This is a genomic window from Pseudomonas sp. App30 (assembly GCF_047947025.1).
Lineage (GTDB): Bacteria > Pseudomonadota > Gammaproteobacteria > Pseudomonadales > Pseudomonadaceae > Aquipseudomonas.
Genome location: NZ_CP133165.1, coordinates 855,622 through 969,237, shown reverse-complemented (window position 1 = coordinate 969,237; position 113,616 = coordinate 855,622). Strand labels below are relative to the sequence as shown.

The following is a 113,616-nucleotide window of genomic DNA, read 5'->3' as shown; positions in this document are numbered from 1 at the left end:
GTCTGATCATTGGCGTGGGTTAATTGATCAAGGAGCACTATCGGGGCGGATGACTTGAATCAGCGGCCTGGACTCAGGCCTGCGGAAAACTCGCCAGCTGCGTCTCGGTTACCCGCTTGATCGCCTGGGGCGACTGCCCGAACGCGCGCAGAAAGGCCCGGCGCATGCGTTCGCGGTCACCAAAGCCGCATTCCCGGGCGATGACGTCGAGGGAATGGCGGCCCGCTTCCATCATGATGCGCGCGGCTTCCACGCGCAGGTGCTCGATGGCCTTGGCCGGCGACTGGCCGGTTTCCTCGCGGAACAGCCGGCTGAACTGCCGGGGGCTCAGGTGCGCGACGTCGGCCAGGGTGTCGACCGACAGGTCGGTGGCCAGGTGTTCGCGGGCATACAGCAGCGCGCCCTGGATACGGTCGGTCTTGGGGTCCATGTCCAGCAGCGCGGAAAACTGCGACTGGCCCCCCGAGCGCCGGTGGTGTACCACCAGTTTTTTCGCCACCTGCCTGGCCACCGCGGTGCCCAGGTCCTGCTCGACAATGGCCAGGGCCAGGTCGAGGCCGGCGGTCATGCCGGCCGAGGTCCAGACGTTGCCGTCGATGACAAAAATCCGGTCTTCGTCCATCTGCACGCCGGGGTAGGCGCTGCGGAACGCCCGGGCGTGAGCCCAATGAGTGGTGGCCCGGCGGCCCTGCAGCAGGCCGGCGGCAGCCACCACGAAGGCGCCGGTGCACACGGCGGTGATGCGCCGGGACTGGTGCGCGGCGCTGCGCAGGTAGTCCAGCAGGGCGGGTGGGGCGTCGTCGATGTGGTTGTTGCCGATGACGATGAGGGTGTCGTGGTGGGTGTCCTTGAAGGTATCGGTCTGGATGCCGAAGCCCAGGGAGGAGGGCACGATGCCGCCGTGTTCGGAGAGCAGGGTGAGGTGGTAGTGCGGGCCGTGGAGGTCGTTGGCGGTTTCGAAGACGGTGGAGACGGCGAGGCCGAGGATTTGGAAACCGGGGTAGATGAGGAGGGCGATGGTGGTCATGGTGAGCGGTGTCCCAAATAAGTGTGCCAACGCACACGTCTGCTTTTGACTTTGATTCCGTGAGGCCTTTGATCTGCTTTTGACCTGGCTTTTGACGTGGCTTTTGATCTGGCTTTTGATCTTGATTGTATGCCCCGTAAAGCGCCCGGGCCGACTGGAGGCGTCGATCAACGGGCTGCCCGAAGGGCCGAGGCCGCAGGCCGAAGAGACGGTAACCCGCAGGCTTCTATAGCGGGTGCCGTCTGATCTGGTCAACCAATCCCGGACATTTGTTTAGGAGCTACGCCGCCAGCCTTTCATGCTCCACCGGCGTGCGGTACTCGTTATGGCTGTGAAGCCGGACCTGGTTGTAATGATGGATCACGTATCGAAGCACATCCGGCCTGGCCTTCGCCTCGTCCTGGTAGCCTTTCTTGGGTATCCATTCTGACTTCAGGCTGCTGAAAAAACGCTCCATCGGTGCATTATCCCAGCAGTTTCCACGCCGGCTCATGCTTTGCCTCATCCCGAATCCTTCAAGCTTGTCGCGAAACAGCTCACTGCTGTACTGACAGCCTTGATCCGAATGAAACATGACCTTGTCGGGCATTCCGCGGGCCTGATAAGCCAGCTCCAATGCCTTGCACGCCAATGCCGAATCGGGGCTTTTGGAGATGGCCCAACCCACGATCCGCCGGGCATACAGATCGAGGACAGCCGCCAGATAGAGCCAATGCGTCCCCGCCCAGATATAGGTGATATCACCACACCAAACCCGATTGGGCGCCGACACTTCGAACTGGCGCTCCAATAGATTGGGTGCAAATTTTGCCTCCACCGTGGCCAGGCGATAAGGGTTTGGCCGACGTTGAATGCTCCGCAAATCAGCCTCGGCCATTAACCGCCCGGCCAAAAAACGCCCCACCTGTTCGCCCTGGGCCTTGAGCGCCGCAGACAATACTCGTGCGCCCATGGAGCCTCGACTTTCGGCGTGCAGCCCTGTGGCCAACGTTTTCAGCCGTTCCCGGTCTGGATCGGGGCAATTGCGGCGCTTGAGATGCTCGTAATAACCGCTGCGGCTTATCCCAAAAACACGACACAAATCAGTCACCGAGAAACGCTCACTTAACGCATCGATCAAAGCCTTCGATCGAGGGAATCGTTCATCAAGAGAGCGGTAGCCTTTTTTAAGATTTCCTTCTCCAGCTCGAGCTTGCGGATTTTTACCTGCAGCGCCTGGATTTGCTGTTGTTCAGGCGTCATGGCAGAGGCCGTTTCAGGGGTGATGCCAAAACGCTCTTGGCGGAGTTGTTCCACCCACCGACGCAGTGCGGTCGGGCCCACGCCCATGGCTTTGCAGGCTTCTGGAGTGGTGTAGCCACTATCAAGAACAAGGGCTGCTGCCTCTTGCCTGAACTCTGTCGAAAAATTACGTCGGGACATCGAACACCTCTTGGTTGAGCGGTAGATTACCGCTCCTTTGGGCGTGTCCGGGATAATTAGGCCACATCAGTCTGCCCGTTGAGCGGCGCCGGAAGGAGGGGACCCGTAGCGCAGCGTAGGGCCCAAGCAGGGGCAAGCGTTTTTTGGTTACTTTTTTTGGCGTTCCCCCCGTGTCAGCCTACCTGTCACCTTTGTTGATTGACTCAATCATCCAAGGGGGCGAAGGTGCAAGGCAATGACGAAGCGTTATGACAATGACTTCAGAGACTGGGCGGTTCAGCAAATGATGCCGCCCCTGAACCGCTCCGTGGCAGAGCTCGCCGTCGCAATCGGCGTCACTCCACAGTCGCTTAGGAACTGGAGACAAATGGCTAGAGATAAAGGGTTGATCGTTCCTGGAAACAACAAGACCAGCGATCAATGGTCCAGCGCTGACAAGTTCAACGCTGTCATGGAGACCGCGCCGCTGAGCGAGGTCGAGCTTTCCCAGTACTGCCGGATCAAGGGTATTTTTCCCGAGCAGATCCAGCAATGGCGCCTGGCCTGTCAGAACGCCAACGCGGCGCTCGATGTTCAACCCAGCAAAAAGCAGACTGCCGATTCACGGCGAATCAAGGAGTTGGAGCGACAATTATCGCGCTCTGATGCCGGTCGCAAGGAGGCGGAGGCTTTGCTGGAACTCAGAAAAAAAGCCAATGCGATCTGGGGCAAGGACAAGGAAGGCTGATCAGCGCCCCCGATCGCATGCAGGCTCTGGTATTGATCGCTGCTGCCGTCGACGCCGGCGCACGCCGGTTTCGTGCTTGCAACGAGCTGGGATTGTGCCTTCGGACCGTGCAGCGTTGGCGTCACAGCGACGCCGACAAGCGTCAGACAGTCCCGCGCAAACCGCCGCCGAACAAGCTCAGCGAAGCCGAGCGCCAGGCTGTGATGGACGCGGCCAACCAGCCGGGTTATTCGAGCCTGACGCCGCATCAGATTGTGCCAAAGCTGGCGGACGAAGGGATTTACCTGGCCTCGGAGTCGACGTTTTACCGAGTATTGAAAGCGCACAACCAGCTCACGCGACGCGGCCGTGCAAAGGCCCCCAAGCGTCGCATCTTGACCACGCATCGGGCGGATGGCCCCAACCAGGTCTGGTGCTGGGATATCACCTGGTTGCCGAGCACGGTGAAGGGTCGTTTTTTCTACTGGTACATGGTCAAGGACATCTACAGCCGCAAGCTGGTGGCCAATGAAGTGCACGAATCCGAATGTGCGGAACATGCCTGTGTCTTGCTGGAAAAGGGCTGTTTACGCGAGCGTACGGCCGGTCGAGCGCTGGTGCTGCACTCGGACAACGGCCATGTGATGAAGGGCTCGTTGCTGCGCGAGAGCATGATTTCACTAGGTGTCGAGCCTTCGTTCAGCCGTCCGCGGGTGAGCAATGACAATGCCTATGCGGAGACGCTTTTCCGCACGGCCAAATACTGCCCGCAATGGCCTGAACGTCCCTTTGACAGCTTGCTTGAAGCGAGGCTGTGGGTGCAGAAATTTGTTGAATGGTACAACGAGGAACACCGCCATAGCGGCCTGAAGTACGTAACACCGAACGAGCGTCACGAAGGCTTGGCCCCCAAATTACTGGAGGCCCGAGATAGGTTGTATGCAGCTGCCCGGGAAAGGAACCCGGTTCGGTGGAGCCGGAACACGCGTAATTGGCAGCTTGCCGAGGCGGTGTATTTGAACCCGGAGCGGCCTGATGCCGGGGTTGCTATCGTGAGTTGAGGCAGGAATTAGGCGACAGGTACATTGACACGTACCGCGTTTGAAAAAAAGTGACCCGCCGTAAGGGCGGAAAGGTGATTTTGCATCACCCTCGGTAATGGATATGGTCACGGATTCGGCATCGCGCTTCGGCGATTTCGAGCATATCCATTTTCGCGGGGATGCCACCGACCGTTTCGCCCTTACGGCGAGTAACTTTTTGGCAGTCGCCCCAAAAAGTCACCAAAAAGGGCTTGCCCCTGCTTGGGCCCTTCGCTGCGCTACGGGTCCCCTCCCTCCGGCGTCGCTCAAGCGGACGACGGCCCGGAATAGAAGCGCCTCCGGTTCCGTCTTCCCCGGCTACGCCGAGGACCGCTTGATCGACGCCTCCAGTCGGCCCGGGCGCTTAACGGGGCCAAGATCAAAAGCCAGATCAAGATCAAGATCAAAAGCCAAAGCCAAAGCCAAAGCCAAAGCCAAAGCCAAAGCCAGATCAAGATCACAAACAGTTAGCGCCGATTGAATGCCTTGTCCTAAAAAGGTGGATATACGACATTCGCGCCATTGCCACCCATCGTACTCTCCCCCCACACCCACCCACAATCCCGGAGAGCCACCATGACCACCCCAACCCCCAAAGGCACCGCCCTGATCACCGGCGCATCCACCGGCATCGGCGCCGTGTACGCCGACCGCCTGGCCAGGCGCGGTTACGACCTGATCCTGGTCGCCCGCAACCAACAACGCCTGGCCGCCCTGGCGGAAAAACTGCAGGCCGAGACCGGCCGCACCGTCACTCCGCTGGCGGCCGACCTCAATGACCTGGCCGACCTGGCCAAGGTCGAAGCCGTGCTGCGCGACGACGCCAACATCACCCTGCTGGTGAACAACGCCGGCGTCGGCTCGGTGGCGTCGATCCTCAAGGGTGATGCAGACGCCATGCAGGCCATGATCGGCCTCAACATCACCGCGCTCACGCGCCTGACCTACGCGGTGGCACCGGCCTTTGTCGCTCGCGGCGCAGGCACGATCGTCAATATCTCCTCGGTGGTCGGCATTGCCGTGGAGATGCTCAACGGCGTCTACAGCGCCTCCAAGTCCTACGTGCTCAGTTTCGGCCACGCGCTGCAACGGGACCTGGGCGACAAGGGCGTGCGCATCCAGACCGTGCTGCCCGGCGCTACGGCCACCGAGTTCTGGGACGTGGCCGGCTACGCGGCGCAGAAGGCCGGGGCCAACACCATGACGGCTGCGCACCTGGTGGATGCCGCGCTGGTGGGCCTGGACCAGGGCGAGCCGGTGACCATCCCAGGCCTGCATGAGGAGCACGAGTGGCAGGCGTGGGAGCAGGGCCGCCGCGCGCTGTCGAGCAAGTTCAGCCATGCCTTGCCGGCGGCGCGCTACGGTGTGTGAGCGATAACCAGGCTGCCCCTACAGCGCGTGGTCCACCACCACCTGCAATGACTGCCGCGAACAACGCTCCACCCGCGCCTGCACGTTGTACACGTCGTGGAACAGCGTGGGGTTGAGCACCTGGTGCGGGGTGCCGCAGCCGTAGAGCCGGCCCTGGTCGAGCACGGCCAGCTGGTCGGCGAAGCGCGCCGCCAGGTTGATGTCGTGCAGCACCACCACGCCGATCAACTGGTGCGTCACCACCTGCGCGCGCACGCACTCCATCACCTTGAGCTGGTAATTGAGGTCGAGGGCGCTGGTGGGTTCGTCCAGCAGCATCACCTGGGGCGTGCGCGCCACCACCTGGGCCAGGCTCACCAGCTGCCGCTGGCCACCGGACAAACTGTCCAGGGCCACGTCGCCCAGGTGGGCGATGCCCAGTTGCTGCAGGGCGGCCAGGGCCTGTTGCAGGGCGGGGTCGCCGCGCAGGCTGGGGTCCTTGGCGCGCACCGCGGCCAGCACGCATTCCAGCACGCTCAAGGCCAGGTTCGGCGGCAGCGTCTGCGGCATGTAGGTCACCCGCTGGCCGCGCTCGGACGGCGCCAGGCGGGCCAGGTCGTGGCCGTCCAGCAGCAGCGCGCCGCTGCACGGTTCAAGGCCGGCCATGGCCCGCAGCAGGGTCGACTTGCCGGCGCCGTTGGGGCCGATCAGCGCCGTCAGGGTGCCGCGCCGCAGCAGCGGCAGGCTCAGTTCATGCACCACCTGCCGGCGCCCGTAGCGCACTGACAGTTGGTTGACCGCAAGGCCGGGCAGGCGATTCATGAGCGCGCTCCACGTTTGAACACCAACAACACGAACACCGGCACGCCCACCAGGGCAGTGACGATGCCCACCGGCACCACCACCCCCGGCAGAATCAGCTTGCTGGCGATGGACGACAGCGACAGCAGCAGGCCGCCCACCAGCACGCTGGCCGGCAGCAGGAAGCGCTGGTCTTCACCCACCAGCAGGCGGGCGATGTGCGGGCCCACCAGGCCGATGAAACCGATGGTACCGACGAAGGCCACGGCCACGGCGCTGAGCAGGCTGATGCGCAGCAGCGCCAGGAAGCGCAGGCGCCTGACGTTGACGCCGAAGCTCATGGCGCGGTCCTGGCCCATGCGCAGCAGGGTCAGGCGCGGCGCCGCGGCGAAGCTGAACGGCATCACCACGGCCAGCACCGCCGCCAGGATCGACAGCTTGTTCCAGTTGGCCCGGGTGACGCTGCCCAGGGTCCAGAACAGCAGCTGCTGCAGCACGTCCTCGGTGGCCAGCAGTTGCAGCAGCGACACCAGCGCGTTGCAGCTGAACACCAGGGCAATGCCGAACAGCACCAGGCTCTGCACCCCGGCGCCACGTAGCCGCGACATGAACTGCAGCAGGAACACCGAGGCGCAGGCGAACACGAACGCGGCCAGGGAAATGGCGCTGTCGTTGCTTAGCCACGCCGTGGCCAGCGGGAACACGATCACCAGCGAGGCGCCCAGCGCCGCCGCCGAGGACACCCCCAGGGTGAAGGGGCTGGCCAGCGGGTTGTCGAGGATGGCCTGCATCTCGGCGCCGGCCAGCGACAGCGCGGCGCCCACCAGCACCGCCATCAGGGCGTAGGGCAGGCGCACGTTCCACAGGATCACCTGCTGCATGGCGTCCAGGCTCTGCGGCTGGACGATGCCGCGCAGCAGGGTCGCCAGGCCCATGCCCGACGGGCCGCTGGCCAGGTCGATCAGCAGCGCCATCAGCAACAGCAGGGCCAGGCCGCCGATCAATTGGCAGCGCCGTGCCAGGCACCGCCGGTAGGCCAGGCTGACGCTGGCCAGGTCAGGCAGTGGCACGGCCATCAGCGGGCGTCCACCCAGTACTGCCCTTGCATCGGAATGCTGAGGAATTGCTGGTTGATCTGCGCCTGGGTCGCGGCCGGGTCGAGGTCCTTGAAGGCCTGGGGGTTGACCCACTTGGCCAGGGCTTCGATGGCCAGCAGGTTGTACGGCGAGTTGTAGAAGTCATGCCACAGGCCGTGGGCGTTGCCGGCCTGGATGGCGCGCAGGGGCTTGAACTCGGGGCGCTCGAGCACCTTGTGCAGCGACGCCTCGGCCTGCTGCGGGGTAACGCCGGCACCCAGGATCAGCCCCGGCTGGTGGTTGCCGCTGGCCACGTACACGTCCGGGTCGGCCTGCAGGGCGTATTCCACGCTGACGTCGCCCAGGGCGCCGGGCACCACGTCGGCGGCGATGTTGCGCCCGCCGACCAGCTGGATGATCTCACCCAGGCCGCTCTTGCCGGTGGTGTGGCCAGGGGCCTGCCAGACGCCGGCCAGCAGCTCCAGGAACACTTTCGGGCGCTGGGCCAGGGCCGGGTCGCCGACCACGTCGGTGATGTGCTTGATGTGTTGCTGGTAGAAGTCCAGGTAGGCCTGGGCTTGCGGCTCGCGGCCCAGGGCCTGGCCCAGGGCGGTCAGGCTGGTCTCGGTGCCTTGTACCGGGTTGATGCGGAAGTCGACGAACAGCACCGCGACGCCGGCCTTGGCCAGCACGTCGGCCACCGGGCTGTGCTCGGTGGGGCCGTGGCCGGAAATGCTGAAGATGGCCAGGTCGGGTTTCAGCGCCAGGATCTGCTCGGCGCTGACGCTTTGTTCGGAGGCCTGGCCGATCAGGGGGATGTCCTTGATCTGCGGGAATTTCGCCGCATAGACGTCATAGGTGTGGGCGTCCAGCAGGCGCATGTCGTTCTGCCAGCCGACCACGCGGGCGAACGGCGCGTCCTTGTCCAGCAGGGCCAGGGCGCCAATCAGGCGGCCTTCGCCCAGCACCACGCGGTTGACGTGGTCGGGCACCTGCACGTGGCGGCCGAGCACGTCGGTGACCTCATGGGCCTGGGCAGCCTGGCCGGCCAGGGCCAGCAGCAGGGGGAGGGCGCAGCGCAACAGCGCTTTGGGGGTGAACATGGGCAATAAGCTCCTTTGAAGGGGGGGGCGTGGGAGCTGGCTTGCCAGCGAGCTTTTCGGGGGCACAACAGCTCGCTGGCAAGCCAGCTCCCACAGGTGGTTAAACGTCGCTCCAGCGGCGCAGCAGGTTGTGGTACACACCGGTCAGTTGCAGCAGCGATTCGGCGTCGGCCTGCTGCTGGTCGAGGCGCTGGATGGCCACGTCCATGTCCAGCAGCAGGCTGCGCTGGCTGTCCTCGCGCACCAGGCTTTCCACCCAGAAGAACGCCGCCAGGCGCTCGCCACGGGTGACCGGTTCGATGCGGTGCACGCTGGTGCCGGGGTACAGCACCAGGCTACCGGCGGCCAGCTTCACCCGGCGTTCGCCGAAGGTGTCGCGGATCACCAGCTCGCCGCCGTCGTAGCTGTCAGGGTCGCTGAGGAACAGCGTCGCCGAGAGGTCGGTGCGCACCCGTTCGCGCACGCCCTTGAGGCCACGAATGGCATTGTCGATATGGAAGCCGAACGATTCCCCCTCGCCGTAGCGGTTGAACAACGGCGGGTAGATCTTCTTCGGCAGGGCGGCCGACATGAACAGCGCGTTGTCGCCCAGCCGCGCCAAAATCTGCCCCCCCAGATGGATGGCCTGGGGGTTGTCCTCGGCCAGCTGGCGGTTGTGCTTGGCCCGCGCCGAACCCACGCCGGCGGTGGCCTTGCCGTCGCCCCAGGGCTGGGCCAGCAGGTGCTGGCGCAGTTGCTGCAGTTCATCGGCGCTAAACAGCGAAGGGATCTCGATCAGCATGGCCAGGCCTCAGAAGCTGTAGTCGACACTGGCGGTGAGGGTGCGCCCGGCACCCGGCACGCCATACAGCTGGAAACCGTCCAGCGAGGCACCGATCTGGCTGTAGTAGAAGGTGTTGAAGATGTTGTTGAGGTTGACGTGCACGGTGGTCTGGGCGTTGACCTTGTACTGCGCGGCCAGGTTCTGCAGCCAGTAGCCGGGGGCCTTTTCGTTGTCCTTCACGTACACCGCGTACACGCCCGAGGCGCCGCTGGCGTAGCTGCTGTTGTTGCTCTGGCCACCCACGTACTTGTTGTCGGTGTAGCGGCGGCGGCCCACGTAGTTGGCGCCGTAGCTCAGGCTCAGGTCATCGGTGACGTCGTAGGTGGTCCACAGGTTGAAGGTCAGGTCGGGGACGTTCTTGGCCTCGCTGCCCTTGTTGGCGCCCTTGGTCTGCACGCTCTTCATGGCCGAGAAGCCGGTGAAGGCGGTCCAGCGGTCGGTGATGTTGCCCGACAGCCCCAGCTCCACGCCGTCTACGCGCTTGGCGGGCAGGGCACGCACGGGCGAGGTCTCGCCCTCGGCGTATTCCCAGGAGTTGTCCAGCTCGGTGCGGAACAGCGCGGCGGTGAGGTTCAGGCGGTCGTGGGCCAGGTCCCACTTGGTGCCCACCTCGTAGGTCTTGGCGCGGGCCGGGGTGTAGTTGCTGGTGGTGGCGGCCCCGTAGATCTGGTTATTGGTGGACGCGCCCACCGCCGAGGGTTGCGCCGCCGAGCTGTAGGAGGCGTAGATGCTGCCGTTGGGCAGCGGTTTGTAGACGATGCCGGCGCGGCCGCTGAGGGCGCCGTCGCTGCTGCTGATGGTGGCCACGTCGCGCTGGGTGGTTTGCGCTTTCCAGTAGTCATAGCGCAGCGAACCCAGCACTTGCCACTGCTCGTTGAGGTTGATGGTGTCGCCCACATACACCGCCGAGTCGTCCACCACCGAGCGCGGGTCGCCGGAGCCTTCCACGGTCCAGGTGCTGGGGAAGTCGTGGGACGGGTCGGCCATGTCGAAGACCATGTTGCCGGTCGGCACTTCGGCGTCGCGGGCCAGGCCGCCGTAGGTCTCGTGGTAGAACTCCAGGCCGCTGACAATCGAGTGCTGCAGCGCGCCGGTGTTGAAGCTGAAGCTGTAGTCGGTCTGGTTGTCGAGGATGGTGTAGCGCTTGGACTGCCCGTAGTTGTTGCCGCGCAGGATGCCGTAGGCGGTGTTGCTGTTGTTGACGTAGTCGGTGTAGGCGTTGACGGTGCTGTTGGGCACCTGGCTCACGGCGCCCACGCCGGTGTAGCCCAGGTTGGCGCAGCGGGTGCCGCTGCAGGTCTTGTTGCCGCTGGCGTCGCTGGCGAAGAAGCGCGCCGGCGACAGCACCGAGAAGCTGTCGGTGCGTTCCCAGCGCAGCTGGTTGCGCAGGTGCGAGTCGTTGTCGAAGTCGTGCTCCACGCGGGCGGTCAGCGACATGGTCTTGGTCTGCTGGGTGTACAGGTCGGAGCCGTACCAGTTGCTGCGCTTGACGCCCGGCATGGTGTCGCCGTTGGTGCCGCGCTGGATCGGCAGGCCGGTGTCGGGGGTGTTGTCGTCCTTCTGGTAGAACAGGTCGAGGAAGTAGCGGGTGTCGGTGCCAAGGCCGGTGGCGAACGAGGTGGCCAGGCCGTAGCGGTCGTAGTCGACGTTGTCGCGCTCGCTGACCTGGTTGTAGTGGCGCATCAGGTTGACGCGCACCGCGCTGGTGTCGTTGAGCTGGTAGTTGAAGTCGCCGGTGACGCGCTTGTAGGCGTCGGTGCCGATGCCGGCCGAGACCTTGTTGGCGTTGCCCAGGTGGGCTTCCTTGCTCAGCAGGTTGACGCTGCCGCCCACCGCCGACACGCCCGATTCCACCGAGCCGGTGCCTTTGTAGACCTCGGCCTGGGCCAGGTTGAAGGTGTCGGTGCGGGTGGACATGCCGGCGTCGCGCACGCCGTCCACGGTCAGGCTCTGCTCCGAGCTGAAGCCGCGGATGGAGAACAGGTCGCCCCAGCCCAGGTTGCCCTCGCCGGACATGAAGGTGATGCCCGGCACGTTGCGCAGCACTTCCTGCAGGCTCTGGGCGTTCTGCTCGGTGATCACCTGCTGCGGCACCACGGTGACGCTCTGCGGGGCGTCCAGCAGCGGCGCGCCGATCTTGGCCGACGACGCGCGGTCGGTCTTGTAGAGGCTGGGGCGGTCGCTGTCGACGTTGATGTCGGGCAGGCTGATGGCGCCGCTGGCCTGGGCCGTGTCGGCCCAGCCAGGGGCGGGCACCACGCCCAGGGTGGCGATGCCCAGCAGCGGTGCCAGGGTGCGTTGCAGGGTGAGGCCTGTGGCCGGTGAAGGGGACGACTTCATTTGTACTACCTTGTGTTAAATTGGAATCGATCTTATTTAGATTGGTAGTCTAATGAGCGCTCCCGGCCTGCAAGGCGGGGCTTTGTATCGAAAACGCAGCGTTATTGCGTTCCAACACATTCCATTACATTTGCGCCCGCCAGGGCGGCGAATTTTGACTATTGGTAGCCGCCTGTCCCCGGCCTGCACGGGGCGGGCTTTCATACGCCGAGATAAAAAGCACCTTTGATGAGCAAGCAAGACCACCTGCTGGTCGTCGACGACGACCCCGAAATCCGCCAGTTGCTGGGCGATTACCTGCGCGACGCCGGCTACCAGGTCACCACCGCCGCCGACGGCCGCGAGATGCGCCGGCGCCTGGAGCTGAACGTCATCGACCTGATCGTGCTGGACGTGATGCTGCCCGGCGAGGACGGCCTGAGCCTGTGCCGCGAGCTGCGCGTGACGTCCAACACCCCGGTGATCATGCTCACCGCCCGCGGCACCCTGGTCGACCGCATCGTCGGCCTGGAAATAGGCGCCGACGACTACCTGCCCAAGCCCTTCGACCCGCGCGAGCTGCTGGTGCGCATCAAGGTGGTGCTGCGCCGGGTGCAGAGCTTCCCTGACCGGGCGCGGGTGGACGACGTGGCGCTGATCCGCTTCGGCGCCTGGCAGCTGGACACCCGCGCGCGCCACGTGCTGTCGCCGGCGGGGGTGGTGATCAACCTGGGCAACTCCGATTTCCGCGTGCTGCGCCTGCTGCTGCAGCACCCCAACCGGCCGCTGAGCCGCGAGTTCCTGCTTAACCATGTGTTCGACAAGGCCAGCACGCCGTTCGACCGCGCCATTGACGTGTGTGTCAGCCGCCTGCGCCAGCAGCTGGACCCCGGCCTGATCAAGACGGTGCGCAACGAGGGCTATATGCTCACCGTCGACGTCGACGCACAGCCGTCATGAGGCTGTGGCCACGCACGCTGTTCGGGCGGCTGGTGATCATCCTGGTGGCCGGCATGCTGGCGGCGCAGCTGCTCACCAGCAGCATCTGGTTCGACGTGCGCCACAGCCAGGTGCTGGAGATTCCCACGCGGCTGATCGCCGCGCGGGTCGCCGACATCGTCCGCCAGGCCCACCGCGACCCGGCGCAGGTGGAGGCGCTGGTGGCCATGCTCGACTCGCCGCGCTTCCACCTCAGCCTCAGCGACAGCGCCAGCACCCGGCAGGAGCGCCTGGCCGAGAGCGACGAGCCCACCCAACGCCTGCTGGAGAAGGTGGTGTCGCAGCGCACCGGCTACGTGGAAACCCTGCACCTGCTGCGCCTGGACATGGTCGATGGCGAGAACAAACGCGTGGGCTGGACCCAGCTGATGGCCGGGCACCCGGCGGCGGGGCGCTACCTGATTGACGTGCGCCTGCCCGACAACCGCTGGCTGCAGGTGCAGGCCCTGGAAGACCAGGGCTGGAGCAGCCGCACGCCCCAGGACATCGTGCTGGACTACATCCTGCGCATTTACCTGCTGCGCATCGTGGTGCTGGTGTTGATCGCCATGGTGGCGGTGCGCCTGGCCATCCGCCCCCTGACCCAGCTCACCGAAGCGGCCCAGCGCCTGGGCCGCGACATTCATCGGGCGCCGCTGCTGTTGACCGGCCCGGTGGAGGTGCGCCGCGCGGCCGAGGCGTTCAACGCCATGCAGCAGCGGCTGATCGCCAACCTGGCTGAGCGCACGCGCTTCTTGGCGGCCATTTCCCACGACCTGCGCTCGCCCATCACGCGCCTGCGCCTGCGCGCCGAGAAGGTCGCCGAGCCCGAGCTGCAGGCGCAGTTGCGCCGTGACCTCGATGACATGGAACAGATGGTGGCCAGCACCCTGGAGTTCGTCGCCGGCGGCCAGGTCAGCGAGGAGCGGCAGCCGCTGGACATCAACTCGCTGCTGCTGAGCCTGCAGGCCGATTTCGACGACCTGGGCGAACACATCGAGGTGCAGGGCCGCGCCCAGCAGCCGATCCCGGCGTTCGCCCGCAGCCTCAAGCGCTGCGTGCACAACCTGCTGGAGAACGCCGTGCGCTATGGCGGCCAGGTGCAGGTGCTGGTGGAAGACAGCGACCAACAGCTGAGCATCACCATCCGCGACCATGGGCCGGGCATTCCCGAGCATTTGTTGCAGCAGGTGCTGGAACCCTTCTACCGCGTGGAAGGCTCGCGCAACGCCAGCTCCGGCGGCTACGGCCTGGGCCTGAGCATCGCCAACACCGTGGCCGGCGCCCACGGCGGCAGCCTGGTGCTGGCCAACGCCGCCGGCGGTGGGTTGCGGGCGGTGCTGCGGCTGCCCCGATGACGCGGCCTGCGGCCGCTGCTACGGGGCGGTGTCTGGGCGGTGGCGCGGTGGGATCGTTGTCGTACAACCAAATGAGCTATGATGCGCGTTCATTCGCCTACCGGGATGTTTGCCGCCGATGGATTATCAAGATGCCCCCACCAGTGTTCGCGCCCGGCACCGCAGCCTGGCCGAGGACCTGGTCGCCGAGCTGTCGCGGCGCATCCATAGCGGCGAGATAAAGCCGGCGGCCAAGCTGCCGACCGAATCCCAGGTGATGGCCGAGCACGGGGTCAGCCGCACGGTGGTGCGCGAGGCCATCTCGCGGCTGCAGGCCGCAGGCCTGGTGGAAACCCGCCATGGCATCGGCACCTTCGTCCTCGACCTGCCCAGTCCCACCGGCTTTATCATCGACCCGGCGAGCGTGGTCACCCTGCAGGACGTGCTGGCGGTGCTGGAACTGCGCATCAGCCTGGAAGTGGAGGCCGCCGGCCTGGCCTGCGCGCGGCGCACCGAGGCACAGCTGCAACTGATGCGCGAATCCCTCGACGCCCTCAACTCGCGGGTCATCAGTGTCGAGTACGCGGTGGCGGCAGACTTCCAGTTCCACCAGCAGATCGCCCTGGCCACCGGCAACGCCTACTTCACCGACATCATGCTGCACCTGGGTGTGAGCATCCTGCCGCGGGCGCGCCGGCACTCCACGCGGGTGGTCAACGACAAGACCGAGCCCTACCTGGAGCGCCTGAGCCGCGAGCACGAAGACATCTACCAGGCCATCGCCCGTCGTGACGGCGACGCCGCCCGGGCGGCGATGCGCCTGCACCTGTCCAACAGCCGCGAGCGCATGCGCCGCGCCTACGAGGCCGCCGACGCCGAGGCGTCGAACGCCTGAACCTCAGCGCCCGGCGCCGTCCTCGAAGGGCCCGGCGGCCGTGAACGGCCCGCCCTGGAACTGGCTGCCGGCCTCGGCCACGGCGGGCAGCGGCTGGCTCTCGATTTTCCCGCGGAACTTCTCCGAACTGTCCTGCGGCGCATAGCCCAGGTGGGCCGCATGGCGGTTGCTCCACCACAGGTCGCGGTTGGCGGAAACGCCGTACACCACGGTATGGCCCACGTCCCTGGTCAGCAGCGCACGCGCCACCAACTGCTCAAGGTCCGGGTAGCTCAGCCAGGTGGACAACATGCGCCGGTTGCGCGGTTCGGGGAAGGATGAGCCGATGCGCAGGCTCACGGTCTGGATGCCGTAGCGGTGGAAGTAGAAGGTGGCCAAGTCTTCGCCATAGGCCTTGGACAGGCCGTAGTAACCGTCTGGGCGCCGCGGCGAATGGGCATCCAGCGCCTCGCCCTGGGGGTAGAACCCGGTGACGTGGTTGGAGCTGGCGAACACGATGCGCTTGATGCCGTGCTGCCGCGCCGCCTCGTACACATGGAAGGTGCCGCGGATGTTGGCCTCCAGGATCTCCTCGAACGGCCGCTCCACCGACACCCCGCCCAGGTGCACGATGGCGTCCACCCCCTGGCACAGAGCGGCGACCCCGGCCTTGTCGGCCAGGTTGCCCGGCAGTACTTCATCGTGGGCGCCCCGGCTGGGCGCCATGGGGCTGATGTCGGTGGCGCGCACGACGTCGGCGTGGGCCTGCAGGGCCTCGCGCAGTATCTGCCCCAGGCCGCCGGCGGCGCCGGTCAGCAGGATGCGCTGGAAAGGTTTGGGTGTGGCGGCTTGCGTGGTCATGGTCAGTTCGTCCATTGAGCTGCGGGAGGGAAGGGGGTTTACATGAAGTTGTAAACGACCCCCAGGCGCCAGCGCACCTGGCGATCGTCGGAGGTGGTATCGACCTTGATGTCGCCGATCTCCATGAACGGCACCCACTGCCTGGTCAGTGCGTACTTGATGATCAGGTTCTGTTCGTAGTCGTCTTTCTTGTTGGCGTAGCGGATGTAGTCGGTCTTGAAGTAGATGAACTGGTACTCGTAGGCCCACTTGCTGGCCGGCGTGTAGCCCAGCCAGCCCTCGAAGCGGTTGACGTGCTGGTCGTTCTTGGCGTTGTCGGCCATGTCCTCGTCAATCGCGTCGCGGTTGAGCTTCTTGGTGTCCAGGCGGTAGCGGGTGGCCACGTAGTAGCGGTCGTTGATCCGGTACTTGTACTTGAGGCCGAACTTGTAGGTGGTGGCGTCGCTGGAGCTGTCCATCTGGAAGGCCGGGGTCAGGGTGGCCTGGGGGTTGAGCGTGTAGTTGTAGCTCACGGTGAACTCTTCGCCGTTGTTGACCATGTTGTCGTAGGCCACGTCCCGGCGGTCACCCGCGGTGCGGTACTTCATCTCCGCTTCGAAACCCAGCCCGCTGGCAAGCCGGTAGTTGAGCTTGATGCGGTCGGCATGGGCGCGGTCGCTGTCGGTGTACTGGTGGCGGTAGTCGATGCTGGCGGTATCGGCGCTGGCGGCGAAGGGCAAGCCCAGGGCCGCAAGCGTGGCAAGCGTGCGTAGGGTGGTGTTCATACGGTCTTCTTTTTTGTTTTTGTTGGGGGCGTTGACTAGCACTACTCACAGCAAGGTGTTGCGTTTGGATCTCATTTGTGGCTTAGAAATACGTTATCGTACGACAAGATGACTCGTCTACGAATAAACCACGATTTTTCACTATTTTTTTTCTGATACACATCTGCAATGGGGCTTACAGGCGAACCTTCCAGCGGCTAAGTTATTGCGAATGCTGGACTAAATCGGCAAATTCGCAGGTTTTTGCCGAGGTGGCTGGGTTTTTTCAGGGGCTTTTCAAGTGTTGTACGATGACATATGCTCGCCGCCAACAGACGCAAGCTTTCCCACAAATCCAATAAAAAAAGGCTGAAGACGCCCATGAGAATCACAGCAGTCAACGTCCAGGTTTTTGCCTACCCCACCCGCCGCGCCGTCGACAGCGCCGGCCACGCCTACCCCGGTGACGTCACGCAGGCGCAGATGGCCCTGCTGCGCATCCGCACCGAAGGCGGCGACGAGGGCTATGCCTTCGGCGCCCCGGAACTGATCCGCCCCTACGTGCTGGATGGTTTCGTGCGCAAGGTGCTGATCGGCCAGAACGCCTTCGACCGCGAGAAGATCTGGCACGACCTGGCGCACTGGCAGCGGGGCAGCGCCAGCCAGCTCACCGACCGCGCCCTGGCCCTGGTGGAGCAGGCGCTGTGGGACTGGGCAGGGCGCAAGCTGGGGGTGCCGGTGCACAAGCTGATCGGCGGTTTCCGCGACAAGGTGCCGGCCTACGGTTCGACCATGTGCGGCGACGAACTGCCCGGCGGCCTGGCCACCCCGGAAGACTATGGGCGCTTCGCCGAGACCCTGGTGCAGCGCGGCTACAAGGCCATCAAGCTGCACACCTGGATGCCGCCGGTGTCCTTCGCCCCCAGCCCGCGCATCGACGTCAAGGCCTGCGCGGCCGTGCGCGAAGCGGTGGGCCCGGACATCGCGCTGATGCTCGACGGCTACCACTGGTACAACCGCACCGATGCCCTGTACATCGGCCGTGAACTGCAGAGGCTCGATTTCGCCTGGTTCGAGGAGCCGATGATGGAAGAGTCGGCCGAGTCCTACGCCTGGCTGGCGGGGCAGCTGGACATTCCGGTGCTGGGCCCCGAGACCCTGGCCGGCAAGCACCTGAGCCGCGCCAGCTGGGTCAAGCACGGCGTGTGCGACATCCTGCGCGCCGGGGTGGCCGGGGTAGGGGGCATTGCGCCGTGCCTGAAGGTGGCGCACCTGGCGGAGTCGTTCGGCATGGACTGCGAGATCCACGGCAACGGCGCGGCGAACCTGGCGGTGGTCGGCGCCATCAAGAACTGCACCTGGTACGAGCGCGGCCTGCTGCACCCGTACCTGGACTACGACGAGGTGCCGGCCTACCTCAAGCGCCTGGTCGACCCCATGGACAGCGACGGCTTCGTGCACCTGTCGGCCCTGCCGGGGCTGGGCGAGGACATCGACTTCGACTTCATCGAGACGCACACGCTCAACCACTATTGAGTTGCACGCGGGCGCCCGGCGCAAGCCGGTTGCCCCAGGGCCCTATAACTATAAAAAAGGCACTCTCGTCATGACTATTCTTGCTTCGCTGTGGCCACGGCTGCTGGCGGCCGCACTGGCGCTTACCACGCTGCCGGCAGCCTACGCCGCAACGCCCGCCGACCAGTTGATCGTCGGCATGAGCATGGCCAACCTGCTGTCCCTGGACCCGGCCGGGGCCACGGGCCTGGACGTGGCCGAGGTCAACGCCAACCTCTACGACATGCTGCTGGTGCAGGACGCCGCCCAGCCCGATCGGCTGCTGCCCGCCCTGGCGCAGCAATGGCAGGTCAGCGCCGACCGCACCACCCTGACCTTTACCCTGCGCCCGGGCGTGCGCTTCCAGTCCGGCAACCCGCTCACGGCGCAGGACGTGGCCTGGTCGCTGCAACGGGTGCTCACGCTCAACCTGGCGCTGGCGTCCACCTGGAAGGCCTACGGCTTCACCGCCGACAACGCCGGGCGCTACCTGCGCGCACCCGATGCCAGCACTTTCGTGCTGGAGTTGCCGCGGCCCAGCGACCCGCTGCTGGTGCTCAACACCCTGGCCACCTCGCCCAGCGCGTTTATCCTGGACCGCCAGCAGGTGCTGCAACACCAGCAGGGCAACGACCTGGGCGCCGCCTGGCTGAAAACCCACGCAGCCGGCAGCGGCGCCTTCGTGCTCAATGACTGGCGCGCCAACGACGTGATCCTGATGAGCCGCTTCGACGGCTACTGGGGTGGCCCCGCCAGGCTCAAGCGCGTGGTGATGCGCAACATGAGCGAGTCCCAGACCCTGCGCCTGATGATCGAGCGCGGCGACCTGGACATTGCCAAGGGCATGTCCGCGCCCGACATCGCCGCCCAGCGGGGCAACCCCCAGGTGCGCACCGACAGCGTGCCGCGCGCCACCCTGTATTACGTGGCCCTGAGCCTGAAGCAACCGATGTTCGCCGACGTGCGCGTGCGCCAGGCGGTGCGCCTGCTGATCGATTACCAGGGCATCGACCGCACGGTCATGCCGTACTACGGCGTGCTCAACCAGCGGCCGTTGCCCCTGGGCATGCCAGCGCGCCTACCCGACCCCGGCTACCGCCTGGACGTGGCGCAGGCCAAGGCGTTGCTGGCCCAGGCCGGCTACCCCCATGGCTTCAAGACCACCGTGCGGGTGCTGGCCGAGCCGCCCTTCATCAACATCGCCTCCAGCCTGCAGGCCACCCTGGCCCTGGCCGGCATCCAGGCCAGCATCCTCACGGGCACCGGCAACCAGGTCTACGGCGCCATGCGCGAGCGCACCTTCGACATCATCGTCGGCCGTGGCGGTGGCGGCGCCGAGCGGCACCCGCACTCCAGCCTGCGCACCCTGGTGTACAACCCGGACAACCGTGACCAGGCACGGCTGAGCAACTTCCAGGGCTGGCGCACCAGCTTCTACAGCGCCGCGCTGAACCAGCAGATCGAGCGCGCCGAGGTCGAGCCCGACCCCGCGCGACAGACCGCCGACTACCAGCGCATCCAGGCGCAACTCGATGAGCAGGTGGGCGCCATCCTGCCGGTGTCGCAGATGACCGACACCGTGCTGGTGCACGCCGACGTCGCCGGCTACCAGGGCCACACGGCCGCCACCACCCGCTACAAGGATGTCTACAAGCTGCGCTGAGCGGCACGGATGGAACTGGCGCGCCGGCTGCCCCGGTGCGGATTATCAGGAGCTCACAATGTTTGTCATGACTGCCTCTGCCCTGGGCGCTCGCGCGTCCTCCACCGCCCGGCGCGCCAGCACCGTGCTGGTGACCCTGCTGGGCCTTTTGCTGCTGACCTTCTTCATTGGCCGGGTGATGCCGCTGGACCCGGTGCTGGCGGTGGTCGGGCCTGACGCCGACCGCTCCACCTACGCCCAGGTGTACCAGGCCATGGGCCTGGACAAGCCGCTGTGGATGCAGTTCGGCCTGTACCTCAACGACCTGCTGCACGGCAATTTCGGCAACGCCCTGCTCACCGGCCACCCGGTGCTGGACGACATCCGCCGGGTGTTTCCGGCCACCCTGGAACTGGCCACCCTGGCCATCCTGTTCGGCGTGGTGATCGGCCTGCCGCTGGGCGTGTGCGCCGCCAGCAACCAGGGCCGCGCGGGCGACCACCTGGCCCGGGTCATCGGCCTGTTCGGCCACTCCACGCCGATTTTCTGGCTGGGCATGATGGGCCTGCTGGTGTTCTACGCCTGGCTGGGTTGGGCCGGCGGCGCCGGGCGCATCGGCCTGGCCTACGACGGCCTGGTGCCCGAGGTCACCGGCCTGCTGTTGATCGACACCAGCCTGGCCGGGGACTGGGAGGCGTTCGCCAGCGCCCTCAGCCACATCGTGCTGCCGGCGCTGATCCTGGGCCTCAACTCGGTGGCCTATATCAGCCGCATGACCCGCAGCTTCATGCTCGAACAGCTGTCCCAGGAATACATCGTCACTGCCCGGGTCAAGGGTTTGTCGCGCCGCCAGGTGGTGTGGGGCCATGCCTTTCGCAACATCCTCGTGCAGCTGCTGACGGTGGTGGCCCTGGCCTACGGCGCGCTGCTGGAAGGCGCGGTGCTGATCGAGACGGTGTTCGCCTGGCCTGGCTTCGGCCAGTACCTCACCAGCAGCCTGATGCTGGGCGACATGAACGCGGTGATGGGCTGCGTGCTGGTGATCGGCCTGATTTTCGTGGTGCTGAACCTGATCAGCGACGCGCTGTACAAGGTGTTCGACCCACGCACCCGCTGAGCCGGGCTGTCCCTTATAAAAACAAGGATGCTTGATATGAAGACTGCCTGTATGAACCGCTGCCTGCTGGCGACCGTGCTGGCCCTGGCGCCCGTGGCCGCGGCTACCGCCAAGACGCCGGTGGACCAGTTGATCGTAGGCATGAGCCTGGTCAGCCTGTTTTCCCTGGACCCCGCCAACGCCCCCGGCCTGGACGCCTCGGGCATCAACGCCAACCTCTACGACACGCTGATCAAGCGCGACCGCGGCAACCCGGAGCAGCACCTGCCGCAATTGGCCGAGCGCTGGGAGGTCAGCGAGGACGGCAAGCAGGTGACCTTCCACCTGCGCCCGGGGGTGAAGTTCCACTCGGGCAACCCGCTCACCGCGCACGATGTGGCCTGGTCGCTGTACCGGGTGATGAAACTCAACTACGGCCTGGCCACCACCTGGAAAGCCTACGGCTACAGCGTCGACAACATCCAGGCGCTGATTCGCGCCAGCGATGACCTGACCCTGGTGGTGGAGCTGCCGCGGGCCATGGACCCGCTGCTGGTGATCGACTCCCTGGCCACCTCGCCCAGCGCCGTGGTGGTGGACCGCCAGGCGGCCCTGGCCCATGAGAAGAACGGCGACCTGGGCGCCAGCTGGCTGGTGACCAACGAGGCGGGCAGCGGGCCGTTCGTGCTGGGCAAATGGAACGCCAACGACGTGCTGCTGATGACCCGCTTCGATGGCTACTGGAGCGGCGCGCCGCGGCTCAAGCGCGTGGTGGTGCGCAACATGACCGAGTCGCAGTCCCTGCGGCTGATGCTGGAACGCGGTGACCTGGACCTGGCCTTCGGCATGGCCGCGCCGGATATCCGCGCCCTTGACGCCGAGCACCGCCTGCAGGTGCAGTCGCTGGCGCGCGGCACGATGTATTACGTGGCCATGAGCATGAAGCAGCCCGAGTTCGCCAAGCCCCAGGTGCGCGAGGCGGTGCGCGACCTGATCGACTACCAGGGCCTGGACCAGCGCGTGATGCCGTACTACGGCACCCTCAACCAGCAGCCCATGCAACTGGGCCTGGCCGCACGCCTGCCGGACCCGGGCTACCACCTGGACGTGGCCAAGGCAAAAAAACTGCTGGCTGAGGCCGGCTACCCCAACGGCTTCAGTACCACCATCCGCACCTTGTCCGAGCCGCCCTACATCGACATCGCCGCACGCCTGCAGGCCACCCTGGCCGAAGGCGGGATCAAGGCCAGCATCGTCACTGGCACCGGCAACCAGGTGTACGGCGCCATGCGCGCACGCACCTTCGACATCATTGTCGCCCGTGGTGCCGAGCGTTACCCGCACCCGTATTTCAGCCTGCGCACCTTCGCCTACAACCCCGACAACAGCGACGACGCCGGGCTGGCGAATTTCCAGGGTTGGCGTGCCTCGTTCTACAGCCCGGCGCTCAACCAGCTGATCGACCAGGCCGGCCGCGAGCGCGACAGCACCAGGCGCCTGGGCCTGTACCACCAGGCGCAGGCGCTGTACGACCAGCAGGTGGGGCCGATCCTGATGATCTCGCAGATGACCGACACCGTGGTCAGCGCCGCCGACGTCAAGGGCTTCGCCGGCGACGACGCCGAGGCCACGCGCTACCTGGGCGTGTACAAGCAACGCTGACGGCTGCCCGGTGCGCCGGGCGATCCTCATTCCCTGAACGAGAACCTGTTCATGAGCAATCTGTCCTCGACCGATGTCCCCGCCGCCCCGCGGCTGGGCACCCCAGGCTCCAGCTTCGACGCGGCCTGCAAGCGCGGCGTGAAACTGCTGCGCCAACTGCTGCGCGACCCCATGACCCTGGCCGGCCTGCTGGTGGCGCTGGTGCTGGTGCTGGTGGCCGCCTTCGCGCCCTGGCTGGCCAGCCACGATCCCGCCGCCCAGGACCTGGCCGCCGCCCTACAGGCGCCAGGCGCCGGGCACTGGCTGGGCACCGACGAATACGGCCGCGATGTCTTCAGCCGGCTGGTCTACGGCGCACGCATCACCCTGTACATCATCACCCTGGTGACGGTGGTGGTCGGCCCTATCGGCCTGCTGGTCGGCACGGTGTCCGGCTATTTCGGCGGTGCAGTGGACACGGTGTTCATGCGCCTGACCGACATCTTCATCTCGTTCCCCAGCCTGGTGCTGGCCCTGGCCTTCATCGCGGCCCTGGGCCCCGGGCTGGAGCACGCGGTGGTGGCCATCGCGCTGACGTCGTGGCCGCCCATCGCGCGCCTGGCGCGGGCGGAGACCCTGGCGCTGCGCCAGGCCGATTTCGTCGTGGCGGTGCAGCTGCAGGGCGCCTCGGCGGCGCGCATCATCGTCCGTCATATCGTGCCGATGTGCCTGTCGTCGGTGATCATCCGCCTGACCATGAACATGGCCAGCATCATCCTGACCGCCGCCGCCCTGGGCTTCCTCGGCCTGGGGGCCCAGGCACCGTCGCCGGAGTGGGGCGCGATGATCTCCACGGGCCGGCGCTACATGCTCGAGTGCTGGTGGCTGGTGGCCGTGCCGGGGGCCGCGATCATGCTCGTGAGCCTGGCGTTCAACCTGCTGGGCGACGGCCTGCGGGACATTCTTGACCCGCGCAGCGAGTAACGGAGGCGGTATGTCTGACATCAAGTTGAAGGTCGAAGGGCTGGACGTGCGCTTCGTCAACGGCCAGCGGCACACCCACGCGGTGCGCGACGTGTCGTTTACCCTGGGGCGCGAGAAACTGGCCATTGTCGGCGAGTCCGGCTCGGGCAAGTCCACCGTGGGCCGCAGCCTGCTCAAGCTGCACCCGGCCAGCGCGCACATCAGCGCCAGGGCCTTGCAATTCGGCGAGGTGGACCTGCTGGCCGCCAGCGAAAAGACCATGCAGGGCATTCGTGGCCGGCGCATGTCCATGGTCATGCAAGACCCCAAGTACTCCCTGAACCCGGTGGTGAAGGTGGGCGAGCAGATTGCCGAGGCCTACCTGGCCCACCACAAGGCCAGCCGCCAGGAAGCCCGCGAGCGGGTGCTGGAGATGCTGGCCAAGGTGCACATTCGCGACCCCCAGCGGGTCTATCACCTGTACCCCCACGAGGTGTCAGGCGGCATGGGCCAGCGCATCATGATCGCGATGATGGTCATCACCCGCCCCGAGGTGATCATCGCCGACGAGCCGACCTCGGCCCTGGACGTGTCGGTGCGCCAGCAGGTGCTCAGCGTGCTGCAGGAGCTGGTGGAGCAGCAGGAGATGGGCCTGATCTTCGTCAGCCACGACCTGCACCTGGTGCGCAACTACTGCGACCGCGTGCTGGTGATGTACGCCGGGCGCGTGGTGGAGTCGCTGGCCGCCAGCGACCTGCACAATGCCCAACACCCCTATACCCGTGGCCTGCTGGCCGCCTTGCCGAGCCTGGACAACCGCCGCGAGCGGCTGCCGGTGCTGCAACGCGACCCGCTGTGGCTGACCAACTGAGGAGCCGTCCATGTCCATGATCCACGCACACGCCCTGAACCTGAGCTTCGGCACCGGCGCCGGCGCCAACCAGGTGCTGCACGACGTCAACCTCAGCGTCGCCGATGGCGAGGCCTTCGGCCTGGTGGGGGAGAGCGGCTCGGGCAAGACCACCGTGTTGCGCTGCCTGGCCGGGCAGTACCGGCACTGGAGCGGGGCGCTGAGCATCGCCGGCGTGCCGTTGCAGCACACGCTGCCCAAGGCACACTTTCGCCACGTGCAGATGGTCTTCCAGGACCCTTATGGTTCCCTGCATCCGCGGCACACGGTGGACACTGCGCTGCGCGAGCCGCTGGTGATCCACAAGGTGGCCGACAAGGACGATCGCATCCACGAACTGCTGCTCAAGGTCGGCCTCAACGAGAGTTTCCGCTACCGCTACCCCCACCAGCTGTCCGGCGGCCAGCGCCAGCGCGTGGCCATCGCCCGCGCGTTGATCCTCGAACCACGGGTGCTGCTGCTCGACGAGCCGACCTCGGCGCTGGACGTGTCGGTGCAGGCGGAGATCCTCAACCTGTTGGCGGATTTGCGCCGGCGCGAGAAACTCACTTACCTGATGGTCACCCACGACCTGGGCGTGGTGACCCACCTGTGCGACCGCGTGGCGGTGATGCAGCAGGGCCGCATCGTCGAGCAGTTGGACTGCCAGGCGCTGGGCCAGGACCTGGCCAGCCATGCCTACACCCGCCTGCTGGTGCAGGCCAGCCGTGACTTCAGCCAGCTCGCCGGTTGATCGAACTAATCACTACCGTGCCCAAGGAACCTCACATGCCCTGCAACCCGATACCCCGCTGCCTGCTGGCGACCCTGGCGCTGGTGTGCAGCCTGCCGGCGTGGGCGCTGGACGCCCCGGCCGACCTGCAAGTGCCGACCCTGGCCTACGACGACCACAGCGTCATCCTGGTGTGGCACAAGCCCGCCGGCCACGCCGCCATCCGCGACTACCGGGTGTATGCCAATGGCACGCTGCTGGGCAGCGTCAACGCCAACCATGACCAGGTGTCGCCGGCCAAGCCGCTCATGGACCGCTTCTACGCCCAGGACAGCGGCCAGTTCCACACCCGCATCGGCCTGCACAGCTACACCGCCCAGGGCCTGAAACCCGACACCGCCTACCGCTTCACGGTGCGCGCGGTGGACGCCGGCGGCCACGAGTCGGCGGACAGCCCGGTGCTGGAACAGCGCACCACCGCGGTGGCGCCGGTGTTCGACGTCAAGCGCTACGGCGCCACGGGCGACGGCACCCACCTGGACACCCAGGCCATCCAGCGCGCCATCGACGCCTGCACCCCCGGCTGCAAGGTGCTGCTGCCCCGGGGCACCTACAAGAGCGGCGCGCTCTACCTGAAAAGCAACATGACCCTGGAGATCGCCCAGGGCGCTACCCTGCTGGGCTCCGAGCGGGCCGAGGACTACCCGCTGGCCGGTTACCGCCAGTACCCGTACTCGACCACGCTGCGCCCGGCCTCGCTGCTCAACGCCTTGCCCCGCGACCCCGGCCAGCACCAGGACTTCGAGAACATCCGCATCGTCGGCCTGGGTACTGTCGACGGTAACGGCTGGAAGCAGCACCCCGAGGGCGTCTATGTGGCCAGCAACAACAGCCGCTATGCCCAGGACGGCATCCTCGCCAAGGCCCAGGTGGAGCAGGCGGTGGCGCGCGGCATGAACGTCAAGGACGCCTATGGGCAGATGCGCTCGTCGCTGATCACCCTGCGCAACGTCAGGAACGTCTTCTATGGCGGCTTCACCGCGGTGAACCCGGCGTACCACGGCATCATGAACCTGGAGACGGAAAACGTGGTGCTGGCCAACACCACCCAGCGCACCTACGACGCCAACAACGGCGACGGCATCGAGTTCGCCAACAGCCGCGGCGCCATGGTCTTCAACAACGTCTTCGACACCGGCGACGACTGCGTCAACTTCGCCGCCGGCACAGGCGCCGACGCGGTGCACCAGCCGCCGCAGCAGGGCGCCTGGATCTTCAACAACTACTTCCGCCATGGCCATGGCATGGTGGTGGTCGGCAGCCATACCGGCGCCTGGATCGAGGGCATCGTCGCCGAAGACAACATCGGCGACGGCACTGACGCCGGGCTGCGGATGAAGAGCACCACCTTCATGGGCGGCGGCGGGCGCGACGTGATTTTCCGTGACTCGGCCCTGCGCGACATGGCCAGGCAGGCGTTCATCATTACCCTGGACTACAACGACCCGAACGCCATCCTCGACTACCGGCGCTCGGCGGTGGCGGCGCAGTTTCGCGACGTGCGGGTGAGTGACGTCAGCGTCGAGGGCAACCATGGCGTTGGCATCGAGATCAAGGGCGACAGTGCTCATGGAATTTATCACCGGGACTTGAGCTTTGAGCGGGTGCGTTTCAGCGGGCCGGCGGCGGTGCAGGTCGACGGTGCGCAGGGCGTGCGCTTCGATCAGGTGAGCTTTGGGGCCCCTGCACACCAGTGACGCGGCCTGCGGCCGCTGCTACGGGGGGCACCCAGTGGTTATGGTGTGGCCAGGCGTTTTTGCAAGGCTTGCGGCGGCTGGCCGAAGGCGCGCAGGAAGGCCTGGCGCAGCCGTTCGCGGTCGCCGAAGCCGGTTTCCCGGGCAATGACCTCCACCGGGTGGCGGCTGGTTTCCATCAGCGCCCGCGCCGCTTCCACGCGCAACGCCTCGATGGCCTTGGCCGGCGTGCGCCCGGTCTCTTCGCGAAACACCCGGCTGAACTGCCGCGGGCTGAGCCGCGCCACGGCCGCCAGGGCTTCCACCGACAGGTCGTCGCGCAGGTTCTCCCGCGCGTAGGCCAGGGCCAGCTGGATGCGGTCGGAGCGCGGGTCCAGCTCCAGCAGCGCCGACAGCTGCGACTGCTCGCTGCCGCGGCGCTGGACAATCACCAGCTTGCGCGCCACCTGGCGGGCCAGGTCGTGGCCCAGATCGCTTTCCACCAGGGCCAGCGCCACGTCGAGGCTGGCGCTCATGCCGGCGCAGGTCCACAGGTTGCCATCCACCACGTACAGGCGGTCTTCTTCCAGTTGCAGGTGGGGGTAGCGCTTGCGCAGGGTAGGGGCGTGCAGCCAGTGGGTGGTGATGCGCTTGTCGTCCAGCAGCCCGGCCTCGGCCAGCACGAAGACGCCCATGCACAGCGATACCACGCGCCGCGAATGCACCGACGCAGCCTTGACCAGCGCCGGCAGGCTGGCCTCGGGCAGGCGGAAGTCCAGATAGCCGCTGACGATCAGCGTGTCGTAGCCCTCGGCGCGCATGGGCGTAGTGTTCACCGAGAATCCCTGGGAGCTCATCACCGCGCCGCCGTGCTCCGACACCAGGTGAAAGGCGTAGGCCGGCTCGCCGCGCAGCAGGTTGGCGCACTCGAACACCGAGCCGATGGACAGGCTCAGCGGCTGGAAATTGGGGTAAACCACAAGGGCGACGCTGTGCATGGGCCGGCTTCCGGGAGGGCGGGGCAAAGGCCTGATTGTCGGCCGCAGGGCACGGACTGGCAACGGCTTTGTCAGATGTCCGGAATCCTTGCGGATACGACATTGTGAGTGTCATCCGCCCGCCCTACCATTCACTTCAACAGCTCCCCACCTTGCGAGGCTACGGCAATGAACGTACTGATGGTATTGACCTCCCATGACCAGCTCGGCAACACCGGGCGCAAGACCGGCTTCTGGCTGGAAGAATTCGCCGCTCCCTATTACGCCTTCAAGGACGCCGGCGCCCACGTGGTGCTGGCCTCGCCGGCTGGCGGCCAGCCGCCGCTGGACCCGAAAAGCGACGAGCCGGACTTCCAGACCGCGCTCACCCAGCGCTTCAAGGCCGACCCCGCCGCCCAGCAGGCGCTGGCTAGCACCGTGAAGCTGGACAGCGTCAAGGCCGGCGACTTCGACGCGGTGTTCTACCCCGGCGGCCACGGCCCGCTGTGGGACCTGGCGGAGTCGCCGGTGTCCATTGCCCTGATCGAAGCCTTCGAGCGCGCCGGCAAGCCGATTTCCTTCGTCTGCCATGCGCCGGGCGTGCTGCGCCACGTCAAGGCCGCCGATGGCCAGCCGCTGGTCAAGGGCCGTCGCGTCAGCGGTTTCACCAACTCGGAAGAAGAGGGCGTGGGCCTGACCGACGTGGTGCCGTTCCTGGTCGAAGACGAGTTCAAGGCCCTGGGCGCCCTGTATGAGAAAGGCCCGGACTGGCAGCCCTTCGTCATCGAGGACGGCCTGCTGATCACCGGCCAGAACCCGGCCAGCTCCGAAGCCGTGGCCCACGCGCTGCTCAAGCGTTTGGCCTGACAGGACGCGGCCTGCGGCCGCTGCTACACCTGTAGCAGCGGCCGCAAGGCCGCGTCACGGCCCACCCCGATCCATCAGGTATACTCCTTGCGCCTTCCCCCTGGCCCCGTAGCAGCTGCCGCCAGGCGGCGTCCGCCTTTCAAGGAGATCCCATGCCCACCCCGTTTGAACTGGCCAGCGACGAGGCCTTCTGGGCCGACATCGCCCGCCGTTACCCCCGCGACCCGCAGGTGATCAACCTCGACAATGGCTACTTCGGCCGCATGAGCCAGGGTGTCGTCGAGGCCTACAAGCAGGCCATCGACCAGGTCAACTGCAGCAACGCGGTGCACGTGCGCGAGCTGTTCGACACCCGTGAAAGCCTGGCCATCCGCCAGCAGCTGGCCGAGCTGATGGGCCTGCCTGCCGACGAGCTGGCGTTCGCCCGCAGCGCCTCCGAAGCGCTGTTCTCGCTGATTCGCAACTACAACCGCCTGCAACCGGGCGACCAGGTGCTGATCAGCGACCTGGACTACCACGCGGTGCAGGATGCCTTCCGCTGGCTGGCCAAGGCGCGTGGCGTGGAGGTGATCGAGATCCGCCACGCGCACCCCGCCAGCCACGACGCCCTGGTAAGTGCCTACACCGACGCCTTCGTCGCCCACCCGCGCCTGAGACTGATGGCGCTGACCCACGTTACCCACCGCACCGGGCTGATCATGCCGGTCAAGGCCATCGCCCAAGCGGCCAGGGCGCAGGGTATCGACGTGGTGTTCGATGGCGCGCACTCCCTCGGCCAGCTGGAGGTCGACCTGGCCGACATTGGCATCGACTTCGCCGGCTTCAACCTGCAGAAATGGATCGGCGCGCCCCTGAGCCTTGGCGTGATCCACGTGCGCCGCGAACGCCTGCAGGCCTTCGACCCGGACATGGGCAGCCAAAGCTACCCGGCCGACGACATCCGCTGCCTGTCGCCCTACGGCACCCCCAACGTGCCGGCGCTGATGGCCCTGCCCGAGGTGTTCGCCGAGCATGCCGCCATCGGCGGCTGGGCGGTGAAGGGCGCACGCCTGCGCTACCTGCGCGACCTGTGGGTGGGCGAGGCGCGGCAACTGCCGAACCTCGAGGTGCTGACCCCGGATGACCCGCGGCTGTACTGCGGCATCACATCATTGCGCTTCACCCAGGCGGCCGATCAAGGGGCCATGGCCGCGCGGCTGCTGAACGAATTCGGTATCTTTACCGTGGCTCGCAGCGGCTCGGCGTGCGGGCCGTGCATTCGCGTCACGCCGGGGCTCAATACCAGCGTGGCGGATATCCAGGCGTTGGTAGCGGCGCTGAAGCAGTTGGCTGGCTGATCACCCCCCCCATGGAAAGGACCACCATGCGCATTATCCGCTTTGAAACCTTAATGGCGTTGCCACTGTTGTTGATGATGCTGTGCTGCCAGGCGGCGCCCTTGGCCACCAGCGACCAGGCCCAGGCACTGTTTGCAGCAGAGCACTATCAGGCAGCGATCGAGGAGGCCGACCGCGTGTTGGCGATAGACCCGGCCGACAGCGAGGCGCTGAATATCAAGGCCCGCGCGGTGTCCGTGCTGGGCGATGACCGCAGCGCCATACGCCTCGTCACCCAGGCACTTGAGGCGGCCGGCAAAACCGGCCGGGCATCCGTCGTCCAACAGGCAACCTACTGGAACAACCTCGGTTATTTCAATGAGCGTCAGCGCAACTTCGACTACGCGCTGGACTGCTATCAGAAGTCCTTGAAGATGCGCTTGGCCGCCCTGGGGGCCAACGATCTGCAGACCGCCGACAGCTACAACAACCTGGGTACCACCCTGAGCAAGCTGGGGCGCAATGCCGAGGCGTTCGCGAACCTGCGCAAAAGCCTGGCCTTGCGCCAACGCTTGCTGGGTGAGCACGACGCTACCGTCGCCGTCGCCCTGAACAACCTGGGCAACGCCTATGCCCAGCAGGGCGATTACCGCTCGGCCCTGCCATTGTTCCAGCAGGCGCTGGATATCGACATGGCCTTGCACGGCCCCTCGCACCCCACGGTTGCGATTCGCTGGAACAACATGGGTGACGCCTACCGTGGGCTCGGCCAGTATGACCAGGCGGAAGTGTTCCTGAGCAAGGCGCTGGCCAGCGACCTGGCGACCTTCGGGGAAAACCACCCCAAGGTAATATTGCGCTACAGCAACCTGGCACGGGTCTACGAGGCGCAAGGCGACCGGTCCAAAGCCAGCGCGGCCTACACCAAGGCCCTACAGATCGTGCGGCAGGTCGACCCCGACGATGCGGGGCAGATCCATTACCTGCAGGGCCGGCTGCAGGCCCTGCAACACAGCCCCAACCCGGTGTAGCAGCGGCGGGTTCAGAACATGGTGTTGTCGTTCGCCGCATGTTCCGGCACGGCCTGGATCACGTCCCAATGCTCGACGATCTGGCCATCCTTCACGCGGAAGATGTTGACGATGGCCCGCCCGCGGTCATCCGGCCCGCTTTGCGAGTGGTTGTGCAGCCACACAAGGTCGCCGTCCACCGCGCTGCGCAGGATGCGCGAGCTGGCGTGGGGGTACTGCTTGAAGTAACCGGTGAAATAGTTCACGAAGGGCGCCTTGCCGTCCGGCACCTGCGGGTTGTGTTGCTTGTATTGCGGGGCAACCACCGCCGACGCCTCGGCCACCTGGTGCTGGTTGAAGAAGCGGTTGTAGAAGTCCACCACCAGCGCGCGGTTCTGCTCGGCGCTGTTCTGGGGTGCGGCATAGGCGGCGGGCGCTGCCAAGGCGGTGAGCGATAGGGCAAGATAGAGCGTTGCGAAGCGGGGTCGGGTCATGGCGGCAGGTTTCCAATTGGTCGTGAGTATTCATTGAAGCAGGAGCAAGGCGTGATGACGTGCCCGTTTGAGATTACAAGCGTGCGCAGCGCGGACATTCCCGCCGCGCTGGACTTCGTGCTGGCGGCGCGCGAGCAGATGTTCCCCAAGCTGCGCGACAGCGCCATGCCCGACGACCTGGCGGCGTTCGAGGCGGTCTATGTCAACGGGGCAGGGCGGTTCCTGCTGGCCCGTGACCAGGGGCGTATCGTCGGCGTCATCGGCTACCTGCCGTACGACCGCCGTTTCCCCACGCTGGATTACCCGGGACAGCAGGTGGTGGAGGTGGTACGCCTGTTCGTGCTGCCGCCGTACCGCCGGGTCGGCCTGGCCAGGGCCTTGTACGCCGAGCTGCAGCAGGCCGCCCGGCAAGCTGGCGTGCAGGTGATGTACCTGCACACCCATCCCTTCCTCGCCGGGGCGGTAGACTTCTGGCAGCGCCAGGGGTTCGAGCTGGTGAGCGTGGACCCGGATCCGGTGTGGCAAACCACTCACATGCACCTGCCCCTGTAGCAGCGGCGGGGCGGCCATCCGCCGCCAGGCCGCGTCCAGGCTCACCGCAGTATGTCGGGAAAAGCGCGGCGCCGGTGACGCGGCCTGCGGCCGCTGCTACAGAAACCGCGTCGTGTGCATCGTGATCGGCGGGGTGCGCGGGGCCCCGTAGCAGCTGCCGCAGGCGGCGTCAGAGGCCCGACACGGTGTGCCTGCGATTCTGCGGCGCCTATGACGCGGCCTGGTGGCCGCTGCTACGGGGGCGGGTACAATGGCGGTTTATTCAAGGGACTGTTGCCATGATCACCTGCCACGTCAAATACGTCATCGACCCGTACCAGCTTGCCGCGTTCGAGCGCTACTCGCGCCAATGGATCGGCCTGGTCATTCGCCTGGGCGGCCAGCACCACGGTTATTTCCTGCCGGCCGAAGGCGCGAACAACATCGCCTATTGCCTGTTCAGCTTCCCCAGCCTTGCCGATTACGAGCGCTACCGCCAGGCGGCGGCCGAGGACGCGGAGTGCGTGCGGCTGGTGGAAGAGGCGACCGAGCTCAAGTTTATCCTGAGCTATGAGCGCAGCTTCTTGCGGCCGGTGCTTGAGTGACGCAGTGCGCGCCTGCGACGCCTGGACAATAAATCGGACCACTGGGACAAGACCGTACCCAGCAGCAGGTAGACACTGAGGTGCTCGCGGCGCAACCCCGCGCCGACCTCAGGAGATACCACCATGTTCAGCCATTGGCCAGACCTGCTCGGCACGATCAAAAAATCCTTTGGTGCCCTGTCGCAATCCAACCCCAAGATGGTCAAGGCCTACATGGCCCTTGGCGACGCCGCGGCGGAAAACAACGTGCTGGACGCCAAGACCCGCGAGCTGATTGCCCTGGCGGTGGCCATCACCACGCGCTGCGACGGTTGTATCGGCAGCCACTCGGCAGCCGCCATTGCCGCCGGGGCTACCCGCGAAGAGGTTGCCGCGGCCCTGGCCACGGCGATTTCCCTGAATGCCGGCGCTGCGTATATCTATTCGCTGCACGCGCTGGAGGCGTATGACGCGCTGAAGCAATGACGGCGCTCAATACTCCCTGAACGCCGCCGTGGCGAAGTCCAGGAAGCTGCGCAGCTTGGGCGTCAGCTGCCGGTCCGGGGCGTACAGCAGGTGCATTGGCGAGGCGGGGGCCTGGTATTGCGGCAGCAGCGCCAACAGGGTGCCGTCGCGCAGGGCGTCGCGTACCAGCTCCTGGGGTTGCAGCACCACGCCCAGGCCGGCGATGGCGGCGGCCAGCAGCGGGTCGCCCTGATTGATGGTCAATCTGCTTGTAATCGGCACATCGATCAGGCCTTCCGGGCCTTCGAAACTCCAGTGCGAGCGGCCATCGGCGAAGGCGAAGCCCAGGCATTCGTGCTGTTGCAGGTCCCAGGGGCTGGTCAGCGCCGGGCGCCGCCCCAGGTACGAGGGGGCGGCGCACAGCACCAGCCGGTAGGGCGCCAGGGGGATGGCCTTGAGGCCGCTGTCGGGCAGCTCGCCGATGCGGAACACGGCGTCGTAGCCGCCGTCCACCAGGTCGACCATGTCGTTGTCCAGGGCCAGGTCCACGGCCACCTGCGGGTAGCGCACCATGTATTCGAGCAGGCGCGGCGACAGGCTGCGCATGCCGAAGGTCACCGGCGCGTTGATGCGCAGGCGCCCGCTGGGCACGCCACGGGTCACCGCCGCCAGGTTTTCCGCGGCCTCCATGTCGGCCAGGATCAGCTTGGCCCGCTGGTAGAAGGCCCGGCCGAAATCGGTGACGCTCTGCCGCCGGGTGGTGCGGCTGAGCAGCGACACCCCCAGGTGTTCTTCCAGCAGTTTCACCTGTTTGCCCACCAGCTGCGGCGACAGCTTGAGCTCGTCCGCTGCGGCGCTGAAGGAGCCCAGTTCCACGGCCTTGACGAAGGTGGCCATTTGGGTCAAGCGGTCCATTCCAAACCTTTTGTTTCTAGTGTCGGCCTATCCTAGGCCTTTATCCCACTGCCACCAACCACTAGATTGGCGGCCATGTCACCCATCATCTGGAGTTAAGCCCATGGCACGCATTGTCAGGATTCATCAATACGGCGACGCCAGCGTCCTCGCCCTGGAAGCACTGGACGTCCCGGCGCCGGCGGCGGACGAGGTGCAGATCAACGTCAAGGCCATCGGCCTGAACCGCGCGGAAGTGATGTTCCGCAACCACGCTTATTTACAGGAAGCCGAGTTTCCCTCGCGCCTGGGCTACGAGGCGGCCGGCATTGTTGCCGCGGTGGGCAGCGCCGTAACCGACGTGGCCGTGGGCGACGCGGTCAGCCTGATTCCGCCGCTGGACATCGCCCGCTGGGGCACCTACGGCGAGGTGGCCAACGTGCCGGCGTACCTGGTGGTGAAGCACCCGGCCACCCTCAGTTTCGAGCAGGCGGCCGCTTCGTGGATGCAGTACGTCACCGCCTGGGGCGCGCTGATCGAGCAGGCAAACCTGCAGCGCGGCGACACCGTGCTGGTGACCGCCGCCTCCAGCAGCGTCGGCCTGGCCGCCCTGCAAATCGCGCGCAGGGTCGGCGCCACGGCGGTGGCCATCACCCGCACCCGCGCCAAGGCCCAGGCGCTGCTGGACGCCGGCGCGGCCCAGGTGATTGTCAGCGATGAAGAAGACATCGTCACGCGGGTCATGGCCCTGACCGGCGGCGAGGGCGCCCGTGTGGTGTTCGACCCCATCGGCGGCCCCGGTTTCGAGGCGCTGACCCAGAGCATGGCCCGCGGCGGCATCCTCCTCGAATACGGTGCCCTGAGCCCCGAGCCGACGCCGTTCCCGCTGTTCACCGTGCTGGGCAAGAGCCTGACGCTCAAGGGTTACCTGTACGCGGAAATTGTCAGCGACCCGGCGGCGCTGGCCCGCGCCAAGGCCTTTATCCTCGCCGGGCTGGCATCGGGTGAGCTGGCGCCGATCATCGCCAAGACCTTCACCCTGGACGAGATCCAGCAGGCGCACCGTTACCTGGAAGCCAACCAGCAGGTGGGCAAGGTGGTCGTCAGCGTTTAAACCCTACAGCTGCTGGCCGGCATCCAGCCGGGCCAGCAGCGTCTGCCCGCGGTCCCACAGCGCCAGCTGTTTCTCCTCGGTCATCCGCGCCAGGTTCTTGTAGACCATGGCCATGCGTGGGTTGTGGCCCAGGCGGTCGCGGTGGCGGATCACGAAATGCCAGTACAGCGCGTTGAACGGGCAGGCGTCCTCGGTGGTGCTCTCGCTGACCTTGTACGCGCAGTCGCCGCAGTAGTTGGACATGCGCTTGATGTACTGGCCGCTGGCGCAGTAGGGCTTGGAGCCCAGGTAGCCGCCGTCGGCGTGCATCACCATGCCCAGGGTGTTGGGCAGTTCCACCCACTCGAACGCGTCCATGTAGATGGCCAGGTACCACTCGCAGATCTCGCTGGGGGTGATGCCCGCCAGCAGGGCGAAGTTGCCGGTGACCATCAGCCGCTGGATATGGTGGGCGTAGGCGTGGGTGAGGCTCTGGCCGATGGCCTGGCGCATGCAGTGCATGCGGGTGTCGGCGGTCCAGTAGAACTCCGGCAGCGAGCGGCTGTTGCCGAACAGGTTGCCCTGGGCGTACTCGGGCATCTGCAGCCAGTACACGCCGCGCACGTATTCGCGCCAGCCGATCAACTGGCGAATGAAACCCTCGGCGGCGTTCAGCGGCACGCTGCCGGCCCAGTAGGCGGCTTCGACGTCGCTGCACAGCTGGCGCAGGTCGAGCAGGCCGATGTTCAGCGCCGCGCTGATGCGCGCGTGGAACAGGTACGGCTCATTGCTGGCCATGGCGTCCTGATAGTCGCCGAACGCGGCCAGGCCAAAGTCGAGGAAGTGCGCCCAGAGCGCCTGCGCCTCGGCGTGGGTCACCGGGTAGTCGAAGCTGGCCAGGCTGCCGTAATGGCTGGCGAAGCGCCGCGCCACCAGGGCGATGACCTCGTCGGTGATGGCGTCGCGGGGCACGTGCAGCGGGTAGGGCGCCACCACCTTTTTCGGCAGCGGCTTGCGGTTGTCCTCGTCGAAATTCCACGCGCCGCCCACCGGGCTGCCGTCGCCGTTGAGCAGCAGCCGGCTCTTGCGGCGCATCTCGCGGTAGAAGAACTCCATGCGCAGCTGCTGCTTGCCCTTGGCCCAGCGGCGGAACTCGTCGCGGCTGCACAGGAAGCGGCTGTCGCTGTGCCACTGAATGGGCAGGCCACAGTCACGCATCGACTGTTCCAGGCGCCAGTCGCCGCATTCGGTGACGTGCACCTCGGCGGCCTGGGTCAGCGCCTGCCAGCGCAGCAGTTCGCCGGGTATCGAGCCGCTGTTGTCGGGGTCTTCCAGGTGCACGTACTGCACCGTGAAACCGCGCTGGCGCAAGGCGTCGGCGAAGTGGCGCATGGCGCTGAACACCAGGGCGATTTTCTGCGGGTGGTGGGGGACGTGGGTGGCTTCCTCCATGACTTCCACCAGCAGGATGCAGTCGTGCCGGGGGTCGATGCCCTGCAGCGAGGGCAGGTCGAAGGACAGCTGGTCGCCCATTACCAGGCAGAGGCGGCGGGTGGTCATGGTGGTGGTCGCTGGTTGAAAGCCTATACCAATATAGATTTTTGTATAGGTTGTGTATAGCTATTGCTGTGCTTTACCCGATGCTCCGTGGGGCAGGACGCAGCCTGTGGGAGCTGGCTTGCCAGCGAGCTGTTGGGGCCATAAAAGCTCGCTGGCAAGCCAGCTCCCACAAGGTGGGTATCACGGGCTGGCGAAGTAGGTTGCGGCCATGCGCAGGAACGGCCCCACCGCCGGGTTGGCGTTGTCGCGGCGCACCACCATGTACACCTCGGCGTGGGGCTGGGTGCCTTGCAGCGGCCGGAACTGCAGGTGCCCCAGGTACAGCTCGCGCGCCGCCGCCGGCACGATGGCCAGGCCCAGGCCGGCTTTCACCAGGCCCAGGATCGAGTGGGTCTGGCCCAGGAAGTAGCGATAGTCGGGGCACACCCCGGCCAGGCTGAACAGCCCGGCGATGCGGTCGTAGAAATAGCCGCCTTCGTCCTGGGAATACATCACGAACGGATGGCGGTCGAGGTCGGCGAGGGCGATCTCGGCCTGGGCCGCCAACGGGTGGCGCTCGGGCAGCGCCACCAGCAGCGGTTCCTGGCTGATCAGCTGGTAGTCGATACCGGGGCGGGCGGCGGCGCGGCGCACGAAACCGATGTCAATCATGCCGGCTTCCAGCGCCTCCATCTGCGCGCCGGAGACCATCTCGCGCAGGTCCACGCCAACGTTGGGCAGCACCTGGGTGGCGTGCTCCAGCAACTGCGGGATCAGCCGGTAGCCGCTCACCGCGGTGAAGCCCAGCAGCAGCTGGCCCAGCTCGCCGTGCTCCAGGCGCCGGGCGCTGTCGGCGGCCTGCTCGGTGTAGGCCAGCACATGGCGGGCGTCGCGCAGGAAGTGCTGGCCGGCGGTGGTCAGCTTGACCTGGCGGTTGCCACGGTCGAACAACGTCACCCCCAGCGAGCGCTCCAGCAGCTGGATCTGCCGGCTCAGCGGCGGCTGGGTCATGAACAGGCGCTGGGCGGCGCGGCCGAAGTGCAGCTCCTCGGCCACCATGACAAAACAACGCAGTTGGTGCAGTTCCACGATTCAATTCTTGTATGGGTCGATTCAGTCTCTATGTTAGACGCGCATCGATGAATTTCCTACCCTGAAGCCACCCCGTTCCTACCGCTCTATTCCAACAATAAAGCTTCCCACCGAGGAGGCCGGAGAGACCCATGAACGTCAAGACCGCTTCGTTGGCAACCCCCATTGCCGAGGCCAGGGTGGGCCGCCGCCGCTTCGTCATCCTCTCGCTGATTTTCATCGTCACCGTGCTCAACTACGCCGACCGCGCCACCATGTCCATCGCCGGCACCGGCGTGGTCAAGGACCTGGGCCTGGACCCGGTGATGCTGGGCATGATCTTCTCAGCGTTCGCCTGGGCCTACGCCCTGGGGCAGATTCCCGGCGGCTGGCTGCTGGACAAGTTCGGCGCGCGCCGGGTGTACGGCTGCAGCCTGTTGCTGTGGTCGCTGTTCACCATGATGCAGGGCACCGTGGGGTGGTTCGGCGTGGTCGGTTCCAGCGCCGCCATCACCCTGTTCGGCATGCGTTTCATGCTGGGCCTGGTGGAGTCACCGGCGTTCCCGGCCAACAACCGCATCGTTTCCTGCTGGTTCCCCACCAGTGAGCGGGGCACCGCCTCGGCGCTGTTCAACTCGGCGCAGTACATGGCCGTGGTGGTGTTCGCGCCGCTGATGGCCTGGCTGACCCACGCCCTGGGCTGGGAACACGTGTTCCTGTGGATGGGCGCGCTGGGCCTGGTGGCCACGGTGTGCTGGTTCCTGCTGTACCGCGAGCCCCACAGCGACCCGCACCTGAGCCGCGCCGAGCTGGACTACATGCGCGAAGGCGGCGCGCTGGTGGACCTGGAAGCCACGCGCAAGGCCAGCAAGCCGAAATTCACCTTCGCCGAAGTGGCGCAGCTGTTCACCAACCGCGCCCTGTGGGCCATCTACCTGGGCCAGTACTGCATCACCGCGCTGACGTATTTCTTCATCACCTGGTTCCCCATCTACCTGATCAAGGGCCGCGGCCTGACCATCATGGAAGCCGGCTGGGTGGCGGCATTGCCGGCCATCTGCGGCTTCTCCGGCGGCGTGCTGGGCGGGGTGGTGTCGGACTACCTGATTCGCCGTGGCATGCACCCTTCCACCGCGCGCAAGACGCCGTTCGTGATCGGCATGACCCTGGCCGCCAGCCTGGTGTCGGCCAACTTCGTCGACGCCAACTGGCTGGTGATCGCGCTGATGGCCCTGGCTTTCTTCGGCAAGGGCCTGGCGGCGGTGGGCTGGGCGGTGCTGTCGGACACCGCGCCCAAGGGCATGGTCGGCCTGAGCGGCGGGGTGTTCAACGGTATCGGCAACATCGCCGGCATCGTCACCCCGGTGGTGATCGGCTTCGTGGTGGCGTCCACCGGCTCGTTCGACAAGGCCCTGTGGTTCGTGGCGGCCCACGGCGTGCTGGGTATCTTCGCCTACGTGGTGCTGGCCGGGCGCTTTGAGCGGGTGGAGATCCGCCCGCCGCAGGCGTGACGAAAAAGCGATGAAGCGGGGCGGGGGACGGGGATTGGCCAAGACTTTTGCCGTGGAACACCGGATAATGCGGGCCATATTGTATCGCTCGTAATTATGGTAATTCCGCATGGAAATCAAGGTCAACTTTCTCGACAACCTCCGTCTCGAAGCCAAGTTCGATGACTTCACGGTGGTGGCCGACCAACCCATCCGCTACAAGGGCGACGGCTCGGCCCCCGGCCCGTTCGACTACTTCCTGGCGTCGTCGGCGTTGTGCGCGGCCTATTTCGTGAAGTTGTACTGCGAAACCCGCAACATCCCCACCGACAACATTCGCCTGTCGCAGAACAACATTGTCGACCCGGAAAACCGCTACAACCAGATCTTCAAGATCCAGGTCGAGCTGCCCGCCGACATCTCCGCCAAGGACCGCCAGGGCATCCTGCGTTCCATCGACCGCTGCACGGTGAAGAAGGTGGTGCAGACCGGCCCCGAGTTCATCATCGAGGAAGTCGAGAACCTCGACGCCGACGCCCAGGCCCTGCTGATGCTGGACGCCTCGGCGCAGACCAGCACCTACATCGCCGGCAAGGACCTGCCGCTGGAGCAGACCATCGCCAACATGTCCGGCATCCTCGCCGGCCTGGGCATGAAGATCGAAATCGCCTCGTGGCGCAACATCGTGCCCAACGTCTGGTCGCTGCACATCCGCGACGCGCAGTCGCCACTGTGCTTCACCAACGGCAAGGGCTCCACCAAGGAAAGCGCGCTGGCCTCGGCCCTGGGCGAGTTCATCGAGCGCCTGAACTGCAACTTCTTCTACAACGACCAGTTCTGGGGCCAGGACATCGCCAACGCGCCGTTCGTGCATTACCCCAACGAGCGCTGGTTCCAGCCCGGCCGCAAGGACGCGCTGCCCAAGGAAATCCTCGACGAGCACTGCCTGGCCATCTACAACGCCGACGGTGAGCTGCGCGGCTCGCACCTGTACGACACCAACTCGGGCAACATCGAGCGCGGCATCTGCTCGCTGCCGTACGTGCGCCAGTCGGACGGCGAGACGGTGTACTTCCCGTCCAACCTGATCGAGAACCTGTTCCTGAGCAACGGCATGAGCGCCGGCAACACCCTGGCCGAAGCCCAGGTGCAGTGCCTGTCGGAGATCTTCGAGCGCGCGGTGAAACGCGAGATCCTCGAAGGCGAGCTGGCGCTGCCGGACGTGCCCCAGGAGGTGCTGGCCAAGTACCCGGGCATCGTCGCCGGCATCGAGGGCCTCGAGGCCCAGGGCTTCCCGGTGCTGGTCAAGGACGCGTCCCTGGGCGGTGAATTCCCGGTGATGTGCGTGACCCTGATGAACCCGCGCACCGGCGGCGTCTTCGCCTCCTTCGGCGCCCACCCAAGCCTGGAAGTGGCGGTGGAGCGCAGCCTCACCGAACTGCTGCAAGGCCGCAGCTTCGAAGGCCTGAACGACCTGCCGCAGCCGACCTTCGAAAGCCACGCGGTGATGGAGCCGAACAACTTCGTCGAGCATTTCATCGATTCGAGCGGCGTGGTGTCGTGGCGCTTCTTCAGCGCCAAGTCCGACTTCGAATTCGTCGAGTGGGACTTCTCCGGCCAGGGCGAAAACTCCAACGAGGAAGAGGCCGCCACCCTGTTCGGCATCCTCGAAGGCCTGGGCAAGGAAGTGTACATGGCCGTCTACGACGACCTCGGCGCCACCGCCTGCCGCATCCTGGTGCCCGGTTATTCCGAGATCTACCCGGTGGAAGACCTGATCTGGGACAACACCAACAAGGCGCTGTTCTTCCGCGAAGACATCCTCAACCTGCACCAGCAGGATGACGACGGCCTGCGCGACCTGGTGGGGCTGCTGGAAGAAAGCGAGCTGGATGACTACACCGACATCAAGACCCTGATCGGCATCGAATTCGATGAAAACACCGCCTGGGGCCAGCTGACCATCCTGGAACTGAAGCTGCTGATCCACCTGGCGCTGAAGAACTTCGAAGAAGCCAAGGAACTGGTGGAAACCTTCCTGCAGTTCAACGACAACACCGTCGAGCGCGGGCTGTTCTACCAGGCCGTGAACGTGGTGCTGGAAGTGGAGATGGACAGCGACCTGGCGCTGGAAGACTACGAAGTGAACTTCCGTCGCATGTTCGGCAACGAGCGCATGGACGCGGTCATCGGCACGGTCAACGGCAGCGTGCGCTTCCATGGCCTGGCCCCCACCAACATGCAGCTCGAAGGCCTGGACCGTCACCTGCGCCTGGTGGAAAGCTACAAGAAACTGCACGCGGCGCGCGCCAAAGCCGCCGGCATTCTGTAAAGACAAGGAAATACCGTGAAGCAACGCATCGTCGAAGAAATCGCCCAGCACCGTCGTGATGGCGAAAAAGTGGTAGAGCTGCACCTGTGGTCCAAGGCCGCCGCCGACGCGGTCACCAAGGCCAAGGAATACGTGGACGGCGAGTTCATGGGCATCCCCGTGCAGCTGCCCCAGGATGGCGTGAACATCCCGGGCATGGACTTCATCGTCATCGTCGAGGGGTGATGCGGCCCGTAGCAGCTGCCGCAGGCTGCGTCGCTGGCAACGCCGCCCCATCAGGCCATGGCACGGTGCAACAGATGCAGCAGCACCTGTCTTGAAATGGCGTCGTCTGCATCGCGACTAAAGTCGGCTCCTACCGCGTTCGTGGTAGGAGCCGGCCTTGGCCGCGATGCAGGCAACGCGATCCAAGCGGTACACGCATTCGCGTAGCAGCTGCCGCAGGCTGCGTCGCGCCGCGGGCGGCGCTCGATCTCGAGCGCGCCGCCTAACCCAAGACAAGCACCTGCAAACCACCCCGCAACCCGCGTAGCCGCTGCCGCCAGGCTGCGCTGGCCTCGGCGTGCGCTGAAGATTTCCCGTGTACGCAAGGCCCGACGCAGCCTGCGGCAGCTGCTACGTCCATACCGCGTTACCGAGCGCTGCGTTCGTGCTCGGCCAAGCCATTGATCAGCGCATCTGCAAGACCTTTCGCCGTTTCAATCTGATGCAACGCCGACCACACGAGCCCTCGTTGTGGCAAGTCGCTGTCGGTGAGTTCGTAAGCGGCTTCGTGCGCGGATTTGAGCAACTGGGAGATTTGCACCAAGGTGTCTTCCAGCGAGATGCCAGCGCGTACAAGGTAGAAGGGTTGGTCCTGGGCGTCGCACGCGCCGAAAGGGGTAGCGGTGGTGGTGGGCAAGCGGCTGGGGATTTCGAAATTCATGTCATTTCCTATTCCATCATGGATAAACCCCTCGCTACCAAACGAAAGGAGGTGGCAATACGCAGGTTGGTAGACCGGGGAAATGATCCGGCGCACGCGAACGTGCCCTACGCATGCCACCATAACGGGGCGCTGCGTAATTTCCTTCGGGCTACCACACCCGGCTGCTGAGGATTCAACAACCGGCGCAGATTAGTACCGCTGCCCGGGGCCCACAACCTTACCCGAGCAAATCAGAATCGTCCTACGCTTGGTCCTACAGACGTATGTCAAAACAATACGGTTCCGGGCAGCAACGGTGGCAACGTCGATCCAGCGGGCTCAGCTTGGGACGGTGCAAAAATGTAGCACCGGCCATCAGGCCGGGTCGCGCCGCGCGGGCGGCGCTCGATCGCCAGCGCGCCGCCTAACCCAAGACAAGCACCTGCAAGCCACCCCACAACCCGCGTAGCCGCTGCCGCCAGGCTGCGCTGGCCCTGGCGTGCGCTGGAGATTTCCCGTGTACACAAGGCCCAGCGCGGCCTGGCGGCAGCGGCTACGCGGATTGTTGTGGATCTGATAGGCATGTCGGATGATCGCGTGATGGCTCTGGGGGGCATGCCTTGAGGCTTCTGGCGCGCTTGAGATCGAGCGCCGCCCGCGCGGCGCTTCGGGGGTAGAACCCCCTCCCACGTTTGTTGCACCGTGCCATGGCCTGACAGATAGGCGTTGCCAGCCTTGTTTGATTGCCTGATGGGTTTGTGTTGCAAGCCTGGGGTGTACGCCAAGGGAACGGGTTAAAAATAAAAATTCCGTCCTTGATTAAACAGAATTTATATTCCATAACTAGCTCATCCCAAAAACAACAACAGGCACCCCTCACATGCGCGAACTCGGCATCGGTCTCATTGGCACAGGCTTCATGGGGCGTGCCCACGCCCTGGCGTTTCGCAATGTCAGCGCAGCGTTCGAGCTGCCCGTTTCCCTGCGCCTGGCCGCGCTGGCCGACGCCGACCCGCAGCGGGCCAGCCAGTGCGCGCAGGCCTGGGGCTTTGCCACGGCGCACAGCGATTGGCAAAAACTCATCGATGACCCGGCGGTGAACGTCGTCGCCATCACCACCCCCAATCATCTGCATTTCCCCATGGCCATGGCCGCGCTGGCGGCGGGCAAGGCGGTGTATTGCGAGAAACCGCTGGCGGTCAGCCTGGAGCAGGCCGAGCAGATGCACCAGGCCGCCAAGGCTGCCGGGGTGGTGACGCGGGTGGGCTACAACTACCAGCACAACCCCATGATCGAATGGGCGCGGCAGATGGTGCGCGACGGCGAGCTGGGGCAGATCATCAGCTTCGACGGCGAGTTCTGCGAAGACTTCATGGCCGACGGCCAAGCCCCCTGGTCGTGGCGCTGTGAAGCGCAGCACGCCGGCGGCGCCCTGGCCGACCTGGGCAGCCACCTGCTGGCCATGGCCCGCTACCTGCTCGGTGACGTGCAGGCAGTGTGCGCCGACAGCCAGACCGTGCACCGCCAGCGCCCGGTGCAGGCCGGCAGCGCTGAACTCAAGCCCATCGTCGTCGATGACCATACCCAGGCCTTGTTGCGCTTCGCCAACGGCGCGCGCGGCACGGTCAGCAGTAGCTGGCTCAAGCACGGCTACAAGAACCACCTCAGTTTCGAAATCAGCGGCACCCTGGGCACCCTGAAGTTCGACCAGGAACGCCTGAATGAACTGCAACTGTGCCGCGCCGGCCAGGCCGGTTTCCAGCGGCTGCTGGCAGGCCCGGCGCTGCCAGGCTACGCAGCGTTCAGCCCGGCGCCGGGCCATCAGTTGGGTTACAACGAACTCAAGACCCTCGAAGTGCACGCGCTGATCATGGCGCTGGCCGGGGAAGGGCAGGTGGGCACCGACTTCGCCGAGGCGCTGGCGGTGGAGCGCCTGGCCGCCGCCATTCGCGTGGCGGCCCGTGAACAGCGCTGGGTGCAGGTGCAGTCGGTGTAGCGCCAGGCGTTATTGCTGGCTGCCGAACATTCCGGTCCAGTAGATACCCGCGTCGCTCTTAGGGTCGGTGGCGTAGGCGGCGCCCAGGTCACGGAACTGCGGGTTCATCAGGTTGGCGCAGTGGCCCGGGCTGGCCAGCCAGCCGGCCACCACCTTGCGCACGCTGTCCTGGCCGGCGGCGATGTTCTCGCCCAGCGCCTGGGCGCTGTAGCCGGCCAGCTCGGCGCGGTCGCCGGGGGTGTGGCCGTCGCGGTCCAGGTGGTCGAAGTAGTTGCGGTTGGCCATGTCCTGGGCGTGCGCCTGGGCCGCGCCGGCCAGGGTGGCGTTCCAGGCCAGGGGCGGCGCCGGGTTGAACGCCTGGGCGCCGCAGGTATGGGCCTGGGCACGGGCGCTGTTGATCTGCGCCAGCAGCTTCTGGCCCTCGGCGGGCGAGTCGCCCAGGCCGCCGGCCAGCAACGGCCGCGCCACCACGATGCGCCAGTCGCGACCCTCGTGGCTCACGCCAATATCGATGAACTGCGGGTCGAGCACCACCTTGCAGAAGCTTTCCTGCACCGCCGCCATGGCCGCTGGCGCGTCGCGCGGGCCCGACAGGCTGATGGCCTGCACGCTGACCATGGGGTAGCCGGCGCGGGCCATGGCGTCGCGCAGGTCGCCGCCGCCGCTGGCAGGCAGTACCAGCCGTGGGTCCTGGTTCAGGGGCGGCAGCTCATGGGACGCCTGGCCGTCGCAACGTTGCACCTGGCCACGAAACTGGTTGATCGAGTCCATGAGCAGCGACTCGTCACTGGCAGCGGCGTGGGCAGCCAGCGTCAGGCCCAGGGACAGGGTGGCCAGGCGCAGGGCAGGTGACAAAGCGGGCATGGTGTTCTCCATGGTCAAGCAGCAATAGACGATTCTAGCGTAACCGCAAGTCGAGACTGAGTGGTCGTTTACCGCACATTTTTAAACAAAGAATGAAGAATGGAATTGGAATTTCATTCCACTTTGGCGCATGTTCAGTGTCCAGAACAATAAGGAGCGCCCTGATGAAAGTCGCCATCGATTCCTACTGCTATCACCGTTTCTTCGGCGAAGTCTATCCAGACCTCGAAACCGACCCCGGGGTTCGCATGAACCTCGCAGATTTCATCCAGCGTGCGCAAAACCACGAGGTACAAGGGGTTTCCATCGAGTCGTTCATGCTGACCGACGCCTCGCCCCGGGCGCTGGCCAGCCTGGGGCAACAGCTTCGGCACGCGGGGCAGGAGCTGGTCTGGGCCTGGGGCCACCCCCATGGGCTGGGCTCGGGCAGTCGCCCTGAAGCACTGGCTGACCTCAAGGCCCACGTCGATATCGCCCGCACCCTGGGCGCACGCGTCATGCGCATCTGCGCCGGCGGGCGGCGCACCCGGCCCGCTTCGTGGGCCGAGCACAAGGCCGGCTTGATCCCGCTGCTCGAAGCCGCCGCCGATTACGCCGGGGCGCGGGGCGTGACCCTGGCCATGGAGAACCACGTCGACCTGCACGCGCCGGAAATCCTGGAACTGCTGGCCGCGGTAGCCAACCCGGCCCTGGGCGTGTGCCTGGACACCGCCAACAACCTGCGCCTGTTTGATGACCCGCAGCGGGTGATCGAGCAACTGGCGCCCCACGCCAAGGCCACCCACCTCAAGGATATCTGCGCCTGGCGTGGTAGCCCGCGGGAGTTCGGTTTCTGGCCCAGCGTGCCGTTGGGGCAGGGGCTGATCGACATCCCACGGACCCTGGCGGTGCTGCGCGACCACGGCTTCGACGGCCTGCTGGCGCTGGAGCTGGATTTCCTCCACCCCGACCATGGCCCGGAGGAAGCGGCCATCACCCGCAGCCTGGCCTACCTGCGCGAGGCGCTGGCCGGGCTGTAGGCGCGGTGACCGATGAAACCAACTCAGCAGTGCATAAAGGGAGTTTCATTAACGCAATCGTGTCAGGTGTGTATGCTTTGCGACACAATTGTCTGGATCGTGCCCACCTGTATGACCTTGCCTGCCCCAACCCCTGTACACCCGCCCTTTCACTGCGTGGGGTGTGGCGCCTGCTGCAAGGGCCGCTTCATCCCCCTGACCCTGGACGAGGCCCGCCACTGGCTGCGCCGCGGCCATGACGTGGCGGTGCTGCTGGAAGCGTTCGAGCAGGGCACCTGGCCGCAGTCGGCCGAGGCCTACGCCTACAACGTGCGCCGCGCCACGCCGGTCGAATGTGGCGGCCAGACCCTGCAGGTGACGGCCATTTTCGCCGGCCAGGCCATCCCGCGCTGCCCCAACCTGCGCGAGGACGACCTGTGCGGCATCTACGCCGAACGCCCGCAGGTGTGCCGCATCTACCCCATGGAGATCAACCCGTTCATTGAGCTGCGCACCGGCGACAAGGACTGCCCGCCACCGGCCTGGGCACCGGAAGGCCTGCTGGCCACTGACGGCGACGCCGAGCTGAACCGCGCCATCGAGCATTCGCGCCAGGCCGACCGCGCCGACGCGGCGCGCAAGGTCGCCGCCTGTGTGGCGCTGGGCCTGACCACGGCGGCCTGGAAGGGCAATGGCCTGGCCATTTATTTCCCCGCCCGCGAGGCGTTGCAGCGTGCCCTTGATGCGCTGGATACCCCGGCCACGGTACCCGCGACGGGTAGCTGGCAGGTGCGTGCGCAGGCGCCCCAGTTGCGCACACGGTTGGCTGGCATGGGTGTCGCCCTGGATGACCGCGAAACGGTCGACTACCTGTTCCACCCGGTGTGAGAGCGCGGCTCTATCGCCCCCCAAGACCCAGGCTATTAGCCCTAACGCCCACACCCGTCTAGGCTGTCTCTACCGCCGTCGCCCGTCGACCGGCCGGAACCTGATAGGGAGATAATAATGAGCCAGGTGGCCCCGCCAACCCGTTGATCGTCAGCGCTTTTCCCATTCACCTGGCCAGCACCTCATGTCATTGATTTACATCGACAATAAGGTAAAGCAATCATGGCAAACGAATCGAAATGCCCGTTCAACCACGCCGCCGGCGGCGGCACCACCAACCGTGACTGGTGGCCCAACCAACTGAACCTGAAAATCCTCCACCAGCACACCGTCAAGTCCGACCCCATGGGCGATGGCTTCGACTACGCCAAGGAGTTCAAGAGCCTGGACTTCGCCGCGGTGAAGCAGGACCTGCTGGCGGTGATGACCAACTCCCAAGAGTGGTGGCCGGCCGACTTCGGCCACTACGGCCCGCTGTTCATCCGCATGGCCTGGCACAGCGCCGGCACCTACCGCACCGGTGACGGCCGCGGCGGCGCGGGGGCCGGGCAGCAACGCTTCGCACCGCTCAACAGCTGGCCCGACAACGTCAGCCTGGACAAGGCGCGCCGGCTGATCTGGCCGGTGAAACAGAAGTACGGGCGCAAGATCTCCTGGGCCGACCTGATCGTGCTCACCGGCAACGTCGCCCTCGAATCCATGGGCTTCAAGACCTTCGGCTTCTCCGGCGGCCGCGCCGACGTGTGGGAACCGGACGAGGACGTGTACTGGGGCAACGAGAAAACCTGGCTGGGCGGCGACGTGCGCTACGGCAACGAACAGCAGAAAGCCCAGCCGCCCGGCGACGGCACCCTGGTGGCCGAGCCCGACCTGCACGGCAGCGAAAGCAGCCGCACCGACGGTGGCCGCCACCTGGAAAACCCCCTGGCCGCGGTGCAGATGGGCCTGATCTACGTCAACCCCGAAGGCCCGGACGGGCAGCCTGACCCGGTCAAGTCAGGCATCGATATCCGCGAGACCTTCGGCCGCATGGCCATGAACGACGAGGAAACCGTGGCGCTGATCGCCGGTGGCCACGCCTTCGGCAAGACCCACGGCGCCGGCCCCGCCGACAACGTCGGGCCCGAGCCCGAAGCTGCCGGCCTGGAAGAGCAGGGCCTGGGCTGGCGCAACAGTTTCCGCAGCGGCAAGGGCGGCGACACTATTACCAGCGGCCTGGAAGTGACCTGGACCTCCACCCCCACCAAGTGGAGCAACGAATACCTGGAAAACCTCTTCGGCTTCGAGTGGGAGCTGACCAAGAGCCCGGCCGGCGCCCACCAGTGGACGCCGAAAAACGGCGCTGGCGCCGGCAAGATCCCCGACGCCCACGACCCCAGCAAACGCCGCGCGCCGACCATGCTGACCTCGGACCTGGCGCTGCGCTTCGACCCTGTCTACGAACCCATCGCCCGCCGTTTCCTGGCCAACCCCGACCAGCTCAGCGACGCCTTCGCCCGTGCCTGGTTCAAGCTCACCCACCGCGACATGGGCCCGCTGGCCCGCTACCTGGGCCCGGAAACGCCCAGCGAAGAGTTGCTGTGGCAAGACCCGCTGCCAGCTGTTAACCACGCGCTGGTCGACGACAACGACGTGGCCGCACTGAAAGCCAAGGTGCTGGCCTCGGGCCTGAGCGTTGCACAGCTGGTGTCCACCGCCTGGGCGGCGGCGTCCACCTTCCGCGGTTCGGACAAACGCGGCGGCGCCAACGGCGGCCGCCTGCGCCTGGCGCCGCAAAAGGACTGGGAAGCCAACCAGCCGCAGCAGCTGGCCAAGGTGCTGGGCACCCTGGAAGGTATCCAGCGTGACTTCAACAGCGCGGCGGCGGGGGGCAAGCAGGTATCCCTGGCCGACCTGATCGTGCTGGCCGGCAACGCCGGTGTCGAGCAGGCGGCGAAAAACGCCGGCCACAGCGTCACCGTGCCGTTCCGGCCGGGCCGCGTGGACGCGTCCCAGGCGCAGACCGACGTCGAATCGTTCGGCTTCCTGGAGCCCATCGCCGATGGCTTCCGCAACTACCTCAAGGGCAAATACCGGGTATCGGCCGAGCACCTGCTGGTGGACAAGGCGCAACTGCTGACCCTCACCGGCCCCGAACTGACCGTGCTGCTGGGCGGCCTGCGGGTGCTGGGCGCCAACGTCGGCGAGAGCAAGCACGGGGTCTTCACCCAGCGGCCGGGGACGTTGACCAACGACTTCTTCGTCAACCTGCTGGACATGGGCGTGGAGTGGCGGCCGCTGTCGGCCGACAACGACACCTTCGAGGCCCGCGACCGCAAGACCGGCGCGGTGAAATGGACCGGCACCCGGGTCGACCTGGTGTTCGGCTCCCACGCGCAGCTGCGCGCCTACGCGGAAGTCTACGGCAGCGCGGATGCGCAGCAGCAGTTCGTCGGCGACTTCGTGGCGGCCTGGGACAAGGTCATGAACCTCGACCGTTTCGACTGACGGTGCAGCGCTGCGACGGCTCCCATGGAGCCGTCGCAGCGCAGTTCATGGGCGGTTGATAACGCCCAGCAGTTTCCCCGAGACGGTCTCGTAATCGTCGTTGAAATGATGGTTGCCGGCGAACGCCATCACATTGCCGACGATACTGGTGTCGGTGCAGCCGCTCTTGCGGCTTTCGTCCGTGCCGTACAGGCAGGTGACCTTGTCGGCGGGCAGTTTGGCTATTTCAGGGCCGGTGGCATATCGGCCGACGTCCTTGCCCATGATGCCTTCTATGTGAATTTCAAAGTTGGTCTGGCGCGCCAGCGACAGCAGGATAATGTTGCCCACGGCCTCCTGGTCGGCAACCGGCAGGCGGTTATACAGGGCCGGCATCACATCGGCGCCAAACGAATAACCAATCAGCACGAAACGCTTGATGCCCCAGGCCTGGCGATAATGCTGCATGATTTCCGCCAGGTCCGTGGCCGCCAGTTCGGCGGGCTTGGTGTCCCAGAAGTACTCCAGGCTGTCGACGCCCACCACCGAGATGCCGCTATCGCCAAACTTCTCCGAGACGTATTTGTCCAGCCCGCGCCAACCCCCATCCCCCGAGTAGAAGATGGCCAAGGTGCCGCTTGGCGTGTGTGCCGGCAGCTCGATCAGCGGGAAGCGCTTGAAGTCCTTGCCCTGCACCACGCCCAGCAGCTTGCGCAGGGTGTCGAGGGTGGCCGCCGAGGCGGTGGTGCCATCGACGTCGAGGGCAATGGTGGTCACGCCTTCCTGTTGGGCGGGCGCCTGCCAGGCTTGCGCCAGCGCCCCCAGCTCGTTGATGCCGATGACCACCTTGAGATCGGCCGCGAACGGCTGCAGCTGCTTGGCAAATTCGGCGCTGGAGGCCTGGCCGCCAGCCGTGGGCAAGTGCAGCTCGACGATGTTGGCGGTGGCATCGAAGCTCAGCTTTCTCAATGCCTTTGCGTCAAGTTCCAGGCCTGTGGGCGTGGCGATGACGATCGTCTTCGACGCACCTTTTGCCGCAAAGCGGGTGAGCGTAGCGGCGTTCCCCAGCTCCTGTTGGGTGACGACCGGCAACAGCTGCGGGCGCAGCGCCCTGCGTGCCTTGCGTTCCGCCACGCAGTGGGTGTGGATCATGGGTGTTGCGACCAGCGTGACGATAAAGAGGGTGAGGCTGATCATCGCTCGGTATTTGTTCTTGCGCGACGACAGTATTCCAATGCTCATGGTACGAAGTGCTCGGGGTAATGCTGTTTGCTGGAATTATTATCAGGTAGGCATATGGGTTATGGGGCAGGCGTGATCACCCTCGACGCGGTTGGTTCGAGGGCGGCAAAGATGGCACAGGTAATGGCCAAAAGCCATTAGCTTGCTTGGTATTCCCTGACTCGTCTTGTCACCGCAGCTACGCTTCCTTTTCCCTTCCCAGGCGCCGCGATCAACGCGTTGCGCGCGCCTCTGTAGCAGCCGCCGCAGGCGGCGTCCGGGCCCTACGCGGTGTGCCAGGTGACGCGGCCTGCGGCCGCTGCTACGCAACCGCCGCGCTCAGCGGGTTGCGCACGAGGTGACGACAGGCCGGCGGTATTGGTCCTGATACGCACCCACCACCCCCCGCGCACCACGCGGCCTCGCCGCGTAACCCATCTACGTCAATGTAACAATCAAGAAATACTACCAATTGCGTTTGCGATTGTTATTGAGAGTTATTACCATCAACGCGCCGCACCATGCCGCACCTCGTTTCACAGCGCCTCACCAGGCGCGGGTAACCGCCCCCGACGCTTCGCCCAATCGTCTCGCTCACGCCTGCAAAAGCCTGGCCGGCAGACGTTTGCCCAGAAAAAGTGGCGGGGGCCACTGGCGAAGCGGGGCAGGGCGGGTACCTGAGGGCTGCATGACGCGGCATCACAAAGGCTGCGCCCGGGGCGCAGGAAAAAGACATCTGTCGAACAGATCATGCAAAGGAAGTGGTATGAACGGAAGTAAACGTAGCGGTGCCCTGCGACGCACCCATGGGTTGGTACTGGTTGGCCTGCTGGCGCCATTCCCGCTCAGTGCCCTGGCCGAGACCGTTGCCCAGCCCCAGGCCCAGGCCAGCGCGCCGCTGGAGCTGGACACCCTGACCATCGAGGGCAACAAGCTCTACGACATGCCACCGTCCGAACAGACCGGCGGCTACACCGTGCAGGGCGCCACCGTGGGCACCAAGACCCCGGCACCGCTCAAGGACATTCCGCAATCCATTTCCACCTACACCAGCGAGTACATCAAGGACCGCAAGTTCGTCCACCTCGATGACCTGGCCAAGTACACCGCCGGCCTGCGCGTGCTGACCAACGACAGCGGTCGCTCGTCCATCTACTCGCGCGGCTACGAGTACGACGAATACCAGATCGACGGCCTGCCGGCGCCCATGACCAGCATCTTCGGCACCGTGCCGTCGCTGGTCGCCTACGACCGCGTGGAAGTGATGCGCGGCCCGGCCGGCCTGTTCAGCAGCACCAGCGAGCTGGGCGGCATCGTCAACATGGTGCGCAAGCGCCCCACCGCCGACTTCCAGGGCAGCGTCGAGGCCAGCTACGGCACCTTCGACACCAACCACGAGCAGGTCGACGTCTCTGGCCCACTGGATTCCGAAGGTCGCGTGCGGGGCCGCTTCATCGCCTCGCGTGACGCCAGCAACGGCATGGTCGACTACAACGCCAGCGACAGCGAAACCTACTACGGCGCCCTCGACATCGACCTCGACGACGCCACCCAGCTGTCGTTCGGCCTGAACCACGAAGTGAAGAACATCACGCCCAACAACGGCTACCCGACCGACACCAAGGGCAACCTGCTGGACTTCAGCCGCTCCAAGTTCCTGGGCGCCGACTGGAACTACTTCGACGGCAAGACCACCGACTTCACCGCCGAGCTGACCCACCACTTCGACAACGGCGGCAACGGCCGCGTTGCCCTGCGCACCTCGGACCGCGACGCCGACTACCTGTACGCCTTCACCCGCAGTGGCGTGTCCAGCACCGGCACCGCCACCGAAGGCTACACCGGCCGCGAGTTCACCGAGAACACCGTGTCCATGGACGCCAGCTACAGCCAGCCGTTCGAGGCCATGGGCAACGTCAGCGAGTTCGTGGTGGGCACCGACTACAAGAACTACCACAACTACTACAAGAACGCCGCCGGCACCCTGGGCACCATTAACGTCAACAGCTACGACCCGACGTCGTTCGCCAAGCCGACCGATATCTACGCCAGCAGCACCGCCACCAAGGTCGGCACCCAGTCCGAAGAGTATGGCCTGTACTCCAAGCTGACCTTCCGCCCCATCGCCGACCTGGCGCTGATCGGCGGTGCGCGCCTGAGCTACTACAAGGGCAGTGGCTACACCACCACCCTCAAGACCGGCGCGCAGACCGACTACGACCAGACCATCAGCGCCCACGTCACCCCGTACGGCGGCGCGGTGTACGACCTGGACGCCAACAACTCGCTGTATTTCAGCTACTCCCAGGTGTACAAGCCGCAGACCGAGACCAACCAGGCCGGCAACGTGCTCAAGCCGCGCACCGGCGAGCAGTATGAAGCCGGTATCAAGGGCAGCTACTTCGGCGGCGACCTGAACACCCGCGTCTCGGTGTTCCAGCTGACCGACAAGAACCGTGCGACCACCCCCGAGGATGATCCGACCGCGACCTATGACGTAGCGTCCGGCAAGACCCGCATCCGCGGCGCCGAGTTCGAAGTCAGCGGCAAGCTGCTGCCCAACTGGGACGTGCTGGCCGGCTACACCTACATGGACACCCAGGTGCTCAGCGGCGACGCGGTCAGCACCTTCCAGACCATGCCCAAGCACTCCGCCTCGCTGTGGAACAAGTACACCGTCGCCAGCGGCCCACTGGAAGGCCTGGCCATCGGCAGCGGCGTGACCGCCATGAGCGACTTCTACATGACCACCAGCACCTACACCGTGGCCGCGCCTGGCTACGCCACCGTGGATGCCAAGTTGTCCTACCCGATCACCAAGAAACTCACCGCGACCCTGGACGGTACCAACCTGCTGAACCGCGACTACTACTCGCGCGTCGGCTCGGCGGCCACCTTCAACTTCCTCGGCCAGTCCCGCGCCTTCAGCGTCGGCGCCCGGTACGAGTTCTAAGAGGTCCCCATGGACAAGCTCCTGGCACGCAAGGACCTGGGCAGCGAGTCGTGGTGGCAGGCGCTGGCCGAGCAGGGTACCCCCCTGGTCGGCCCGGCGCAGGCCGGGGAGCACGCCGTGACCTTCGTCTGGCGTGACCCCCGCGGCACGGCCGCGACGTCGGCTACCCGACGCGTCTGGATCAACATCACCGGTCTCACCGACCACCACCGCCAATGCGCGCCGCAAAGCCTGGCGCGCATCGACGGCACCGACATCTGGCTGTGGCAGACGCGCATCGACGCGAACTGGCGCGGCAGCTACAGCTTCATGCCCTGCGACGACGACCGCGATTTCGATGCCATCGACGCCCACGGCAACCCCGATTTGAACGCGCTGCGCCCCTGGTGGCGGGCCATGTTCCCGCGCGCGCAGCACGATCCCCTGAACCCCATGCGGCCCTGGACCGGCGGCCGCGGCCTGGGCGTGTCCGGCCTGCACATGCCGCAGGCGCCCGCGCACCCGGCCTGGCTGGCGGTGGACGCCGGCCAGGCGCCGGCCGCCAGCCTCCAGCAATACCACTGGCACAGCCCGCGCCTGGGCAACAGCCGCCGGGTGTGGCTGCTGAGCACCGGCCGCGACCAGGACCCCAGCCGGCCCCTGGCCGTGCTGCTGGACGGCGCCTTCTGGACCGCCAGCCTGCCCCTGGCCGAGCCGCTGCAGGCGCTGACCGCCAACGGCACGTTGCCGGGTGCGGTGTACCTGTTCGTCGACAGCATCGACACCGCCCACCGCAGCGCCGAACTGGCCTGCAACCCGGCCTTCTGGGAAGCCCTGCAGGAAGAATTGCTGCCGCAGGTGATGAACTGGCAGGCCCACTCGCCGAACCCCGCCACCACCGTGGTCGCCGGGCAGAGCTTCGGCGGCCTGGCGGCGCTGTACGCCGGCCTGCAGTGGCCCCGGCGCTTTGGCTGCGTGCTGGCCCAGTCCGGCTCGTTCTGGTGGCCCCGCGATGACCTTTCGCGGCAGTTGCCCCAGCGCGTCGACGCCGGGCTTGGCCACGGCCAGCCACTGAAACTGTTTATCGAAGCCGGGCTGCGCGAACCGGTGATCCACCGCGCCAACCAACGCATGGTGCAAGCGCTGCGCGATGCAGGCCTTGCCCCGCAGTATCGCGTGGTCAACGGCGGCCACGATGCCCTGTGCTGGCGCCAGGGCCTGCTCGATGGCCTGGTGGCACTGTGGGCCGACTTTTGCGCGGCGGGTTGAACCGCCGCGACCCTCTCACGACAAGGAACATTCCGTGGAGCAACTCAACCCTTTCGACGACCCGCAACAGGGCTGTCACGTGCTGATCAACGACCAGGGCCAGCACAGCCTGTGGCCGGACTTCTGCGCCGTGCCACCGGGCTGGACCATCGTCCACGGCCCCGCCAGCCGCGAAGCCTGCGGGCAGTGGCTGGAACTGCACTGGCGCGACCTGCGTCCCGCTTCCCTGCGCCGCGCCCTGGGCGCCAACGCTTCCTGAACCGGAGTCACGGATGAACCTGTCAAACCCCGCACCTGTGACCCCCCTGGTCGCTACCCGCCACGAAATGCCCCTGGTGGCTGCCCAGCCGGGCATCTGGATGGCCGACCAACTGTCGCCGCACCACAACGCCTACGCCGTGGCCCACTACGTGGAACTGGCCGGCGCGCTGGACAGCGACCTGCTGCTGCAAGCCATCGAGGCGGGCCTGGCCGAGGTCGATACCCTGCACCTGCACGTCGCCGAGCGCGACGGCCAGCCGCTGCAATGGTTCGACTTCAGCCGCGCCCCGGCACGCCCCACCTGCGCCGACCTGCGCGGCGCGGCCGACCCGGCGGCCGCCGCACTGGCGTGGATGCGCCAGGACCTGCAGGGCGACCTGCGCGTGGCCAGCAGTGGGCTTGAGTGCGTGAACCGGCTGATGCAGGTAGGCGAGGGCCGCTGGTTCTGGTACCAGCGCTATCATCACCTGGCCGTGGACGGCTACAGCTTCGCCGCCATTACCCGGCGCATCGCCGAACACTACAACGCCCTGCGCCGTGGCGAGGCCGCCGGCCCCACGCCGTTCACCCCGTTCAGCCAGGTGGTGGCCGAGTACCAGGCCTACCGCCAGGGCGCGACGTGCGAGCGCGACGCGCAGTTCTGGCGGGAGAAAGGCCGGCAGCTGCCGCCGCCGGCCACCTTGTCGAGCCAGCCGCTGGGCGGCCAGAGCGCCAGCAGCCGCGTGCTGCGCCACACCCTGAGCTTTGACACCCAGGCCTTCGACCGCCTGATGGCCGACCAGCCGGCCGCCATCAGCCGCGCCGACATGGCCCTGGCCCTGGTCAACCTGTGGCTGTCGCGCCTCAGCGGCCAGGACGCCTTCACCGCCGGTTTCATCTTCATGCGCCGCATGGGCTCGGCCGCCGCCAGCGCCAGTGGCGCGGTGATCAACGTACTGCCCATGCAGGTCAGGGTCGAGCCCCAGGCCACCCTGGCGGAGCTGGCGCAGAGCATCGCCGCCGAGCTCAAGCGCCTGCGCAAGCACCAGCGCTACGACGCCGAACAGATCCAGCGCGACCTGGGCCGCATCGGCGACGCCGAGCCGCTGTACGGCGTGGTGCAGAACCTCAAGCTGTTCGACTTTGCCCTGGACCTGGACGGCATCGCCGGCGTCACCCACACCCTGGCCTCGGGCCCGGTGCGCGACCTGGAGGTGGCGCTGTTCCTCACCCCGCGCGGCGAGCTGTCGCTGGAGCTGCTGGCCAACGCCGAGCGCTACGACGACGCCACCCTGGCCCGCCACCTGCGCCGCCTGAGCCTGTTGATGACGCAGTTCGGCACCAACCCGCAGCTGCGCTGCGAAGCCGCCAACCTGCTGGACATCCAGGACCTGGCGCTGCTGGCCCGCGCCAACGCCACCGAGCAGCCGCTGACCGACGACACCCTGGTCAGCCTGATGGCCGCCCAGGCGCTGCTGACGCCCGACGCGCCGGCGCTGTCGGACGCCCGCTACCAATTCGATTACCAGCAGGTGCGCGAACAGGTGCAGGCCCTGGCCCAACGGCTGGTGACCCAGGGCGTGGAGCCTGGCGATATCGTCGCCGTGGCCTTGCCGCGCTCGGTGTTCCTGTCCCTGGCGTTGATGGCCATCCTGGAGGTGGGCGCCGCCTACCTGCCGCTGGACACCGGCTACCCCGACGACCGCCTGCAGCTGATGCTGGAGGACGCCGCGCCGCGCCTGATCATCACCGACACCGCCCAGGCCGCGCGCTTCGCCGGCGTGGCCAGCTGCCCGGCGCTGCTGCTGGAAGCGCCGCTGCAGCTGGACCCGCACGGCCCGCTGCAGTTCGCCCAGCCGACGCCCGAGCACGCCGCCTACATCATCTACACCTCCGGCTCCACCGGCCGGCCCAAGGGCGTGATCGTCGGCCACCAGGCCATCGTCAACCGCCTGCTGTGGATGCAGCACCAGTACCCCCTGGGCAGCACCGACGTGGTGCTGCAGAAGACCCCGTGCAGCTTTGACGTGTCGGTGTGGGAGTTCTTCTGGCCGCTGATCACCGGCGCGCGCCTGCACATGGCGCCGCCCGAGGCGCACCGTGACCCGGAAGCGCTGCAGCGGCTGTTCAGCGAGCAGGGCGTGACCACCACGCACTTCGTGCCCTCGATGCTCGCGGCGTTCGTCAGTGCCTTGAACGACGACGCCGCCATCGCCCATTGCCGCAGCCTGCGCCAGGTGTTCTGCAGCGGCGAGGCGCTACCGACCGATCTGTCGCAATTGTGGCAGCGCCGCACTGGCGTGCCGCTGCACAACCTCTACGGCCCCACCGAAGCGGCCGTCGACGTCAGCTGGTACCCGGCCCACGGTGACACCCTGGCCGGCGTGCAGGGCGCCAGCGTGCCCATCGGTTTCCCGGTGTGGAACACCGGCCTGCGCATCCTCGACCGGCGCCTGCGCATGGTGCCGCCTGGCGTTGCCGGCGACCTGTACCTGACCGGCGTGCAACTGGCCCACGCCTACCTGGGCCGCGCCGACCTGACGGCCAGCCGCTTCGTCGCCGACCCCTACGGCAACGGCGGGCGCATGTACCGCACCGGCGACGTGGCGCGCTGGCTGGACAACGGCGCGGTGGAATACCTGGGCCGCAGCGACGACCAATTGAAGATTCGCGGCCAGCGCATCGAGCTGAGCGAAATCGACCACGCGCTGCTGGCCTTGCCGGGCGTCGAGCAGGCCGTGACCCACGCCCGGGTGCTGGGCGAGGCCCCGGTGGGCGGTGGCGATGCGCGCCAACTGGTGGGCTATGTGATCGCCCAGGGCAGCCGCGAGCTGGACCTGGTTGCCCTGCGCATGGCCCTGGTGGACCGCCTGCCGGCGCACATGGTACCGGTGGCCTTGGTGCAGTTGGATGAGTTCCCGCTGGGCGCCACCGGCAAGCTCGACCGCAAGGCGTTGCCGTTGCCGCAGGCCAGCGCCAAGGCCTGCGGGCGCGCCCCGGCCGAAGGCCTGGAAACGCAGATCGCCGGGGCTTTCGCCCGGGTGTTGGAGCGCGACGGCGTCAACGCCGAGGACGACTTCTTCGCCTTGGGCGGCCATTCCTTGTTGGCCATGAGCCTGGCCGCCACCTTGCGTCGCGAACTGCAGCGGCCGGTGGCGGTGGGGCAGGTGATGATCGCCTCCACCGTGGAGCGCCTGGCCCAGCTGCTGGCCAGCGAGCAGAGCGAAGACGAAACCCGCCGGGCCGGTTTCGAGAGCGTGCTGCCACTGCGCCAGGGCAACGGCCCGACGCTGTTCTGCTTCCACCCGGCCTCGGGTTTTGCCTGGCAGTTCAGCGTGCTGCAGCGCTACATCGACCCGCACTGGTCGCTGGTGGGTATCCAGTCGCCGCGCGGCAATGGCCCGCTGCACAGCTGCGCCAACCTCGACGCTGCCTGCGATGCGCACCTGCTCACTGTGCGCGCCTTGCAGCCCCATGGCCCGTACCACTTTGCCGGCTATTCGTTGGGCGGCACCCTGGCCCAGGGCGTGGCCGCGCGGTTGCAGGCAGAGGGCGAGCAGGTGGCCTTCCTGGGCCTGCTCGACACCTACCCGCCGGAGACCCAGAACTGGGACGAACGCCAGGGCCGCAACGTGCTCAAGCAGGAGGTGCTGGACGAGGTCAACCGCGAGCGCGAGCTGTTCCTGGCGGCCCAGCAGGGCCTGCAGGATGCGGCGATGGCGGCAGGCGGTGGCGGCATGTTCGACGACATCGAAGCCAACTACGCCGACTCCGTGCGCCTGCTGGCCACGGCGCGCAGCTCGGCCTATAGCGGCGAGGCAACCTTGTTCGTGGCCGAGAAGACCCTGCCCGAAGGTATGGACGTGCAGCAGACCTGGGGGCCGTTCGTGGGCAGCCTCAAGGTGCACCGCCTGCCGTGCGCGCACGTGGACATCATCTCGCCGGCCTCGATGGCGCAGGTGGGGCCGTTGATCAACCGGGCGTTGAAGGGGTTGTGATGGTGGGAAGGTGCCTGTCTTTGTTTTTGTAGCGGTCTTGAGATCGAGCGCCGCCCGCGCGGCGCATCGCCGCCTGACGCGCAACCCGGCTCCTACCGTTTGTTTCGGGCCAATTTTGTCTGTGAAATCAGCTGGCACGCCTTGTTTGTTCACTGCAGATTTGTGGTGGTGCAGGAGGGCGGTCGAGGTGGCCTTAAAGGCATAACTGGCCCGAAACAGATGTAGGAGCCGGGTTGCGCGTCAGGCGGCGATGCGCCGCGCGGGCGGCGCTCGATTTCATGTGCGCTAAAAATCTCCTGACATGCGCCTTGAGGTCACCCCTAACCCATCAGCGCCCCAGCGGCACGATCATCGGCGTGCCCGCCACGGGGTCGTCGATGATCACGCACTTCAAACCATACACCGCCTCGATCAACTCGGGCGTGACGATGTCGGCCGGCTTGCCGCTGGCAAGCACCTTGCCGCCACGCATGGCGATCAGGTGCGTGGCGTAGCGGCACGCGTGGTTCAGGTCATGCAGCACCACCACCAGCGTGTGCCCCTGGTCGCGGTTGAGTTCGCGCAGCAGTTCCAGCAGGTCGATCTGGTGGGTGATGTCGAGCCAGGTGGTGGGTTCGTCCATCAGCACCAGCGGCGTCTGCTGGGCCAGCACCATGGCGATCCACACGCGCTGGCGCTGGCCGCCGGACAGGGTGTCCACCGGTTTTTCCGCAAGCTCGGCGACGCCGGTGGCGGCCATGGCGCCTTGCACCGCGGCTTCGTCGGCGGCGCTCCAGCGGCTGAACAGGGTCTGGTGCGGGTAGCGCCCGCGCGCCACCAGGTCGCGCACCAGGATGTCGCTGGGTGCAGTGGAGCTTTGCGGCAGCAGGCTCAGGCGCCGTGCCACCTCCTTGGTGGGGTAGCGGCTGATGGCCTGGCCGTCCAGCCACACCTGGCCGGCGGCCGGCTGCAGCAGGCGGCTCAAGGTGCGCAGCAAGGTCGACTTGCCGCAGGCGTTGGGGCCGATGATCACGGTCAGTTCGCCGTCGGGGATGTGCACGGACAGGTCGCGGGCCACGACCTTGTCGTCGTAGCCCAAGGTCAGTTGCTCGGCCCAGAGGCGCGAAGGGGCGGGCAGGGCGGTCATCGCTTGCGGGTTTCCCGAATCAGAAGGCCAATCAGGTAGAGCCCGCCGAGGCTGACGGTAATCAGCCCGACGTGCAGTTGGTAGGGCAGGAACAGGCGCTGGGCGGCCAGGTCGGCGGCCAGCAACAAGGCCGCGCCGGTCAGCGCCGCCAGCGGCAGAGTCAGGTGTTGCGAGGGGCTCAGGCGCCGGGCAATCTGCGGCGCCGCCAGGGCCAGGAATGAAATAGGCCCGGCCACGGCGGTGGCGGCGGCGGTGAGTATCACGCCCATCAACAGCAGCAGCAGGCGCGAGCGCTCCACCGGCACGCCCAGGGCGTTGGCGGTGTCATCGCCCATTTCCAGCAGGCGCATGCGCTGGCTCAGCACCAGGCTGCCGGCCAGCGCCACGGCGATGCACAGCAGCGCCGGCACGGCCTTGGCCCAGGTGATGCCGTTGAGCGTGCCGGCGTTCCACAGGCCCGCCGACAGCGTGGCCTCCAGCGAGCCGTTGACCACGACCCAGGTGTTGAACGACACCAGCATGGCGCGCACGCCCAGGGCAATAATGATCAGCCGCAGGGTGCTGATGCCGTTGCGCCAGGCCAGGCGGTAGACCACCACGGCAGTCAGCAGGCCACCAATCAGCGCCGCCGAGGCGCTGCCCAGGGTGTTGCCGTGAAACAGCACCAGGGCCACCAGCACGCCGCTGTAGGCGCCGGTGTTGAAACCCATGATGTCGGGGCTGCCCAGCGGGTTGCGCATGAGCGACTGGAAGATCGCGCCGCTGACCGCCAGCGCCGCGCCCAGCACCAGCGCCGCCACCACCCGCGGCAGGCGCCATTGCAGCACGATCAGCTGGGTGCCGGGTGCGCCCTGGCCGCGCAGTGCGTCCAGCACCTGGCCCAGGTTTAGCGCCAGGCTGCCGCTGGCCAGCGCCCAGGCGGCCAACGCCAGGCACAGCAGGGCGAGGGCGGCGGCGGTGAACAGCGGGCGTCTGCTGTGCAAGCGGCTCATCAGTTGGCCCCCAGGCGCTGGCGGCGCGCCAGCCAGATCAGCACCGGCGCGCCGATAAAGGCGGTCATCACCGACACCCGCAGCTCGCCAGCGGTGATCAGCCGGCCCAGGGTGTCGGCCAGCAGCAACACAGTAGGCGTCAGCAGCAGGGTGAACGGCAGCTGCCGGCCATGCTCGGGCCCGGCCAGCCAGCGCGCCAGGTGCGGCATCATCAGGCCGACGAAGGCGATGGGGCCGACCATCGCCGTGGCCGCGCCGCACAGCAGGGTGATCGCCAGCAGCCCCAGCAGTTGCGTGCGCAGCACCCGGGTGCCAAGGGCAGCGGCCATGTCCAGGCCCATGCCCAGGCTGTCCAGCGCGCGGCCCAGGCCCAGCGCCAGCAGCACGCCGGTGCCGATGGGCAAGGCGGCGGCCTTGATCAGCTCAAGGTTGCGTACGTCCAGGGAGCCGGCCTGCCAGTAGCGGATCTGGTCGAACACCAGCGGGTTGAGCAGGGTGATGCCCGAGCCGATGCCTTCCAGCACCGCGGTCAGCGCCACGCCCATCAGCGTCAGGCGCATGGGGCTCACGCGGCCACCGCCGGTGAAGCCGCTGAGGGTCACCAGCAGGTTGGCCAGCAGCGCGCCGATGACCGCGCACACCACGTACTGGTCCGGGCCGTTGACGCCCAGCCAGGCCATGCCTACCACCAGGGCGAAGCTGGCGCCGGCGTTGATACCCAGGATGCCGGGGTCGGCCAGCGGGTTGCGGGTCAGGGTCTGCATCAGCGCCCCGGCCACCCCCAGCGCCGCGCCCGCCAGTAGCCCGGCCAGGGTGCGCGGCAGGCGCGCGTCGGTGATGACCACGCAGTCGACGCTGGTGCAGGCGCCGGTCAGGGCGTCCAGTACCTGTGACAGCGGGGCCAGGTGGGCGCCCACCTGGAGGCTGGCCAGCACGGCGCCCAGCAGCGCCAGGGCGGTGAGGGGCAGGCGCAGGGAAGCTCTCATGGGCGGCCCTGCCGGAGCGGTGCGAACATCGTGAATCGCCTTAATGTATCGATACAAATACGAAGCATTCGTTTATACGACTGATTGGCGAATGCTATCATGTGGCCCGCTTGATAGGTAGTTCGCCTATCGATACAGGCCTGTCGATACAAGGGAGTTTCATGGCCAGACCGTCGATTTTTCTCAACCTCAGCCTGCTGCGCAGCCACCCGGCGTTCCGCGCGGTGTTCCTTGCCCGGCTGCTGTCACTGATCTCCCTGGGCCTGCTGGCGATTGCCATGCCGGTGCAGATCCAGGCCCTCACCCATTCCCCCCTGCAGGTTGGCCTGGCCGTGACACTGGCCGGCACCGGCATGTTCGTCGGCCTGATGTTCGGTGGCGTGCTGGCCGACCGTTATGAGCGGCGCCGGCTGATCCTGCTGGCGCGTTCCACCTGCGGCATCGCCTTTGTCGGCCTGTGCCTGAACGCGTGCCTGGCGCAGCCGTCGCTGCTGGCTATTTATGCGCTATCGCTGTGGGACGGCTTCTTCGGCGCCATTGGCGTCACCGCCTTGCTGGCGGCGACGCCGGCGCTGGTGGGCCGCGAGCACATGGTGCAGGCGGGGGCCATCAGCATGCTCACCGTGCGCATCGGCTCGATTCTCTCGCCCTTGCTGGGCGGGCTGTTGATCAGCGCCGGGGGCGTGGCCTGGAACTATGGCCTGGCGGCGTTCGGCACGTTGATTACGGTGCTGCTGTTGCTGCGCCTGCCAGCGTTGCCGCCACCGCCGGTGCCGCGCGAGCACCCGCTGAAGGCGCTGGCCACCGGCATCGGCTTCCTGGTCGAAAACCGCGTGGTGGGCACCGTGGCGCTGATTGGCGCCTTGCTGACCCTGGCCAGCGCCGTGCGCGTGCTGTACCCGGCGCTGGGCCTCGCCTGGCAGCTGGACCCCGCGCACCTAGGCCTGATGTACGCGGCCACGCCGCTGGGCGCGGCCATCGGTGCCATCACCAGCGGCCGCCTGGCGGCCACGCCGCGCCCTGGCAAGCGCATGCTGGCCACGGCGCTGTTGGCGTTTGCCGCCATCGCCGGGTTCAGCGTGGTGCCGTCGTTCTGGCTGGCGCTGCTGTGCCTGGCCGGTTTTGGTTATTTGAGTGCGGTGAACGCGCTGCTGCAGTACGCGCTGATCCAGGCGCAGACCCCGGACCACCTGCTGGGCCGGGTCAACGGCCTGTGGACCGCGCAGAACGTCAGTGGTGACGCCCTGGGCGCGGCGTTGCTGGGGGGCTTAGGCTCGTGGCTGCTACCGGCCAACGCCGCCCTGGCGTTCGGCCTGGCGGCGATGGCGGTGGGGCTGGTGCTGGCGCTGGGCATGCGCCAGCTGCGCCGGGTTCAGTTCGACGCCGTGGCGGCCTGAGCGCCGGGCGTGCCGAACTGCGCCTGCAGGCGGTCGAGCAGGTGGTTGGCGCTGTAGTAGTCGAGGCGGAAGGTGTCGGCGCCCAGGGCGTACACGCGCTGGCTATCGATGGCCGGCAGGTGCGCCAGCAGCGTGTTGCCGAGGATGGCCTTGGTGTCCGCCGGTTCCGCGGCGAACATCAGGAAGCTCTGGCCAGTGAGCGCGTCGGCCATGTGCTCGCCGCCGGCCTGGATGATGTCCTTGCGCTTGCCCATGTTCTGGCTGTTGGCCAGGGCCGGCGAGGGCTCTGCCAGTTCGAAGCCCAGTTGCGCCAGCAGTTGGCCCTGGGGCGAGGCAGCGGTCCAGATGTTGGCCTGGCGCGCGGCCGGGTTGTAGACGAACGCCGACACCGGCTGCGGCGGCAGCTTGAGGCTGTTGCGCAGCTGCGCCTGGCGCTCGGCGAAGGCTTCGATCAGCTGGCCAGACTGGGCTTCATGGCCGGTGGCCTCGCCCAACAGGGTTTCCAGCTGCTGCCAGCTTTTATCGTCGTAGTTCACCACCAGGGTCGGGGCGATGGCCGAGAGTTGGTCGTACAGGGCTATGGCCGAGTCGCCGCCGGTGGCGCTGATCAAAATCAGGTCCGGCGCTTGGGCCGCCACTGCTTCGGCGTTGGCTTCGCCGATGTACAGGCGCTGCACGTTGCGCGCCTTGGCCACCGCGCCCCACTGGCGTAGGTAGCCCTGGTCGTCGGCGACGCGGTTGTTGGGCGTGGTGGCGCCGCTGGCGATCACCGGCGCGTCAATGGCCAGCAGCGCGCCGGTGAGGGTCACGCTGGTGGAGACGATGCGCGTGGGCGCGTGGTTGAGCACCACGCTGCCGTGCTCGCCGTTGAGGGTGCGCGGCCAGCCGGCGTCGGCGTAGGCGCTGCCGGCCAGCAGCGGCAGGCAGGCGGCCAGCAGGCACAGGCCGGCGCGCAGGGAAGGGCGGGGGAATCGGATGGGCATGAAGATAGGCGTCCCTGGTGGAGAATAAATCTCATTTTTATCAATGAGGTGTGTGCCTGCAACCACAAGCACGTATCGCCGCCGATACACGCCCCGTAGCAGCTGCCGCCGGGCGGCGTCCGGGCCCGGAATGGAAATCGTGGCGGCCCTGACGCGGCCTGGCGGCCGCTGCTACAGGGTGGGTTTGTACCGGCGGTGAGACCGAGGTCTCGTTGACAACGTTTCCTGCTATCCATAACCTTAACATGATTGATAGCAATTCTCATTACGAGTCACGAGGCGAACGTCATGACGACACACCACCTGGAAAACGAGCGATACCGTACGCCAGACGGTAGCAAAGAGGCGCAGTTCCTCTTCCGTTCCGGCACGCGCAGCCTGCGCGGCCAAGGTATCTTCAGCCGTATCAATAGCGCGGCCGGCAGCGGCGGCGTGTCCTCCAGCGCGTTCCTCGCCGAAGTCGGCGCCGCGCTGGCGCGGGCCCGCGAGGCCGGCATCGACAACCCCATTGTGATGGGCGCGATTCCCTTCGACACCACCCAGCCGTCCTGCCTGTACATTCCCCGCCAGTGCGCCTGGCGCGACGAGCAGCCAGCGGCTGCTACCCAGGCCGAGGCCGCGCGCCCGGCGGTGCTGAACCAGCGCAGCATTCCCGACGAAGCCGGCTTCAAGGCCGCCGTCAACCAGGCCATCGCCAACTTCCGCTCCAGCACCATCCGCAAGGCCGTGCTGTCGCGTCAGCTCGACGTGCAGCTGACCCAGCCGGTGGATGTCGAGCAGGTGCTGGCCAACCTGGCCGCCCAGAACCCCTCGGGCTACCACTTCCGCGTGCCCATGGCCGACGGCGCCGAGCTGATCGGCGTGAGCCCCGAGCTGTTGGTGCGCAAGACCGACGACCAGGTGTTCACCAACCCCCTGGCCGGCTCTGCCAAGCGCCGCGTCGACCCGGTGCAGGACCGCGAAGTGGGCGAGGCGCTGCTGGTGTCGGAAAAGGACCAGTACGAGCACAGCCTGGTGATCGACGACATCCGCCGCGTGCTGGAACCGGTGTGCAGCCAGCTGGACGTGCCGCCTGGCCCGTCGCTGCTGAGCACCGCCGCCATGTGGCACCTGTCCACCGCCTTGCAGGGGCAACTGCGCGACCCCAACACCTCGGCGCTGCAGTTGGCCTGCCAGATCCACCCCACGCCGGCCGTGTGCGGCGCGCCCACGCAACTGGCGCGCAAGCTGATCGACCTGGTCGAACCCGAGACCCGCGGCCTGTTCAGCGGCATGGTGGGCTGGTGCGACAGCCACGGCAACGGCGAGTGGGTGGTGACCATCCGCTGCGGCACCGTGCAGCATGACCGCATTCGCCTGTTCGCCGGCGCCGGCATCGTCGAGGCCTCGTGCCCCGAATCGGAATGGAAGGAAACCCAGGCCAAGCTCGGCACCATGCTGGCCGCCTGCGGCCTCGACGCACAGGCGGGCTGCGCATGAGCATCGCTTTCACGCCCTGGCCGGCTGACCTGGCCGCCCACTACCGCGCCCAGGGCCACTGGCTGGACCGGCCGATGACCGACATTCTTGCCCAGCAGGTGCAGGCGCGCCCGGACGCCCCGGCGATCATCTGCGGCGAGCGTACCCTCAGCTACGCCGAGCTGGACCGCCAGTCCGACAACCTCGCGGCCTACCTGCACGCCAGCGGCCTGCGCACTCACGACGCGGCGCTGGTGCAGCTGCCCAACATCGCCGAGTTCTACGTCACCTTCTTCGCCCTGTTGAAGCTGGGCGTGGCGCCGGTCAACGCACTGTTCAGCCACCAGCGCCAGGAACTGCTGGCCTACGCCCGGCAGATCCAGCCCAAGGTGCTGATTGCTTCCAGCCGCCACGCCCTGTTCGCCAACGACGTGTTCCTCGACGAACTGCGTGACGTGGCGCCGAGCCTGGCCACCGTGGTGCTCGACGGCGCCGACCTGCAGACGCACCTGCAAACCCCAGCGCGCCACTTCGTCGCCAGCCCCAGCGAAGGCGGCCAGGTGGCGTTCTTCCAGCTGTCGGGCGGCAGCACCGGCACGCCGAAGCTGATCCCGCGCACCCACAACGATTACTACTACAGCCTGCGCCGCAGCGTGGAGCTGTGCGGCCTGACCCCGGCCACGTGCTTCCTCAGCGCCTTGCCGGCCGGCCACAACTACACCATGAGTTCGCCCGGCGCCCTGGGCGTGTTCATCGCTGGTGGCTGCGTGGTGATGGCCAGCGACCCCGAGCCGCTGAACTGCTTCGCGCTGATCGAGCGCCATGGCGTCGACTGGGTGCCGCTGGTACCGCCGGCGGTGGCCCTGTGGCTGCGCGCCGCGCCCGAGCATCGCGCGCGCCTGCACAGCCTGAAGGTGCTGCAGGTGGGCGGCGCCAACTTCTCCGAGGCCCTGGCGCGTCGCGTGCCTGAAGAATTGGGCTGCCAGCTGCAGCAGGTGTTCGGCATGGCCGAGGGCCTGGTCAACTACACCCGCCTGGACGACGACAGCGAGCGGGTGTTCACCACCCAGGGCTGCCCCATGAGCGCCGACGACGAGGTCTGTGTGCTCGACGAAGAGGGCCGCGCCGTGCCGCCGGGTGAGCCGGGCATGCTCGCCACCCGTGGCCCGTACACCTTCCGGGGCTATTACCTGGCCCCCGAGCACAACGCCCAGGTGTTCGACGCCGAAGGCTTCTACTACTCCGGCGACGTGGTGCAGCAGGACGCCGACGGCTACCTGAAAGTAGTCGGCCGGGTGAAGGACGTGATCAACCGCGGCGGCGAGAAAATCGCCGCCGAGGAAATCGAGAACCTGCTGCTGCACCACCAGGCCGTGACCCACGTGGCCCTGGTGGCCATCCCCGACGAGCTGATGGGCGAGAAGAGCTGCGCCTGCGTGGTGGCCAACGACCCTGCGCTGAAACCCTCGGACCTGCGCAAGTACCTGCGCGCCCAGGGCGTGGCCGACTACAAGCTGCCCGACCGCTTCCAGTTCATGGCCGAGCTGCCCTTGACCGCCGTCGGCAAGATCAACAAGAAGCAGCTGCGCGAGACCCTGCGCGCAGCCCTCGACAACGCATCCGCATAAGGCTTTACCCATGGCTATCCCGAAACTCGCCAGCTACCCCATGCCCACGGTCGCCAGCTTCCCGGCCAACAAGGTCAACTGGGCCCTCGACCCGTCGCGGGCGGTGCTGCTGATTCACGACATGCAGGAATACTTCCTCGACTTCTACGGCGAAGACAGCCCGCTGGTGGCCCAGCTGGTGGCCAACGTCGTGGCCCTGCGCGCCTGGTGCCACGCCCAGGGCATCCCGGTGGTGTACACCGCCCAGCCGTCCGAGCAGAGCCCCCAGGACCGTGCGCTGCTCAACGACATGTGGGGCCCGGGCCTGACCACGGCCAGCCGCCAGGTGCAGCAGGTGGTGGCGCCGCTGCGCCCGCTGCCCCAGGACACGGTGCTGGTGAAATGGCGCTACAGCGCGTTCATTCGCTCGCCGCTGGAGCAGATGATCAAGGAAGGCGGGCGCGACCAACTGATCATCTGCGGCGTGTACGCCCACATCGGCTGCATGGTCAGCGCCACCGAGGCGTTCATGCGTGACATCAAGCCGTTCTTCGTCGGCGACGCGCTGGCCGATTTCTCCGAGGAAGAGCACCGCATGGCCCTGCGCTACGTGGCCACCCGTTCGGGCTTCGTCACCGACGTGCAGAGCATCATTGGCCAGCAGGGCCAAGCGCTGGACCAGGCCTGGCTGCTGGCCCAGCTCACGCCGTTCCTGGACGCCGACGACGGCGAGCCGGGCGCCGACGACAACCTGATGGACTACGGCCTGGACTCGGTGCAGGTGATGACCCTGATCGGCAACTGGCAGCGCGACGGCCTGGACGTCAGCTTTGCCGAGCTGGCGAGCAAGCCGACCCTGGCCGGCTGGTTGGCGGTGCTGTCGGCCAAGCGCCAGGCCGCCTGATTTCCCTTTGATTCGCCGCCCCGAGTGTGGGGCGGCTTGCCGTGAGTAGCTGCAATGGATTTTACCAACAAGTGCGTATGGGTGACGGGCGCGGGGCAGGGCATTGGCTTGCAGGTGGCGTTGCGTTTCCAGGCCGCCGGCGCTCAGGTGATCGGTTTCGACCGCGCCTTCAATGAGCCCGCTTACACCTTCCGGACTGTGGTGCTGGACGTCACCGACCCCATCGCCGTGGAGCAGGTGTGCCAGGAAATGCTCGGCCAGCAGCCGCGTATCGACGTGCTGGTGAACGGTGCCGGCGTGCTGCGCCTGGGCAATAGCGATGAGCTGTCGGTGGACGACTGGCAGGCCTGCTTCGACGTCAACGTCTCCGGGCCGTTCTACCTGTTCCGCCAGCTGGTGCCGGTGTTCAAGGCCCAGGGCCAGGGCGCGGTGGTAAGCATCGCCTCCAACGCCGCCCACGTGCCGCGCCTGAACATGGCCGCCTACTGCGCGTCGAAAGCGGCCATGGTGGCGCTGAACAACTGCATCGGCCTGGAACTGGCCGAACACGGCGTGCGTTGCAACCTGGTGTCGCCAGGCAGCACCGACACGCCGATGCTGCGCGACATGGTCGGCGGCCCCCAGGGCTTCACGCGCCTGGTGGCCGGCCTGCCCGAGCAGTACAAGCTGGGTATCCCGTTGCGCAAGATCGCCACGCCGGACGAGATCGCCAACGTGGTGCTGTTCCTGGCCTCGGACCTGGCCAGCCACGTGACCATGCAGGACCTGGTGGTGGACGGCGGGGCAACGCTGACCGCCTGACGTTTTATGTGGGAGCTGGCTTGCCAGCGAGCTTTCAGGGCCTGAACATCTCGCTGGCAAGCCAGCTCCCACAAAGGCGTGTCAGTTGCGCCGCCCACCCAACGCCGCGCGCAAGGCTTCCGGCACTACCGCCGCGTCCTGCTTGCGCTGCGCCCGAAACGGCTCCACGCACTGGGCCACATACCCCACCGGGTAATCCGGCCGGTCGCCAATGCCCACGTCATCGCCCAGGCGGTAGCCGGGCAGGTGCAGCGCCGTGCCCAGCAGCCGGTCCCAGCAGGTGAAAAACAGGCCGAAATTCACGTCCCCCACACGCCCGTATTTCAGGTGGTGCAGGCGGTGCACCGGCGCCCAGGCGAACACATGGCGCAGCGCGCCGATGCGCATGTCGACATTGCTGTGCTGCAGCAGCAATTGAATGCCCACGGCAAAGCCCAGCAACGCCGCCAACTGCGGCGGCAGCCCCAGCAACAGCAACGGCAGCACGCCGCCCAGCGCTTCCAGGGTCTGGTGCAGCGGGTGTTTCATCAACCCGTTGAAACCGTACATGCGCGGCACGCTGTGGTGCACGCTGTGCAGGCGCCACAGCACCGGCAAGCGGTGGCTGGCGAAATGCACCAGGGTAATGCCCAGGTCGGCGATCGGCAGCGCCAGCGCCAGTTGCAGCCACAGTGGCCAGTGGCTGGGCCACAGCCCGGGGGTGGGCAACAGGAACGCCAGCAGCGGAATGGTGATGACGCCCAGGCCATTGATGCCCTCGTTGACCAGCGCGTGTAGCAGGTCGCGCGGCTCGTCCTGGTGGCTGGCGTTCCATTGCGGGCGGTAGGGCAGCCAGCGTTCGGCCAGGGTGGCGACGATGACGGCTGTGGCCAGCAGCACCAGCAGCAGGGGCAGCGGCAAGCCGTCGCCTACCAGCCACAGGCCGGCGGCGAGGAAACCGAAGAAAAACAGCGGGGCGTAGAGACGGGCGAACAGCAGGCGCATGGGTAGCTCCCTTGGGGTCATCGGGCCGGCAGCATCCGTGGCTGACGGGCTTGCGCGCTTGAACAGACGGCGCAAGGGGACGGTAACGGCGTAACCCCATCAGTTAAGTAGGACGTTTCCCAAAGATCTGAAGAAAATTCCTACGGAACCTAAAGCGTGCGCTGATCGCACCGTTGGCAATTTATTTTCTGTCGGGTCATTAGCTCACTATCTATTCTTCCAAGGCCGCTCGCCGGCGCATAACAACAAGCAAGGAGCTGATGCTCCAAGGAAGGTCTTGATGCCACTCGAATCATCCCGTCGCCGTTTTCTCCAGCACTGCCTCAGCGTTTCCACCGCCGCGCTGTTGCCGCCGTTCGCCCTGGCCGACCTGGCTTCGCCCACCCAGGTGACCGTCGCCCAGGGCGTGCTGCAAGGCCAGCAGCAGGCCGACGGCACCCGCAGCTGGAAGGGCGTGCCGTTCGCCCGGCCACCGGTGGGCAAGTTGCGCTTCAAGGCACCGCAGCCGCTGCAGGCCTGGTACGCACCCCTGAAGGCCGAGGCCTATGGCCCTTGGGCAGTGCAGCAACCCTATCCGCCGGTGTTGCAGGACAAGCCCAAGGGCGAGGAGGACTGCCTGTACCTCAACGTCTGGGCGCCCGCCAGCCCGGCAGTGCACGTGCGCCCGGTGCTGGTGTGGCTGCATGGCGGCGCGTTCGTGCTGGGCAGTGGTGGCGACCCGCGCTTCGATGGCAGCGACTATGCCCGTCGGGGTGACCTGATTTTCGTCACGGTGAACTACCGCATGGGCGGCTTTGGCTACCTGGGTGTGCATGCGGAGCCGGGCGCCGCCAACCTTGGCCTGCAGGACCAGGTCGCCGCGCTGCGCTGGGTGCGCGACAACATCAGCGCCTTCGGCGGCGACCCGCACAACGTGACGGTGATGGGCGAGTCGGCCGGGGCCATGTCCATCGGCTGCCTGCTGGGCGTGCCGGCGGCCAAGGGCCTGTTCGCCCGCGCGATCATCCAGAGCGGCGGTGCGCGGCCGTTGTTCCAGGCCGACGAGGCCGCGCAGGTGCTGCACCAGGTGCTGCAGGCGGGCGGCGTGGATGCCGCGCAGTTGCAGCAGATGCCGGTGGCCGAGCTGAACAACCTGTTCATCAAGGTGGCGGAGCAGTCGAATACGCCGCTGTTGGGCGGCGAGGCCTACCACCCGGCGGTGGACGGCAGCCTGCTGCCCGTGCACCCGCTGGAGGCGCTCCACCCGGTGCCGACGCTGATTGGCCACTGCCGCGACGAAAGCGGGCTGTTCGTCGCCGGCAAGGCGGTGAACCTGCTGGAGGGGTTGCCGGCGCGGGTGCGCGCCAAGGTCGGCGAGGCCACCTGGGCGCAGGTCGAGCAGACCTACCAGCAGAGCACGGGCGCCGAGGGCGACTGGCAGCGCGAGCTGTTCAGCGACATCTTCGTCGGCGTGCCGGCCCTGCGCCTGGCCGACCGCCTGGCCGCCGCGGGCGCGCCGGTGTGGGCGTATCGTTTCGACTACGCCAATGCCGGGCCCTACGGGCCGTGCCATGGCAGCGACATTCCCTACACCTTTGGCCTGGGCCAGCCGGGCAAGGGGCGTGGCAGTTTCACCGCGGCGGAGCAGAGGCTGTCCGAGCAGATGCGCGACAGCTTCATCGCCTTCGCCCACACCGGCAGCCCACAGACCGCGGCGCTGCCCACCTGGCCACGGCATGAGCCGCAGGCGCTGGCCTACCTGCGCTTCGACACTCCGGTAAGCGTGGCCAGCGATTACCTCGGCGCCGCGCGCCGCGCCCTCTGGGAAACCGTCCCCATCGCCGCCCTATAACACCGTAGCAGCGGCCGCAGGCCGCGTCCTGGGCCCTGTGCGGTACCTGGGACGCGGCCTGCGGCCGCTGCTACGGGGGTGAATATTCCGTAGGGAGCGGTGGGGTCGCTGTTGTGTGCGGCTGGGCTCTTTGGCTATGATGCCGCTCCGGAGATGGCATTCCTCCTTGAACCGCCGCGCTGGCCGCAGCTGATGATGCCTACAGACACCTGATCACAGGGGCTGTAGGCGTACGCGCAACAAATCCCTCTTGGTCAGGCACCTTCTTTTCCTTGTGGCTGACCCCTTCATGTCAAGATTCAAGCGTTTCGAACAACTGCAACTGCTGCCCTACCTGGGTAAATGGCTGCTGCTGGCAAGCCTGGTGGCCGTGCTGGCCGGCAGTGCCTCGGCGTTTTTCCTGTTTGCCTTGGACTACGTCACCGGCACCCGTGAAAGCCACCGCTGGCTGATCGCGCTGCTGCCCGTGGCTGGCTTCGTGGTGGGCTGGATCTACTACCGGCTGGGCAAGTCGGTGGAGGCGGGCAACAACCTGCTGATCGACGAAATCCACGACCCGAAAAACGTTGTGCCGCTGCGCATGGTGCCGCTTGTGCTGGGCGGCACCCTGGTGTCGCACCTGTTCGGCGCCTCGGTGGGCCGCGAGGGCACGGCGGTGCAGATGGGCGGGGCGCTGGCCGACCAGCTCACGCACCTGCTGCGCCTGCGCCGCGAAGACCGGCGCATCATCCTCATGGCCGGTATTGCTGCAGGCTTTGCCTCGGTGTTCGGCACGCCGCTGGCCGGCGCGGTGTTCGGCCTGGAGGTGCTGGCCATCGGGCGCATGCGCTACGACGCCTTGTTCCCGTGCATGGTGGCGGCCATCGTCGCCGACCAGGTGGGCCTGCTGTGGGGCGTGCACCACGTGCACTACGCCATCGGTGAGATCGTCCCGGTGGGTGCCTGGAGCCTGGTGGCAGTGCTGATCGCCGGGGTGGTCTTCGGCCTCGCCGGGCTGCTGTTCGCCAGCGCCACCCACCGCCTGGGCGCGCTGGTGAAACGGCTGATCGGCTACCCGCCGCTGCGGCCGTTCGTGGGCGGCATCGTCATTGCCCTGGCGGTGTGGGCGCTGGGCGCCTACGACTACATTGGCCTGGGCATTCCCGGTATCGTCCAGGCCTTCCAAGTACCCGTAGCGCCGTGGGACTGGGCCGGCAAACTGGTGTTCACCGTGGCGTCCCTGGGCTCGGGTTTCAAGGGCGGCGAAGTGACGCCACTGTTCTACATCGGCGCCACCCTGGGCAACGCCCTGGCACCGCTCCTGCACCTGCCGTTCGCGATGCTGGCGGGCATCGGTTTCGTCGCCGTGTTCGCCGGCGCCGCCAACACGCCGCTGGCGACCATCATCATGGCCATGGAGCTGTTCGGCGCCGACATCGGGCCGCTGGCAGCGGTGGCGTGCATCGCCAGCTACCTGGTGTCGGGGCACACAGGGATCTACAAGGCCCAACGGGTAGAGCACCGCAAGTTGAGCTAGGGCGCGTGGGCCGAACCTGAACGAACGGCAAACGTGACGCTTATTTTACGCCATTGTAACAATCACCTACCTATACTCCGCGGCGACGGCGCCCACCCGGCGCCGCGCCGACATTATTTTACCAACCCCTGATCTTGTGCTGTGCTGTAACGGTCCGCGTGGCCGTGCGGCGTGCGCGCAGGTTAATGCCGGAACTTGCCCTATGAACAAGGTACTGCGTCACTACATTCCGGCGTCGACGCTACGGTTGCTGCCCAACCGCTGGGACCTCATGGCCCTGCCACTGGTGGTGGGCTTCCTGCTGTTCTTCTCCATTGGCGCCCACCAGACCTGGGCACCGATCTCCACCCTGCAGACCCAGGTGATTTCCCTGGACCCGGCCGACCTGCCCGAGTACGCCGTGCGCACCACCTTGCGCATGCTCGCGGCCATGGCCGCGTCGCTGGTGTTCACCTTGATTTATGGCACCCTGGCGGCCAAGAGCCGGCGTGCGGAGAAGCTGCTGGTGCCGGTGCTGGACATTCTCCAGTCGGTGCCGGTGCTGGGCTATATCTCGTTCACCGTGACCTTCTTCCTGCTGCTGTTCCCCGGCCGGGTGCTGGGCGCCGAGTGCGCGGCGATCTTTGCGATCTTCACCAGCCAGGCGTGGAACATGACGTTCAGCTTCTACCAGTCGCTGCGCATGGTGCCCAACGACCTGGCCGAGGTGGCCAGCAACATGCAGCTGTCGGCCTGGCAGCGCTTCTGGAAACTGGACGTGCCGTTCGCCATTCCGGGCCTGGTGTGGAACATGATGATGAGCATGTCCGGCGGCTGGTTCTTCGTGGTGGCGTCCGAGGCGATCACCGTGGGCGACAAGACCATCACCCTGCCGGGCGTGGGCGCGTACCTGGCCACCGCCATCCTGCAGCAGGACCTCAAGGCCGTGGGCTACGTGATTTTGGCCATGGTGGTGGTGATCCTGCTGTACGACCAGTTCCTGTTCCGCCCGCTGGTGGCCTGGGCCGACAAGTTCCGCATGGAAAACACCGCCTCCCAGGCCGGCGCGCCGGAGTCCTGGGTGCTCAACCTGATCCAGCGCACGCGCCTGGTACAGCGCATGCTGCGGCCCGTCACCCGCACCATCGGCCGCCTGGGCAACCGCCGCTTCAGCCTGCCACGCCGTCAACGCCGGGCCAGCGTCAACCCGGCGGCGTCGCGGCTGGTGGACTGGGTGTGGAACCTGGCCATCAGTGCGCTGACCCTGTATGCGCTGTGGCACATCGTCGAGTACGTGGGCAGTGAAGTGGGCCTGGGTGAATGCCTGCACGTGGTGGGCCTGGGCCTGATTACCTTGCTGCGGGTGCTGTTGCTGATCGTCGTGGCGTCGCTGATCTGGGTGCCGCTGGGGGTGATGATCGGCCTGCGGCCCAAGTGGGCGGAGAAGGTCCAGCCGCTGGCGCAGTTCCTCGCGGCGTTCCCGGCCAACCTGCTGTTCCCGGTGTTCGTCATCGTCATTTTGCGCTACCAGTTGAACCCGGACGTGTGGCTGAGCCCGCTGATCGTGCTGGGCACCCAGTGGTACATCCTGTTCAACGTCATCGCCGGCGCCAGTGCCTTCCCCAACGATTTCCGCGAGGCGGCGGCGAACTTCCGCATCCGCGGCTGGCAGTGGTGGCGCACGGTGATGCTGCCGGGGATTTTCCCCTATTACGTGACCGGCGCGATCACCGCGTCGGGCGGTGCCTGGAACGCCAGCATCGTTTCCGAATTCGTCGCCTGGGGCCAGGACAAGGTCGTGGCCCACGGGCTGGGCGCTTATATCGCGCAAACCACGGCAGACGGCGACTTCCCCAAGATCACCCTGGGGGTGGTGGTGATGTCGCTGTTCGTGGTGCTGTTCAACCGGGTGGTGTGGCGCCCGATGTACGCCATGGCTGAAAACAAGCTGCGCATGAATTGAATGGGGAACCGTGGATGAATACCTTGAACCAACACCCGGGCAACACCGCGCAGATTTTCTCGCTGAGCAACGTCAGCCGCGGCTTCGGCAAGGGCAAGGAGACCCTGCAGGTGCTCAGCGACGTCGACCTGACCCTGCGCGAGGGTGAAATCGTTGGCTTGCTGGGGCGTTCCGGCTCGGGCAAGTCGACCCTGCTGCGCATCATCGCCGGCCTCATCGAGCCCAGCGCGGGCGAGGTGCTGTACCGCGGCGAGCCGCTGACCGGCCCGGCCGAGGGCGTGGCCATGGTGTTCCAGACCTTTGCGCTGTTCCCCTGGCTGACGGTGCTTGAGAATGTGGAAGCCGGCCTGCATGCGCTCAAGGTGCCGCGCAAGGAAGCCCGCCAGCGGGCCCTGGCGGCCATCGACCTGATCGGCCTGGACGGTTTCGAGAACGCCTACCCGCGCGAGCTGTCCGGCGGCATGCGCCAGCGCGTGGGCTTCGCCCGGGGGCTGGTGGTGAACCCCACGCTGCTGCTGATGGACGAGCCGTTCTCGGCGCTGGACGTGCTCACCGCAGAGACCCTGCGCACCGACCTGCTGGACTTGTGGAGCGACAAGCAGCTGCCGATCAAGTCGATCCTGATCGTCACCCACAACATCGAGGAAGCGGTGCTGATGTGCGACCGCATCCTGGTGCTGTCGTCCAACCCCGGGCGCGTGGTGGCGCAGATCCGCGTGCCGTTCGCGCACCCGCGCAACCGCCTGGACCCCACCTTCCGCAATATGATCGACGACATCTACGCGCTGATGACCGACCGCCGCAGCGCCGACGCCAGCAAGGGCAGGGCCGAGCTGAAAGTCGGCAGCCCGCTGCCCGACGTGTCCACCAACCTCATGGCCGGTTTGATGGAAGCCCTGGCGGCCGAGCCGTACCACGGCCACGCCGGCATGCCCATGGTGGCCGAGCGTTTGCTGCTGGAGGTGGACGACCTGTTCCCGGTGGCGGAAATGCTCGAGCACCTGGGCTTCGTCGAGCTCAAGGGCGCGGACATCACCCTGACCGAGCCGGGCAAGCTGTTCGCCGACTTCGGCACCCAGGAGCGCAAGACCCTGTTCGCCGAGCACCTGGTGCGCAACGTGCCGCTGGCGGCGCGCATCCGCCTGATCCTGCAGGAACGCCGCGGCCACCACGCCCCGCGCGTGCGTTTCGAGCAGGAGCTGGAAGATTCGTTGACCGAAGCCTTCGTCGAGCAGACCCTGGAAAGCGTGATCAGCTGGGGGCGGTACGCGGAGATCTTCTCCTACGACGACCACACCGAAACGTTCAGCCTTGAGGATGTGGAAGGGGAGAGCTGACGCCGTGACGCGGCCTGCGGCCGCTGCTACAAGTCGGCGTAGCAGCTGCCGCAGGCTGCGTCAGGGTCGCAATGAATTCGATCAGGTGCGCTCCTACGCAGCATAGCGAGGAATGTTTTCATAGTGCCCCGCACGTTTGGCAGCCTCCAGGTCATGGGTGCACTGCAGCGCCAGCCAGTAGCCTTCCGAGGTGCCAAAGAACCGTGAAAGCCGAAGATCAGTGTCGGCGCTGATGGCACGGGTGCCGCGAACGATTTCGCCAATGCGAGTGGCGGGTACGCCGATGGCGGTAGCTACTGCATTTTTGGTAAGGCCCAGAGGCATGATGAATTCCTCCATCAGGATTTCACCAGGGTGAATGTTGGGCAATTGCTCGCCAGAGGTTTCGGCCAGCAGGTCTGGGCGGATTGTCATGTTATGTCCTCAGTGGTAGTCCACGATTTGCACGTCGTAAGCATCGCCGTCGATCCAGCGGAAACAGACGCGCCATTGAGCGTTGATTCGGATGCTGTGTTGACCCGCCCGATCATCATGCAGCGGCTCCAGCTTATTACCCGGTGGTACACGCAAATCGTCCAGTGCCTTGGCGGCTTCCAGCTGGCGAAGTTTGCGCAAGGCAACGCGCTGAATGTCCCGGGGCAATCTTCTGGCGACCAATCCGCTGGCGACCGCTTCGGTTTGCTTGTCCCTGAAAGTCTTGATCATCGGTCCGTGCCTGATTGAATACGGTAGCACTATAACGTTTCGCAGCATATGCTGTTTCGCGTTATATTTTCACGATGTGTCTGCCTTTTGGAGAGGCGATCAGGGTGGTTGATTCGACGGTATCGTCATCGCCATACCCGACCACCGGACTCAAGCTTGTCGAACGCATGTCGATACGATCACATCCCCATCCGTTCAGAGGCATGTCGTGAGTCTCATCTCCTCCCTGGATCGCCCCGCCAGCCGTGTGCACACAGCCGCCAGCGCGCCGCCCGAGCCCGAGCACGGGATCATCGAATGGCTGCTGCACGACGACCAGGTGATGCGCGAATGCTTCCGCCACGCCGTGGCGATTTTGAAGACGGTGCTGGGCACTGCCTACAGCGCGGTGATTTTGCTGGACGCCGAGCACCAGCATTACCGCGCCGAAGCCGGGGTGGTGCTGGATAGCATTCCCCGCGGGCGCTCCCTGGCCGACCACGTGGTGCGCCAGCAGGATGTGTTCGTGGTGGAAGACGCCCGCGAGGACGCCCGCTACGCCGAGTGCCAGCTGGTCAGCGGCGCGCCCTTCGTGCGCTTCTACGCCGCCATTCCCCTGCGCGCGCCCGGTGGTGAGCTGGTGGGTGCGCTGTGTGCCATGGACCCGCAGCCGGGCGAGTTGGACGAGCCGCGCCGCGAGGTGTTCCGGCACCTGCGCGCGATGATCGAGAACGACCTGACCCTGCGCACGGCCACCGCCATCGACCCGCTGACCCAGCTGTTCAACCGCCGCTTCATGCTCGAGAGCATCCAGCGCAAATGGCAGGAAGCCCCGGCGGGCCAGCCCCTGGCCGCGGTGATGGTGGATATCGATTACTTCAAGCAGTACAACGACACCTACGGCCACCCGGCCGGCGACGATTGCCTGCGCCAGGTGGCGGCGGTGATCCAGGCGGTGGCTGACGCGCACCATATGATCGCCGGGCGCCTGGGCGGTGAGGAATTCGGCTTGCTGGCCAGCAGCGCCCAGCCGGACGCGTTGCGGGAGGCGCTGGAGGCCCTGCGCAAGGGCATCCAGCAGCTGGGCATCGAACACCGGCGCTCAAGTTTCGGCCACGTCACGGTCAGCATCGGCGCCGCCTTCGCCACCCCGGCCAGCGTGCCCCGGGACAGCTTCACTGTCGCCGACCAGGCGCTGTACCAGGCCAAGGCCCAGGGCCGCAACCAGGTGGTCATCGGCTAGCGTCGCGCTCGCGCACCAGCGCTTCCAGGGTCAGGCGGTTCTGCGAGAGCAGTGTGTCGCGCACGGTTTCCATGCGCGCCCGGTCGATGGTGTCCCAGTTCAGCGCCCGCAGCACTGGCCGGCGCAGCACGCGGAAGGCCATGCCCTGGCTGTTGAAGGCCATCGCCCGAATGATCGTCACCTCGTCGTCGGCGCTGCGCCCGGTCAGGCGGCCGAGGATGCCGCGGGTCACCGCGCTGAGGCGCTGGTTGAAGCCCTGGTTCATCATCTCGAACGCCGCCGGCGGGCCAAGGCCGGCCTGCTCGCGCGCCATGAAACGGCGCCAGTCGCTGCTTTGCGGGGTGTCGTGGATGAAGCTGACGAAGCCGCCCAGCACCTCCAGGTAGGCGTCGATCAACGCCTCATCGCTGGCGTCGGCGTCTTCCAGCAGCGCCTCGGCGTGCAGCACCACGCCGCTCAGCTGTTCCCAGATGTGCGTGAGGATGTGGTCCACGCAGGCCACGTACACGCCTTCCTTGTTGTCGAAGTAGTACTGCAGCGCCGGGGCGTTGACCCCGGCGGCGGTGGCGATGTCGCGGGTGGAGGCGCCGTCGAAGCCGCGTTCGGCGAACAGCCCGAGGGCGGCGTCGATGATGCGCGAGCGCGTCTCTTCGCCGCGTTGGTAGCCGCCTTCCTTAGCCGGTCGATGTCGTGCCATGTCGAAGTGCCTTGAGTGAGTCAGGTGCAAAATATATCACTTGACATAAATTCGCTACCGTCACATTTTGTATCGACTGGAATATTTTGGAGCCCCTGGCATGTCCGTCGATCGCCCTCTCGGTCCGCAAGAGCAACTTTCCCCCGTGGCCGAAGACCCCAAGGAGCCCCAGCGCGCCGGCCCGCGCAAGGTGCTGCTGGGCCTGGGGCTGCTGATTGTGCTGGCCGCGCTGGTGTGGGGCGGCTACTGGTGGCTGCACGGGCGCTTCATCGAAAGCACCGATGACGCCTACCTGGCGGCCGACAGCATGACCGTGGCGCCCAAGGTGGGCGGCTACGTGACCGAGGTGCTGGTGGCCGACAACCAGACCGTCGACGTGGGCCAGCCGCTGGTGCGCCTCGACGCGCGCAAATACCAGGCCGCCCTGGACGAGGCGCTGGCCACCGTGGCCTCGCGCGAGGCCGACGTGGCCAAGGCCCAGGCCGACCTGGTGCAGCAGGACGCCAGCATCGCCCAGGCCCGCGCCGAACTGGCCGGGGCGGGCGCCGACACCCAGCACGCCCGGGCCGAGGTCAACCGCTACGCGCCGCTGGCCAAGTCCGGCGCCGAGACCGAAGAGCGCCTGGCCGAGCTGACCAACAAGCTGGCCCAGGCCAGCACCAGCCAGGCCGCGCGCCAGGCGGCGCTGGAGTCGGCACAGACGCGCACCGGTATTCTCAAGGCGCAGCTGCAGCAGGCCCGTGCGCAACTGGTGGTGGCCCAGGCCAGCGCCCGCCAGTCGCAGCTGGACCTGGACGACACCACCGTGGTCAGCACCCTGGCCGGGCGCGTGGCCGACCGCAGCGTGCGGGTCGGGCAGTTCACCCAGCCGGGCACGCGGCTGCTGACCGTGGTGCCGGTGCAGGCGCTGTACCTGACCGCCAACTTCAAGGAAACCCAGATCGGCGACATGCGCCCTGGGCAGAAGGTCACCGTGCACGTCGACGCGCTGCCGGGCCAGGACCTGGCCGGGCATATCGACAGCCTGTCGCCGGGCACCGGTTCGCAGTTCGCCCTGTTGCCGTCGCAGAACGCCACCGGCAACTTCACCAAGATCGTCCAGCGGGTGCCGGTGCGCATCCAGATGGACGTGCCCGATGACGTGCGCAAGGTGCTGGTGCCAGGCCTGTCGGTGACCGTCGACGTGGACGTGCGCACCCATGGCTGAGGCACTGGCTGCACCGGCCGCGGCGCCGCGCGAGGCCAACGCCTCGCTCAGTGACTGGGTGGCCGTGGCCGCCGGCTCCCTGGGCGCGCTGCTGGCGACGCTGGACATTTCGATCACCAACTCGGCGCTGCCGCAGATCCAGGGCCAGATCGGCGCCTCGGGCACCGAAGGCACGTGGATTTCCACCGGCTACCTGATGTCCGAAATCGTCATGATCCCGCTGGCGGCGTGGCTGACCCGGGTGTTCGGCCTGCGCCGCTTCCTGATGGGCAACGCCATCATCTTTACCCTGTTTTCCATGTACTGCGGCCTGTCCACCAGCCTGTTGGCCATGGTGCTGGGGCGCATCGGCCAGGGCTTTGCCGGCGGCGCGATGATTCCCACGGCGCAGACCATCATCCGCACCCGGCTGCCCAAGCACCAGATGTCGGCGGGCATGGCCATCTTCGGCCTGACCGTGCTGCTGGGGCCGCTGATGGGCCCGGTGGTGGGCGGCTGGCTGACCGAAAACGCCAGCTGGCGCTGGTGTTTCTTCCTCAACCTGCCCATCAGCCTGGCGCTGGTGGCGCTGCTGTGGAGCGGCCTGCGCCCGGAAAAGGCCGACCTGCAGCAATTCATCAAGGCCGACTGGATCGGCATCCTCGGCCTGGCGCTGGGCCTGAGCACCCTGACCGTGGTGCTGGAGGAGGGCCAGCGCGAGCACTGGTTCGAGTCGCACATGATCGTGTGGCTGAGCCTGCTGTCGTTCCTGGGCTTCTGCCTGGTGGCGGTGGGGCAGGTCACGGCCAGCAAGCCCATCGTGCGCTTGAATCTGCTGCGCAACCCGCGCTACGCCAGCGTCATTCTCATCGTTTCGACGGTGGGCGCGGCGATCTACAGTATCTCCTACCTGCTGCCGCAGTTCCTTGGCACCGTGGCCGGCTACAACGCCCAGCAGGCGGGCTCGATCATGCTGCTGTCGGGGCTGCCGGCGTTCCTGCTGATGCCGGTGCTGCCGGCGCTGCTGCAGCGTTATGACAGTCGCTGGCTGGTGAGCATCGGCCTGGTGATGTTCGCCATCAGCTGCGCCATGGACGTCGGCCTAACGGCGCTTAGCGTGGGCCATGACTTCTACGGCTCACAGCTGCTGCGCGGCTTCGCGCAGATTCTGGCGATGATGCCGTTGAACCAGGCGTCCATGGCGGCGGTGGCCACCCACGAGGCAGGGGATGCGGCGGGGCTGTACAACATGTCGCGCAACCTGGGGGGCTCCATCGGCCTGGCGCTGATGGGGGTGATGATCGATCGCCGCAACACCTACCACGACGACGTCATCCGCGAGTCGCTGACCGCCAACAGCACCCAGGGCCAGGACTACATGGCCAGCCAGACCGCCTCGTTCCTGGCGCAGACCGGCGACCAGGCACTGGCGCAGCTCAAGGCCTCGGCGCAGCTGGCCAGCAACATCGCCACCCAGGCGACGGTGATGACCTTCAACGAATGCTTCTACCTGCTGGGCATCGCCCTGGTGGTCTGCGTGCCCTTGGCGCTTCTTCTGAAAAAACCGGCGAGCCATCCATGAGCGACAGCGGCAAGTTCGACAAGACCCTGATTGGCGCCCTGGCGCTGGCCCTGCTGGCCGGCTGCACGGTGGGCCCCGATTACCACGGCGCACCCACGGTGGCCGACAAGACCCTGGCCGCCGGCAAGCTGCCCCACGCCGACGCCGGTGCCGCGACGATGCCTGCCGCCGCCGACTGGTGGCGCGGCCTGGGCGACCCGCAGCTGGACGCGCTGGTGGACGCCGCGCTGAAGGGCAGCCCCGATATCGCCTCGGCCGAGGCGCGCCTGCGTGAATCGCGTGCCGGCCTGCACAGCCAGCAGGCCGACGCCATGCCCAAGCTCAGCGCCAACGCCACCAGCTTGCGCATGCGCTCGCCGGACCTGTCGTCGCTGACCGGTGGCGACAGCGGCGGCGGCCGTGGGCCGGTGCAGTTCTACCTGGCCGACTTCGACGCCAGCTGGGAGGTCGACCTGTTCGGCGGCACCCGCCGCGCCATCGAGGCGGCGTCGGCCAGCGCCGACGCGTCCATGGCCGACCTCGCCGACGCCCAGGTGCAACTGGCCGCCGAAGTGGTGCAGGCCTACGTCGACCTGCGCGACCGCCAGGCACGCCTGGCCCTGGTGGACGCCACCGCCGACCTGGAAAGCCAGGTGCTTGACCTCACCCAGCAGCGCCGCGCGCGCGGCGTGGCCTCGCAGTTGCAGCTGGAGCAGGTGACCACCCAGCTGCAGACCACCCAGGCCCAGCGCTTGCCGTTGCAGGCGCAGATCGTCGAGTCGCTGGATGAACTGGCGGTGCTGTGTGGCCAGGAGCCGGGCCAGCTCGACGCCCAGCTGGGCCAGCCCAAGGACCTGCCCAAGGTGCCGGCGCAGGTGCCGGTGGCGGATCCGGCGGCCCTGCTCAAGGCGCGTCCGGACATCCGCACGGCCGAGCGCCAGCTGGCCTCGGCCAACGCGCAGATCGGCGAGAAGAAGGCTGACTGGTTCCCCAAACTGTCGCTGATGGGCGACCTGGGCTTCAGCGCCGCCGAACCCTCGCACCTGTTGCGCAAGGACAACGGCACCTGGCTGCTGCTGCCGCGCCTGACCTGGAACGCCCTGGACTTCGGCCGCGTGGCCGCCAGCGTCGACAGCGCCACCGCCGGCCGCGACGAAGCCCAGGCGCATTACCGCAGCGTGGTGCTGCAAGCCCTGAAAGACGCCGACACCGCCCTGGCGCGCTACGGCCACCAGCGCCAGAACGTGGTGCTGCTGCGCGATATCGAAGCCTCCTCGGGCCGTGCCGCCAGCCTCACCCGCGAGCGCTACAAGGCCGGCACTGCCAGCACCCTGGACTGGCTGGACGCCGAGCGCACGCGCTTCGACGCCGAGCAGAACCGCATCAGCGGCGATGCGCAGCTGCTCAAGGACTTCGCGGCGTTGCACAAGGCGCTGGGGCTGGGGTGGCGCGTCTGACGCGGCCTGCGGCCGCTGCTACAGGTCATGCGTAGCAGCTGCCGCAGGCTGCGTCCTGGGCGCCGCCCACGGGACATTTACCTGGCGCACAGGTATTCTTCCACCCCATGATCACCCACTTCCTCATCTTCCTCAGTACCCTGTGCGCCATGGAGGCCGTCGGCACCCTGGCGCACAAGTACATCATGCACGGCCCCGGCTGGTGGCTGCACCGCTCCCATCACGAGGCACAGCTGGGCGCGCTGGAGCACAACGACCTGTTCCTGCTGGTGCTGGCGCTGGTGGCGGTGAGCCTGCTGGTGCTGGGCAGCGCCACGGTGCAGTGCGTTGGCGCCGGGGTGGCGGGGTATGGGCTGGTCTACGTGTTCTTCCACGACGGCATCGTCCACCGCCACTGGCCGGTGCGCCCCAGCCCGCGGCATCCGTACCTGCAGCGCCTGTACCAGGCCCACCTGCTGCACCACAAGGTCAAGGGCCGGCACAACAGCGTGTCGTTCGGCTTCCTCTACGCGCCGCCCATCGCCACCCTGGAAAAACAGCTGCGCGACCGCCCCGTAGCCGCTGCCGAAGGCTGCGGCTCGCAGTCTTCTCACTTGCATGATGGCAAAGTGTAACTAGCAGATTTGACAGTATCCGGGTGTCCGCTCCCATGCCTCAATTCACTTGCCAGGCGAAGTTTCGTCTGCTGACTGATTTGAGGAAAAAAACATGGTTATCGAGTCTGTGGAAGGTGATGGCATTGATGACGATCACCGTCATCAGGGTTATAACATTAGAATCGACGGTGCGATCGGCGGGAGGATAAGCATGAGCTATTTCGATACCCACGATAGTACGACTGTACGGGTAACACTGCCTTCAAGTACTAAGCCTAGAGTTTACTGGGAGTTGGGGGTCAGTGGGCGCATGCCGACGGGCATGATCTGGGCGGTGACATACACCTTCCATACCGTACCCACTTGGAACTTTGAATGGATACTTCCTAAACACTTGGTGTTGCAATGGTTCACATCCAGCGTGGGCGAAGCCGACGGTGGGATCCTCTGGAAGATGTCCGTTAAGGGAGTTACTCTTGATACTGAGGAGTCCTGGACTGTGGAAGATGAGTACAGGGCATACCGTTAAACTTTCGTGCCGCACTGTTAAAAACGAGAGCAAAAACCAGCTCGGCTATAAAAAAACCCGGCATTCGCCGGGTTTTTTCGTCAAGGGCGTGGGCCGCCTTCGCCTTCGTGGTGGAAGTGCTCGGGGCCATGGCCTGGGCCTGGGCCGCCGTGCATCGGCGCTGGGGCCGGGCCGCCGTGATCGTGGTGGTGGCCACCGTGATCATGCTCCAGCAGGTTGGAAACGGCCACGCCCAGCACGCCACCGGCTACACCACCGATGACCGCGCCCTGGGTGCCGCCAACCTGATTGCCGACGACCGCGCCACCGGCGGCACCGACCACGGCGCCAACGACGTCGTTGGCCATGGCGGCGGTGCTGCAGAGGCTCAGGGAAAGTACCAGGGCGGAAAGAATGCGCATTTCGTTAACTCGTTGAAAAGAGTCGCAATTCTGCGAACCCACTAGTTAGATAGCAAGCTAATCAAGGTATCTGGAATGCTACAAATGCTGGCAAGGGCTCAAGACCGGGCGTTGCCACGGGGCTGCGGCGCGTCGAGCAGATGAGCGGCAAGGATGTTGTTGAGGAAACGGAACTGGTCGTTCAGGCCCACCACCTCGTTGCTGAAGTGCTGGCTGGCCTGGGGCATCAGCACCGAGTCGAAACCGTTGTTGGTGATCAGTTGCAGCGGCGCTTTCAGCGACACCACGTCTTGCACGTAGTAGTTCTTGCCAAAACGGGGGAAGCGGACGTTCAGGGTCACGGGTCGGATCATGGGGCAGGCTCCGGGGCAGTAGGAATCATCAACGTGGTTGATATTCGTTGGGCTGAGCTTCGAACGCAGGCGGGTGAAACTCAAGTGAACGTTTGTGCATGTACAAGCTGATAGCTATTGGCCACTAACGGCGGCGCGCGCCATGTCCACGGCCGGGAGGACGAACAGGTGCAGGGTGACGGCGGTCAAGGCCAGGCAGGTGAGCAGATGGATAAGCATGGGGCGGTTCCTCCCGATACGTGGTGTATGCAGGGGATGTTACGCCGCTGGGGGAAAGGCGGAAGACGAAGCGCGCGATGGTGGTTATCGATGGAATTGATGGTGGTGGGTGACGCGGCCTGCGGCCGCTGCTACGCCTGTAGCAGCGGCCGCAGGCCGCGTCCGGGGCTTACTGCACCACCCGGTAGCACGGCACGTATGCCGCGCCGCCAGGCAGCTTCATGCGGTGCTGTTCGACGAAGGCGTTCAGCAGCTTGTCCAGCGGCTGCATGATGGCCGGGTCACCGTGGATCTCGTACGGGCCGTGCTGCTCGATCAGGCGGATGCCCTTGTCCTTGACGTTGCCGGCGACGATGCCGGAGAACGCCCGGCGCAGGTTGGCCGCCAGTTCGTGGGGCGGCAACGCGCGGCTCAACTGCAGGCTGGCCATGTTCGCGTGGGTAGGGTCGAAGGGGCGCTGGAAGCCTTCCTCGATCTTCAGCAGCCAGTTGAAGTGGAAGGCATCGTTGCGCTCGCGGCGGAACAGTTTCACGTCCTTGAGGCCCTGGGTCATCTGCCGCGCCACTTCGGCCGGGTCGTCGATGATGATCTGGTAGTGGCGCTGGGCGGCTTCGCCCAGGGTGGCACCGACGAAGGCGTGCAACTGCTCCAGGTACGGCGCCGCGCTTTTCGGCCCGGTGAGCACCACGGGGAAGGGCAGGCCGGCGTTGTCCGGGTGCATGAGGATGCCCAGCAGGTACAGGAACTCCTCGGCCGTGCCGGCGCCGCCGGGGAAGATGATGATGCCGTGGCCCACGCGCACGAAGGCTTCGAGGCGCTTCTCGATGTCGGGCAGGATCACCAGCTCGTTGACGATGGGGTTCGGCGCCTCGGCGGCGATGATGCCCGGCTCGGTGAGGCCCAGGTAGCGGCCGCCGCTCATGCGCTGCTTGGCGTGGGCGATGGTGGCGCCCTTCATCGGGCCCTTCATCACGCCCGGGCCGCAGCCGGTGCAGACGTCCAGCTTGCGCAGGCCCAGCTCGTGGCCGACCTTCTTGGTGTACTTGTACTCATCGCTGTTGATGGAGTGGCCGCCCCAGCACACCACCATCTTCGGTTCGACGCCGGCACGCAGGGTGCGGGCGTTGCGCAGCAGGTGGAAGACGTAGTCGGTGATGCCCTGGGAGGTGCTCAGGTCGATGCGCGTGCTGTCCAGCTCGTTCTCGGTGTAGACGATGTCGCGCAGTGCGCTGAACAGCATTTCCCGGGTGCTGGCGATCATCTCGCCGTCGACGAAGGCGTCGGCGGGGGCGTTGAGCAACTCCAGGCGCACACCACGATCCTGTTGGTGAATGCGCACTTCGAAGTCCTGGTAGGCGTCCAGGATGGTCTTGGCGTTGTCGATATGCGCGCCGGTGTTGAGGATGGCCAGGGCGCACTGGCGGAACAGGGTATAGATGCTGCCGGAACCGGCTTCGCTCAGTTGCTGTACTTCGCGTTGCGACAGGGTCTCCAGGCTGCCCTTGGGGCTGACGGATGCATTGATTACGTGTCGTTGTTGAGTCATTGCACATTCCTTGAGAGCAATGGAGCCAACCCGCGGCTGGCTTCATTCAAACGTTGTGAATCCGGCCTGGCACGGGCCGGAACTGCTGCACGACAGAAGAAAGCCTCCTCTTTGAACCGGATGACGATGATGGAAAAAACCGGATAACCCGAGAGTGGCATCAATGCCGTGGATTATCAAATTTGTGGTTTTTTACCGGGCTGAAGGCTTGCGACGCGGGCGCGACACCACCGATTCGATGTTCTTGCGGCCAATCAGCATGGCCTGCGGGTTTTGTGGTTCGAGCCACTTGTACATCACCAGGCAATCCACCAGCCCCAGGCGGGCGTGACGGTAGGCCTTGGGCAGGCGCCCCACGGTGTCGAAGCCCAGCTTGGTCCACAGCGCCACGGCCACTTCGTTGCTGGCCACCACCGAGTTGAACTGCATGGCCAGGAAGCCGCTGTCGCGGGCCAGGCGCTGGGAGTGCTCGCACATCAGCCGCGCCACGCCACGGCCGCGGGCGGCCTCGGTGACCATGTAGCCACAGTTGCACACGTGGCTGCCGGGCCCGGCGGCGTTGGCCTTCAGGTAGTAGCTACCCAGCAGCACGCCGTCTTCCTCGGCCACCAGGGTGTGCTGCGGCAGGCCCAGCCACAGCTGGCGGGCTTGCTCGGCGGTTACCGCGGGGTCGTAGGCGTAGGTCTCCTGGGCGGCGACCACGGCCTGGAAGGTGGGCCAGAACGCGTCGAAATCGGCGTCGGTCATGGGGCGGATGTGGATCATGGCGGTCCTTGGGCAAAAACGATGAGGCAGTGTACCAGCCCGGTTCGCAGGCGCCGAACACATAGCGGGCGATGATCGAACAGTTAATGTTCTTAATGGTTAATAATATTATCCGGTTGGTCATACTCCGGGTGTGCCGAAGGATATCGGCACGTGTTCCGACAAAAACAATAAACGGAGTCAGATTGCCCATGGCACAGCCTTTCATGCCGCGCAGGCCGCGTCGCGCCTGCACCCTGGCCGTCACCTTGAGTGCCGGCTGCCTGGCCCAGGCCAGCGGGGTGCAGGCCGAAGGATTCTTCGACGACGCCAGCGCCACCCTCAATACCCGCAACGCCTTTTACCAGGGCAATTTCAAGAACAGCGACGCCACCCAGAACAAGCGCCAGGAGTGGGCCCAGGGCTTTATCCTGCAAGGCACGTCGGGGTTTACCCCCGGCGTCGTCGGGGTTGGCGTCGAGGTGATCGGCAAGTGGGGGGTACGCCTGGACAGCGGCCCCGGCACCGCCGGTTCCGGGCTGTTGCCCAAGACCGCCAGCGGCGCCCCCGGCGAATACGGGCGGCTGGGCGGGGCGGTGAAGTTCAAGGGCTTCAACACCTTGGTCAAGGTGGGCGAGCAGATGCCCAGCCTGCCGGTGGTGCGCACCAATGACGCGCGCCTGCTGCCGCAGACCTACGTGGGCGCCACCCTGGTGTCCGACCCGGTGAAATGGGCGACGCTGTACGGCGGCCGGCTGGACAGCTTCAGCAACCGCGACTCCACCAACCAGGAAAAGCTGCACATGCACGGCAGCAGCATCGACGGTGATTACTTCGATTACCTGGGCGGCGAATTCCGCCTGGTGGACGGCCGCCTGCAGCTAGCCTATTGGCATGCCGAGCTGAAGGACATCTACGCCCAGGACCTCTACCGCTTCACCTACGACCAGCCCATGGGCACCGGGATCCTGCGCCTGGACACCGGCCTGTACGTGAGCACCGAGCAGGGCGCGGCCAAGGCTGGCGACCTCGACAACCGCGCCGCCTACGCCGGGCTCAGCTGGCGGCAGAGCGGCCATACCTTCCTGCTGGGATTGCAGAAAATGTTCGGCAAGGACGACTTCGTGGGCCTGCAGGACAGCCCCACGGTGATGACCAACCACGTCAACAACATCTTCGGCTACGCCCATGAGCGCTCCTGGCAGTTGCGCTACGACTACGACTTCGCCGCCAGCGGCGTGCCGGGGCTGGTGGCCGGGGCCAAGTACGTGCACGGCTGGGGTGTGCAGCGCAGCAACGCGGTGGACGGGCATGAGTGGGAACGCGACTTCAACGTGCGCTATGTGATTCAGTCGGGGCAGTGGAAGGATCTGAGCCTGTCGTTGAGCCTGTACAGCCTGCGGTCGACGTTCCAGAGCAGCCTGGATGAGACGCGGTTTACGGTGGGGTATCCGATCAAGTTGTTTTGAGCCCTGACGCGGCCTTTGGCCGCTGCTACGCCCCTGTAGCAGCGGCCAACGGCCGCGTCCCACTCAATCAAGGCTCCTGGCAAGCAAACACATCCCCCTGGCCCTGGTAATGCGCCTCCTGCGGGTACGCGCACAACGGCCGCGTGCGCCCGGGGAACGCGCTGCCGCGGGCCAGCAGTTGCGCCGGTGGCTGCTGCTTGTCCTGCCAGGTTTCCATGGCGGTCAGCGGGTCGAAGTCATCCAGCGCCGGGCCGTCGCCGCAGTGCGTCATGCCGGGCACCACGAACAGCCGCGCCCATTGCTCGGCCTGCTGGCGGCCGCCGTTGTCGCTGGTCAGGCGCGCCCAGTAGCGGCGCAGGTCGTTGGCGGAGAACACCGGGTCGCTGTTGCCCTGCACCACCAGCAGCTTGCCGCCGCCTTGGGTGAAGCTGGAGTACTGGGTGGCGACTGCGTCGTTGATTGCCGCCGTCTGCGCGGTGGTTGCGACCGCCTGGTCGAAATTGAAGTGAGCCAGGTCGAGGTTGGCCTGCGCCGGGGTCATGAAGTACAGCCCCAGCGAGCCGGGGGTGAGGGTGGCGTTGCGGGCGTCGGCCTTGCCGGTGGTGGACTGCCCCAGTTTCCACACGCGCCAGCCGTCGGAGGCGATGCCGGCGTCCCATGGCCAGTCGCTGTACAGCGCCTGGCCATGGCTGTCGTGGGCGCCGTTGAACACCGCGTGCAGGGCCTCGATCTTGGCCTGGCTGAGGCAGCCGCTGGCCTGGCCGGCCTTGCAGGTGAGCACGGCGGGGTCGAACTGGCAGTGGCTCATGGCGTCGATGCTGCCGTCCTTGAGCCCGTCCAGGGCGTCGCAGCGGTCCAGCACGGCCTTGGCCAGCAGGTCCTGGTCGACCTGGGTCAGGGCCTGGGCCAGGATCGGCTGGCCGTCGGCGGTGCGCGGCGCCGCGCGGCTGAAGGCCTGGGTGTCCCAGGCCTGGGCCACGGCGGCGCGGCTCAGGCGCAGGCCGGGGTTGCCGGCGATGATGCCGTCGAACTGGGTGGGGAAGCGCTGGGCGGCCACCAGCGCCGCGCGGCCACCGTTGGAGCAGCCCATGAACACGCTGTGCGCCGGGGCCTTGCCGTAGTAGGCGAGGATCAGCGCCTTGGCCTGGGCAGTGACGCTGCCGATGGCCGCGTAGGCATAGTCCAGGCGCGCCTGCTGGTCGACGCCGAAGCGCGAGTCGCTGTTGTCCTTGCCGGTGTGCCCGGAGTCGGTGCTGACCACCGCGTAGCCGCGGTCCAGGGCGGGCAGGGCGCTGGCGCCGCGGAACGGAATGGCGCCCAAAGCCTGGCCGACCACGCCGTCCATGCCGCCGCCGCCCTGGAACAGGAAGCGGCCGTTCCACGGGCTGGGCAGGCGCAGTTCGAAGTGGCTGCCGTAGGCCTGGCCGTCGGCACCGGTGCGCGCGCCGATCACGCCTTGCACCAGGCAGTGGGCCGGCATGGCGGCCTTGCTCAGGGCGGCGCCGGTCAGCGCCGCGCGGCCGGGGTTGGCCTGGGGTAGCTGGCCGGCGGCCACCCACTGGTGCAGGCTCAGGGTGACGTCGGCGCTGCTGCTGGTGAGCGCCGCGCAGCGCTGGGCATCGTCGTCGGCCAGGGCAGCACCAGCCACCACGCACAGGCTCAGTAGGGTCGGGGCAAAAGGTCGTTTCACGAGCAAATCCTTTTTGTTGTTGTGGCGGAATGAGCAATATGGTTAATACTATTAACTACTTTGCTGGTCAAGCCGCTTCCCTACAACAACTCGAAAGGATGCACTCATGCGCCGTCACTCGCTGTTACTCGCCTTAAGCCTGCTGCTGCCCGTTACCCTGGCCCACGCCGCCGACACCGCGCCGGTGCTGGAACCGGTGTACGAGGCCGTCATCGACATCGCCCCGGGCGAAACCCTGGGCAAGGGGCCTTTGGGCGAACGCTTTCGGGTGCCGATCACCGGCGGGGAGTTCCACGGCGCGGGGCTCAAGGGCAGGATCCTGGCCGGCGGCGCCGACCGCCAGCTGCTGCGCGCCGATGGCGTCAAGCAGCTGGACGCGCTGTATGAGATGCAGACCGACGACGGCGCGGTGCTGACCGTGCGCAACCAGGTGCTGGTGCATGGCAGTGGCGCCGGGCGCTATGCGTATTCGACGGTGAATATCCAGGCGCCGGATGGGCCGTATGGGTGGCTGAACCAGGCGGTGTACGTGGGCAGCCTGACCAGCCTCAAACCGGCGAAGGACGCGGTGCTGGTGAAGGTGTATCGGGTGCGGTGATTTTGTGGGAGCCGGCTTGCCGGCGAGCTTTCAGGGCCTCAACAGCTCGCTGGCAAGCCAGCTCCCACAGTTTCAGATCAACGCCCGCAGCGCCTGCTGGAACGCCTCGATGTTCTGTTCGTGGCGCTTGTAGTAGGTCCACGGCCCGATGCGTTGCGAGGTGACCAGCTGCGCGCGCTGCAGCGCCGCCAGGTACAGCGACACGGTGGACTGCGAAAGGTTGGCGCGCGCCTGGATAATGCTCACGCACACGCCCACCTCGTCGGGGTTCACCTGTTGCTCGGGGAAATGCTTGCTCGGCTCTTTCAGCCAGCCAAGAATCGCCAGGCGGGTCGGGTTGTCGAGCGCCTTGAGGGCTTCGTTGATATCGATGCTCATAAATCACACAGTCGGGTAATCCCGTGATTTTACGACACTTGTGCCTGGCGCGTCAGGGGTTTACTCGCTATGGACCGGATAGTCTATATAGCCGCGTTCAGTGCCACCGTACATGCTCGCCGCATCCAGCGGGTTCAGCGCCAGGCCGTAGGCCAGGCGGCGCGGCAGGTCGGGGTTGGCGATGAAGGGCCGGCCGAAGGCGATCAGGTCGGCAAGGCCTGCGTCCAGCACGCGGTTGCCGCGCTCGGCGGTGTACTTGCCAGCGTAGATGATGGCGCCGCTGAAGGTGTCGCGCACCACCTGGCGGAAGTCCGCCGGCAGCTCCGGGGCGTTGTCCCAGTCCGCCTCGGCAAGCGACAGGTAGGCGATGCCGACGTCTTCCAGCACCTGGATGGCCTGCAGGTAGGTGGCACGCGGGTCTTCTTCCACCAGCCCCAGGTACACCCGCGCCTCGTCGGTGCTTTCGAACAGCGGCGAGAAGCGCACGCCCAGGCGCTCCTTGCCCACCACCGCAGCGACGGCCTGGGTGACTTCGCGCAGGAAACGCAGGCGGTTGGCCAGGCTGCCGCCGTATTCGTCGTCGCGCTGGTTGCTGTGGGCGGAGATGAACTGGTTGATCAGGTAGCCGTTGGCGCAGTGAATCTCCACGCCGTCGAAGCCGGCGTCCAGGGCATTGCGCGCGGCGCTGGCGTACAGCTGCACCAGCTCGGCAATTTCCTCGCGGCTCAGCGCCCGCGGCGTCGAGGGTGGGCACAGGGCGCCGGTGCCCGGGCCGGTTTCCACGAACACGCTGACGCCTGTCGCGGCAATGGCCGACGGCGCTACCGGCGCGTCGCCATTGGGTTGCAGCGAGGTATGCGACACCCGGCCCACGTGCCACAGCTGGGCAAAGATCACCCCGCCTTCAGCGTGGACGGCCTCGGTCACCAGGCGCCAGCCGGCCACCTGCTCGGCGCTGTGAATGCCGGGCGTCCAGGCATAGCCCTGGCCACGGGGCTCGATCTGTGTGCCCTCGGTGACCATGAACCCGGCGCTGCTGCGCTGGCGGTAATAGGTGGCCATCAGCGCGTTGGCGACGTTGCCCGGCTGGCTGCTGCGCGAGCGCGTCAGGGGAGGCAGCACGATGCTGTTTTTCAGGGTGAACGGGCCGAGGGTGGCGGGGCGGAACAGCGCGGAGTCTTTCAAGTGGGAGCCTGTGGTTCAGCGATAAAGTGGCAATAGGGTAAACTAGATATTCATATATCTCAATATTACGATTTCGCGTAGCAGCGGCCGCAGGCCGCGTCCCACCCCACCGCGGTCGCCTTGGGAGAACGCGGTGCCGGCGGACGCAGCCTGCGGCAGCTGCTACGGGTTACACCCACACGTCGTTGCTGGCCGTGCGGTCGCCGCCCTGGTCGCCGGTGTTGAGCACGCCGCGCGGCTCGATCAGCAGCAGCTTTACTTCCTGCGCAGCGCAGGGTTTGTGCTCGACGCCCTTGGGCACCACGTACATCTCCCCGGCATTGACGGTGACCGCGCCGTCGCGCAGTTCGATACGCAGGCAGCCCTCGACCACGATGAACGTCTCATCGGTGTCGGCGTGGCTGTGCCACACGAATTCGCCGTGCAGGCGGGCGATCTTGAACTGGTAGTCGTTCATCTCGGCAATCACCTTGGGCTGCCACTGCTCGCTGAACAGGCTGAATTTCTGCTGGAAATTGATGGATGCTGGCATGCTTGGATTCGCTCTGGTGGTGGATGGGCGAACCTTAGCGGGCGGCATCAGGCCGGGTCTTGTATGATCGTGCAGTGTTGCGAATCACCCGCAGGAAGCTGAAGCATGACCACCACCGACTGGGTACTGCCTGCCGCGCACCCCACGCGTTTCGAGCGCCTGGAAGCGCGCTTCGCCGGCCACGGCTTCACCCCGCACCGCCACGACACCTACGCCATCGGCCGCACCCTGGCCGGGGTGCAGAGCTTCAACTACCGCCGCGCGCTGCGCCACAGTCTGCCGGGCGGCACCCTGGTGTTGCACCCGGACGAGGTGCACGACGGCCAGGCCGGCACCGAGGCGGGGTTCCAGTACCGCATGATCTACCTGGAGCCGGCGTTGATCCAGCAGGTGCTGGGGGGCCAGCCGCTGCCCTTCATCGAGGGCGGCCTGAGCAATGACCCACGGCTGTTCGCGGCCACCCAGGTGCTGCTGGGCGACATGCACAGCGCCATCGACCCGCTGGCCGAGGACGACGCCCTGTTCGACGTGGCCCAGGCCCTGGCGGCCGCCGCCGGGCAGAAGCGCCCGCGTGGCGCTCTGGATTACGTCGCGGCGGAGCGTGCGCGGCAGTTCATCCATGCCACCTTGGGCGAGGCCATCTGCCTGGCTGACCTTGAGCGGGCCAGCGGGCGTGATCGCTGGGGGCTGTCGCGGGATTTTCGTGCGTTGTTTGGCACCAGCCCTTACCGTTACAGCGTGCAGCGGCGGCTGGAGGGTGTGCGGCGGGCGATGCTGGCGGGGTGTTCGCTGGTGGAGGCGGCGGTGGTGGCGGGGTTTCATGACCAGGCGCATATGAGCCGGTTGTTCAAGCAGGCGTATGGGGTGGCGCCGGGGAGGTGGTTGCGAATGTTGGGTACGCGGTGACACTGCGCGCTTGTGCGCGCGTAACCTGCGTCCCCCGCGAACCGCTTGTGATCTTGATCCCGTGAGGCCTTTGATCTTGATTGTGTGCCCCGTAAAGCGCCAGGGCCGACTGGAGGCGTCGGCCGAGCGGTCCACGGCGTAGCCGGGGAAGACGGAACCGGAGGCGCTTCTATTCCGGGCCGTCGGCCGCTTGGGCGACGCCGGAGGGAGGGGACCCGCAGCGAAGCGTAGGGACCAAGCAGGGGCAAGCCTTTTTTGCTTACTTTTTGTGGCGTTTGACAAAAAGTGAGCCGGCGTAAGGCCGGAAAGGTGATTCTGCATCGCCCTAGGTAATGGATATGGTCACAGATTTGGTATCCCGCTTCGGCGATTTCGAACATATCCATTTTCGCGGGGATACCACCGACCGTTTCGCCCTTACGGCGAGTAACTTTTTGGCAGTCGCCCCAAAAAGTCACCAAAAAGGGCTTGCCCCTGCTTGGGCCCTCCGCTGCGCTACGGGTCCCCTCCCTCCGGCGTCGCTCAAGCGGACGACGGCCCGGAATAGAAGCGCCTCCGGTTCCGTCTTCCCCGGCTACGCCAGGGACCGCTTGATCAACGCCTCCAGTCGGCCCGGGCGCTTTACGGGGCATACAATCAAGATCAAAAGCAAGATCACAAGCAAGATCAAAAGCAAGATCAAAAGCAAGATCAACAGCAACTCACAAACCAGCTTCACCTCGTTGCATCACGTCACCGTGTGCTCCACCCTCTGCGCAAACCCCCACCGCGCAAACTCCGGTGCGAACTCATCCAGCGTCAGCAACCCCATGCACGCCATGGCGCCGGTCTGATGCAATTGGCCGCGGGCCAATTTGCACGCCAGCAACACCGTGGCCATGCACGGAATCTCCGGGCCGTTGCCCCCCGGCGCAGTCAGCTGCCAGGTGCACTCCACGCCACGGCCGTCGGCGCCCACGCCCTTGAGCCGCACGCGCATGCCGCCCAGGTCACTGCCAAAGCGGTCCAGCAGCACATTGGCCCAGCGGTTCAAGCGCGCGGCGTGCTGGGCAATCGGCAGCGGTAGGCCCACCCGCCGCAACGCCGCCACCAGCCACAAGCCCAGGTGCTGGATGCGCAGCTCCAGGGCAGCATGGAAGCTCACCTCGCGCACGCCGGGGTAGCGCGCCGGGAACAGTTCCAGGTCGGGCACGTCGCAGGCTGCGCCCCAGCGCTGGCCGATGCCTTCGAAGCTGAAGCGGCGCAGGTTCTGCCAGCCGTGGACGGTGGCCCAGCGGCCGTTGTGCCAGCGCTTGAAGCCCTGGCCGGCGTAGCCGAACACCGCCTTGATCGTCGCTTCGCCGCGTGGCGCCTGCTGGCCGGGGGCGATGGCCACCTGCACGCTGTCCAGGCGAGCCCAGCCGGCGCTCAGCTGGTCCACCACTGCGGTGGACAGGCCGGGCAGGGTGCTGGCGCCGCTGACGGCCAGCACCCCGGCGGCGCTGGCAGCGGTGTGCACGTTGGCGCGGAAGTCGGCGACGAAATCGCGGCCGTCGGACAGGTCCAGGTAATGCGCGCCGACCGCGCAGGCGGCCAGCGCCACGCGGTAGTCCTGGCCCTGGTAGGGGCCGGCGCAGTGGATCACCAGTTGCGGCCGCAGGTCGGCCAGTTGGCTTTGCAACCGCGGGCTGTCGATGTCCAGGGGTGCGGTGGTAATGGCGCTGAGCGGCCCGAAGAAGGTGCTGCCGCTGACCGGCTTGCGGCCGGTGGCCACCAGTTCCAGGCCCGGCTCCATGGCCAGGCGGCGGCAGATGCGGGCGCCGAAGTTGCCCAGCCCGCCGATGACGATCACGCGCATGTACTGTCCTTGATGCTAGGGCGATGCCCGCCAGTATAGGGGCTAGCCGGCCTGGCCGGTAACCGCCTGCTGCTGGCGCCGGTACTGCCCCGGCGGCAGGCCGTGTATATGGCGGAAACGCCGGGAAAAATAGGCCTCGTCGGCGAACCCGCACAGCCGCGCGATCTCGCCCACCGGCTTGAGGCTGTCCAGTAGCAGCTGCCGGGCCAGGTGCATGCGCCGCTCCAGCACCAGCTCGCTGAAGCTCTTGCCAATCTCCTTCTTCAGCCAGTGGGTCAGGTAGTGGGGCGACAGGTAGGTGGCGGCCGCCACCTTCTTCAGGTCCAGCTCCGGGTCGGCGAGGTGCGTGCGCACGTAGGTGGACATGCGCTTGAGCGCGTCGCGCCGGCTGAGCTGGGCGGCATTGCCGCTGGCCAGGGCCTTGAGCGGCTCGGCGTACTGGCTGCAGACGCCGCCGATCAGCTGCAGCAGCAGGCCCTTGAGCGACTCGCGCATGCCGAACTGGCGGTCGCGGTCCAGCGCGTGCATCTGCTCCAGCAAGCCGCACACCTGGGCGAAGGGTGCGGGCTCGAGGATGAAGTCCAAGTGCTCCTGGAAGCGAAACGGCGCCAGCTCCGGGGCCAGGGCAATCGACACGTCTTCCAGGTCCAGCGGGTCGCAGCTCAGGTGCGGCAGCAGGAAGGCCTGGGAGAAGTTGATCAACTGGAAATGCGCGTGCGCAGGGTGCGGGATCATGTGCACCCGGTGCGGCAGGATGAACGCCAGGGCGCGGCTGGGGAAGGGCCGCTGCACGTTGCCGATGTGCTGCACGGTGTCGCCGCCCAGGTTCACCTGAATCTGGAAATACTCGTGGCGGTGCGGGGCGGTCTCGGGTTTGCGCACGCTTTCGTCGCGAATGTAGAAGTCGGGGCGTTCGCTGCGTTGCTGCATGCCGAAGGTGGGCACGCGGCTGGAAGACTGCATGGTGTCTCTCCTGTTGTTCAGCCGCTAGGGGCGGCTGTCAGGCGTGTTGTTTTGGGTGATTGTACGATCACTTTGCACACTTTGCGTGGCTTTGTGGTTTTTGCCAAGTGCAAAAACGCTGCTGCGCGCCTGGCCGATGGTAACCGCTCTAAATCAATAATTCTGGCGATTAATTGGCGTTTTGCCAGCTTGTTTTCAGCGCTTTTTGTTTTTGGACTTTTGACCTCTAGCCGGTTTCGCTGTGCAAAAACGTTCTAACCGGCCCGTTGATTTTCAATGGTTGTACGATCACTTTGGAGGCGTCCGACTCGATACCTATCAACAATAATTAGAAGGTGTTCGTACCATGCAGACGACTCCCCACGAGTACCTGGCCCCCAGCAACCGGCAGATGCCCAACGTCGACGCCGACCTGGTGGCCGCCCCCGCCGAAACCTTCGACCACAGCACCAGCGCCGCGCGCCTGCCCACCCGGCGACGCTGGTTCATGCTGTCGCTGCTGCTGATCGCCACCATCATCAACTACGTGGACCGGGTGAACATCTCCATCGCCGCGCCGTTCATGGCCAAGGACCTGGGCCTGGACAAGATCCAGATGGGCCTGATTTTCTCCGGCTTCGCCTGGACCTACGCGCTGGCGCTGGTGCCGGCCGGCTTTGTCGCCGACCGCTTTGGCTCGCGCTTCACCTACGGCCTGTCGCTGATCACCTGGTCGGCGGTCACCGTCGGCCAGGGCCTGGCCGGTGGCTTTGCCTCGCTGTTCGGCCTGCGCCTGGCCGTCGGCGCCCTGGAAGCCCCGGCGTTCCCGGCCAACAGCCGCGCGGTGGCGGTGTGGTTCCCGGCCCGCGAGCGCGGCCTGGCCAGCAGCATCTACGTGTGCGGCCAGTACCTGGGCACGGCGCTGTTCACCGGCGCGCTGCTGTGGCTGGCCACCACCTACGACTGGCGCCACGTGTTCTACAGCACGGGCCTTGTGGGCATCGCCTTCGGCGTGGCCTGGCTGTACCTGTACCGCGACCCGCTGGCCTGCAAGAAGGTCAGCGCCCAGGAATTGCAGTACATCGAGGACGGCGGCGGCCTGGTGAAAGCCAGCGCCCAGCGCACCCGCTTCAGCTGGCGGCAGATCGGCGAGTTGCTCAGCTACCGGCAGATCTGGGCGATCTGCATCGGCAAGTTCGCCAGCACCTCGGCGCTGTATTTCTTCCTCACCTGGTTCCCCACCTACCTGATCGAAGAGCGCCACCTGACCATGATCAAGGTCGGCATCTTCGCGGTGATGCCGTTCCTCGGCGCCACGGTGGGCATCCTCTTGGCCGGGATCCTCTCGGACTGGATGATCCGCCGCGGCTACTCCATGTCCTTTGCACGCAAGCTGCCGCTGGTGGTGGGCTCGATGCTGGGCATGTCCATCGTGCTGGTGAACTTCACCGACTCCAACGTGGTGTGCATCGCCATCCTCACCACCGCGTTCTTCGCCCAGGGCATCGCCTCGGCGTCGTGGGCGGCTGTGTCGGAGGTGGCGCCCAAGGAGCTGGTGGGCCTGACCGGTGGCATCACCAGCCTGGCGGCGAACATCGGCGGCATCGTCACGCCCATCGTCATCGGCGGCATCGTCCATGCCACCGGCTCGTTCGCCTACGCCTTCTGGTTCATCGGCGCGGTGGCGCTGTGCGGCACGCTGTCCTACTCGCTGCTGCTGGGGCGCCTGTACCGCATTCAACTGCGTGCCCGCTGAGCCCGGTTTACTCCAGGACAGCCACGGTTTTCTCCAACTTTCACCGCCCACGGCGCCGTACGCTGTGGGCCAACGACACACAGGCCACGAGGTAGACCATGAGCCCATTCGTATTTGCCCCCGACGCGGGCGTGACCCTGGACGTGCAGGGCAGTGACGCGCGCTTCCCGGTGAACCGGGTGTTCTGCCTGGGCCGCAACTACCCCTGGGGCGACGCCCAGGACGCCGTGCGCCAGGCGCCGATGTTCTTCATGAAACCGGCCAGCGCTGTGCTGCAGGCCGGCGGCGAGCTGGCGTACCCGCCGCTGACCCGCGAGTTCTGCCACGAGATCGAACTGGTGGTGGCCATCGGCACCGGGGGTGGCGATATCCCTGAAAGCAGCGCGCTAGAGCATGTCTGGGGCTACGCTGCAGGGTTGGACTTGACCCGCCGCGACCTGCAGATGGCCGCCAAGGCCGCCGGCCAGCCCTGGGAGGCGGCCAAGGCCTTCGACGGCTCGGCGCCCATCGGCGCGGTGGTGCCGGTGAGCCGCATCGGCCACCCCGACCGCGGCGCAGTGTGGCTGCAGGTCAACGGCGTCGAGCGCCAGCGCTCCAGCCTGGAACAGCAGATCTGGTCGGTGAGCGAGATCATCAGCCGCCTGTCCCAGTCCATCGCCCTGCGCCCCGGCGACCTGATCATGACCGGCACGCCACCGGGGGTGGCCGCGCTGGAACCGGGCGACGTGATCAGCGCCGGCATCGACGGCATCGGCGAACTGAGCGTGCGCGTGGGCGCGCGCCGTTAATCCATTCATCAAGGAGTGAGCGACATGACAACAACAACGCGCAAAGTGGCCGTGGTAACCGGCGCCGGCAGTGGCATCGGCCGCGCCGTGGCCCTGGGCCTGCTGGCCGACGGCTTCACCCTGGTGCTGGCCGGCCGCCGCGCCGAGCCCCTGCAGGAATTGGTGGAAAAGGCCCGTGCCGAAGGCGGCGAGGCGCTGGCAGTGCCCACCGACGTGCGTGACCCGGCCAGCGTCGACGCGCTGTTCGCCACGGTGGAGGAGGTGTACGGCCGCCTGGACGTGATCTTCAACAACGCCGGGGTCAACACCCCCGCGGTGCCCATCGACGAGCTGGCCGTGGACCAGTGGCTGAACGTGATCAACACCAACCTCACCGGGGTGTTCCTGTGCAGCCGCGGCGCCTTCGGCCTGATGCGCCGCCAGCAGCCCCAGGGCGGGCGCATCATCAACAACGGCTCGATCTCGGCCCACGCGCCACGGCCGTTCAGCGCGCCCTATACCGCCAGCAAGCACGCGGTGCTGGGCCTGACCAAGAGCCTGGCGCTGGACGGCCGCGAGTTCAACATCGCCTGCAGCCAGATCGACATCGGCAACGCCCTCACCGAGCTGTCGGTGCGCATGACCAAGGGCGTGCGCCAGGCCAACGGCGAGATCGCCGTGGAGCCCATGGTCGACGTGCAGCACATCGCTGACGCGGTGCGCTACATCGCCGGGCTGCCGCTGTCGGCCAACGTGCTGAACATGACCGTGATGGCCACCAACATGCCGTTCGTGGGCCGTGGCTGAGCCGCGCCGTTCCCCTTTGTCTTCGAGGTCACCATGAAGCCGCACATCCTGCAACTGAGCCCCATCCTCATCCCCGAGATTCGCGAGCAGCTGGCCACGCTGTTCACCGTGCACCCCTATTACCAACAGGCCGACAAGGCCGCGTACCTGCGTGAAGTGGGCGGGCAGATCCGTGGCGTGATCACCGGCGGCCACACCGGCATCACCCGCCAGGTGATGGAACAGCTGCCCCACCTGGAAGTGGTGGCCGTGAACGGCGTGGGCACCGACGCCGTGGACCTGGCCTACGCCCGCGACCACGGCATCACCGTCAGCGCCACCGTGGGCGCGCTGACCGAGGACGTCGCCGACCTTGCCATGGGCCTGCTGATCGCCGCCTGCCGCGGCCTGTGCACCAGCGACCGCTACGTGCGCAGCGGCCAGTGGCCCGCCAGCGCCACGCCACTGGCGCCGCTGCCCCTGGCGCGTCAGGTCAGTGGCCTGCGCGTGGGTATCGTCGGCCTGGGGCGGGTAGGGCGCGCCGTCGCCACCCGCGCCACCGCGTTTGGCTGCCCCATCAGCTACACCGACCTGCAGCCCATGGGCGACGTGCCCTACACCTTCGTCGCCGACCTGGTGGAACTGGCGCGCCACAGCGACGCGCTTATCGTGGCGGCGGCAGCAGACAAGGCCGAGGGCATCATCGACGCCAGGGTGTTGCAGGCCCTGGGCAGCGGTGGCTACCTGATCAACGTGGCGCGCGGCAAGCTGGTGAACGAGCCGGACCTGGTGGCCGCGCTGGAAGCGGGGCACATTGCCGGGGCCGGGCTGGACGTGTTCGTCGACGAGCCCAACGTGCCGCCGGCGCTGTTCGCCCGCGACGACGTGGTGCTGCAACCGCACCGCGCCAGCGCCACCGTGCAGACGCGCACGCGCATGGGCGAGATGGTGATCGCGAGTTTGCGGCAGGCCCTGATCTGAGGCACCGCGCTTGTGGGAGCTGGCTTGCCAGCGAGCTTTTTGGATGCTTCAACAACTCGCTGGCAAGCCAGCTCCCACGGGCGCGAAACAATGTGTCACACATGTTGTTTGGTGATACAGCTCACATTGCGCCATGAATAACACCGCCCGCTCATCGCGGGCTTTTGTTTATGGGCCCCTATAACGCCCCCGCATATACCCGGTGCAGCCCGCGAGTTTGGCGGGGCTGAAAGGTTTTAACTGCCCAAGCAACAATCGTACCCAGGCCCGGCGCCATGGGCCTGCACGCGTTTGGGTCAATTTGACAGTATCAGGGATGGCACATAGATTGTTGGCAGGTTGTTTCAAATGCGTACAGTTGAATTAACCTTCCGCATCTTTAGCTGTCTTCACGGAATAAAAAAAGGCATGACCGGGCGTTCGCGCGGGCGGTGCAACAATAATGTGGGGATTCACCAGGGAGCGCCAAATGATAACAAAAATAAGGTTCGCGGGTTTTTCATCAACCATTGTGGCCGTCGTCGCGGGGTGTGCCGTCAGCTTCGAGGCACAGGCGGTGAATTTCAACATTGGGGAAATCGAGGGGCAGTTCGACTCGTCCCTGTCCATCGGCGCCAGCTGGAGCACCCAGAGCCCCAAGCAGTCGCTGATCGGCTCGGCCAACGGCGGCCATGGCTTTACCCAGACCAACGATGACGGGCGCTTGAACTTCGAGAAAGGCGAGACTTTCTCCAAGATTTTCAAAGGCATCCATGACCTGGAGTTGAAGTACGATAATTTTGGCGTGTTTACCCGTGCCAAGTATTGGTATGACTTCGAACTTCAGGACGAGAACCAGGACTTCAAGAACGTCAGTAATGACCATCGCCAGGAAGCGGCCAAATCTTCCGGCATCGAATTACTTGACGCCTTCGCTTATTACAACTACCAGCTCGCGGAAAAGCCCGGCAGCGTGCGCCTGGGCAAGCAAGTGGTGAGTTGGGGTGAAAGTACTTTCATTGGCGGGGGTATCAACTCCATCAACCCCATCGACGTGTCGGCGTTCCGCCGCCCCGGTGCGGAAATCAAGGAAGGCCTGATCCCGGTGAACATGTTGTACGTGTCCCAGGGGCTGACCGACAAACTGTCCGCCGAGGCGTTCTACCAACTGGGTTGGGACAACACCATCCTCGACAACTGCGGCACCTTCTTCTCGTCCACCGACGTGGCCGCCAAGGGCTGCCGCAACAACTACACCATCCTCGACGCCACCACCGTCAACGCGTTGAACCAGCCGGGCACCAAGGCCGCGCTGAATTCGCTGGGCGTGAACGTGACGCCTGAAGGCCTGATCGTACCGCGCGGCTCCGACAACGACGCGCGCGACTCCGGCCAGTGGGGCCTGGCCCTGCGCTGGCTGGGCGACGACACCGAGTACGGCGCCTACGTGATGAACTATCACAGCCGCACCCCGTACGTGAGCGTGCAGAACGCCAGCGCCGCCGACATCCGCCGCGCGCTGACCACCCCGGCGCTGGCCCAGCCGATTCTGCTGGGGCGCGGCAGCTACTTCCTCGAATACCCCGAGGACATTCGCCTGTACGGCCTGAGCTTCGCTACCACGTTGCCCACCGGCACCGCCTGGAGCGGCGAGGTCAGCTACCGGCCGAACATGCCGCTGCAGCTCAACACCACCGACGTCACGACCATGCTCGCCAGTTCCGTGGCCACCGCCGCGGCCACCGGCGGCGCGGCCGCGGCGCTGGCCCAGGCCAACCAGGTGGACAGCGGCTACGTGCGCAAGCCGGTCACCCAGGTGCAGACCACCTTCACCCACTTCTTCGACCAGGTGATGGGCGCCCAGCGCCTGACGCTGGTGGGCGAGGTGGGCATGGACCACGTGTCCGGGGTCAGCGACATCGCCGGCAACCGCTTTGGCCGCGACGCCGTGTTCGGCATTCCGGAAAACGCCGCGGCCGACGCCGAGTACGGCTCGGGCGGCTTCTACACCACCACCTCGTGGGGCTACCGCGCCCGGGCCATCTGGGACTATGCCAACGCCATCGCCGGCATCAACCTCAAGCCCAACATTGCCTGGTCACATGACGTGCACGGCTATGGGCCGGTGTTCAACGAAGGGGTCAAGGCCGTCAGCCTGGGGCTGGATGCCGACTACCAGAACACCTACACCGCCAGCCTCAACTACACCAACTTCTTTGGTGGCGATTACAACACCGTGTCTGACCGCGACTTCGTCGCCCTCAGCTTCGGCGTGAACTTCTAAGGTGGGGAACTCATGATGATTGGCAAGCAGGCAATGCAATGCGCCGCCCTGGCCCTGAGCCTGGTGGCAGTGAACGTGATGGCGGCGGTCAGCCCCGACCAGGTGGCCAAGCTGGGCACCACCCTGACCCCGCTGGGAGGCGAGAAGGCCGGCAACAAGGACGGCAGCATCCCGGCCTACGACGGCGGCCTGAAAACCAACGCCGCGCCGGTGGACAGCAACGGCTTCCTGGGCGACCCCTACGCCGGCGAAAAACCCTTGTTCACCATTACCGCGAAGAACCTCGACCAGTACCAGGGCAAGCTCTCGGCCGGGCAGATCGCCCTGTTCAAGCGCTACCCCGATACGTTCGTGATCCCGGTGTACACCACCCACCGCAGCGTCGCGGTGCCGCCCAACGTGGCCGCGGCGGCGAAAATCAGCGCTGCCAAGGTCAACCTGGTGGCGGACGGCAACGGCCTGGAAAACTTCGACCAGAGCCGCTTCTACGCCTTCCCGATCCCGCAGAACGGCCTGGAGGTGATCTGGAACCACATCACCCGCTACCGGGGTGGCAACCTCAGCCGCGTGTACACCCAGGCCGCGCCACAGGCCAACGGCTCCTACAACATCGTGCAGCTGCGTGACCAGGTAGGCTTCCCTGACCAGATGCCCGGCATCGACCCCCAGGAGGCGCAGAACGCGCTGCTGTACTTCAAGCAGGAAGTCACCGCGCCGGCGCGCCTGGCCGGTGACGTGCTGCTGGTGCACGACTCGCTGAACCAGATCAAGCAGCCGCGCGAAGCCTGGGTCTACAGTGCCGGCCAGCGCCGCGTGCGGCGTGCCCCGCAGGTGGCCTATGACGGCCCGGGCACCGCCTCGGACGGCATGCGCACCTCGGACAACTTCGACATGTTCAACGGCGCCCCGGACCGCTACGACTGGAAGCTGGTGGGCAAGCAGGAGATGTACATCCCCTACAACAACTTCCGCCTGGCGCTGCCGACAGTGAAATACGCCGACATCCTGCAGGCTGGCCACACCAACCAGACCCTGGCCCGCTATGAGCTGCACCGGGTGTGGGTGGTGGAAGCCACGCTCAAGCCCAGCGCGCGCAACATCTACGGCAAGCGCACCTTCTATGTGGACGAGGACAGCTGGAACATCGCCATGTCCGACCTGTACGACGGCCGCGGCCAGCTGTGGCGCGTAGGGCAGGCGATGCTGATGCCGTACTACCACCGCCAGGTCCAGGCCGAGGCGTTCGAGGGGCTGTATGACCTGCTGGGCGGCCGCTACATCGTCACCGGCATGAGCAACGAAGAGCGCAACTTCGTGCAGTTCGACCTGAAGATGACCCCTGCCGACTACACCCCCAACGCGCTGCGCAGCGCGGGTACCCGCTGATATCGCCTAGCCACGCGCCCTCGTAGCCGCTGCCGAAGGCTGCGCTGGCCCTCAAATACACTGGAAATTTCCAGCGTACCCAAGGGCCAGCGCAGCCTGTCGGCAGCGGCTACAAGGCTGTGGCATTCCTGTCTTGTTACATCCTCCTCTCGATCCGCTGCCGGGTTCTCTGGCACACTCTCGCCCGTACCTCCTTCCCCGATACACACAAGCGAGCCGACATGGATTTTGACTGGCAGATCTGGATCGCCCTGGGCGTGGCCCTGGCGGTGCTGGAGCTCTTCACCGCGACGTTCTTCATCCTCTGGTTCGCCGTGGGCGCCGTGCTCATCGGCGTGGTGGCCCTGGTCGTGCCCGCTGTCGCCCTGGGCACGCAGATCGTCAGTTGGGTGCTGCTGTCGTCGCTGATCGCCCTGGTGTGGCTGAAGTTCTTTCGCAAGCGCCGCCCCGAAACCCGCTGGAGCGTGGACGAGGTGCTGGGCGAGGTGGGCCTGCTGACCGTAGCCGTGGCGCCGTTCCAGAAGGGCCGGGTGCGCTTCCAGAAGCCCATCCTCGGCGCCGAGGAGTGGGCCTGCGTGGCCGACGAAGCCATCAGCGCCGGCACCCGCGTGCGCCTGGTCAAGGTGGAAGGTGGCACGGTGCGCGTCACCGTGGCCTGATTTTCCTGCTCACTATTCTCAAGGACCGACACCATGCTCTTCAGCAGCTTGATCATCCCGTTGTTGCTCACCGCCTTCGCCCTGGTCACCCTGGCCAAGGGCGTGCGCATCGTGCCCCAGGGCGAGGAATGGATAGTGGAGCGCCTGGGGCGCTACCACACCACCCTCAAGCCGGGGCTCAACTTCGTCATTCCGTACATGGACCGGGTGCAGTACAACCTGCCCACCAAGGACATTATCCTCGACATCCAGCAGCAGGAAATCATCACCAAGGACAACGCCATCATCGTTGCCAACGCCCTGTGCTTCCTCAAGGTGATCGACCCGCAGAAGGCCGCCTACGGCGTGCAGGACTACCAATACGCGGTGTCCAGCCTGACCATGACTGCGTTGCGGGCCATCATCGGCACACTGGACCTGGACGAGGCGTTGTCCAGCCGCGAGGCCATCAAGGCCAAGCTGGCCGAGGCAATGAGCACCCAGACCGACGACTGGGGCATTGCCGTGCGTTCGGTGGAGATCCAGGACATCAAGCCGTCGGCGTCCATGCAGGGCGCCATGGAACGCCAGGCCGCCGCCGAGCGTGAGCGCAAGGCCGCCGTGACCCGCGCCGAGGGCGAACGCCAGGCGGCGGTGCTGGCGGCTACCGCGCGCGAAGAAGCGGCCACCAAGGATGCCGCGGCCACGGTGAAGCTGGCCGAGGCCTCGGCGACGTCCATCGTCAAGATCAAGCAGGCGATCGGCGATGACATGGTGCCGGCCATGTACCTGCTGGGCGAGCGCTACATCGACGCCATGCAGTCGCTGGCGGCCAGCAACAACGCCAAGGTGGTGGTGTTGCCCGCCGACCTGCAGGAAACCGTGCGCGGGTTGATGGGCAAGAAGAGTTGACCGCGGTGTGCCCGGACGCAGCCTGCGGCAGCTGCTACGGGGTGTCAGGCTGAGCGCGAGGCTACCTTTACGGCTGGCGCCAGGCGCTGGCGGATGGCGGCCTCGATGCCCGCCGCGTCCAGCCCGCACTCGGCCAGCATCTGCGCCGGGGTGGCGTGCTCGATGTAGCGGTCCGGCAAGCCCAGCTGCAGCAGCGGCATGATGATGCCCTGGGCGGCCAGGTATTCGCCCACGGCGCTGCCGGCGCCGCCCATCAGGCTGTTTTCCTCCACCGTCACCAACAACTCATGCTCGGCGGCCAGCTGGCGAATCAACGCCTCGTCCAGGGGCTTGACGAAGCGCATGTCGGCCACGCTCAGGTCCAGCGCCTCTGCCACCTGCAGCGCTGCCGGCAGCAGGGTGCCGAACACCAGCAGCGCCACCTGGCGGCCGCGCCGGCGCAGCACGCCCTTGCCGATCTCCAGCGGCTGCAGCCCCGGCTCGATGCGCGCGTTGGGCCCGGTGCCGCGCGGGTAACGCACGGCGGCGGGGCCTGAATACTGGAAGCCGGTGCTCAGCAGCCGGCGCAGCTCGTTCTCGTCGCTGGGCGCCATGATCACCATGCCCGGCACGCAGCGCAGGTAGCACAGGTCGAAGCTGCCGGCGTGGGTCGGGCCGTCCTCGCCCACCAGGCCCGCGCGGTCGATGGCGAACAGCACGTCGAGGTTCTGCAGCGCCACGTCGTGGATCAGCTGGTCATAGGCGCGCTGCAGGAACGTCGAGTAGATCGCCACCACCGGCTTCAGGCCCTCGCAGGCCATGCCGGCGGCCAGGGTCACGGCGTGCTGCTCGGCGATGGCCACGTCGAAGTAGCGCTGCGGGTAGCGTTCGCTGAAGGCCACCAGGTCCGAGCCTTCCTTCATGGCCGGGGTGATGCCGGTCAGGCGCGGGTCGGCGGCGGCCATGTCGCACAGCCACTGGCCGAACACGCTGGAGTACTTCGGCCCGCTGGTCGCCTTGGGCACCGGCGCGGCCTCGGGGGGCGGCAGCTTGCCGATGGCGTGCCAGGTGATGGGGTCGGCCTCGGCGGGGGCGAAGCCCTTGCCCTTGCGGGTGGCGACGTGGAGGAACTGCGGGCCCTTGAGGTCGCGCATGTTGCCCAGGGTGGCCACCAGGGTGGGCAGGTCGTGGCCGTCGATCGGGCCGATGTAGTTCCAGCCCAGCTCTTCGAACAGCATGCCGGGGGCGAGCATGCCCTTGGCGTACTCCTCGGTGCGCCGGCCCAGCTCCCAGGCTCCGGGCAGGCGCGCGAGGATGCGCTTGCCGCCCTCGCGCATGCAGCTGTAGGTGCGGCTGGACAGCACCCGCGCCAGGTAATTGGACAGCCCACCCAGGTTGCGGGAAATCGACATGTCGTTGTCGTTGAGCACCACCAGCAGGTCGGCGCCTACCTCCGGGGCATGGTTCAGGGCCTCGAAAGCCATGCCGGCGGTCATCGCGCCGTCGCCGATCACCGCCACGGTCTTGTGCGGCAGGCCGCGCAGGCGGGCAGCGATGGCCATGCCCAGGGCCGTGCTGATGGAGGTGCTGGAATGGCCAACGCCAAAGGTGTCGTAGGCGCTTTCGCAGCGCCGCGGAAACGCCGCCAGGCCGTGCTGCTGGCGCAGGGTGTGCATCAGGCCGCGGCGCCCGGTGAGGATCTTGTGCGGGTAGGCCTGGTGGCCCACATCCCACACCAGGCGGTCCACCGGGGTGTCGAACACGTAGTGCAGGGCGATGGTCAGTTCGATCACCCCAAGGCCGGCGCCGAAGTGGCCGCCCGTGCGGCCCACGGTGTACAGCAGTTCCTGGCGCAGCTCATCGGCCAGGGCCTGCAACTGCGCCTCGTTGAGGCGGCGCAATTGCAGCGGCGTGGGCGTGTGGTCGAGCAGCGGCGTGGCCGGCGCGGTGCGGGGTATTTCCAGGAAGGTTTTCTGCATGGTCTTCTCCCCACGTGGCCCGGCTGGCGAACGCCGGGGCGGCCTCAGTGATGACGCTCGACAATGAACCGCGCCAGCGCCCGCAGCGCGTCGGCGTGATGGTCCAGCGGGTTCAGCGCGCCCAGGGCTTCGTCCAGCAGGTGCCGGGCATAGTCCTTGGCCGCCGCCAGCCCCAGCAGGGCAGGGTAGGTGGGCTTGTGGTGGGCTTGGTCGGCGCCCTGGCGCTTGCCCAGGGTGGCGGTGTCGCTTTCCACGTCGAGAATGTCGTCCTGCACCTGGAACGCCAGGCCCACGGCCCGGGCGTAGTCGGCCAGGGCCTTGAGCGCGGCCTCGTCGGCACGGCCGCTGGCCAGGGCGCCCATGCGCACGCTGGCGCTGATCAGCGCGCCAGTCTTGTGCCGGTGCATGGTTTCCAGCGCCGGCTGGTCCAGCTGCTTGCCCACCGCCGCCAGGTCGATGGCCTGGCCGCCGGCCATACCCGCCGGGCCGGAAGCCTGGGCCAGGGTGCGCAGCATGCGCAGGCGCAGGCCGGGGTCGGCGGGGTTGTGGCGCTCGCTGCACAGGGTTTCGAAGGCGAGGGTCTGCAACCCGTCACCGGCAAGGATCGCGGTGGCCTCGTCGAAGGCCTTGTGGGTGGTGGGCTGGCCGCGGCGCAAGTCATCGTCGTCCATGGCCGGCAGGTCGTCGTGCACCAGGGAATAGGCGTGTATCAGCTCCACGGCGCAGGCGGCGCCCAGGGCCTGGCGCGGGTCGCCCTCCAGGGCCTGGCAGGCGCCGTGCACCAGCAGCGGGCGCACGCGCTTGCCGCCGTTGAGCACGCTGTAGCGCATGGCGTCGTACAAATGCTGCAAGGGCGCGCTGGGCGTCTGCAGCAACTCCTGCAGGCCAGCGTCGACCCACGCCTGGCACTGTTTCTGGTAGGCGATAATCATCGGTGGTCCTTTTCTAGTTATGTGCCGTGGCCGCCAGCGCGCGGCCGGCGGCGGTCACGGTGTGTCGATCAGCTTCACCGGTATCGGCTGGGCATAGCGCACCGGCAGCGCCTCGGCCATCGCGCCCTCGGTGCGCGGCCCCAGCAGCGCCACGCGCAAGGCCTTGAGCGGGTGGGCGAAGGTGTCGTCGACGGCGGTGCCCTCGAACCCGCAGTGGGCCATGCAGTTGTCGCACTTGGGGTTGATGCCCACGCCGTAGCGTTCCCATTCGGTGCTGTCCATCAGCGCCTGGTAGCTGGGCGCGTAGCCTTCGTCCACCAGCAGGTAGCAGGGCTTCTGCCAGCCAAAAATGTTGTAGGTGGGATTGGACCAGGGCGTGCACTGGTAGCGCTGGTTGCCGGCCAGGAAGTCGAGGAACATCGACGACTGGTTGAACACCCATTTGCGCGAGCGGCCCTTGCCGCGCTTGAACACCTCGCGGAACAGCTGGCTGCTTTCGGTGCGGCCCAGGAACACGTCGTGGCGCGGCGCGTGGTCGTAGCTGAAACCGGGGGACACGGTGATGCCTTCCACGCCCAGTTCCATGGCGTAGTCGAAGAAGGCGGCGATGTCGTCCGGCGGTTCCTCGTTGAACAAGGTGCAGTTGACCGTGACCCGGTAGCCGCGTGACAGCGCCAGCTTGATCGCCGCCACCGCCTTGTCGAACACGCCGTCCATGCACACCGACTGGTCATGGCGTTCGCGCAGGCCATCCAGGTGGATCGACCAGGTGAAGTAGGGGGAGGGCTGGTACTCGTCGATGTGCTTGGCCAGCAGGATGGCATTGGTGCACAGGTAGACGAACTTCTTGCGGGCGATGATGCCCTGCACGATCTGCGGCAGCTCCTTGTGGATCAGCGGCTCGCCGCCGGGAATCGACACCACCGGGGCGCCGCATTCGTCCACCGCGCGCAGGGCATCGTCGACGCTCATGCGCCGCTGCAGGATGTCCTTGGGGTGGTCGATCTTGCCGCAGCCGGCGCAGGCCAGGTTGCACTGGAACAGGGGCTCGAGCATCATCGCCAACGGATAGCGGCGCTGGCCGGTGAGCTTCTTGCCCAGGATGTACCCGGCGATCTTGACCTGCTGAATAATTGGAATACCCACCACAGTCTCCTTCGCGTCATCAAGCCAACGGGGCGAACACCTCGGCGTGGTCACGGCGCAGCCGTTGCCATTCGCTCTTGAACCAGGGGGTGAAGGTGTGCGGCCGCTCGGCTATTTCCTGGTCCAGCGCCTCGGGGGCGATGTAGCGCAGGGCCGATACCTCGTTGAGGTTGAGCACCGGGGCTGCGTCGGTGCGCCCGGCGTACACCCAGCACAATTCGTTCTCGGCACCCTGGGCGTCGAACTGGGCCTGGTACTGGAATTTGAACAGGAAGCGGAAATCACAGCGCATGCCCAGTTCTTCTTCCAGGCGGCGCTCGATGGCCACCTCCATGCTTTCGTCACGGCGCGGGTGGCTGCAGCAGGTGTTGGACCAGTAGCCGGGCCACAGGCGCTTGCCCGCGGCGCGCTGTTGCAGCAGCAACTCGCCCTTGTGGTTGAACACCAGCAGCGAGAAGGCACGGTGCAGCACGCCCTGGCCCTGGTGGGCCGAGGCCTTGTCGAGGAAACCGACTTCGCGGTCCTGTTCGTCTACCAATACCAGCGGTTCGTCGTTGAACGACACGACACTGCGTGAATGCCGCCAAGGGCGACTTTCCAGTTCCGGAGTGGTCAAGGGTCTACCTCCTGGGCCCAGTCAACGCTCATCACTATAGTGCACAATTTTCAGTGTGCGACCCGGTTTGTGGATGTGTTCGATCATCGGCAAGCTGCGTGAACAGCGGCTAAGGTGTCAGACTGGCACGGGCGAACAGGCGAGGCTGCGATGGGCTTGGCAGAGGTTCTCAATCATGCAGGGCAGTGGCTGGGCAGCGGTTTGCTGCTGGCAGCCGCAGGCTACGCGCTGGCGAGCCTGTGGGCGGTACGCAAGCCGTTGCCGGCCCAGGCCACGGCCGGCCGGCCAGCGGTGTCGGTGCTCAAGCCCCTGCATGGCGCCGAGCCGCGGCTGTATGAAAATTTATTCACGGTGGCAAGCCAGCTGCGCGAGGGCGACCAATTGCTTTGCGGCGTGCGCGAGGCCCACGACCCGGCCATCGCCGTGGTGCAGGCGCTGCAGGCGGCGCTGCCGGGCCGCGACATCCAGCTGGTGCTGGAGCCGCGCGTGCACGGCAGCAACCTCAAGGTCAGCAACTTGCTCAACCTGCAGGCGCAGGCCCGCCACGACTGGCTGGTGCTGGCCGACAGCGACATCAGCGTGCCCCCCGGTTACCTGGACGCGGTGGTGGCGCCGCTGGCCGACCCGGGCGTGGGCGTGGTCACCTGCCTGTACCACGGCGTGGCGCAGGCCAGCTTCTGGTCGCGGCTGGGCTGCCTGTTCATCGACGACTGGTTCGCGCCCTCTGTGCGCCTGTCCCACGCCCTGGGCTCGCGGCGCTTTGCCTTCGGCTCGACCATCGCCCTGCGCGCCGACAGCCTGGCGGCCATCGGCGGCCTGGCAACGCTGGCCGACACCCTGGCCGACGACTTCTGGCTGGGCGAGCTGACCCGGCGCGCCGGCTTGCGCACGGTGCTGTCGCCGGTATGGGTGGGCACCGAGGTCAGCGAAACGCGCTTTGCTACGCTGGTCAGCCACGAGCTGCGCTGGCTGCGCACCATTCGCGCCATCGCCCCGGCGGGCTTCTTTGCCAGTGTGGTGTGCTTCACCTGGCCGCTGGCGCTGCTGGGCCTGACCCTGGCGCCCACTGCTCTGAACCTGGCGTTGGCAGTGCTGGCCCTGGGCGCGCGGGTGCTGCGCTGGCGGCGCGGGGCGGGGGCGCAAAGCGCCTGGTTGATGCCGGTGCGCGATGTGCTGTTGCTGCTGGAATGGGCCGTGGCGCTGACCGGCTGGCGGGTGAAATGGCGCGGGCAGGTGATGCATGCGCGTAAGGACGGGCCGATACGCTATTCTTGATCGGCGCAGGTGAATGTCAGGCAAACCCGGCCAAGGGCCGTTGGAGCTGAGAATCCCATGAAGACGCTTTTTCTGCAGGCACCGTCGTTCGACGGGTTCGATGGCGGCGCGGGCTCGCGGTACCAGGCCCGGCGTGAAATCAAGAGCTTCTGGTACCCCACCTGGCTGGCCCAGCCCGCAGCCATGGTGCCCGGCGCGCGGCTGCTGGACGCGCCGGTTGAAGAGCTGTCGGTGGAGGCCACCCTCGACATTGCCGCCGCCTTCGAGCTGGTGATCATCCACACCAGCACGCCGTCCTTTCCCACCGACGTGCGTTTTGTCGAGCTGCTCAAAGCACGCTGCCCGGCCATGCTGATCGGCCTGGTGGGCGCCAAGGTGGCGGTGGACC

Annotated in this window: 99 protein-coding genes and 1 riboswitch (1 of these 100 only partly in view); of the genes, 59 read left to right on the top strand and 40 right to left on the bottom strand. The window is 66.6% G+C overall.

Going from position 1 to position 113,616, the window contains the following annotated elements:
* Positions 1–73 precede the first annotated feature (73 nt).
* Complete coding sequence (locus tag RAM80_RS04220) at positions 74–1,027, bottom strand: GlxA family transcriptional regulator (protein WP_416424982.1); 954 nt, start codon at positions 1,025–1,027, stop codon at positions 74–76.
* Between the two features lie 280 nt (positions 1,028–1,307).
* Positions 1,308–2,449 (bottom strand): IS3 family transposase gene (locus RAM80_RS04215; protein ID WP_416422999.1). Its coding sequence is split into 2 segments (ribosomal slippage): positions 1,308–2,200 and positions 2,200–2,449, totalling 1,143 coding nucleotides; the frame shifts between segments, so codons are not numbered across the junction.
* 235 nt (positions 2,450–2,684) lie between these two features.
* Between RAM80_RS04215 and RAM80_RS04210 the strand changes: the two genes are divergently transcribed.
* Both RAM80_RS04210 and RAM80_RS04205 read left to right on the top strand, forming a co-directional pair.
* A protein-coding gene (locus tag RAM80_RS04210) for an IS3 family transposase (RefSeq protein ID WP_416422263.1) occupies positions 2,685–4,216 on the top strand; the annotation gives its coding sequence in 2 pieces (ribosomal slippage) (positions 2,685–3,126 and positions 3,126–4,216; 1,533 coding nt in all).
* A gap of 597 nt (positions 4,217–4,813) precedes the next feature.
* Positions 4,814–5,608 (top strand): SDR family NAD(P)-dependent oxidoreductase, encoded by a 795-nt coding sequence (locus RAM80_RS04205; RefSeq protein WP_416424981.1) that lies wholly within the window; start codon positions 4,814–4,816, stop codon positions 5,606–5,608.
* Between the two features lie 18 nt (positions 5,609–5,626).
* On the opposite strand, the gene RAM80_RS04200 is transcribed toward RAM80_RS04205, so the two are convergent.
* From RAM80_RS04200 to RAM80_RS04180, 5 genes are all read right to left on the bottom strand, one after another.
* Complete coding sequence (locus RAM80_RS04200; RefSeq protein ID WP_416424980.1) at positions 5,627–6,409, bottom strand: ABC transporter ATP-binding protein; 783 nt, start codon at positions 6,407–6,409, stop codon at positions 5,627–5,629.
* Positions 6,406–7,464 (bottom strand): FecCD family ABC transporter permease, encoded by a 1,059-nt coding sequence (locus tag RAM80_RS04195; protein ID WP_416424979.1) that lies wholly within the window; start codon positions 7,462–7,464, stop codon positions 6,406–6,408. Before RAM80_RS04195 ends, RAM80_RS04200 begins: the two co-directional genes overlap by 4 nt.
* A complete protein-coding gene (locus RAM80_RS04190; RefSeq protein WP_416424978.1) occupies positions 7,464–8,567 on the bottom strand; it encodes an ABC transporter substrate-binding protein in 1,104 nt (367 codons plus the stop codon). Before RAM80_RS04190 ends, RAM80_RS04195 begins: the two co-directional genes overlap by 1 nt.
* A 100-nt stretch (positions 8,568–8,667) precedes the next feature.
* Positions 8,668–9,348 carry a Fe2+-dependent dioxygenase gene (locus tag RAM80_RS04185; RefSeq protein WP_416424977.1) on the bottom strand — a complete coding sequence of 227 codons (681 nt, stop codon included), beginning with the start codon at positions 9,346–9,348 and terminating at the stop codon, positions 8,668–8,670.
* Between the two features lie 9 nt (positions 9,349–9,357).
* On the bottom strand, positions 9,358–11,730 hold the full coding sequence (locus tag RAM80_RS04180) for a TonB-dependent receptor (protein WP_416424976.1): 2,373 nt from the start codon (positions 11,728–11,730) through the stop codon (positions 9,358–9,360).
* A 228-nt stretch (positions 11,731–11,958) separates the two neighbouring features.
* On the opposite strand from RAM80_RS04180, the gene RAM80_RS04175 reads away from it, so the two are divergent.
* The 3 genes from RAM80_RS04175 (at position 11,959) to RAM80_RS04165 (ending at position 14,919) form a co-directional block, all read left to right on the top strand.
* On the top strand, positions 11,959–12,669 hold the full coding sequence (locus tag RAM80_RS04175) for a response regulator (protein WP_416424975.1): 711 nt from the start codon (positions 11,959–11,961) through the stop codon (positions 12,667–12,669).
* On the top strand, positions 12,666–14,045 hold the full coding sequence (locus RAM80_RS04170) for an ATP-binding protein (RefSeq protein WP_416424974.1): 1,380 nt from the start codon (positions 12,666–12,668) through the stop codon (positions 14,043–14,045). Before RAM80_RS04175 ends, RAM80_RS04170 begins: the two co-directional genes overlap by 4 nt.
* Before the next feature lie 118 nt (positions 14,046–14,163).
* A complete protein-coding gene (locus tag RAM80_RS04165) occupies positions 14,164–14,919 on the top strand; it encodes a FadR/GntR family transcriptional regulator (protein WP_416424973.1) in 756 nt (251 codons plus the stop codon).
* A gap of 3 nt (positions 14,920–14,922) precedes the next feature.
* Here RAM80_RS04165 and RAM80_RS04160 read toward each other — a convergent pair whose 3' ends face one another.
* Together RAM80_RS04160 and RAM80_RS04155 are read right to left on the bottom strand one after the other, a co-directional pair.
* Positions 14,923–15,759, bottom strand: coding sequence for an NAD-dependent epimerase/dehydratase family protein (locus tag RAM80_RS04160; protein ID WP_416424972.1), 837 nt, complete (start codon positions 15,757–15,759; stop codon positions 14,923–14,925).
* Positions 15,760–15,797: 38 nt separating this feature from the next.
* Positions 15,798–16,523, bottom strand: coding sequence for an oligogalacturonate-specific porin KdgM family protein (locus RAM80_RS04155; protein WP_416424971.1), 726 nt, complete (start codon positions 16,521–16,523; stop codon positions 15,798–15,800).
* 360 nt (positions 16,524–16,883) lie between these two features.
* Here RAM80_RS04155 and RAM80_RS04150 point away from each other — a divergent pair, with 360 nt between their 5' ends.
* From RAM80_RS04150 to RAM80_RS04115, 8 genes are all read left to right on the top strand, one after another.
* Positions 16,884–18,038, top strand: a complete 1,155-nt coding sequence (locus RAM80_RS04150; RefSeq protein ID WP_416424970.1) for a mandelate racemase family protein — start codon at positions 16,884–16,886, stop codon at positions 18,036–18,038.
* 70 nt (positions 18,039–18,108) lie between these two features.
* Complete coding sequence (locus tag RAM80_RS04145; protein ID WP_416424969.1) at positions 18,109–19,719, top strand: ABC transporter substrate-binding protein; 1,611 nt, start codon at positions 18,109–18,111, stop codon at positions 19,717–19,719.
* Positions 19,720–19,786: 67 nt separating this feature from the next.
* Positions 19,787–20,815, top strand: a complete 1,029-nt coding sequence (locus RAM80_RS04140) for an ABC transporter permease (RefSeq protein ID WP_416427410.1) — start codon at positions 19,787–19,789, stop codon at positions 20,813–20,815.
* A gap of 36 nt (positions 20,816–20,851) precedes the next feature.
* On the top strand, positions 20,852–22,456 hold the full coding sequence (locus tag RAM80_RS04135; protein WP_416424968.1) for an ABC transporter substrate-binding protein: 1,605 nt from the start codon (positions 20,852–20,854) through the stop codon (positions 22,454–22,456).
* Between the two features lie 51 nt (positions 22,457–22,507).
* Positions 22,508–23,419, top strand: a complete 912-nt coding sequence (locus RAM80_RS04130) for an ABC transporter permease (protein ID WP_416424967.1) — start codon at positions 22,508–22,510, stop codon at positions 23,417–23,419.
* A gap of 10 nt (positions 23,420–23,429) precedes the next feature.
* On the top strand, positions 23,430–24,269 hold the full coding sequence (locus tag RAM80_RS04125; protein ID WP_416424966.1) for an ABC transporter ATP-binding protein: 840 nt from the start codon (positions 23,430–23,432) through the stop codon (positions 24,267–24,269).
* A 10-nt stretch (positions 24,270–24,279) separates the two neighbouring features.
* A complete protein-coding gene (locus RAM80_RS04120; RefSeq protein WP_416424965.1) occupies positions 24,280–25,041 on the top strand; it encodes an ABC transporter ATP-binding protein in 762 nt (253 codons plus the stop codon).
* Between the two features lie 35 nt (positions 25,042–25,076).
* The gene (locus RAM80_RS04115; RefSeq protein ID WP_416424964.1) at positions 25,077–26,777 is read left to right on the top strand and encodes a glycosyl hydrolase family 28 protein; all 1,701 of its coding nucleotides are present in this window, start codon (positions 25,077–25,079) and stop codon (positions 26,775–26,777) included.
* Positions 26,778–26,815: 38 nt separating this feature from the next.
* Here RAM80_RS04115 and RAM80_RS04110 read toward each other — a convergent pair whose 3' ends face one another.
* Positions 26,816–27,751, bottom strand: coding sequence for a GlxA family transcriptional regulator (locus RAM80_RS04110; RefSeq protein WP_416424963.1), 936 nt, complete (start codon positions 27,749–27,751; stop codon positions 26,816–26,818).
* 168 nt (positions 27,752–27,919) lie between these two features.
* Here RAM80_RS04110 and RAM80_RS04105 point away from each other — a divergent pair, with 168 nt between their 5' ends.
* The 3 genes from RAM80_RS04105 (at position 27,920) to RAM80_RS04095 (ending at position 30,944) form a co-directional block, all read left to right on the top strand.
* Complete coding sequence (locus RAM80_RS04105) at positions 27,920–28,597, top strand: type 1 glutamine amidotransferase domain-containing protein (RefSeq protein ID WP_416424962.1); 678 nt, start codon at positions 27,920–27,922, stop codon at positions 28,595–28,597.
* A gap of 152 nt (positions 28,598–28,749) precedes the next feature.
* Positions 28,750–29,934 (top strand): aminotransferase class V-fold PLP-dependent enzyme, encoded by a 1,185-nt coding sequence (locus RAM80_RS04100; RefSeq protein ID WP_416424961.1) that lies wholly within the window; start codon positions 28,750–28,752, stop codon positions 29,932–29,934.
* Between the two features lie 26 nt (positions 29,935–29,960).
* A complete protein-coding gene (locus RAM80_RS04095) occupies positions 29,961–30,944 on the top strand; it encodes a tetratricopeptide repeat protein (protein ID WP_416424960.1) in 984 nt (327 codons plus the stop codon).
* Positions 30,945–30,955: 11 nt separating this feature from the next.
* Here RAM80_RS04095 and RAM80_RS04090 read toward each other — a convergent pair whose 3' ends face one another.
* Complete coding sequence (locus RAM80_RS04090; protein WP_416424959.1) at positions 30,956–31,417, bottom strand: nuclear transport factor 2 family protein; 462 nt, start codon at positions 31,415–31,417, stop codon at positions 30,956–30,958.
* Between the two features lie 54 nt (positions 31,418–31,471).
* Here RAM80_RS04090 and RAM80_RS04085 point away from each other — a divergent pair, with 54 nt between their 5' ends.
* The 3 genes from RAM80_RS04085 (at position 31,472) to RAM80_RS04075 (ending at position 33,018) form a co-directional block, all read left to right on the top strand.
* A complete protein-coding gene (locus RAM80_RS04085; RefSeq protein WP_416424958.1) occupies positions 31,472–31,969 on the top strand; it encodes a GNAT family N-acetyltransferase in 498 nt (165 codons plus the stop codon).
* Between the two features lie 278 nt (positions 31,970–32,247).
* Entirely contained in the window at positions 32,248–32,553 is a 306-nt protein-coding gene (locus RAM80_RS04080; RefSeq protein ID WP_416424957.1) for an NIPSNAP family protein, read from the top strand.
* A gap of 123 nt (positions 32,554–32,676) precedes the next feature.
* A complete protein-coding gene (locus tag RAM80_RS04075) occupies positions 32,677–33,018 on the top strand; it encodes a carboxymuconolactone decarboxylase family protein (RefSeq protein ID WP_416424956.1) in 342 nt (113 codons plus the stop codon).
* A 6-nt stretch (positions 33,019–33,024) separates the two neighbouring features.
* Here the strand turns inward: RAM80_RS04075 and RAM80_RS04070 are convergent, their stop codons facing one another.
* Positions 33,025–33,912: a LysR family transcriptional regulator gene (locus tag RAM80_RS04070; RefSeq protein WP_416424955.1), complete on the bottom strand. Its 888-nt coding sequence runs from the start codon at positions 33,910–33,912 to the stop codon at positions 33,025–33,027.
* Between the two features lie 103 nt (positions 33,913–34,015).
* Between RAM80_RS04070 and RAM80_RS04065 the strand changes: the two genes are divergently transcribed.
* On the top strand, positions 34,016–35,005 hold the full coding sequence (locus RAM80_RS04065) for a zinc-dependent alcohol dehydrogenase family protein (RefSeq protein ID WP_416424954.1): 990 nt from the start codon (positions 34,016–34,018) through the stop codon (positions 35,003–35,005).
* A 3-nt stretch (positions 35,006–35,008) separates the two neighbouring features.
* On the opposite strand, the gene RAM80_RS04060 is transcribed toward RAM80_RS04065, so the two are convergent.
* Positions 35,009–36,544, bottom strand: coding sequence for a cryptochrome/photolyase family protein (locus tag RAM80_RS04060; protein WP_416424953.1), 1,536 nt, complete (start codon positions 36,542–36,544; stop codon positions 35,009–35,011).
* Positions 36,545–36,724: 180 nt separating this feature from the next.
* The gene (locus RAM80_RS04055; RefSeq protein ID WP_416424952.1) at positions 36,725–37,612 is read right to left on the bottom strand and encodes a LysR family transcriptional regulator; all 888 of its coding nucleotides are present in this window, start codon (positions 37,610–37,612) and stop codon (positions 36,725–36,727) included.
* A gap of 134 nt (positions 37,613–37,746) precedes the next feature.
* Between RAM80_RS04055 and RAM80_RS04050 the strand changes: the two genes are divergently transcribed.
* From RAM80_RS04050 to RAM80_RS04040, 3 genes are all read left to right on the top strand, one after another.
* Entirely contained in the window at positions 37,747–39,105 is a 1,359-nt protein-coding gene (locus RAM80_RS04050) for an MFS transporter (RefSeq protein WP_416424951.1), read from the top strand.
* Positions 39,106–39,214: 109 nt separating this feature from the next.
* Positions 39,215–41,416, top strand: coding sequence for an OsmC domain/YcaO domain-containing protein (locus RAM80_RS04045; protein ID WP_416424950.1), 2,202 nt, complete (start codon positions 39,215–39,217; stop codon positions 41,414–41,416).
* 15 nt (positions 41,417–41,431) lie between these two features.
* A complete protein-coding gene (locus RAM80_RS04040; RefSeq protein WP_416424949.1) occupies positions 41,432–41,641 on the top strand; it encodes a hypothetical protein in 210 nt (69 codons plus the stop codon).
* A gap of 406 nt (positions 41,642–42,047) precedes the next feature.
* Here the strand turns inward: RAM80_RS04040 and RAM80_RS04035 are convergent, their stop codons facing one another.
* Positions 42,048–42,341, bottom strand: a complete 294-nt coding sequence (locus RAM80_RS04035) for a DUF3077 domain-containing protein (protein ID WP_416424948.1) — start codon at positions 42,339–42,341, stop codon at positions 42,048–42,050.
* 862 nt (positions 42,342–43,203) lie between these two features.
* On the opposite strand from RAM80_RS04035, the gene RAM80_RS04030 reads away from it, so the two are divergent.
* Positions 43,204–44,319, top strand: a complete 1,116-nt coding sequence (locus tag RAM80_RS04030; protein WP_416424947.1) for a Gfo/Idh/MocA family protein — start codon at positions 43,204–43,206, stop codon at positions 44,317–44,319.
* A 9-nt stretch (positions 44,320–44,328) separates the two neighbouring features.
* Here the strand turns inward: RAM80_RS04030 and RAM80_RS04025 are convergent, their stop codons facing one another.
* On the bottom strand, positions 44,329–45,183 hold the full coding sequence (locus tag RAM80_RS04025; protein ID WP_416424946.1) for a CAP domain-containing protein: 855 nt from the start codon (positions 45,181–45,183) through the stop codon (positions 44,329–44,331).
* Positions 45,184–45,347: 164 nt separating this feature from the next.
* On the opposite strand from RAM80_RS04025, the gene RAM80_RS04020 reads away from it, so the two are divergent.
* The 3 genes from RAM80_RS04020 (at position 45,348) to katG (ending at position 49,556) form a co-directional block, all read left to right on the top strand.
* Complete coding sequence (locus RAM80_RS04020) at positions 45,348–46,202, top strand: sugar phosphate isomerase/epimerase family protein (RefSeq protein ID WP_416424945.1); 855 nt, start codon at positions 45,348–45,350, stop codon at positions 46,200–46,202.
* A gap of 111 nt (positions 46,203–46,313) precedes the next feature.
* The gene (locus RAM80_RS04015; RefSeq protein ID WP_416424944.1) at positions 46,314–47,069 is read left to right on the top strand and encodes a YkgJ family cysteine cluster protein; all 756 of its coding nucleotides are present in this window, start codon (positions 46,314–46,316) and stop codon (positions 47,067–47,069) included.
* A gap of 222 nt (positions 47,070–47,291) precedes the next feature.
* Positions 47,292–49,556, top strand: coding sequence for a catalase/peroxidase HPI (gene katG / locus RAM80_RS04010; protein WP_416424943.1), 2,265 nt, complete (start codon positions 47,292–47,294; stop codon positions 49,554–49,556).
* Between the two features lie 45 nt (positions 49,557–49,601).
* Here the strand turns inward: katG and RAM80_RS04005 are convergent, their stop codons facing one another.
* Positions 49,602–50,777 carry an AcvB/VirJ family lysyl-phosphatidylglycerol hydrolase gene (locus RAM80_RS04005; RefSeq protein ID WP_416424942.1) on the bottom strand — a complete coding sequence of 392 codons (1,176 nt, stop codon included), beginning with the start codon at positions 50,775–50,777 and terminating at the stop codon, positions 49,602–49,604.
* A 745-nt stretch (positions 50,778–51,522) separates the two neighbouring features.
* Between RAM80_RS04005 and RAM80_RS04000 the strand changes: the two genes are divergently transcribed.
* The 4 genes from RAM80_RS04000 to RAM80_RS03985 are packed head-to-tail and all read left to right on the top strand — an operon-like array spanning position 51,523 to position 59,195.
* Entirely contained in the window at positions 51,523–53,709 is a 2,187-nt protein-coding gene (locus tag RAM80_RS04000) for a TonB-dependent siderophore receptor (protein WP_416424941.1), read from the top strand.
* A gap of 9 nt (positions 53,710–53,718) precedes the next feature.
* The gene (gene fes, locus RAM80_RS03995) at positions 53,719–54,957 is read left to right on the top strand and encodes an enterochelin esterase (protein ID WP_416424940.1); all 1,239 of its coding nucleotides are present in this window, start codon (positions 53,719–53,721) and stop codon (positions 54,955–54,957) included.
* Between the two features lie 34 nt (positions 54,958–54,991).
* Positions 54,992–55,216, top strand: a complete 225-nt coding sequence (locus tag RAM80_RS03990; RefSeq protein ID WP_416424939.1) for an MbtH family protein — start codon at positions 54,992–54,994, stop codon at positions 55,214–55,216.
* A 13-nt stretch (positions 55,217–55,229) separates the two neighbouring features.
* Positions 55,230–59,195 carry an enterobactin synthase subunit F gene (locus RAM80_RS03985; protein WP_416424938.1) on the top strand — a complete coding sequence of 1,322 codons (3,966 nt, stop codon included), beginning with the start codon at positions 55,230–55,232 and terminating at the stop codon, positions 59,193–59,195.
* Between the two features lie 328 nt (positions 59,196–59,523).
* Here RAM80_RS03985 and RAM80_RS03980 read toward each other — a convergent pair whose 3' ends face one another.
* Genes RAM80_RS03980 through fepD form a run of 3 tightly spaced genes read right to left on the bottom strand, consistent with a single transcriptional unit; the run spans position 59,524 to position 62,299 of the window.
* Entirely contained in the window at positions 59,524–60,321 is a 798-nt protein-coding gene (locus tag RAM80_RS03980; RefSeq protein ID WP_416424937.1) for an ATP-binding cassette domain-containing protein, read from the bottom strand.
* Positions 60,318–61,313: an iron-enterobactin ABC transporter permease gene (gene fepG, locus RAM80_RS03975; RefSeq protein ID WP_416424936.1), complete on the bottom strand. Its 996-nt coding sequence runs from the start codon at positions 61,311–61,313 to the stop codon at positions 60,318–60,320. Before fepG ends, RAM80_RS03980 begins: the two co-directional genes overlap by 4 nt.
* Positions 61,313–62,299, bottom strand: coding sequence for a Fe(3+)-siderophore ABC transporter permease (gene fepD / locus RAM80_RS03970; RefSeq protein WP_416424935.1), 987 nt, complete (start codon positions 62,297–62,299; stop codon positions 61,313–61,315). Before fepD ends, fepG begins: the two co-directional genes overlap by 1 nt.
* Positions 62,300–62,460: 161 nt before the next feature.
* Here fepD and entS point away from each other — a divergent pair, with 161 nt between their 5' ends.
* Complete coding sequence (entS, locus tag RAM80_RS03965) at positions 62,461–63,696, top strand: enterobactin transporter EntS (RefSeq protein WP_416424934.1); 1,236 nt, start codon at positions 62,461–62,463, stop codon at positions 63,694–63,696.
* On the opposite strand, the gene fepB is transcribed toward entS, so the two are convergent.
* Positions 63,672–64,679 (bottom strand): Fe2+-enterobactin ABC transporter substrate-binding protein, encoded by a 1,008-nt coding sequence (fepB, locus tag RAM80_RS03960; protein WP_416424933.1) that lies wholly within the window; start codon positions 64,677–64,679, stop codon positions 63,672–63,674. The genes entS and fepB overlap by 25 nt on opposite strands.
* Positions 64,680–64,967: 288 nt before the next feature.
* Between fepB and RAM80_RS03955 the strand changes: the two genes are divergently transcribed.
* Genes RAM80_RS03955 through dhbA form a run of 4 tightly spaced genes read left to right on the top strand, consistent with a single transcriptional unit; the run spans position 64,968 to position 69,449 of the window.
* Entirely contained in the window at positions 64,968–66,158 is a 1,191-nt protein-coding gene (locus RAM80_RS03955; RefSeq protein ID WP_416424932.1) for an isochorismate synthase, read from the top strand.
* A complete protein-coding gene (locus RAM80_RS03950) occupies positions 66,155–67,765 on the top strand; it encodes a (2,3-dihydroxybenzoyl)adenylate synthase (RefSeq protein ID WP_416424931.1) in 1,611 nt (536 codons plus the stop codon). Before RAM80_RS03955 ends, RAM80_RS03950 begins: the two co-directional genes overlap by 4 nt.
* 10 nt (positions 67,766–67,775) lie before the next feature.
* Positions 67,776–68,648 carry an isochorismatase family protein gene (locus RAM80_RS03945; protein ID WP_416424930.1) on the top strand — a complete coding sequence of 291 codons (873 nt, stop codon included), beginning with the start codon at positions 67,776–67,778 and terminating at the stop codon, positions 68,646–68,648.
* A 54-nt stretch (positions 68,649–68,702) separates the two neighbouring features.
* Complete coding sequence (gene dhbA / locus RAM80_RS03940; protein ID WP_416424929.1) at positions 68,703–69,449, top strand: 2,3-dihydro-2,3-dihydroxybenzoate dehydrogenase; 747 nt, start codon at positions 68,703–68,705, stop codon at positions 69,447–69,449.
* A gap of 81 nt (positions 69,450–69,530) precedes the next feature.
* Here the strand turns inward: dhbA and RAM80_RS03935 are convergent, their stop codons facing one another.
* Positions 69,531–70,433, bottom strand: coding sequence for a sterol desaturase family protein (locus RAM80_RS03935; RefSeq protein WP_416424928.1), 903 nt, complete (start codon positions 70,431–70,433; stop codon positions 69,531–69,533).
* Between the two features lie 280 nt (positions 70,434–70,713).
* On the opposite strand from RAM80_RS03935, the gene RAM80_RS03930 reads away from it, so the two are divergent.
* The 4 genes from RAM80_RS03930 to RAM80_RS03915 all read left to right on the top strand — a co-directional run bounded on the left by RAM80_RS03930 (position 70,714) and on the right by RAM80_RS03915 (position 77,059).
* Positions 70,714–72,264, top strand: a complete 1,551-nt coding sequence (locus RAM80_RS03930) for a carboxylesterase/lipase family protein (protein WP_416424927.1) — start codon at positions 70,714–70,716, stop codon at positions 72,262–72,264.
* Positions 72,265–72,404: 140 nt separating this feature from the next.
* Positions 72,405–72,473: riboswitch (Fluoride riboswitch) on the top strand.
* An 80-nt stretch (positions 72,474–72,553) separates the two neighbouring features.
* Positions 72,554–73,780 (top strand): voltage-gated chloride channel family protein, encoded by a 1,227-nt coding sequence (locus RAM80_RS03925; protein WP_416424926.1) that lies wholly within the window; start codon positions 72,554–72,556, stop codon positions 73,778–73,780.
* A gap of 202 nt (positions 73,781–73,982) precedes the next feature.
* Positions 73,983–75,722 (top strand): ABC transporter permease, encoded by a 1,740-nt coding sequence (locus RAM80_RS03920; protein WP_416424925.1) that lies wholly within the window; start codon positions 73,983–73,985, stop codon positions 75,720–75,722.
* A gap of 14 nt (positions 75,723–75,736) precedes the next feature.
* Positions 75,737–77,059 (top strand): AAA-associated domain-containing protein, encoded by a 1,323-nt coding sequence (locus RAM80_RS03915; protein ID WP_416424924.1) that lies wholly within the window; start codon positions 75,737–75,739, stop codon positions 77,057–77,059.
* A gap of 93 nt (positions 77,060–77,152) precedes the next feature.
* Here RAM80_RS03915 and RAM80_RS03910 read toward each other — a convergent pair whose 3' ends face one another.
* Positions 77,153–77,473 carry a HigA family addiction module antitoxin gene (locus RAM80_RS03910; RefSeq protein WP_416424923.1) on the bottom strand — a complete coding sequence of 107 codons (321 nt, stop codon included), beginning with the start codon at positions 77,471–77,473 and terminating at the stop codon, positions 77,153–77,155.
* A gap of 9 nt (positions 77,474–77,482) precedes the next feature.
* Positions 77,483–77,764: a type II toxin-antitoxin system RelE/ParE family toxin gene (locus tag RAM80_RS03905; protein WP_416424922.1), complete on the bottom strand. Its 282-nt coding sequence runs from the start codon at positions 77,762–77,764 to the stop codon at positions 77,483–77,485.
* A 208-nt stretch (positions 77,765–77,972) separates the two neighbouring features.
* Between RAM80_RS03905 and RAM80_RS03900 the strand changes: the two genes are divergently transcribed.
* Positions 77,973–78,986 (top strand): sensor domain-containing diguanylate cyclase, encoded by a 1,014-nt coding sequence (locus tag RAM80_RS03900; RefSeq protein ID WP_416424921.1) that lies wholly within the window; start codon positions 77,973–77,975, stop codon positions 78,984–78,986.
* Here the strand turns inward: RAM80_RS03900 and RAM80_RS03895 are convergent.
* Complete coding sequence (locus RAM80_RS03895) at positions 78,976–79,683, bottom strand: CerR family C-terminal domain-containing protein (protein ID WP_416424920.1); 708 nt, start codon at positions 79,681–79,683, stop codon at positions 78,976–78,978. The genes RAM80_RS03900 and RAM80_RS03895 overlap by 11 nt on opposite strands.
* Positions 79,684–79,783: 100 nt before the next feature.
* Here RAM80_RS03895 and RAM80_RS03890 point away from each other — a divergent pair, with 100 nt between their 5' ends.
* From RAM80_RS03890 to RAM80_RS03870, 5 genes are all read left to right on the top strand, one after another.
* The gene (locus tag RAM80_RS03890) at positions 79,784–80,890 is read left to right on the top strand and encodes an HlyD family secretion protein (RefSeq protein WP_416424919.1); all 1,107 of its coding nucleotides are present in this window, start codon (positions 79,784–79,786) and stop codon (positions 80,888–80,890) included.
* Complete coding sequence (locus RAM80_RS03885) at positions 80,883–82,451, top strand: MDR family MFS transporter (protein WP_416424918.1); 1,569 nt, start codon at positions 80,883–80,885, stop codon at positions 82,449–82,451. Before RAM80_RS03890 ends, RAM80_RS03885 begins: the two co-directional genes overlap by 8 nt.
* A complete protein-coding gene (locus RAM80_RS03880) occupies positions 82,448–83,887 on the top strand; it encodes an efflux transporter outer membrane subunit (RefSeq protein ID WP_416424917.1) in 1,440 nt (479 codons plus the stop codon). The genes RAM80_RS03885 and RAM80_RS03880 overlap by 4 nt, the downstream gene beginning before the upstream one ends.
* A 107-nt stretch (positions 83,888–83,994) precedes the next feature.
* Positions 83,995–84,501: a beta-carotene hydroxylase gene (locus tag RAM80_RS03875; RefSeq protein WP_416424916.1), complete on the top strand. Its 507-nt coding sequence runs from the start codon at positions 83,995–83,997 to the stop codon at positions 84,499–84,501.
* Between the two features lie 94 nt (positions 84,502–84,595).
* Complete coding sequence (locus tag RAM80_RS03870) at positions 84,596–85,012, top strand: hypothetical protein (protein WP_416424915.1); 417 nt, start codon at positions 84,596–84,598, stop codon at positions 85,010–85,012.
* An 80-nt stretch (positions 85,013–85,092) separates the two neighbouring features.
* Here RAM80_RS03870 and RAM80_RS03865 read toward each other — a convergent pair whose 3' ends face one another.
* The 4 genes from RAM80_RS03865 to RAM80_RS03850 all read right to left on the bottom strand — a co-directional run bounded on the left by RAM80_RS03865 (position 85,093) and on the right by RAM80_RS03850 (position 88,296).
* Positions 85,093–85,413 (bottom strand): YMGG-like glycine zipper-containing protein, encoded by a 321-nt coding sequence (locus RAM80_RS03865; RefSeq protein WP_416424914.1) that lies wholly within the window; start codon positions 85,411–85,413, stop codon positions 85,093–85,095.
* A 98-nt stretch (positions 85,414–85,511) separates the two neighbouring features.
* Positions 85,512–85,766, bottom strand: a complete 255-nt coding sequence (locus tag RAM80_RS03860; protein WP_416424913.1) for a hypothetical protein — start codon at positions 85,764–85,766, stop codon at positions 85,512–85,514.
* 388 nt (positions 85,767–86,154) lie between these two features.
* Positions 86,155–87,531 (bottom strand): nucleotide 5'-monophosphate nucleosidase PpnN, encoded by a 1,377-nt coding sequence (ppnN, locus tag RAM80_RS03855; protein WP_416424912.1) that lies wholly within the window; start codon positions 87,529–87,531, stop codon positions 86,155–86,157.
* Between the two features lie 192 nt (positions 87,532–87,723).
* A complete protein-coding gene (locus RAM80_RS03850) occupies positions 87,724–88,296 on the bottom strand; it encodes a GNAT family N-acetyltransferase (protein WP_416424911.1) in 573 nt (190 codons plus the stop codon).
* A 191-nt stretch (positions 88,297–88,487) separates the two neighbouring features.
* On the opposite strand from RAM80_RS03850, the gene RAM80_RS03845 reads away from it, so the two are divergent.
* Positions 88,488–89,744, top strand: coding sequence for an OprD family outer membrane porin (locus RAM80_RS03845; RefSeq protein WP_416424910.1), 1,257 nt, complete (start codon positions 88,488–88,490; stop codon positions 89,742–89,744).
* 67 nt (positions 89,745–89,811) lie between these two features.
* On the opposite strand, the gene RAM80_RS03840 is transcribed toward RAM80_RS03845, so the two are convergent.
* A complete protein-coding gene (locus RAM80_RS03840) occupies positions 89,812–91,434 on the bottom strand; it encodes a tannase/feruloyl esterase family alpha/beta hydrolase (protein ID WP_416424909.1) in 1,623 nt (540 codons plus the stop codon).
* Between the two features lie 106 nt (positions 91,435–91,540).
* Here RAM80_RS03840 and RAM80_RS03835 point away from each other — a divergent pair, with 106 nt between their 5' ends.
* A complete protein-coding gene (locus RAM80_RS03835) occupies positions 91,541–92,032 on the top strand; it encodes a DUF3237 domain-containing protein (RefSeq protein ID WP_416424908.1) in 492 nt (163 codons plus the stop codon).
* Between the two features lie 72 nt (positions 92,033–92,104).
* Here the strand turns inward: RAM80_RS03835 and RAM80_RS03830 are convergent, their stop codons facing one another.
* From RAM80_RS03830 to RAM80_RS03820, 3 genes are all read right to left on the bottom strand, one after another.
* Positions 92,105–92,410 (bottom strand): ArsR/SmtB family transcription factor, encoded by a 306-nt coding sequence (locus RAM80_RS03830; protein WP_416424907.1) that lies wholly within the window; start codon positions 92,408–92,410, stop codon positions 92,105–92,107.
* 60 nt (positions 92,411–92,470) lie between these two features.
* Complete coding sequence (locus RAM80_RS03825) at positions 92,471–93,595, bottom strand: alkene reductase (RefSeq protein ID WP_416424906.1); 1,125 nt, start codon at positions 93,593–93,595, stop codon at positions 92,471–92,473.
* A 169-nt stretch (positions 93,596–93,764) separates the two neighbouring features.
* Positions 93,765–94,127 carry a cupin domain-containing protein gene (locus tag RAM80_RS03820; RefSeq protein WP_416424905.1) on the bottom strand — a complete coding sequence of 121 codons (363 nt, stop codon included), beginning with the start codon at positions 94,125–94,127 and terminating at the stop codon, positions 93,765–93,767.
* A gap of 105 nt (positions 94,128–94,232) precedes the next feature.
* On the opposite strand from RAM80_RS03820, the gene RAM80_RS03815 reads away from it, so the two are divergent.
* The gene (locus tag RAM80_RS03815; protein ID WP_416424904.1) at positions 94,233–95,033 is read left to right on the top strand and encodes an AraC family transcriptional regulator; all 801 of its coding nucleotides are present in this window, start codon (positions 94,233–94,235) and stop codon (positions 95,031–95,033) included.
* A gap of 727 nt (positions 95,034–95,760) precedes the next feature.
* On the opposite strand, the gene RAM80_RS03810 is transcribed toward RAM80_RS03815, so the two are convergent.
* A complete protein-coding gene (locus RAM80_RS03810) occupies positions 95,761–96,870 on the bottom strand; it encodes a saccharopine dehydrogenase family protein (protein ID WP_416424903.1) in 1,110 nt (369 codons plus the stop codon).
* A gap of 42 nt (positions 96,871–96,912) precedes the next feature.
* Positions 96,913–97,833 carry a helix-turn-helix transcriptional regulator gene (locus RAM80_RS03805; RefSeq protein ID WP_416424902.1) on the bottom strand — a complete coding sequence of 307 codons (921 nt, stop codon included), beginning with the start codon at positions 97,831–97,833 and terminating at the stop codon, positions 96,913–96,915.
* Positions 97,834–98,320: 487 nt separating this feature from the next.
* Here RAM80_RS03805 and RAM80_RS03800 point away from each other — a divergent pair, with 487 nt between their 5' ends.
* The 4 genes from RAM80_RS03800 (at position 98,321) to RAM80_RS03785 (ending at position 102,102) form a co-directional block, all read left to right on the top strand.
* A complete protein-coding gene (locus tag RAM80_RS03800; protein ID WP_416427409.1) occupies positions 98,321–99,568 on the top strand; it encodes an MFS transporter in 1,248 nt (415 codons plus the stop codon).
* 98 nt (positions 99,569–99,666) lie between these two features.
* A complete protein-coding gene (locus tag RAM80_RS03795; protein ID WP_416424901.1) occupies positions 99,667–100,356 on the top strand; it encodes a fumarylacetoacetate hydrolase family protein in 690 nt (229 codons plus the stop codon).
* A 24-nt stretch (positions 100,357–100,380) separates the two neighbouring features.
* Positions 100,381–101,142: an SDR family oxidoreductase gene (locus RAM80_RS03790; RefSeq protein ID WP_416424900.1), complete on the top strand. Its 762-nt coding sequence runs from the start codon at positions 100,381–100,383 to the stop codon at positions 101,140–101,142.
* A 33-nt stretch (positions 101,143–101,175) separates the two neighbouring features.
* Complete coding sequence (locus RAM80_RS03785; RefSeq protein WP_416424899.1) at positions 101,176–102,102, top strand: 2-hydroxyacid dehydrogenase; 927 nt, start codon at positions 101,176–101,178, stop codon at positions 102,100–102,102.
* 363 nt (positions 102,103–102,465) lie between these two features.
* Here RAM80_RS03785 and RAM80_RS03780 read toward each other — a convergent pair whose 3' ends face one another.
* Entirely contained in the window at positions 102,466–102,672 is a 207-nt protein-coding gene (locus tag RAM80_RS03780; protein WP_416427612.1) for a hypothetical protein, read from the bottom strand.
* On the opposite strand from RAM80_RS03780, the gene RAM80_RS03775 reads away from it, so the two are divergent.
* From RAM80_RS03775 to RAM80_RS03760, 4 genes are all read left to right on the top strand, one after another.
* Positions 102,572–104,365 carry a DUF1302 domain-containing protein gene (locus RAM80_RS03775; protein WP_416424898.1) on the top strand — a complete coding sequence of 598 codons (1,794 nt, stop codon included), beginning with the start codon at positions 102,572–102,574 and terminating at the stop codon, positions 104,363–104,365. The two genes, RAM80_RS03780 and RAM80_RS03775, sit on opposite strands and share 101 nt — an antisense overlap.
* Positions 104,366–104,377: 12 nt before the next feature.
* Positions 104,378–105,751, top strand: a complete 1,374-nt coding sequence (locus RAM80_RS03770; protein ID WP_416424897.1) for a DUF1329 domain-containing protein — start codon at positions 104,378–104,380, stop codon at positions 105,749–105,751.
* 221 nt (positions 105,752–105,972) lie between these two features.
* Positions 105,973–106,410 carry an NfeD family protein gene (locus tag RAM80_RS03765; RefSeq protein ID WP_416424896.1) on the top strand — a complete coding sequence of 146 codons (438 nt, stop codon included), beginning with the start codon at positions 105,973–105,975 and terminating at the stop codon, positions 106,408–106,410.
* Positions 106,411–106,443: 33 nt separating this feature from the next.
* The gene (locus RAM80_RS03760) at positions 106,444–107,301 is read left to right on the top strand and encodes an SPFH domain-containing protein (protein WP_416424895.1); all 858 of its coding nucleotides are present in this window, start codon (positions 106,444–106,446) and stop codon (positions 107,299–107,301) included.
* Between the two features lie 44 nt (positions 107,302–107,345).
* Here RAM80_RS03760 and dxs read toward each other — a convergent pair whose 3' ends face one another.
* Genes dxs through idi form a run of 4 tightly spaced genes read right to left on the bottom strand, consistent with a single transcriptional unit; the run spans position 107,346 to position 111,953 of the window.
* Entirely contained in the window at positions 107,346–109,259 is a 1,914-nt protein-coding gene (gene dxs, locus RAM80_RS03755) for a 1-deoxy-D-xylulose-5-phosphate synthase (RefSeq protein WP_416424894.1), read from the bottom strand.
* A gap of 44 nt (positions 109,260–109,303) precedes the next feature.
* Positions 109,304–110,191 (bottom strand): (2E,6E)-farnesyl diphosphate synthase, encoded by an 888-nt coding sequence (ispA, locus tag RAM80_RS03750; protein ID WP_416424893.1) that lies wholly within the window; start codon positions 110,189–110,191, stop codon positions 109,304–109,306.
* A 54-nt stretch (positions 110,192–110,245) separates the two neighbouring features.
* Positions 110,246–111,337 (bottom strand): adenosyl-hopene transferase HpnH, encoded by a 1,092-nt coding sequence (gene hpnH / locus RAM80_RS03745; protein ID WP_416424892.1) that lies wholly within the window; start codon positions 111,335–111,337, stop codon positions 110,246–110,248.
* A 19-nt stretch (positions 111,338–111,356) separates the two neighbouring features.
* Entirely contained in the window at positions 111,357–111,953 is a 597-nt protein-coding gene (idi, locus tag RAM80_RS03740; RefSeq protein ID WP_416424891.1) for an isopentenyl-diphosphate Delta-isomerase, read from the bottom strand.
* A 150-nt stretch (positions 111,954–112,103) separates the two neighbouring features.
* On the opposite strand from idi, the gene hpnI reads away from it, so the two are divergent.
* Together hpnI and hpnJ are read left to right on the top strand one after the other, a co-directional pair.
* Entirely contained in the window at positions 112,104–113,228 is a 1,125-nt protein-coding gene (gene hpnI, locus RAM80_RS03735) for a bacteriohopanetetrol glucosamine biosynthesis glycosyltransferase HpnI (RefSeq protein WP_416424890.1), read from the top strand.
* Between the two features lie 57 nt (positions 113,229–113,285).
* Positions 113,286–113,616, top strand: the 5' portion of a protein-coding gene (gene hpnJ / locus RAM80_RS03730; RefSeq protein ID WP_416424889.1) for a hopanoid biosynthesis associated radical SAM protein HpnJ. The gene runs 1,097 nt beyond the window's last position; only the first 331 of its 1,428 coding nucleotides appear in the window; it begins with the start codon at positions 113,286–113,288; its stop codon lies off the right edge, out of view.

Bases quoted from the DNA above. Each gene is read 5' to 3' on its own strand.
- RAM80_RS04075 (WP_416424956.1), top strand. From the start codon at position 32,677: ATGTTCAGCCATTGGCCAGACCTGCTCGGCACGATCAAAAAATCCTTT.
- dhbA (WP_416424929.1), top strand. From the start codon at position 68,703: ATGGATTTTACCAACAAGTGCGTATGGGTGACGGGCGCGGGGCAGGGC.
- RAM80_RS03845 (WP_416424910.1), top strand. From the start codon at position 88,488: ATGGCACAGCCTTTCATGCCGCGCAGGCCGCGTCGCGCCTGCACCCTG.
- RAM80_RS03945 (WP_416424930.1), top strand. From the start codon at position 67,776: ATGGCTATCCCGAAACTCGCCAGCTACCCCATGCCCACGGTCGCCAGC.
- RAM80_RS04110 (WP_416424963.1), bottom strand. From the start codon at position 27,751: ATGCACAGCGTCGCCCTTGTGGTTTACCCCAATTTCCAGCCGCTGAGC.
- RAM80_RS04060 (WP_416424953.1), bottom strand. From the start codon at position 36,544: ATGACCACCCGCCGCCTCTGCCTGGTAATGGGCGACCAGCTGTCCTTC.
- ispA (WP_416424893.1), bottom strand. From the start codon at position 110,191: ATGATTATCGCCTACCAGAAACAGTGCCAGGCGTGGGTCGACGCTGGC.
- RAM80_RS03870 (WP_416424915.1), top strand. From the start codon at position 84,596: ATGGTTATCGAGTCTGTGGAAGGTGATGGCATTGATGACGATCACCGT.
- RAM80_RS03905 (WP_416424922.1), bottom strand. From the start codon at position 77,764: ATGATCAAGACTTTCAGGGACAAGCAAACCGAAGCGGTCGCCAGCGGA.
- RAM80_RS04045 (WP_416424950.1), top strand. From the start codon at position 39,215: ATGGAAATCAAGGTCAACTTTCTCGACAACCTCCGTCTCGAAGCCAAG.
- RAM80_RS03810 (WP_416424903.1), bottom strand. From the start codon at position 96,870: ATGCGCGTGATCGTCATCGGCGGGCTGGGCAACTTCGGCGCCCGCATC.
- ppnN (WP_416424912.1), bottom strand. From the start codon at position 87,531: ATGACTCAACAACGACACGTAATCAATGCATCCGTCAGCCCCAAGGGC.
- RAM80_RS03915 (WP_416424924.1), top strand. From the start codon at position 75,737: ATGAATACCTTGAACCAACACCCGGGCAACACCGCGCAGATTTTCTCG.
- RAM80_RS03785 (WP_416424899.1), top strand. From the start codon at position 101,176: ATGAAGCCGCACATCCTGCAACTGAGCCCCATCCTCATCCCCGAGATT.
- RAM80_RS04205 (WP_416424981.1), top strand. From the start codon at position 4,814: ATGACCACCCCAACCCCCAAAGGCACCGCCCTGATCACCGGCGCATCC.
- RAM80_RS04090 (WP_416424959.1), bottom strand. From the start codon at position 31,417: ATGACCCGACCCCGCTTCGCAACGCTCTATCTTGCCCTATCGCTCACC.
- RAM80_RS03780 (WP_416427612.1), bottom strand. From the start codon at position 102,672: ATGTTGAAATTCACCGCCTGTGCCTCGAAGCTGACGGCACACCCCGCG.
- RAM80_RS03955 (WP_416424932.1), top strand. From the start codon at position 64,968: ATGACGACACACCACCTGGAAAACGAGCGATACCGTACGCCAGACGGT.
- RAM80_RS04170 (WP_416424974.1), top strand. From the start codon at position 12,666: ATGAGGCTGTGGCCACGCACGCTGTTCGGGCGGCTGGTGATCATCCTG.
- RAM80_RS04020 (WP_416424945.1), top strand. From the start codon at position 45,348: ATGAAAGTCGCCATCGATTCCTACTGCTATCACCGTTTCTTCGGCGAA.
- RAM80_RS03980 (WP_416424937.1), bottom strand. From the start codon at position 60,321: ATGACCGCCCTGCCCGCCCCTTCGCGCCTCTGGGCCGAGCAACTGACC.
- RAM80_RS03760 (WP_416424895.1), top strand. From the start codon at position 106,444: ATGCTCTTCAGCAGCTTGATCATCCCGTTGTTGCTCACCGCCTTCGCC.
- RAM80_RS04165 (WP_416424973.1), top strand. From the start codon at position 14,164: ATGGATTATCAAGATGCCCCCACCAGTGTTCGCGCCCGGCACCGCAGC.
- RAM80_RS04140 (WP_416427410.1), top strand. From the start codon at position 19,787: ATGACTGCCTCTGCCCTGGGCGCTCGCGCGTCCTCCACCGCCCGGCGC.
- RAM80_RS04085 (WP_416424958.1), top strand. From the start codon at position 31,472: ATGACGTGCCCGTTTGAGATTACAAGCGTGCGCAGCGCGGACATTCCC.
- katG (WP_416424943.1), top strand. From the start codon at position 47,292: ATGGCAAACGAATCGAAATGCCCGTTCAACCACGCCGCCGGCGGCGGC.
- RAM80_RS03865 (WP_416424914.1), bottom strand. From the start codon at position 85,413: ATGCGCATTCTTTCCGCCCTGGTACTTTCCCTGAGCCTCTGCAGCACC.
- RAM80_RS03820 (WP_416424905.1), bottom strand. From the start codon at position 94,127: ATGCCAGCATCCATCAATTTCCAGCAGAAATTCAGCCTGTTCAGCGAG.
- RAM80_RS04145 (WP_416424969.1), top strand. From the start codon at position 18,109: ATGACTATTCTTGCTTCGCTGTGGCCACGGCTGCTGGCGGCCGCACTG.
- RAM80_RS04030 (WP_416424947.1), top strand. From the start codon at position 43,204: ATGCGCGAACTCGGCATCGGTCTCATTGGCACAGGCTTCATGGGGCGT.
- RAM80_RS03875 (WP_416424916.1), top strand. From the start codon at position 83,995: ATGATCACCCACTTCCTCATCTTCCTCAGTACCCTGTGCGCCATGGAG.
- RAM80_RS04095 (WP_416424960.1), top strand. From the start codon at position 29,961: ATGCGCATTATCCGCTTTGAAACCTTAATGGCGTTGCCACTGTTGTTG.
- RAM80_RS04070 (WP_416424955.1), bottom strand. From the start codon at position 33,912: ATGGACCGCTTGACCCAAATGGCCACCTTCGTCAAGGCCGTGGAACTG.
- RAM80_RS03795 (WP_416424901.1), top strand. From the start codon at position 99,667: ATGAGCCCATTCGTATTTGCCCCCGACGCGGGCGTGACCCTGGACGTG.
- RAM80_RS04125 (WP_416424966.1), top strand. From the start codon at position 23,430: ATGTCTGACATCAAGTTGAAGGTCGAAGGGCTGGACGTGCGCTTCGTC.
- RAM80_RS04115 (WP_416424964.1), top strand. From the start codon at position 25,077: ATGCCCTGCAACCCGATACCCCGCTGCCTGCTGGCGACCCTGGCGCTG.
- RAM80_RS03800 (WP_416427409.1), top strand. From the start codon at position 98,321: ATGCTGTCGCTGCTGCTGATCGCCACCATCATCAACTACGTGGACCGG.
- RAM80_RS03930 (WP_416424927.1), top strand. From the start codon at position 70,714: ATGCCACTCGAATCATCCCGTCGCCGTTTTCTCCAGCACTGCCTCAGC.
- fepD (WP_416424935.1), bottom strand. From the start codon at position 62,299: ATGAGAGCTTCCCTGCGCCTGCCCCTCACCGCCCTGGCGCTGCTGGGC.
- RAM80_RS04000 (WP_416424941.1), top strand. From the start codon at position 51,523: ATGAACGGAAGTAAACGTAGCGGTGCCCTGCGACGCACCCATGGGTTG.
- RAM80_RS04160 (WP_416424972.1), bottom strand. From the start codon at position 15,759: ATGACCACGCAAGCCGCCACACCCAAACCTTTCCAGCGCATCCTGCTG.
- RAM80_RS04065 (WP_416424954.1), top strand. From the start codon at position 34,016: ATGGCACGCATTGTCAGGATTCATCAATACGGCGACGCCAGCGTCCTC.
- RAM80_RS03925 (WP_416424926.1), top strand. From the start codon at position 72,554: ATGTCAAGATTCAAGCGTTTCGAACAACTGCAACTGCTGCCCTACCTG.
- RAM80_RS04005 (WP_416424942.1), bottom strand. From the start codon at position 50,777: ATGAGCATTGGAATACTGTCGTCGCGCAAGAACAAATACCGAGCGATG.
- RAM80_RS03910 (WP_416424923.1), bottom strand. From the start codon at position 77,473: ATGACAATCCGCCCAGACCTGCTGGCCGAAACCTCTGGCGAGCAATTG.
- RAM80_RS04130 (WP_416424967.1), top strand. From the start codon at position 22,508: ATGAGCAATCTGTCCTCGACCGATGTCCCCGCCGCCCCGCGGCTGGGC.
- RAM80_RS03920 (WP_416424925.1), top strand. From the start codon at position 73,983: ATGAACAAGGTACTGCGTCACTACATTCCGGCGTCGACGCTACGGTTG.
- RAM80_RS04100 (WP_416424961.1), top strand. From the start codon at position 28,750: ATGCCCACCCCGTTTGAACTGGCCAGCGACGAGGCCTTCTGGGCCGAC.
- RAM80_RS03835 (WP_416424908.1), top strand. From the start codon at position 91,541: ATGCGCCGTCACTCGCTGTTACTCGCCTTAAGCCTGCTGCTGCCCGTT.
- RAM80_RS03765 (WP_416424896.1), top strand. From the start codon at position 105,973: ATGGATTTTGACTGGCAGATCTGGATCGCCCTGGGCGTGGCCCTGGCG.
- fepG (WP_416424936.1), bottom strand. From the start codon at position 61,313: ATGAGCCGCTTGCACAGCAGACGCCCGCTGTTCACCGCCGCCGCCCTC.
- RAM80_RS04195 (WP_416424979.1), bottom strand. From the start codon at position 7,464: ATGGCCGTGCCACTGCCTGACCTGGCCAGCGTCAGCCTGGCCTACCGG.
- RAM80_RS04150 (WP_416424970.1), top strand. From the start codon at position 16,884: ATGAGAATCACAGCAGTCAACGTCCAGGTTTTTGCCTACCCCACCCGC.
- RAM80_RS04025 (WP_416424946.1), bottom strand. From the start codon at position 45,183: ATGCCCGCTTTGTCACCTGCCCTGCGCCTGGCCACCCTGTCCCTGGGC.
- RAM80_RS03790 (WP_416424900.1), top strand. From the start codon at position 100,381: ATGACAACAACAACGCGCAAAGTGGCCGTGGTAACCGGCGCCGGCAGT.
- hpnI (WP_416424890.1), top strand. From the start codon at position 112,104: ATGGGCTTGGCAGAGGTTCTCAATCATGCAGGGCAGTGGCTGGGCAGC.
- RAM80_RS04180 (WP_416424976.1), bottom strand. From the start codon at position 11,730: ATGAAGTCGTCCCCTTCACCGGCCACAGGCCTCACCCTGCAACGCACC.
- fes (WP_416424940.1), top strand. From the start codon at position 53,719: ATGGACAAGCTCCTGGCACGCAAGGACCTGGGCAGCGAGTCGTGGTGG.
- RAM80_RS03775 (WP_416424898.1), top strand. From the start codon at position 102,572: ATGATAACAAAAATAAGGTTCGCGGGTTTTTCATCAACCATTGTGGCC.
- RAM80_RS03895 (WP_416424920.1), bottom strand. From the start codon at position 79,683: ATGGCACGACATCGACCGGCTAAGGAAGGCGGCTACCAACGCGGCGAA.
- fepB (WP_416424933.1), bottom strand. From the start codon at position 64,679: ATGCCCATCCGATTCCCCCGCCCTTCCCTGCGCGCCGGCCTGTGCCTG.
- RAM80_RS03885 (WP_416424918.1), top strand. From the start codon at position 80,883: ATGGCTGAGGCACTGGCTGCACCGGCCGCGGCGCCGCGCGAGGCCAAC.
- RAM80_RS03890 (WP_416424919.1), top strand. From the start codon at position 79,784: ATGTCCGTCGATCGCCCTCTCGGTCCGCAAGAGCAACTTTCCCCCGTG.
- RAM80_RS04035 (WP_416424948.1), bottom strand. From the start codon at position 42,341: ATGAATTTCGAAATCCCCAGCCGCTTGCCCACCACCACCGCTACCCCT.
- RAM80_RS04175 (WP_416424975.1), top strand. From the start codon at position 11,959: ATGAGCAAGCAAGACCACCTGCTGGTCGTCGACGACGACCCCGAAATC.
- RAM80_RS04220 (WP_416424982.1), bottom strand. From the start codon at position 1,027: ATGACCACCATCGCCCTCCTCATCTACCCCGGTTTCCAAATCCTCGGC.
- RAM80_RS03805 (WP_416424902.1), bottom strand. From the start codon at position 97,833: ATGCAGTCTTCCAGCCGCGTGCCCACCTTCGGCATGCAGCAACGCAGC.
- dxs (WP_416424894.1), bottom strand. From the start codon at position 109,259: ATGCAGAAAACCTTCCTGGAAATACCCCGCACCGCGCCGGCCACGCCG.
- RAM80_RS03950 (WP_416424931.1), top strand. From the start codon at position 66,155: ATGAGCATCGCTTTCACGCCCTGGCCGGCTGACCTGGCCGCCCACTAC.
- RAM80_RS03770 (WP_416424897.1), top strand. From the start codon at position 104,378: ATGATGATTGGCAAGCAGGCAATGCAATGCGCCGCCCTGGCCCTGAGC.
- RAM80_RS04120 (WP_416424965.1), top strand. From the start codon at position 24,280: ATGTCCATGATCCACGCACACGCCCTGAACCTGAGCTTCGGCACCGGC.
- RAM80_RS04105 (WP_416424962.1), top strand. From the start codon at position 27,920: ATGAACGTACTGATGGTATTGACCTCCCATGACCAGCTCGGCAACACC.
- RAM80_RS04200 (WP_416424980.1), bottom strand. From the start codon at position 6,409: ATGAATCGCCTGCCCGGCCTTGCGGTCAACCAACTGTCAGTGCGCTAC.
- RAM80_RS04190 (WP_416424978.1), bottom strand. From the start codon at position 8,567: ATGTTCACCCCCAAAGCGCTGTTGCGCTGCGCCCTCCCCCTGCTGCTG.
- RAM80_RS04155 (WP_416424971.1), bottom strand. From the start codon at position 16,523: ATGAACACCACCCTACGCACGCTTGCCACGCTTGCGGCCCTGGGCTTG.
- RAM80_RS03985 (WP_416424938.1), top strand. From the start codon at position 55,230: ATGAACCTGTCAAACCCCGCACCTGTGACCCCCCTGGTCGCTACCCGC.
- RAM80_RS03815 (WP_416424904.1), top strand. From the start codon at position 94,233: ATGACCACCACCGACTGGGTACTGCCTGCCGCGCACCCCACGCGTTTC.
- RAM80_RS04135 (WP_416424968.1), top strand. From the start codon at position 20,852: ATGAAGACTGCCTGTATGAACCGCTGCCTGCTGGCGACCGTGCTGGCC.
- RAM80_RS03935 (WP_416424928.1), bottom strand. From the start codon at position 70,433: ATGCGCCTGCTGTTCGCCCGTCTCTACGCCCCGCTGTTTTTCTTCGGT.
- RAM80_RS03860 (WP_416424913.1), bottom strand. From the start codon at position 85,766: ATGATCCGACCCGTGACCCTGAACGTCCGCTTCCCCCGTTTTGGCAAG.
- RAM80_RS04050 (WP_416424951.1), top strand. From the start codon at position 37,747: ATGAACGTCAAGACCGCTTCGTTGGCAACCCCCATTGCCGAGGCCAGG.
- RAM80_RS04080 (WP_416424957.1), top strand. From the start codon at position 32,248: ATGATCACCTGCCACGTCAAATACGTCATCGACCCGTACCAGCTTGCC.
- RAM80_RS03880 (WP_416424917.1), top strand. From the start codon at position 82,448: ATGAGCGACAGCGGCAAGTTCGACAAGACCCTGATTGGCGCCCTGGCG.
- RAM80_RS03830 (WP_416424907.1), bottom strand. From the start codon at position 92,410: ATGAGCATCGATATCAACGAAGCCCTCAAGGCGCTCGACAACCCGACC.
- RAM80_RS04185 (WP_416424977.1), bottom strand. From the start codon at position 9,348: ATGCTGATCGAGATCCCTTCGCTGTTTAGCGCCGATGAACTGCAGCAA.
- RAM80_RS04015 (WP_416424944.1), top strand. From the start codon at position 46,314: ATGACCTTGCCTGCCCCAACCCCTGTACACCCGCCCTTTCACTGCGTG.
- RAM80_RS03850 (WP_416424911.1), bottom strand. From the start codon at position 88,296: ATGATCCACATCCGCCCCATGACCGACGCCGATTTCGACGCGTTCTGG.
- entS (WP_416424934.1), top strand. From the start codon at position 62,461: ATGGCCAGACCGTCGATTTTTCTCAACCTCAGCCTGCTGCGCAGCCAC.